Source organism: Arthrobacter sp. LT660, assembly GCF_056172845.1.
In genome coordinates this window covers 2,901,290-3,013,790 of record NZ_CM149651.1, presented here as the reverse complement: position 1 = coordinate 3,013,790, position 112,501 = coordinate 2,901,290, and the positions used below count along the sequence as shown (strand labels likewise).

The following is a 112,501-nucleotide window of genomic DNA, read 5'->3' as shown; positions in this document are numbered from 1 at the left end:
TGTGCCCGTATTGGCGCCATCATGGTTCCGGTGAACTGGAGGCTCTCCCCGCACGAGCTGCGTGCCATCCTCGCCGACTTCGGACCGGTGCTGTTGGTTCACGACGAGGCGAATTCCGCCTTAGCCACGGATCTGTCGGGACCGACAGGCCTACAGCGGCTGAGCTGGGGCGCCGGCCCGCACCACGGGTACGAGTCCGGCATCGCGGCATCCGACGGACTCGCACGGCGGACCGACCTGTCCGACGACGACGCGTGGCTCATCATCTACACGTCGGGCACCACCGGACTTCCCAAGGGGGCGGTCCACACCTTCCGCGGCGTGAAGGCGAATATCGAGAATTCCGCGCACGCCGGGTCCGTCGGTGCGGAGTCCGTGTCCCTCACGGTCCTGCCGACGTTCCATGTGGCCGGCCTGCACCTGTACGCCAACGCCGCGCTCATGTTCGGCGGGACGGCGCTGATCATGAAGGCGTTCGACGCCACCGAGACGCTTCGGCTGTTCCAGGACCCGGCGGTCGGCGTGACGCATTTCTGCGGGGTTCCGGCCAACTTCCAGTTGATGGCGGCCCTGCCGGGGTTCGCCGAGGCCGAGTTCCTGCCGATCAACGCCACGGTCGGGGGATCCCCCGTGCCCCGGACGATGGTGGAACTGTGGCAGGAACGCGGGGTCAACATCATGTCCATCTACGGGGCCACCGAGGCCGGATCCTCGCTGCTGGCCATGCCGCCGCGCGGCAGCGGCGGAAAGTCCGCCGTCGGCATACCGGTCATCCATGCCGAGGCAAGCATCCGCGACGCGTTCGGCGGGCCCCTCCCCCTGGGCTCGATCGGCGAGCTCTGGCTCCGGGGCCCCATGCTGATGCGCGGCTACTGGAACAAGCCCGAGGAGACGGCCGCCGCCATCGGCGCGGACGGTTGGCTGCGCACCGGGGATGCCGCCAGCCAGGACGACGACGGGATCTTCCACATCGTCGACCGCTGGAAGGACATGTACATTTCGGGAGGTGAGAACGTCTATCCCGCGGAGGTGGAGAACGTGCTGTACCAGCACCCCGCCGTCGTGCTTGTGTCCGTTGTCGGCGTGCCCGACGAGAAGTGGGGCGAGGCGGGGAAGGCCTTCGTCGTGCTGAACGCCGACACGTGCAGCAAGGAAGAGTTGCGCGCGTGGTGCGCCGAACGCCTGGCAAAGTTCAAGATCCCCACGCGCTTCGAGTTCATGAACGACCTGCCGCGCAACGCCACGGGAAAGATCATGAAGAACGAGCTGCGGAAGGTGCCCGCCTGATGGCCGTCTCCCTCGACGCGCTGGCGCGGGACTGGGACGACGAGTCATCCGGACTGGAGTCCATCCTCCGCGGCCTCTCCGCGGAGGATTGGGACCTCCCGACGCCCGCCGCCGGATGGGCGGTGCGGCACCAGGTCGCGCACCTGACCTGGACGGACAAGGCGCTCCACTCGGCGCTGACCGCGCCCGACAATTTCGAGACTTTGCGCGCCCGCGTCGCCGCGGATGCGGACGCAGAGGTGGGCGACACCGCGGAGGCCGGCACCGGCGTCCCTCCGGGTGCCCTGCTGGACGAGTGGGTGGCCGGGCGGCGCCTGACCGCCGGCGCGATCCTCGCCGCAGAGCCGTCCCGGCGCATTCCCTGGTTCGGTCCGCCGATGGGACTGGCGGCTGCCGTCACCGCCCGCATCATGGAGACATTCGCCCACGGGCAGGACATCCGCGACGCGCTTTCCTTGTCCCCCAGTCCATCCCCCCGCCTGCGGCACATCGCGCACCTGGCCGTGGCGGCGCGCGACTACAGCTTCGGCATCAACGGACTGCAGGCCCCCACCGAACGCATCCGCGTCGAGCTCTCCCACGACGCAGAATCCTGGTCGTGGGGACCCGAGGACGCCGAACAGTTCGTGAGGGGGGACGCATTGGACTTCGCCCTGCTGGCCACGAGACGCCGGCACCGGGACGACTGCGACGTGCGCGCTCAGGGCGTCGACGCCGTTCAGTGGCTGGGTATCGCCCAAGCCTATGCGGGTCCTCCCGGAACGGGTCGCGCCCGCCTGCGCGCAGCGAGCGCCTAGCCCGGCGTTCCCGCGGTCGGAGGACATCGCGGTGACAAGATCGGAGAAGTCGACAAATACAAGCAGGGCAGATCCTGGCGCGCCCCGGAGATGCTGGCCGCCCTGGACGCGTTCGCCGACCGCGCCGGCCGCCGTCGTTCGCTGCCGGCCCTCAAATCCAATTCACCGGCGGTTAATCCGCGGCACGTCGGGACGCCTCCCCCGCTCCACGTGCGTCTGGAAGGTTTGGTTCAACCGCCTGATCGAACCTTCACTCACCGGGAGCCACACCATGAATCCATCCGTTTCACGCCGTGCCTTCCTCGGCGGCTCAACCGCCACCGGCCTGGGCTACGTCTTCGCCGGCGCCGGAAGCCTCGACGCGTTCTCCCGCCCCGCCGCGGCCGCCACCACCCGCACCGCCACCGGCTACGACGCACTGGTCGCCGACCCGCAGGGCATCCTGGCGCTGCCCGAGGGCTTCTCCTACAAGCTCATCGCGCGCTCGGGCCAGACCCCGACGGCCGACGGCGTCCACCCCTCCGACCCGGACGGCATGGGCGTCTTCGCCGGTCCCGACGGCGGCTCCGTCCTGGTAACGAACCACGAGAACAGCGGCCGCGAGCCCTTCCCGGTTCCTGTCGTGGAGGGCATCACCTACGATTCCGGGGCGATCGGCGGCACCTCCACCATCACGGTGGACAGTGCCGGAAACCGGACCGGCGAGTACACCAGCCTGGCGGGCACCGACAACAACTGTGCCGGCGGCATCACGCCGTGGGGCACGTGGCTGACCTGCGAGGAGACCGAAAGCCGCGCCGGCCAGGGAGTGCGCACCAAGGACCACGGCTACGTGTTCGAGGTCGATCCCACCAGCCGGGAAGCCAACCTCGGCAAGAGCCCCGTGCCGCTGAAGTTCATGGGCCGCTACTCCCACGAGGCCGTCGCCGTGAACCCCGCCACGAGCGTCGTCTACCTCACCGAGGACGCCGGCAACCCCAACGGCCTGTACTTCCGCTGGGTGCCGCCGGCGGGATTCGTCCCGGGCAAGGACGCCCTGCGCGAGCTCGCGCTCTCCCCCGGCGGCGACACCGCCGGAAAGCTGGAGGCCATGAACTGCTTCCTGGGCGGCAGGCACGTGGCCGACCTTTCGGAGGCCACGACCGTGGGCACCCGCCTCAAGGTCGAATGGGTCGACGTCCCGGACCGCGACGCCGCCACCGTGTCCGTGCGCCGCCAGTTCGGCAACGACCGGATCACGCGCTCGCGGAAGCTCGAGGGCCAGTGGTGGGGCGACGGCGGCGTCTTCTTCGTCTCCAGCTTCGCCCGCCTCGGCGACGGCAGCGCCAACGAACACGACGGCCAGGTCTGGTTCTACGACCCGGCCACCGAATCCATCACCCTCAAGACCATCTTCGGGGTCAACCGCGATCCCGACGCGGACAACGGCAACTTCGACGGCCCGGACAACATCACCGTCTCCACCCACGGCGGCCTGATCCTCGCCGAGGACGGCGACGGCGTATCCCACCTGGTCGGCGTGACCTCCCAGGGCAAGGCCTACCCGCTGGCGCGCAACGACTTCAACGACAGCGAGTTCTGCGGCCCGGCCTTCAGCGCCGACGGCGAAACCCTCTTCGTGAACATCCAGTCCCCCGGCTTCACCCTTGCTGTCACGGGACCCTGGGGCCGCGCCAGCAACGCCGCCGTCTAACGAAGCTCCAACACCAGGACGACGACGGCGCCGACACCCGGAACTGGGGTGCCGGCGCCGCCGTCGTCCTAGGCGTCAGGCGCCGCGCGCTGCATCGGCGCCACGCTCTCACCCAGTTCCGACGTCGCGAAGTCGCGCAGCGCACGCACTTTGGCGTTCCCGAGCGATCCGAGCGGAAAGACCAGCTGGACCGAGTTCTCCGGCAGGGCATCTGCGATGCGCTTGTAGACCAGCTTGTGCCCGTCGTACGTCAGATCCCCGCTGGGCCGGCCCATGATGACCGTGTAGCCCAGGCCGCGGCCGACAACGGACCGTATGGTCTCCACGCTACGTAGGCGCCAACGCACGTTCGGTGTGAAGCCCGCGGCCCGCATCATTGCCGTGATGAGCTCCGGCGCGGGCTTGAGCCCCAGCAGGACGGCGGGTTCGTCGCCAAGCTCCGCAAAGTGGACCACGTCCCGCGCGGCCAGGCGATGGTCGGCCGGGAGCACCATCTGCAGCCTGACCGCGGCGACCTGCGCGCACTCCAAATCCGTCTCCACATGCAGCTGGTACATGAACGCCGCGTCCAACTCGCCGCCCTGCAACCGCCGTTGCAGCTCGTCCGACGACGCCTCCACCACCAGCACCTCCACCCGGGGATGGCGTTCGGCGAAGTAGTCGAGTACCGGCGGCAACAGCCACGGCGAGAGGGTGTCGAAGCAGCCGATCGTCAAAGTTCCCACCAGTTCGCCGCGGATCGCCCCGGCCGAGGACTCCAACTCCCGCGCCGAGGAGAGCACCTGCCGCGGCGGGCCCGCGGCGCTGGGTCGCCATGGCCAAGGGCATCCGACCGCTTTGGCGGGGCGTTGGCGACGCACACCAACCCTCCCCAGGGAGCCAGCCTCGCGCGAGCACGGGTAGTTGTCCCCAATATCTGGATCCCCGCCAAATTGTCGGTATCAAGTTCTAGAGTTTATACATGGACGCGAACGAAGATTCGATCAGGGTTGGCGGGTGGATCCTCACCCCCGACCCCGACGCGCGCACCAGGAACGCGGGAACCAAGTTCGAGCAGGCCGAGCAACTCCGCCGGTTCGCCGAGGCCCGCACGCATGAGGCAGTGATCCGGCTGCATGACGATGCCCAGCGGAAGGCGCCCCCACGTCTGGACATCTTGGACGCCAATCCCGGCATGTCCATCTCCGCCCGGACCGGGAACCTCGTGACCAATGTGGGATATCAGGCCGCGATCGGGCATATTGCCGTTGTCCAGTCGGTCTCCGCCGCCACCGCGGAGCGGCTCCTCGATCGGGCGGAAACCCTTGCCACGGACCTCCCCGAAGTACTCGAGGCCCTCGCGGCCGGTTCCATCGGCGGGTCACATGTGGACGCCATCGCCGATCAGGCACTCCGCATCACCCCGCGGGCCATTCCGGCACCCGATGCGTCCGATCAGGCCGCCGTCGAGACCTGGGTGCGCGCCGCCTCCGCCGAAGAACGTGCCGCCAAAGCAAGCCGCAACGAACTCGGGCGCAAGCTCCTGACGTATGCCGACGGACGGAACCCAGCTTCCATACGCGCCAAGGGAAAATACCTGCTGGAGCAGTACGATCCGGAATCGTTCTCCAAGCGCTCGAAGAAGGCCCTCGAGGGGCGGTTCTTCCGCATCGAACCCGGCGGCGACGGCCTGGCCTATCTGACCGTCGCGCTGGAAGCGGCGAAGGCGGAGGCTATCTACGATCGCGTGCACAACCAGGCTCAAGTCCTCAAGAAGAACGCCCGGGAACTGGCCGGCGGTGCGGCCGAAGACGGCGACGACCCGACCGAAGTCCGCACCATGGATCAGTTGCGCACCGATGTCTTCAGTGACCACATGCTCGCCGGCCCCGACGGCTCTGGGCTTGAGAACGTCCAACCACATGTCACCATCACCGTTCCGGCAACCCTCCTGCCCGGTCTCCGCGCCGACAACCAGAATGCTGGCAACGAAAATGACGACAACCAGCCTGCCGATCGAAATGCTGGCGGTATGCCTTCCAGCCGACAGCGTACAGGCGGTCTCGGCAGCGTTCCGCTCCCTCCAGGAGCCGCTGTGCCCACCGCGCAACGGCTCGGCGCGATCGACGAGGAATCCGCCGCGATGCTGCTGGCCCAGGCCCCCTCATGGTGGCGGATCCTGACGGATCCGTTCGACGGCGCCATCATTGATTGGGCGCACGAGCGCTACCGTCCCACGCCAGCCCAACGCCGAGCGCTGACCCACCGCGACCATACCTGCCGCACGCCGGGCTGCAACCGGCCCGCAGTCTGGTGCGAACCGGACCACACCGTCGAATGGCAGCACGGCGGGACCACAGATCTGAATAACCTTGCCTTGCTATGCAAGCGATGTCACCGCCTTAAATCCCTCGGCATTCTCACCATGGAGCAACTCCCGAACGGGACCCTGCTGGTCTCCACGCTCTGGGACACCACCCGGAAGTCCACACCCGAGGCGGCATGGGCAACTCCCATGGGCGCTGTCGAGTATCTGGCGAAAGCCGCCGAAGCCGACGTTGAAGGTTCTTCCGGAGGGAAGGACGCCTCGCCTGCCGGGGACGAAGCCGATCTCGGGGAAGACTCGTGGGATCCTTGGGACGGCCCCGCCCCGCAGCCCGATCCGGAAACCATCGAGCGCTCGAACGCCGAGCTGATCGCGTGGGCCGCGAAGAACCTCGAGTGGCCGGTCGCCGACCCCAATGAGGACCTTGCGGCACTGCGCCGGCGCGACCAGGCCGAACGGACCCGGGAGTACCTCGACGCCCAACGGCAGGTGGACATCGATTCCTACGAATCGCTTGGTGGCGACGACTATCCGTGGCTTATGGCCGAGCTGTACATGAGTGACCACACCCCGGAGCAGGATCCCACGAAGCCCCGCCGCAGCACCACACGCCACGTGAACCCTTCCCGACCCCGCATCCGGGCCATGCGGAAACGCCAGCCGGTATTGTCGGCGGGCGGCGGAACCCCTCGGGCATCCACACACCGCGCGACCGCACGCCGCGTGAACGCCGAAGGCGTGGCGCCTCCCCCGGACGACGACCCGCCGCCCTTCTGAATCGGCCCACCACCCTTGGGGTACGGCCCATCGGCAGACGGACCTCCACGCGGGATCTAACGCCGAGCCTAGAAGTACGTCTGGACCAGTTCCACGACGTCCTCCGAACCGAACTCGGCCACGACCGGGATGATCCGCCACTTGTCGAAGGTGGTGCAGGGGTGGGATAGGCCGAGCCAGACCAGCGTCCCGACCTCCAACTGGTCGTCCTCCGCCCCGCGGACGAAGGCGTGCTGGTCCGCCAGTTGTGTGGTCCTGTGCGCGAGCGTCGCGGGGCCGGACCCCGCGCGTGCCAGCGGAACGGGCAGGTCCTCGTCGTAGGGGAAGTCGCGCTTGCCGCCGTCGAGCAGCGAGAGCCCGGGTTCGGGATGGGAGATGACGCGCGCAAGGCCCCGCGCGGCCGGCCTCAGCGCGTCCGCGGGTCCGGCGACGGCCGCGTCCAGCGGCGAGACGGACTGGTAGAAGCCCTCGTCGTGCGTGATGTACGCGCCGGACCGGAGAACCCACCGGGTGTTCCGCGCCGCGGCCATCGCCGGCGCCAGGATCTCGGCGACGACGTCGAAGAACGCGCTCCCTCCGATCGTCACCAGCATCTCCGCGTCCCCGAACCTGCCGGCGAGCGCATCGTGGAACTCGACGACGGATTCCAGGTAGCGCCGCACGCGCGAGACGCCCTCCGCCGACCGATCGTGCGCCAGGGTGCCCTCGTAGGCGGCGATGCCGGTCAGCCGCAGATGGCTGGAGCGCTCGATCCGGTCAGCGATGGCAACCGCCTCGGCGACCGTGCGGACGCCGGTGCGCCCGTTGTCCGCCCAGCCAAGGTCCACGCACACGTTCAGCGGACGGTGCGTCGCGGCGGCGGCGAGGGCCCGGTCCATGGCCTCCACACCGGCCACCGAATCCGCCCAACAATGGAACTCGAAATCCGGATCCGCCAGCTCGCCCGCGATATAGCGCAGCGCATCCGGGGAGACGAGTTCGTTGGCCAGCATGATCGAACCGAACCCGAAGCCGCGCGCGGCCCGCACCTGCCCCATGGTCGCCAGGGTGATCCCCGTGGCGCCGGCCTCCAACTGCCGGCGCCAGAGCAGCGGCGCCATCGTCGTCTTTCCGTGGGGCATGAGCTCGAAGCCATGCCCGGCGCACCAGTCCGCCAGGACGGACACGTTGTGCCTGAGTCGGGAGTCGTCCAGCACCACCAGCGGCGTCCAGAACTCGGACAGCTTCGGTCCGGTGGCCAGGAACTCGCCCACCGTCAGGCCGACGGCCCGCTGCGGCAGCCCCTTGTCCTCGGGGCGGATGCGGGCGTTCTTCGGTTCGTCGAGGGACGGCAACAACATGGACGGATTCCTCACCATTGGGCGCACGGGCGTCTGCTCATCGGTTTTTGCGGAATCTACCGCCCCACGTGTCCTTTTACAACGGGGCGCCGTCCTGGCGCCGCACGGCGTAGTCACCCTCGTTGACCAGCCGGCGGTTGCCGCCCGCATCCAGGACCCAGAGCACGCCCATGGCTCGGTCGACCTGCTGCACGGTCCCGACCACGGTCGGCACCGAGTACCCGCTGGCGATGACGGTGTCCCCCACGTCCAGCGCGGTGAAGCCTGTTTCTGTTTCCATCGGACGGTCCCCTCTTCGATTGTGGTCCGCCGGACCGCCCGGAGGCGCCGGCGGAACCGGTGTCCCCAGTCTTCAGGAACCCCCACCGTCCCGACGTGTGGACGGCGTTAACTCCACGTGAATTCCAGCACGCCGCACGGGTGGCATCGCGCCGCGGGTAGCATCGATTCGGGTGCCGCGAACAGGGCGCCCGGCACCGAGAGGCGGGAACCCGATGGCGGAGAACAGCGAACGCGGCTGGCTGGCGGGCCGGTTGCTGCCGGGAGGAGCCGAGCCGGACCCGCGCTTCACCCTCGCGAACGAGCGCACCTTCCTCGCCTGGATCAGGACCTCGCTGGCGTTCCTCGCCGGCGGCATCGCGCTGGAGGCGTTCGCGGCCGAACTGTTCGCCGCCCCCCTGCGCCAGGGACTCTCGATCGGGATCATCTGCATCGGCATGCTGATCAGCCTGGGCGCGGCCTTCCGCTGGCTCCGCGTCGAGGCGAGCATGCGCCACGGCCGCCCGCTCCCCCTCCCGCTGATCGTACCGTTGCTGGGGATCGGCGGGGCGCTGGCGGCCGGCGTCGTCGTCGTGCTGGTGGCTCTGGACTGATGGCGCGGCCCGCACGACGCCGGCGCCCGTCCCCGCGGCCCCGCCTCCACGACGACCCCGGGCTCCAACCCGAGCGCACGGTCATGGCGTGGGGCCGGACCATGATGGCGCTGTTCGTCGCCAGCGCGGTGTTCATCCGCTGGCTGCCCTACTACGGGTGGTGGATGGTGGCCCTGATCGCCGTCTCCGGCGCCACCGCGCTGGGCATCTACCTCACCCAGCGGCGCCGCTACGACGCGCAGTCGCGCGGCATCGCCGCGGGCCGAATCCGGGCCGACGCCGGTGCCGCCGCCTGGACGACGGCGGCGGTTCTGGTGCTGGGCGCGTTGGGCATCGCCGTCGTCGCGCTGTAATTTATGCACGTTCCGTCGCGGCGCTGATCTTTTCGCGCATTTGTGTGACTGACTTCACAAAAAATGATAAATGTCGGTAGGCTCACGACATCCAATTCACCCGACGGGCCGCACCCTGCGCAGCTACCCACCGCAGTCGATGGCCGGTCACCCCCTGTGGAGGTACAACATGGTTCGCAAGACTCGCCTAATAGGAGCCGCCGTGATGGCCGCGGCATTGGCCGTCGGCACCGGCGGCGCGGTGGCAACGGCGCACGACGACGGCAAGGGCAACGTGCACAGCCCGTCGATGGACGCCCAGGAGTTCGAGTTCGAGAACGTCGCCGCGGCCAAGGCCAACGAGAAGGGTTCCGCACCCGGCAGCTTCGCGCCCTGCATCAACGGCATGGCCGCCAAGACGTTCCCCTGCGACGGCGTGGACATGATGAGCCACCTCACCCGCGCGGACCTGGGCCTGAGCTTCGTCAACGACATCTGGGGCTGGACGGACGGCGAGACCGGCAAGGAATACGCGATCGTGGGCGGCGTCGAGGGCACCGCGTTCGTGGACATCACCGACCCGATGCGTCCGAAGGTCCGCGGCCTGCTCCCCACCCACTCCACGGCCGGCAACCAGGTGTGGCGGGACATGAAGGTGGCCAACAACCACGTCTACGTGGTCTCCGAACACAGCGACCACGGCCTGCAGGTCTTCGACCTGACGGAGTTGCGCGGGACGACCGGCGAGGACGCGGTCTTCGGCGAGACGGCGCACTACGCGGCATTCGGCTCAGCACACAACGTCAACATCAACGAGGACTCCGGCTTCGCCTACGTGATCGGCTCCGGGACCTGCGAGGGCGGCCTCCACATGGTTGACATCAACGACCCGGCCAACCCCGCCTTCGCGGGCTGCTACGACGAATCCGGCTACATCCACGACACCCAGTGCGTCATGTACGACGGTCCGGACGCCCGCTATACGGACCGCGAAATCTGCGTCAGCTCCAACGCCGAGCGCACCGCCGAGGGCCTGGAGAACACGGTCGCCATCTCCGACGTGACGGACAAGTCCAACCCCGTCACCCTCTCCCGCACGTTCTATCCGAACGACGGCTACAGCCACCAGGGCTGGCTCACCGAAGACCAGGGCTACTTCCTGCACGGCGACGAGCTGGACGAGGCCTACAACGGCATCAACACGTCCACCCGCATCTGGGACGTCCGCGACCTCGAAAACCCCGAGCTGATCGGCACCCACGACAACGGCACGGCGTCGATTGACCACAACCTCTACACCAAGGGGGACAAGGTCTTCGCGTCCAACTACACCTCCGGTTTGCGCGTCTTGGATTCCAGCAACGTAGCCGACGGCGAGCTGAGCGAAGTCGGCTACTTCGACGTCTACCCGGAGAACGACAACGCCACGTTCGAGGGCGGAAGCTGGAGCAACTACCCGTACTTCGACGACGTGGTCGCGGTCGGCAGCATGGAGCGTGGGCTGTTCATCCTCAAGCCGCGCGGCGATACGCGCCCGTAGCGCCGGCGCCCGCACCAGGCGGCTTCACAACAAGGCGGCTCCCCCGCCGGTCTCCTCCCGAGGAATCCGGCCGGGGCCCGCCCGTGCGCGAACGCCGGGGCCCGTCGCCACAACCACTTGTTACCTGGGTCATACGTGCCGTACCCTTTTATCAACACGCTGCTGTTCGATTATGGAATGTCGAGTTCTAATATAGAACACACGACGGCACAGACACAACGAAGTGAGGACCCACCGTGCAGTTCCACCACCACGGCTACGTATCCGGGGACCCGTTGGTCCAGCCGGCCGCCGGCGTCGGAATCGACCGCCCCGAGGAGCTCCCGGAGGAGGTCGACGTCCTGATCGTCGGCTCCGGCCCCGCGGGCATGCTCACCGCGGCCCAGCTCTCGCAGTTCCCCGGCATCACCACCCGCATCGTCGAGCGCCGCCCCGGACGCCTCGAGATCGGCCAGGCGGACGGCATCCAGGCCCGCAGCGTGGAGACGTTCCAGGCGTTCGGCTTCGCCGAGGCGATCGCGGCGGAGGCCTACCGGATCACCGAGATGGCGTTCTGGCGCCCGGACACGGAGCACCCGGAGAACATCATCCGCGGCGGCCGCGCCCTGGACGACACCACCGGCATCAGCGAGTTCCCGCACCTGATCGTCAACCAGGCGCGCGTGCTGGACTACTTCGCCGAGGTCGCCGCGAAATCCCCGACCCGCCTGACGCCGGACTACGGCCTGGAGTTCGTCGGCCTCGAGGTCGCCGACTCGGGCGAGTACCCCGTCACCGTCACGCTCGCCGAGACGTCCGGCCCGAACGCCGGGGCCGAGCGCACTGTCAAGGCCAAGTACGTCGTCGGCTGCGACGGCGCACGCAGCAAGGTCCGCTCGGCGATCGGGTGCACCATGGCCGGAGACCAGGCCAACCACGCGTGGGGCGTCATGGACGTCCTCGCCGAGACCGATTTCCCGGACATCCGCCTCAAGTGCGCCATCCAATCGCACGACGGCGGCTCCATCCTCCTCATCCCGCGCGAGGGCGGCTACCTGTTCCGCATGTACGTGGACCTCGGCGTCGTGCCCGAGGGCGACGCCGGCGCGGTCCGCAAGACCACCATCGAGCAGATCGCCGCGAAGGCGAACGCCATCATGCACCCCTACACGGTCGACGTGCGCAACGTCGCCTGGCACAGCGTGTACGAGGTCGGGCACCGCCTCACGGACCGGTTCGACGACGTCGTCGCCGCCGACCGCGGCACCCGCACCCCGCGCGTGTTCATCACGGGCGACGCCTGCCACACGCACTCCGCCAAGGCGGGCCAGGGCATGAACGTGTCCATGCAGGACGGGTTCAACATCGGCTGGAAGCTGGCCCACGTGCTGGAGGGCCGCAGCCCCGAGTCGCTGCTGGACACCTACTCGAACGAGCGCCAAGTGGTCGCCCAAAACCTGATCGACTTCGACAAGGAGTGGTCGACCCTCATGGCGAAGAAGCCGGAGGAGTTCGAGAACCCGTCGGACCTCGAGGACTTCTACGTGTCCACCGCCGAGTTCCCGGCCGGGTTCATGACCCAGTACACGCCGTCGATGCTGGTCGCCGAGCCGGTCCACCAGGACCTGGCGACGGGTTTCCCCCTCGGAAAGCGCTTCAAGTCCGCCCCGGTCGCGCGCGTCTGCGACACCAACCCGCTGCAGCTGGGCCACCAGGCGAAGGCGGACGGCCGCTGGCGCATCTACGTGTTCGCCGATCCCGCCGCGGCGGGCGCCCCCTCCCCCACCACGGACCTCGCCGAGTGGCTCGCCACCGCGCCGGAGTCGCCGTTGGCGGCCACACCGGCGGGCGCGGACCCGAACGCCTGGTTCGACGTCAAGGTCGTCTACCAGCAGGACCACACGGCGATCGATCTGGGCGCGGTCCCGCGGACGTTCAAGCCGCAGGTCGGCCCGTTCCGGCTCACGGACTACGAGAACGTCTTCGGCACCGTCCCGACGGAGGACATCTTCGAGCTGCGCGGACTGGACCGCGCCGGCGTCGTCGTGGTGGTCCGCCCGGACCAGTACGTGGCGAACGTCCTGCCGCTGACCGCGCCCGACGAGCTCGCGGGCTTCTTCGCGGGCCTGTCCACGGATCGCAAGCGCCAGGACGCCTGACCAAAGAGACAGCACGACGGCGGGGACGCGCCGTCGTCGTCCGGTTCTTCGTGGGACAGTGGCGGCCGATGGAGAATCGGAAGATGACCACCTCCTTGGACCGACGCCAGGCCCGCGACACGCTGCGCTACCTCCGGCTGATGCTCCTGATCATCCCGCTGCTGCTCGCCGTCGCGATCGTGATCTACGCGGCGTCAACCGGGACCATCGAGGATTCCATCAGCTCCTACTACCTCGGCCCGGCGCGGGACCTGTTCGTGGCGATGCTCGTCGCGACCGGCGTCCTCATGGTGGTCTACAAGGGATCCTCGCCGCTGGAGGACCACGCGCTGAACTTCGCCGGGTTCTACGCGATGTTCGTCGCGCTCGTTCCCACCAGGCTCGGCGAGACGCTCGACGCCCTCGCGCCCGCCGAGCGAACGGAGCTGGTCCGCTCCATCCAGATCGCCGTCGTCGCGGTCCTGGTGGTCGCCGCCGTCTTCGTGTGGATCGATCGGCGGACCACCGATTGGGCTCCGCGGATGCTCTTCCGAAACACCTGGTCGCGGATCCTGACGGTCGCCAGCTTCGCGCTGCTCGCGGGATTCCTGTTCCTGCTGGTCTGGCGCACGGCGGAGGGCGCGGACTTCGCGGGCGTGCACCTCGCGTCGACGCTGCTGATGATCACCAGCATGGGGCTCGCCATCGCCAGCCATGTCGGTCCGGGCCGCCTCAACGCGAGCGACACCAGCGGAGGGCACCGTCTACGCTACGCGTCGCTGCTGGTCCTGATGCTCGTGGGACTCGCGGCGTGGCCGGTCCTCCTCGGCGTCGGATTCCGGCAGGCGCTCTTCGTGGTCGAGTGGTTCGAGATCCTGGTCTTCTCGTGCTTCTGGTTCCTCGAAACCAAGAGAACGTGGCACGCCGAGGTGGCGTAGCGGCGCGGATGGCCCCGGGGGACGCCCCGACGCGCCTTCGAGTCCTAGCGCTTGGTGACGGTGAGCGTCGTCGCCGGACAGGAGTCCGCGTAGCGGATCAGTGCGGCACGCTCCGTCTTGTCCACCTTCAGGCCCCAGCGGATCTTCACCGCGACCCAGTCCGCCACGTACTTGCAGCGGTTCTTCGGCGGCATCCACTCCTCCGGCCCCTTGGCCTGTTTGGAGGAGTTCAGCGCGGAGGTCTGCGCGTTGAGCGCGCGGCCGTCGCCGAGGTCGTTGTAGAACGCGACGCGGCGGGCCTGCGTCCAGTTCCGCGCGCCGGAGCCCCACGCCTCGTGGACCGGAACGTGGTGGTCGATCTGCACGGTGGACGCGTAGTAGTGCGTGCGGTTGTCCCAGGTGGTCACCCACTTGCCCCTGCTCACGGTGCAGCCCCGGGAGCTGAATGTGGCGCGGACCTTCGACTCCTGGACCAGGACCTCGGCGCGGGTGTTCTGACAGTCCCGGTTCAGGTCCTTCCACGTGCCGAAGTAGCGGTCGCGGTCGTAGCCCGTGTTGCTTTCGGTGGCCACGGGCAGCGCCCGGGCGGCCGAGCGGAGCGAACCCTTGTAAACGGTGGCGGCCTCCGCCGGCACGGCGAACCCAGCCAGCACGAAAAGGGCAGCCATTACGGCAGCGAGTAGTTTCCCCCAACATCGAAAGTCCCCCAACTTGAGCATCCCCAAATGCACGATGTGTGCAGTCCCACAATACAGGCACGCGGCGGTGTGGATAACCCGCGCGACGACGGCGAACCGGCGCGTGTTCCCGCTCAAACGTGGGCGATGCTGATGACATCCAAATCGTCGGGAACCAGAAACTCGCCGTCGTAATGTTCACGGACGTCGTCCCAGGCGGAGCGGCGGTCTGTGCCGGGAACCAGGTGGTGCAGTGCGAGGCGCCGCACGCCGGCCTCGGACGCGATCCGCCCGGCGTCGGCGACCGACGTGTGGGACTTGCGGTGGTGGTCCAACGAGGCGCGGGACGTCTCGTCCGCCTGCGCGCCGTACAGCTCCTCCATGAACCCGAAGTCGATCGCCTCGTGCAGCAGGAGGCCGGCGCCGCGTGCCAGCCTGGCCATGTTCGGGGTGTAGGTCGTGTCACCCGAAATCGCCACGGAGCCGCCCTCGGTCTCGAACCGGAAACCGAACGCGGGGGCGATCGGCGGGTGCTGGACCAGAATGGCTGTGGCCGACGCAGCCGATTCCGGTCAGCCTTCCCGGCGCCGCACGATCTCGTTGATCCAGGCCGGCGCGAACGGGGACGTGCAGTTCGGCGGCGTCGGGTAGTCCCTGAGCACTTCGAGGCGTTCGCCGATGTCGAGCGCGCGGGCGCGGTGTTCGGGGTGTTCGATCCCGATGAACGCGAGCGTATGGTTCATGCCCCACTGCAGCCGTTCCGGGGCGTCTCTCATGTGCGCCTCGATGGTGTCCAGCAGACCGGGCAGGTCCAGCCCCTCGGGCTTCTTCGCCACGCGCTCGCTGGTCAGCGCCCAGCCGGCGCTCGCGACCACCGGGTCCGGGTCGTGCATCCAGGCCACGCGGAGCTCTTCGGCATGCGGGCCCTTCTTGACCACGTAGTTCACCAGCCAATCGTGCGCCTTGGGCGAGCCTGCCTCGCGCAGCATCGAGTCGAGCTCGCCGCGGGAGAAGGCCTTCGGCTTGCAGATCAGCAGCGCCAAGAGGCGAGCGGCGGTGTCTCCCGTGGCCCAGAGCTCGACGGCGAGTTCCTGCTGTTTCCTCAGCCGCTTAGCGATCTCGCGGAGCTTGGTCAGGTTCACCCCGTGGTCGTCGCCGTGCTTCTCGTTGACCGCCCGCATCCGCGGGTCATCGAGTTCGGCCAACTCGGCCGTCAGTTCCGCGACAGTCGTCCCTGAGATGGCGTCTCCTCTTTGTTATGGGCGTGGGACCAGCCTACGGCCGAGTCGGGAAGCAATGGCTTTAGACTTTGAACACCACCGCCGTTCGGGCGGTCCACCGCACCATATCCATCGGGGGAAGTCTCATGTCTCAGCAGCCATACCAACAGCAGCCCAACGGCTACGGCACGCAATACGTCCAGAATTCGCCGGTCCAGCTGCAGGGCGGGCGCGATGCCCAGACCGCGCTGATCTGCGGCATCGTCGGGCTGTTCTTCTTCGGCATCGTCCTGGGGCCCATCGCCATCGTGAAGGCCAACGCCGCGGAGCGGAACAACGTCCCGGCAACGGCCGGGAAGGTCCTCGGCTGGATCAGCACCATCTTCGGTGTCCTGAGCATCATCATCTTCATCTTCATGATGATCGGCATGGCAGGCATGGCCGGCATTTAATACGCTTCGTCGAACCTAGCTGCCCTCCCCTCTCGTTTCGCCGAGGGTAGATGTCTGTTTTCGTTGGAATCCCGACATCTGCCTTCGTCGAAACGCCAGGGGTGGGCGTTTGGGTCTTGTCGAAACGGGAGCGGCCACCCATCGTTCGGAGCCCGCGTTCACCCCGCATTCCCGCCCAATCCACCATCCGGCCACCCGCCCGCGAAAGGATCGGTCAAGCCCGCGCCTCCCCCGCGCGCACCGCACCGAATCCTGAGAAGAGCACCCCCATGAACAAGCGCACCGCCACCCGCCTGGCCGCCGCCGTCGTCCTCCCCGCAATCGTCCTGCCGCTGGCCGCGGCCCCCGCGGCCCAGGCCACGCCCGCACTGTCCGGCGCCGCCGTCGTCCTCCCCGCCGCCGCGAAGGCCCCGGAGCCCGGCTTCCGCGTCCTTCCGTACCTGCAGGCGCCGACATCGACCTCGATGACCATCAACTGGATCTCCGAGACGGCCGCCGCCGGCACCGCCACAGTCAAGGGTCCGGGCCTGGGCAACCCGCAGGGCCGAGGAGCGGGCAACGCGGCCCGGCTGACCAGCGCGCCGGAGTACCTGGAGCTCATGGAATACACCGAGAAGGAACTCGCCCAGGAGATTCCCGGGCTGGAGCAGGGATCGTGGCTGAATTCCAACTCCAACTACAGGCACTCCGTCACCGTCGAGGGCCTCAAACCGGGCAAGCGGTACACCTACACGGTGACCCAGGACGGCCGGGAACACGCCGCGTCGTTCCGCACCGCGCCGAAGGCCGGCGACTGGGACAGTGTGCGGATCGTCGCGATGTCAGACTCCGAAACCGAGCCCCGTGGCCGAACCGAGCACCGCGAATGGGAGCTCTCCCCCACCAACGGCTACGCCCCGGGCTCCGAGCCGCGCCCCGGCACCGATTCCGCGTACGCCGCTAAATTCGGCACGACCACGCGCTACGGACAGCCCACCCTGCGCTACCCGCTGGACCAGTCCACCGCGTTCAACGAGAACCTCGCCCACGTCGACGCCGCCGACCCGGACCTGGTGATGATGGCGGGCGACCTGACCCAGGGTTCTGGTTACCAGCCGGCATGGGACGAGTTCTTCGGGCACGTCGCCGGCGAGCAGTCGGACCTCGCCTCCCGCGTGCCGCTGCTGCCCGCGCTCGGCAACTGGGAAACCTACGCCGCGCTCAACGGCGGCTACGGCACCGACGCGGACCGCACCCCCGCGGTCATCTCCCGCAACAAGTACCTCGACTACTTCTCCCTCCCGCAGGACCCGGAGAACCCGCAGCACAAGGGCTCCTACTACCGCGTGGACCACGGCCCGGTGACCGTCCTGACGCTGGACTCCACCAACGGCCGCCCGGATGAGGACACGAAGACCGGCACGTTCTCGGGTGAGGTCTTCTCCGGCGACGACACCAACCTCACCTCCGCGAACCTGTCCACGGACACGCAGGGCGAGTTCACGTTCGACTCCTACGTTCGCGGCTTCCTGTCCCTGTTCCCGGGTTCCACCGAGGAGGACGTGGATCTGCCGAACATGGACGTCGCGTCCGCGCAGTGGGCGTGGGCCGAGGAGCAGCTCGCCGACGCGCGGGCCAACGGGCAGATCGTCCTGGTGCAGTTCCACCACTCCGCCTACTCCAACGGCGTCCACGGCACGCCCCCGAACCACGAACACGCCGACAACCAGTCCGGCACGGCGATGCGCGCCTACACCCCCATGTTCGAGGAGCACGGCGTCGCCGCCGTCATCGCCGGGCACGACGAGATGTTCGAGCGCTCCTGGGTCGACGCCGACGGCGACGGACGCGGCTTCCACTCCTACGACGTCGGCGTGGCCGGCGACGGACTGCGCGGCGAACAGCTCGTGAAGAACGACGCCGGCGAATACGGGCCTTTGCGCTTCAACACCCACTCCGAATGGTCCGCCCCCGCCAACCAGCCCGAGACCTGGGCCGACGACTCCAACGGCGTGCCCCAGATCGTCTCCGGCGGCCTGCACTACGGCCACCTGCAGATCGACGTCACCAACACCGACGCCGGCGCCGAGCTCGAGCTCACCCCGGTCCACGTCTTCCCGGTCCTGGACTCGGACTACGAGCTGGTGGAGACCGAACGGCGGGAGTACGACGACGTCGTGCGGCTCGCGGTCGACGCGCACGGCGCGCCGCTGGAGCGGTAGGCGACGGCCGCAGCCGTGTCGGGATACATGTCGGAAAGCGTGATTCTTTCGTACACCTATCCCGACACGGCTGGACGGCCCGCGCGGGTAAACTCCGGGTCATGATGCCCAAGCCAATGCCGATTGCACCGGCCGTGATAACCGCGACGACGATCCGGGCCGTTTTCCTCGACGTGGACGGCACCTACGCGGACTACGGGGTGGTCCCCGACGGCCACGTGCGCGTGGTGCGGGCGGCCCGCGCGGCCGGCCACAAGGTCCTGCTCTGCACGGGGCGTCCCCTGTCGATGCTGCCGGCGAACATCCTCGGAGCCGGGTTCGACGGGATCGTGGCCAGCGCGGGTGCCTACGCGGAGGTGGGTGGAGAGGTGCTGATGGACCGGACGTTCCCCGCCGACCTCGCCGCCCGGACCATCGCCGCACTGGACGCCCACAACGCCGTGTACATCCTCGAGTCCCGAACCGCCCTGCACGTGCCGCCGAGGGCGGAGCCGCGGCTGCGGGAAATCGTCGAGGACCACTTCGAGAAGGGTGCGGACGGCGAAGCCAAGGGCTCCTCCGCCATACTTGGCTCGCTGGTCCTGCTCACCGACCCCGCCTCCGTCTCCTTCGCCAAGATCTCCGTCTTCGAATCCCCCGTTCCGGTGGAGCGGATCGCGGAGGACATCGGGGAAGGAATCGCCCTCGTCGAGAATTCGGTCGCGGACGAGGGACGGCATTCCGGAGAGCTCTACCAGCGGGGCATCAGCAAAGCCGACGGGATCGCCGCCGCCATGGACCACTTCGGCATCACGCGCGAGAACACCGTTGCCATGGGCGATGGCCAGAACGACCTGGAGATGATCGCCTACGCCGGCGTGGGCATCGCCATCGAGGGATCCTCCCCCGAGCTCCTGGAACTGGCGGACCGGACGGCCGCTCCCCCGCACCGGGAAGGTCTGGTGGCCGCCTTCGCCGACTTGGGACTCTGCTAAGGCGGCTGCCGCCCTCCCACGCCAACGGACGGCATCCGTGTCGGGGTAAGTGGGGCAAAGACTGAATCTTTCGTACACCTATCCCGACATCGATGCGTCGCGGGCACGGAGCCAACGCCCACCCCGCACACAGCATCCACCAAGAACCGGCGAGTAACGTCGTAGACACCTTCCTCGAGGGTGCGAGTGATAGCAAGTGACGGGATGCCCCGGCCGTGGACAGCGGCCGGGGCATTCGTCTGCCCATGCCGTTTCCGGCAACCGCCGAGGCGCACGAACGCGAGGCGCAGGAATAGGACGCGCCGGCGTCGTGTTGGCTCCTGTTGTGAAGAACATCGGATTCCTGTCCTTCGGCCACTGGACCGACCATCCGCAGTCCGGCACGCGCAGCGCGTCGGACGCGCTGCTGCAGGCGATCGACCTCGCCGTCGCGGCGGAGGAGCTCGGCGCGGACGGGGCCTACTTCCGCGTCCACCACTTCGCGCAGCAGTACGCCTCCCCGTTCCCCTTGCTCGCGGCCATCGGCGCGCGCACCAGCAAGATCGAAATCGGCACCGGCGTGATCGACATGCGCTATGAAAACCCGCTCTACATGGCGGAGGACGCCGGCGCCGCCGACCTGATCTCCGGAGGCCGACTGCAGCTCGGCATCAGCCGCGGCTCACCAGAGCAGGTCATCGACGGCTGGCGCCACTTCGGCTTCGCCCCGAACGACGGCGAGTCCGACGCCGACATGGGCCGGCGCCACACCGAGCGCCTCCTCGAGGTGCTCAGCGGCGAGGGCTTCGCGCAGCCGAGCCCCAACCCGATGTTCCCGAACCCCCCGGGCCTGCTGCGCGTGGAGCCGCACTCCGCAGGCCTGCGCGAACGCATCTGGTGGGGTTCCGGCTCCAACGCGACGGCCGTGTGGGCGGCGAAGCTGGGCATGAACCTGCAGAGTTCCACGCTCAAGGACGACGAATCCGGCAAGCCCTTCCACGTCCAGCAGGCCGAGCAGATCGAGCTGTACCGGCAGGCGTGGAAGGAGGCCGGGCATGCGCGGGAGCCGCGCGTCTCGGTCAGCCGCAGCATCTTCGCGCTCACGGAAGAGCGCGACTGGCAGTACTTCGGCCGCGACCGTTACAGCTCCGACCAGGTCGGCAACATCGACCCGAAGACGCGCGCCGTGTTCGGCCGGTCCTACGCGGGCTCCCCGGACGAGCTCGTCGCCAAACTGGCCGAGGACGAGGCGATCGCCGCGGCAGACACCCTGCTGCTCACCGTCCCGAACCAGCTCGGCGTCGACTACAACGCGCACGTCATCGAATCCATCCTGACGCACGTGGCCCCGGAGCTCGGCTGGCGGTAAGCGCGGGGCCGGACCGGTACGGCGTCGTCCGTGTCGGGGTAAGTGCAGGAATGGGCGAGCCTTTCGAGCATCTACCCCGACACGGATGGAAGTCTGCGGTCACGCGCTTTTGACGCGGGTCACATGGCACTGCTGGAATGAGCCATGACCGCCACCACGAGCACCGCCGTCGTCGACGCCCTGCGCGAGGCCCTGCCCGGCCTCGTCGACACCGACCCCGGCACCCTCGCCGCCTGCACGGCCGACCGTTCCGGGCACCACTCGGCGGGAGCCCCGCTGGCCGCCGTCGGCGCGCGAACCATCGAAGACGTCCAGACGGTGTGCCGCCTCGCCTCGGAATTCCGCACGCCCGTGGTCACCCGCGGCGCCGGCACCGGACTCGCGGGAGGCTCGATCGCCGGGCCCGGTGAAATCGTCCTGTCCCTGATGGCGATGGACCGCATTCTGGAGGTCTCCGCTCAGAACCGGCTCGCCGTCGTGCAGCCGGGAATCATCAACGGCGACCTCAACCGGGCGCTCGCCGGGCACGGCCTGTGGTGGGCGCCGGACCCGGCCAGCAAGGACATCTCCACGGTCGGCGGCAACATCGCGATGAACGCCGGCGGGCTGCTGTGCGCGAAGTACGGGGTCACCCGCGAGGCCGTCCTGGCGCTGAAGGTGGTCCTCGCCGACGGCACCCTGCTCTCCGTCGGGCACCGCACCGTCAAGGGCGTCACCGGCTACGACGTCTGCGCGCTCATGATCGGTTCCGAAGGCACGCTGGGAATCGTCGTCGAGGCGACCCTCAAGCTCCAGCCCCTGGTCGCCGGTCAAATCTCCACGGTCGGCGGGTTCTTCGACGGCGTCGAGGCGGCCGCCGCGGCGTCGTCCGCCATCACCGCGAGCGGACTGGTCCCGGCGATCATGGAACTCATGGACGGGCGGGCCGTTGCCGCCGTCGAGCGTTACGCCGGAGGGCCCGTCCTCGGCGGTGCCGGCGCGTACCTGCTGGTGCAGTGCGACGGCCCGGCCGCGGCCGAAACCGCCGAGCGGGTGGCCGAACTCGCCCGCGCCGCCGGCGCCCGGGTCGAGACCACCACCGACCCGGCCGAATCGGACCGCCTGGTGGGCCTGCGCCGCAACGCGTTCCCCGCGCTCGAGGCCCTGGGGACGCTGCTGGTGGAGGACATGGCCGTCCCGCGCGACCAGCTGGCGAACGCCTTCGCCGCGATCCGCCGCATCGAGGAAAAATACGGCGTGCTCATCCCCACCTGCTGCCACGCCGGCGACGGGAACCTGCACCCGCTCTTCGTGTACGACGGCGACGAGGTGCCCGACGTCGTCTGGGAGGCCGCCGGCGAGATGTTCCGGACCGCCCTGGACCTCGGCGGCACCCTGACAGGCGAGCACGGGATCGGGCTGCTCAAACGCCGCTGGCTCAAGGACGAGCTCGGCGAGGAGCAGTACGTGCTCCAGCGCCGGATCAAGGCCCTGTTCGACCCGCTTGGCATCCTCAACCCCGGGAAGATGTTCGTACCGGAGGCCTGACGGGGCTACCTTCCGGCCGGTTCCCGCCACCGGCTAACGGCGGGCCGCACGGATCGCTTCGCGTCCGTGTCGGGGTACATGTACGAAAGCGCGAGGTTTTCGTACATGTATCCCGACACGGACGCGCCATTAGGGGCCGGGCTTTGCGTGGGGCGGCCGCGGGCAGCAGAGTGGAGAGGTGCAGCCCGTCTTCGCGGTGATCGTCCCCGTGGCCTTCGTCCTGGCCCTCGGCGTTTTCCTGCGCGCCCGGGTGCTGAAGTCCCCGGAGCCGTGGATGGGGCTCGAGTTCACCACGTATTACGTGTTCACGCCCGCCCTGTTCATGGTCTCGATCGGCAACGCCGACCTGTCCGCGGTTCCGCTGGGACCGCTGGCGGCCGCGATCGCGGTGCCGGTGCTGCTCGTGGCGGGCGCCGCCGTCGTGCTGTCGCGGGCCTTGGGATTCCCGGGCCCCGCCGTCGCGGCGATGATGCAGGGTAGCATCCGGCTGAACACGTACATCGGGCTGGCGTTCGCACAGGCGGTCTACCAGGTGCAGGGGGTGGCCGTGTTCGCGCTGGCGTGCGCCGTGATGGTGCCGCTGGTCAACGTGCTCTGCGTCGCGGCGCACTCGGCCTGGGGCAGCTCGCCCGGGACCAAACACCAACCGATGTGGCGCGAGCTCGCGACCAACCCGCTGATCGTGGGCTGCATCGCCGGCGTCCTCCTGAACGTGGCACCGTGGCGATCGGAGCCTCTGGACGCCGTCCTGACGATGCTCGGCGCGCCGGCGCTCGCCTGCGGCACGCTCGCCGCCGGAGCCGCGATCACGCTCAAGGTCACCCGCGGGGACCTGGCCGCGCTGCCGCTCGTGGGCGTGCTGAAGTTCGCGGCGATGCCCGCGGCCGCGTTCGGCATGGGCACCTGGCTCGGCCTGCCGCCGACCGCGCTGTTCGCGGTGGTGCTGATCTGCTCGCTTCCCGTGGCGGCGTCGTCCGTGATCCTGTCTTCGCGGCTCGGCGGGGACGTGCGGCTCATGGCCTCGCTGAATGGGTTCCAAACCGTCGCGTCGATCGCCACGCTGCCGGTGACGCTGTGGTTGACGGGGGTCTAGAACGGATATGGCGCGATCTCCGGACGCACCGTCAGCCACTGCGTCTCGGTGAACGCCTCGATGTTCGCCGCGTGGCCGCCGATCCGTCCGCCGTTCCCGGAGTCCTTGACCCCGCCGAAAGGCGAGTTCGGTTCGTCGGAGACGGTCTGCTCGTTGATGTGGATCTTCCCCGAGTCCAGGCGGTCGGCGAGCCGCATGGCCTGGCCGACGTCGCCGAGGATCGCGATCGATAGCCCGTACTTGCTGTCGTTCGCGATCGCCACGGCCTCGTCGATGTCGGTGAACTTCCGCACCGGCGCGACGGGCCCGAAGATCTCCTCCCTCCAGGCGTCCAGCGACGGATCCAGGTCCGCCAGCACGGTCGGCGGGTAGAACCAGCCCCCGCCGCGCTCGCCGCCCGCGGCCAGCCGCGCCCCGCCGGCGACGGCGGCCTGGACGATCCCGTCGATCCGCTCCAGCTGGCGCCCGTCGATGATCGGGCCGATCGCCACCTGACCGCTCTTCGGGTCCCCGACCGGCAGGTTCCGCGCCTTCTCGGCCAGCGCGTCGACGTAGTCGTCGTAGACGTCCGCGTGCACCACGTGCCGGCCCGTGGCCATGCAGATCTGGCCCTGGTGCATGAACGATCCGAACGCCGCGGCGCTGGCGGCCTTGGCCAGATCCGCGCCGGGCAGCACGATCATCGCGCTGTTGCCACCGAGCTCGAGGTGCGCGCGCTTGAGCAGCCGCCCGCAAGTCTCGCCGATCTTCCGGCCCGCGGCGGTGGAGCCGGTGAACGCGACCACTCGGACCTCGGGCGCCTCCACGACGGCGGCTCCGACGTCGGCCCCTCCCGGCAGCAGCGAGAGGAGGCCGGCGGGCAGGCCCGCCTCCTCGAAGATCCGCATGATGGTGACCCCGGCGCAGACGGATGTGCGCGGGTCCGGCTTCAGCAGCACCGCGTTGCCGAGCGCGAGGGCCGGCGCGACGGCGCGGATGCCCAGGATGAGCGGGAAGTTGAACGGCGAGATCACGGATACGACGCCGGCCGGGCGGCGCCGCGCGAACGACCAGCGGTCCTCGTTGGTGGTGAGCACCTCGCCCGCGGGCAGGCTGGGCAGGGCGGAGGCCTCGAAGCATTCGTGGGCTGCGGTGTGGCTCTCGAGGGCCGCCTTCGGCGGGATGCCGCCCGATTCGCGCACGATCCAGTCGTCGACCTCGGCCGCGTGTTCCTCCCAGAGCAGCCCCGCCCGGCGCAGGACGGCGGCACGCTCCTCGGGTTTGCGCGCGGCCCAGTCGCGTTGCGCGGCGGCGGCGGTCTTCGCGGCGCGGGCGACGTCGTCGGGCGAGGCCACGCCAATCCGGCCGATCACATCCTGTGTCGCCGGCTCGACGACGTCTTGGACGCCGCCGGATCCCGCCGTCCAGCCGCCGACGTGGATCTTGCCGTCCCATACGGACGGATCGAGAAAAGACACGAGCTACTCCTTTGGTCCGGGCGCACCAATACCGCCCCATCGGTGGTGGTGCCGCCAGCCTACGTCCGCGGGCCGGTTCCGGCCACAGGTGCGGGGCCGGGCCCGGGTGCGCGGTGGCGCTCAGTCGCCCAGCGCGGCGTCCAGGTCCTTCAGGAGGTCGTCGGTCGCCTCGAGGCCGACGGACAGCCGGACGACGCCGTCGCCCAGGCCGATCGCGGCGCGCCCCTCCGGTCCCATGGCCCGGTGCGTGGTGGTGGCCGGGTGGGTGATCAGCGACTTCGCGTCGCCGAGGTTGTTGGAGATGTCGACCAGCCGCAGGCCGTTAAGCAGCCGGAAGGCCGCCTCCTTGGCCGTGCCGCCGCCCGGTTCCAGCTCGAACGTGACCACCGTCCCGCCACCGCTCATCTGGCTCAGCGCCAGCTCGTGCTGCGGATGCGACTCCAGGAACGGGTAGACGACGCGGCGGACGCGCGGCTGCCCCTCGAGCCAACGGGCGATCCGCAGCGCCGACGCCGTCGAGTAGTCGACGCGCAACGGCATCGTCTCCAGGCCCTTGAGCAGGGTCCAGGCGTTGAACGCGCTCAGCGCGGGACCGGTGTGGCGCATCAGGTTCCGCACGGGGCCGTCGATGAAGTCCTTGCGCCCGAGGACCGCGCCGCCGAGCACCCGGCCCTGGCCGTCCATGTGCTTGGTGCCGGAATACACCACGACGTCGGCGCCCAGGTCCGTGGCCCGTTGCAGCAGCGGGGTGGCGAAGACGTTGTCCGCCACCACCTGCGCGCCCGCGGCGTGCGCCAGGTCGACGACGGCGCGGATGTCCACGAGCTCCTGAAGCGGGTTGGACGGGGATTCGAAGAAGACGGCGGTGGCCGGCGTGGACAGCGCCCGTTCCCACTGCGCGGGGTCGTGCCCGTCCACGAACACGGTCTCGACGCCCCAGCGCGGGAGGATCTCGTTCAGGACCACGAAGCAGGATCCGAAGAGACTCCTAGCCGCGACCACCCGATCCCCCGCCGCCAGCAGAGCGCCGAGCGCCGTGAACACCGCGGACATTCCGCTGGCCGTGGCGAAGCACGCCTCGGCGCCCTCGAGCAGCCGCAGCTTCTCCTGGAACGCGGCGACCGTCGGGTTCCCGTAGCGGGAATAGACGAACCGCTCGACCTCCCCGTTGAAGGACGCCTCCGCCGCCTCCGCGGACTCGAACACGTAGCCCGACGTCAGGAACATCGCCTCGGAGGTCTCCTGGAAATGCGTGCGGTCGATGCCGCCCCGCACCGCCCGCGTCCGCGGGTCCCAGCCGGCGGCCTCCTCCACCTAGCCGTCCTTCCGCGCCAGGACGATCGCCTGTGCCGCGATCACGCGTTCGCCGTTGAACGTCAGCGACGGGCCGCCGTGGAGCTCGTACCCCTCGGCGAGCGCGGCGGATACCCGCTCGCAGAACGCGCGGTCGTCGGGTCCGGTGAGCAACCGGTAGGCCAAGGGGGACTCGGCTGGATCGGACATGGGTTCACTCCATCGTTTCGGGCGGTCGGGGGCCCCGCAGGTACCCGCGCAGTTCACGGTACCCGTGGGTGGCCTCCTCGCACCTCCCCACATGACGCCCGTCGACGAGTTCACCACCGATCGCGGCTACTTCCGGCCGGTGAGTCGCCGAAACCACCCCGCCCGCGCCGGGCTGTCCGTACGAGGGGACTTCGCGTTAAGGGTACCACACGCGCAGCGGGCGGTTTTGGGGACATGGCGCATGACTTGGTCCACGTGGTTGCCGCATCCGGCCCACGTGGTCTTTCCGCATTTTCGGCAGGTAACTGCTCGGCACATTCTGTGGCTCCGTTTCGATGGAGGGGGTCCTGGCATCCACCATCATGAGCCATACCCCCCTAGGTATGCAATCGCAACCGGACGGCCTTGCGCCATACCCCCCTAGGTATTATTGTTGGTCTTGAAAAACGGATACCCCCCGGGGTGTCCACGACGATTCCCCAAAAGGAGACCACATGCTGCTCGAACGCATCTACGACGAGGACCTGGCCCAGGCAAGCTACTTCATCGGCTGCCAGCGCAAGGCCGAGGCGGTCGTTGTCGACGCCCGTCGCGACATCGGCACCTACCTGGACCTCGCCGCCGCCAACGGCATGAAAATCGTCGCCGTGGCCGAGACCCACATCCACGCCGACTACCTCTCCGGCACCCGGGAGCTCGCCGCCGCCACGGGTGCGGAAATGCACGTCTCCGGCGAGGGCGGGGAGGACTGGCAGTACGGCTTCGACGCCAACCGGATGCACGACGGCGACGCGATCGCCATCGGAAACATCACCGTCAAGGCCGTCCACACCCCGGGCCACACCCCGGAGCACCTCTCGTTCCTGGTGACGGACGGCGCGTTCAGCGACCAGCCCGGCTACCTGCTCTCCGGCGACTTCGTGTTTTCCGGCGACCTCGGACGGCCGGACCTGCTGGACGAAGCCGCCGGCGGCACCGACACCCGCTTCGAGGGCGCCAAGCAGCTCTTCCGAAGCCTGCGCGAGAAGTTCCTGACCCTGCCGGACCACGTCCAGGTCTACCCGGCCCACGGCTCGGGCAGCGCCTGCGGGAAGGCCCTCGGCGCCCTGCCTTCCACCACCGTCGGCTACGAGCGCCTCTACGCCTGGTGGGGCCCCTACCTCCGGGCCAACGACGAGCAGGGCTTCATCGACGAACTGCTCGACGGCCAGCCGGACGCCCACGCCTACTTCGGCCGCATGAAGCGCGAAAACCGCCACGGCCCGGCCCTGCTGGACGACCGGGGCCCGCTGCGGGAGCTTTCGGCGGACGACGTCGCCCGCGACCTCGCGCGCGACGCGGTGACCTTCGTGGACACCCGCCCGAACAACGAGGTCCACGCGGGAACCGTCGCCGGTTCGGTCAACATCCCGGCCGGGAACAAGACCGCCAGCTACGGTGCCTGGGCGATCGACCCCGAGTCCGACGACCGGCCGCTGGTCCTGCTCGCCGCGGACCAGGAGCAGGCGCAGGAGCTCAGGGACCATCTGGTCCGCGTCGGGATCGACGAGTTCTCCGGCTACGTCACCGGAATCGAAGGTCTTCCGCAGCAGACACCGCGGCTGATCCAGCCCGCCGAGCTGGAGGACCTCGACGCCGCGCTGGTGCTGGACGTCCGCAACAAGACCGAGCACGCCGACGGGCACATCCCCGGATCCCGGCAGCTCAGCGCCGGCCGCGTCCTGTGGCACCAGGACCAGCTGCCCGCCCAGGGCACCATCGTGACCTACTGCCAGAGCGGCGTGCGGAACTCGGTGGCCGCCAGCGCCCTGCGCCGCGCCGGGCACGACGTCGTCGAGCTCGACGGCAGCTACGCCGCATGGTCCGACTGGAAGGCCACCCAAACCGCAAACGCCTAGCGGCACGGAGCCGGCGGCCCCCCAAGCCGCCGGCCGGCACGGAAAGGGCGCCCCGAGTGAAGCGGGGCGCCCTTTCCGTCGCCGGCTTTCGCCGGCCGGGAGGATGTCAGGCCAAGCTCAGGAAAAGCTTTTCCAGGTCCTTCTTGTCCATCGAGTTGTCCTCGCTCGCCAGGCACTGCTGCAAGCCGGTGGCGATGATCGCGAACCCGGCCCTGTCCAACGCCTTCGAAACCGCCGAGAGCTGCATGACCACGTCTTTGCAGTCTCGCCCCTCCTCCAGCATCCGCGTGACGGCGGCCAACTGGCCCTGGGCGCGCTTGAGCCGGTTGACGACGGGCTTGAGTTCTGCGGTGTCCAACTGCACGAGTGCCTCCTGGGGCGGGTCTCCGACTTTCTACCCAATTCTATACCCCCTAGGGTTTGTTGCATACCCTAGGGGGTATGTGGCAGACTTCTGGAGACACATTCGTTCGACCGAAAGAGGCCCTCTTGACCTCCGCAACCGCCACCGTGACCGGACTCGACGCGCAGACCCTGCGCCAGTGGATCGACCGGCACGAGGACCTGATCGTCATCGACGTGCGCTCCGCCGCCGAATTTGAGACCCTCCACATCCGCGGCTCCTACAACGTGCCGCTGCCGCTGCTCTCGGAGCACGCCGACGAGCTCGCCGAGCGGCTCGGCGCGCGCGTGGTGCTGGTCTGCCAGTCCGGAGTGCGCGCCACCCAGGCCCGCACGCGCCTCGGTGGCGCCGGCATCGGCACCGCACTGGTCCTCGACGGCGGAGTGCCCGGCTTCGCGGCCGCAGGCGGCGACGTCGTGCGCGGCGCCCAGCGCTGGGACCTCGAACGCCAGGTGCGCATGGCCGCCGGCTCGCTCGTACTCGCCGGCCTCGTCGCCGGGAAGCTCGTCTCGCCCAAGCTGAGCCTCCTCGCCGGCGCGATCGGCACCGGCCTGACCTTCTCCGCCGCCACCAACACCTGCGCCATGGGCCAGGCCCTGGCCAAGATGCCCTGGAACAAGACCGCGTCCGAACCAACGGCCCGGGACGCGATCGATCAGATCCCCGCAACACAGTCCTGATCCCACCCCCTTCACCACGAACCACAGGAGCAACCATGCCCGAAATCACCATCGACGAGGCCAACCGGCGCCGCGCGGAAGACCAGATCCTCGACGTCCGCGAAGGCTTCGAGACCGCCGAGGGCATGATCCCCGGCGCCCTCCACATCCCCATGGGCGACCTCGACGCCCGCCTGGGCGAAATCGACCGCAACCGCCCCGTGATCGTCGTCTGCCGCAGCGGCAACCGCAGCGCCCGCGTCGCCGACGCGCTGGGCGCCGCCGGCTACACCGCCGACACGATGGCCGGCGGCATGACCGCCTGGCAGGGCGCCGGCCTGCCCGCCGCCTAGGCGCTCGACCCGCGCGGCAACCAACCCGCGCAAACCAGCCCCTCCCCAGACAAGGATCCCCACCCATGACCGTCACGCTCGCGCTGACCCTCCTGCTCTCGGTGCTGATCGGGCTCTCGCTCGGCCTGCTCGGCGGCGGCGGGTCCATCCTCACCGTCCCGATCCTCACCTACGTCGCCGGCCTGAACCCCAAGGAAGCCATCGCCGCCTCGCTGTTCGTCGTCGGAGCGACCTCCGCCGTCAGCGCCGTCGACCACGCCCGCAAAAAGCGCGTGAAGTGGCGCACCGGCCTGGTCTTCGGCGCCGCTGGCATGGCAGGGGCCTTCGGAGGCGGACTCCTCGGCGGACACATCCCCGGAACCATCCTCATGATCGCCTTCGCGCTCATGATGGTCGCCACCTCCCTGGCCATGATCCGCGGCCGCAAGGAGCGCACAGCCGCACCGCACAACGATGAACTGCCCGTCGGCAAAGTCATCATCGAAGGCCTCGTCGTCGGGCTGGTCACCGGACTCGTCGGCGCGGGCGGCGGCTTCCTCGTCGTCCCCGCACTCGCGCTGCTCGGAGGCCTGTCCATGCCCGTCGCCGTCGGCACCTCGCTGGTGGTCATCGCCATGAAATCCTTCGCCGGCCTCGGAGGCTACCTCACCACCGTCACCCTCGACTGGGCGCTCGTCGGCGGCGTCACCGCAGCGGCGATCCTCGGCTCGTTCATCGGGGCCCGCCTCGCCGGACGCATCCCCGAGGCCGCCCTGCGCAAGGGATTCGGCATCTTCGTCCTGGCCATGGGCGTCTTCGTCCTGATGCAGGAACTGCCCTCCCCCGCCAACCTCGCCGTCGGCATCGTGGCCGCCGCCCTCGCCGCGGCCGCCGCGCTCTGCTGGCTCGCCATCCCCGCATGCCCACTGCGCAAGACACTCGCGCCCACCGCTACATCCGAAACCCGCTAGCCGAAGAAGCGCGCCATAGCCGCCCACCCTTCCCGTAGACCCCCTCAGGAGTTTCCGCATGACGAACACCGCCGGCCCGCGCGTGCCCGTACTGGGACTGCGCGCCAACGCGGCGCAATTCGCCCTGCTCGTTGCGGTCAACGCACTGGTCGGGGGCATGGTCGGCCAGCAACAGACCGTCCTGCCGCTTCTCGCCGAGGCCGAGTTCGGGCTGACGGGGTACACGTTCGTCTTCGCCTACGTGGCCGCCTTCGGCATCACCAAGGCGACCGCCAACTGGTTCGCCGGGACGCTGTCGGACCGGTACGGACGCAAGCCGGTGCTGCTGGCCGGTTGGCTCTTCGCCGTGCCGGTGCCCGTCATGCTCATCCTCGCGCCGGACTGGAGCTGGGTGGTCGCCGCGAACGTCCTTCTGGGCATCAACCAAGGGCTGACCTGGTCCACCACCGTCGTGATGAAGATCGACCTCGTCGGGCCGGCGCAACGCGGGCTCGCCATGGGCCTGAACGAAGCCGCCGGCTACGGGGCCGTGGCGGCAGCGTCCCTGCTGGCCGGCCACCTCGCCGAACAGTACGGTCTGCGCCCCGCACCCTTCCTTCTCGGTCTCGCCTACACCGCATTGGGACTCCTGCTCTCCGGCGCACTCGTCAAGGAAACCCGGGGCCACGCCCACCTGGACGCCGGGAACATGACCGGTGGCGGCGCGCCGGGGTATGGCGTCGACGCCAACCTGACCAACCGCCAGATCCTGTCCCTCACCAGCCTGCGGGAACCGGCGCTGTCCTCGGCCAGCCTGGCGGGATTGGTGAACAACCTGAACTTCGGCCTCGCCTGGGGCCTGTTCCCCCTGCTGTTCGCCACAGCCGACCTGAGCACGGCGCATATCGGCCTGCTCTTCGCGCTCTACCCGGGGGTGTGGGGATTGGGGCAACTGGTGACCGGTGCGCTCTCCGACCGGATCGGACGCAAGCAGCTCATCAGCGCAGGAATGGCGACCCAGGCCGCCGCCCTGTCAGTCATCGCCCTCGGCCACGGATTCGGGGCTTGGACCGCCGGAACCGTGCTGCTCGGCGTCGGAACCGCGATGGTCTACCCCACGCTGCTGGCCGCCGTCGGCGACGTCGCCCACCCCGCCTGGCGGGGACGCGCCGTGGGCGTCTACCGCGTCTGGCGCGACCTCGGCTACGCGGTCGGCGCGATCCTCGGCGGTGTCGTTGCCGACGCGGCTGGCCTGCAAGCCGCCGTCTGGTCGGCAGCGGCCCTCAGTGCGGCCGCGGCCATCGCCGTCGCGGTCCGAATGTACGAAACGCACCCCCCTTCTGCCCGGCGAACGGACCCTGACCCGCGGCTTCCGCGCCGAGAAACTCGCAGGTAGCGTGGCGTAGGTGACAGGTTCCGCCGCGCTCCACCGCAACGGACCACTGACCCGACAAACTCAGCCACACCGAAACACAAGGAGAAACCCCATGACCTACACCCACAGCATCACCGTCACCGCCGGCTGGGACGAGACGGTCGCCAGGACCCGCGACGCACTGGCACAGCAGGGCTTCGGTGTCCTGACCGAAATCGATGTGAAAGCCACCTTCACCAAGAAACTCGGGCAGGAGGCCGGCGATTCCGTGGGCGACTACATCATCCTCGGCGCCTGCAACCCGCAGCTCGCCCAGCGCGGAATCGCCGCCGAACCGGAACTCGGCGCCCTGCTCCCCTGCAACGTCGTAGTCCGCCGTGCGCCCGACGCCACCGAAACGACCGTTGAGACCATCGACCCCCAAACCATGGCCCAACTCAGCGACGGCGACGCCACCCGCGACATCGCCAACGACGCGGACACACGCCTCCAGGCGGCCCTCAAGGACATCTCGGGACGCTAACGCGCCAGGCAGCATCTGGCGACGGCTGCAGACGATGCCCTAGTCAGACAGTGGAGCACGGGGACCATCTGGATTACCTGCACGACGGACACCGCCATGCCGAACACGAGGGCCACTACGACGAGCACTAGGTAGGCATTCCGCCTCCCGCGCTTATCGGTTGAACCCAACGCGGTGGCCGTCCCCCTCGGGGGAGGCCACCGTCCGTGTTCCCTGCCGACTACTTCGTGGCCCAGAGCGCGGACGCGTCGTCGAAGGACAGCGTCTCCGTGACGCGGACCTTGGCATCCTCGACGGCCGCCGCCGGGACATCGAACGCCACCTCGTAGGCACCGTCCCCACCCCTGGTCAGCGTCGGCACATCCGTTTCGGGGTTCGCCGTCACGGCCATGGATGTCGAGGAGTCGTAGATGCGGGCGTCGGAGCCGACGAGTTCCGGCATCAGATCGATCCAGGCGTCGCCCTCCTTGTCACCGTTGTAGACCACCGAGAGCCCGACGAGCACGTACTGGCCGTCGGCCTTCTCGTTGAAGGGATTCGCCGAGGCGATCTCCGCGGCCGCGTCCAGGACCACGGAGTCCACGGTGACCGAGTATTCACCGACCACGGCGGACTCCCCCAATGCAAGGACCTGCGTGGTGTCTTCCGCCTGCTCGACCACCGCCGCGGGCGCGGCCACCTCTCCGTCGGCCGCATCCTCGATGGCGGTCGACACCTCGTCGATCGCGGCCGAATACGCGGCCTGCGTCGCGAAAACCGCCACGAGGGCCACGATGGCGATAATGCTCGAGGCGATCCCCAACCCCTTTCCGCCGTTGCGCTTGGCCGCCAGGGCCAGCGAGACGATGCCCAGCACCAGCGCCACGACGCCGAGCACCCCCGCGAAGTTGTTGATGATCGGCACCCAGGACAACAGCAGCGCGACGATGGCTACGGCCAGGGCGGCCACGCCCAGGCCCTTGCCGGCCTGCGACTTCGGGGCCGTCGCGTGCGCCTGAGGCGCGGGCGCGGGTGCGAGTGGATTTTCTACGGACATGTTTCCCCCATGAGAATCTTCGACGCCGTTGCGGAGCCGATGGCTTCGACCTCGCCGGGCGCGCTGGCCACCGCGTCGGTCGGGACCGGATTCGATCCACCACAAAGACTGGCGCGAGGTCCCGACAGTTTGACCCGACATCGGGATCGAGCCGCCATGCCATCGGTACAAGGAACCGCTCGCGGCCCTGAAGGAGGCCTGCGCTTCAAGTCGACATTCGCGCGCTCTCCCAGCTGATCGCGACGCACGTCCCCTAACATAAGTAATGAGAACTGTTCTCAATGCAGTACAGTTCTGGCCTGCTTTCGTTTCCACCTCGCCCCGTCCTGCCCGGCGGCGTCGCCGTCGACCTGTTGAAAACCCCCGGATTGAACCCGTTGCCGGCCGACGCCGCCCCGGACGAACACCAGGACGAACACGAGGACGCGGGCCACGACCACGGCTCCACCGACCCGCACTTCTGGCTCGATCCCGCCCGCTACGCCACGGTCGCCCAGGCGATCGCGGACGAGCTGACCGCCGCGGACCCCGACAACGCCGACGCCTACGCCGCGAACCTCGCGGCGCTCACGGCGCTCACGGCGGACCTCGACTCCCTGGACGCCGAACTCGCGGACGGACCCGCCGACTTCGCCGAGGACACCCTCGTCGTCGCACACTGGGCGTTCGGCTACTTCGCGGACCGCTACGGCCTCACACAGATCGGCATCGCCGGCCTCTCCCCCGACGACGAGCCCGACGCCCGCACTCTCGCCGACATCACCGAAACGGCCCACGCGGCCGGCGTCGGAACGGTCTTCTTCGAGGAGGCCCTGCCGCCGAAGCTCGCCGAGGGCGTCGCTGACGCAGTCGGCGCCGACGTCGCGGCCCTGGAAACCGCCGAACTCGTCCCGGCCGACGGCGACTACCTGGACCTCATGCGCGCCAACGGCGGATCCGTCCGGGCGGGCCTGGGCTTGCCCGCACACCGGCTCCGTGATGCGCTGCGGCTGCACCGGCGCCCAGCCTGCCCCCGGCATCGCCTACGTCCCGCAGTCCCCGGAACTGCGCACCGCCTTCCCGCTCAGCGCCGCGCAGGTGGTCGCCACCGGCAGCCTCGACTCCCGCCGCTGGTGGCGCCGTCCGGACGCCGGCCAGCGCGCGGCCGCGGCCGACGCCATGGAACGGCTCGACGTCGAGGCCGCCACCAAGCTGAACACCGCCCTGGCCGCGGTCGCCGACGGGGGCACGGCGGTCCTCGCCTCCGTCCACGACCTGGACCTGGTCCGCGGCACGTTCTCCCGCACGATAGTCCTGGACCGGCGGATCCTGGCCGACGGCCCCACCGCCGAGCTCCTCGCCGGGGTCGCCGCCGCCTCGCTGCTCGGCGGCTCCCTGCTGCTGGGCGGGCTCGCCAGCGCCGCCGTGATGGCGTCACCGGAACGGACATGGCACTGCAGGCGGGCCTGGCCGCGCTGGCGCTCGGCGCCGTCGTCCTCATCCTGCCGGTGCTCACCGCCACCACGTTCGACACCGGCCACGCGCGCTCCCTCGGCGTCAACACCACCGTCCTCGACGTCGCGCTGGTCCTCGCGCTCGGCCTGGTCGTGGTGGTGGGAATGACGACCGTCGGCGTGCTGGTGGTGGTGCTGTGCACCGCCGCCTCCCTCGGCGGCCTGCTCGCCGCCTACCACCTCGCCCTCCCCGCCGGCCCGGTGATCGCCGTGGCCGCCGTCCTGCTCGTCGCCGTCTGCGCGCTGCCGCGCCTGGCCGTCCGTCGCGCGGAGTCCGCCAGCGCACCGTACAGGCGTTCGCCGTGCCTGGACGACTCCAACGTGACGTTCCGGGACCTGTAGGATCCGGCGCCGCGCGTCTGCGCACTCGCCCGTAACCTGGCGGACACCGCGCCGTCGCCGGCCATCAATGCCGGCACCATACCGTGGGCGACGGCCGCCCCCGGCCCCGGGCCGTGCCCGGCACCGCACCACGGCAAACCCTGCCGCAGCACAAGGAGTCACCCATGCGTTCCCGCATCCTGTCCGGCGTCGCCGCCCTGGCGTTCGCCGTCCCCGCCGCCGTCGCGTCCTCCGCCGTCCCGGTCCTGGCCGACCCCGGGCAGCCGCAGCCGGACGGCGCCGCCTACACGTTCGGCGTCATCGGCGACATCCCCTACGGCGCCGAACAGCTCGCCGCGTTCCCCGGCATGGTCACCGAACTCAACGAGCAGGACGACCTGCGCTTCATCTCCCACGTCGGCGACATCAAGGCGGGCTCCGAGCAGTGCACCGACGAGCGGTTCGGCGTGGTCAAGGACCAGTTCGACCGCTTCGAGGCCCCGCTGGTGTTCACCCCCGGCGACAACGAGTGGGTGGACTGCCACCGCGAAAACAACGGCGCGTTCAACCCGCTCGAGCGCCTCGAAACGCTGCGCGACATGTTCTTCGCCGAACCGGACCGGACACTCGGGGGCACCATGCGCGTCGATTCCCAGGACGCGATCGGCCTGCCCGAGAACGTCCGGTTCGCGGAGAACCGCGTCGCGTTCTCCGTGGTCAACGTGCAGGGTTCCAACAACGCGCTGGCCCCTTGGTCCGGGCTCGGCCACACGGAGCCGACGGCGGAACAGGTCGCGGAGGTCTGGCACCGCACCGACGCCGGACTCGCCCAGCTGCGCGAAACGTTCGACGACGCCGAGCGCACACGGGCGCGCGCCGTCGTCGTCATGACGCAGGCCGACATGTTCACGCCCGGCCAGGAAAAGGCCGCGCTGGCCGATCCTGCCTCCGTCTCCGGCTTCGCCCCCGTCGTCGAAGCCCTCGCCGAAGAGGCCGCCGCGTTCGACGGTCCGGTGTACCTGGTCAACGGCGACAGCCACGTCTTCCACGAGGACGAACCGCTCACCGCCGGCTCCCCGTGGCTGGAGGTCTACGGCGTCGAACCGGTGGACAACCTCCAGCGGGTCACCGTGGAGGGCTCCGCCACGTCCGGGGAATGGCTGCGCGTCAGCGTCGCGGCGAACTCCGCGAAGACCGACGAGGTCCTCACGTGGGAGCGTGTGCCCTTCTCCGAATAGTCCGCACGAACCCCGGCGTCGCATGACCGAGAACCACCGCCCGGGATCCCCCGTCCGGCTCGGTCCCCAGCGAAGGTGTCACACACATCGACGACACCCTGACGGATACCCCGCGCCACAACGAGCCGCCGTTCAACGGACAGGCGTAACGCGCATTAGCTTCCACAACGAAGCACAAGTGGCTGGAAACCCAGGAAACTAGGGGCCGTTCGGCGCAGGCGGCGGGCGGTCCCTTCGCGTGTCCGGACGGGCGCGGGGGCTCCCGGAAGGCGGCGGGCACCGATGTGGCGCCGGCTGACCGGATCGGCGCGGGCGGATCGGCGCGGGCGGATCGGGCGGTGTAAACCCGTGGGGCCGAAGCCGGGTTCAGAACCCCCGCTGGCCCAACGCGTCCTGGATCTGCTCCACCGTGGGAAGGCCGGCGAAACCGGCGGGAGTCCGGTAAATCCGGCAGGCCAGATCGCCCGCCGGGGCACCCTCGGGGAAGATGTCAACCCCGTCCACCGTGATGGTGGGCGATCCGGCGAAGGCGGTCCCGGCCATTTCCGCCGCCGACCCCACCAGCCGCATGCGCACTTCCTCGTCCGGATGGCCCAGCGCGTCCAGCGCGGTCTTCACGCGCTCGGCGGCGTCGTTCGAGTTGGGGCATTCGTCAATGTGCAGAAGCTCAACGGTCATGGCAACATTCTCCCCCGGTTGCGGCCGAATGCCGTGCCAGTCGTCGATTATCAGAGAGTGCGCTGGTCGCGGCGCATCGGGTGGTCCTCGGGAACCTGGACCAGGGCGATCCGGGTGCCGTCCGGGTCCTCGATCCACGCCTCGATCAGCCCCCACGGCTCCTGCCGCGCCTCGCGGACCGGGTCCACGCCCTGGTCCGCGAGGCGCCGGAGCTCGTCGGCGACGTCGCGCACCTGCAGCCACAGAACCAGGGACGACGGCGTTCCGGCCTCCCTGGTTCCGGAGACCTCCAGCGTCCCGCTGCCGAGGAAAAACACGGCGCCGGCGTGCTCGCCGGACCCGAACTCCCGGGAGACCCCGAGCTCGAGGACGTCCCGGTAGAACGCCTGGGTTTGCTGGAGGTCGACGGGTCGCAGGAGCACGCGGCTCGAGAGGATATCCATGCTTCCCATCATGCCTCGTCGCGCCATTCCGTCCACCCCGCCCCCTGCCGCAGCCGTGTCGGGGTAAGTGCGGGAAAGCGCCGGGCTTTCCGACATCTACCCCGACACCGATGCGTCCCGGGGGCCGCTGGCGACGGACCGGTTCCCCAATCGTCCGTTCCTCCCGCTACCGTGGATCCGTGAGCGTTCTCCGCACCGCACGTGCCGCCTCGAGGCTCCAGTCCTCCGACCCCGCCTGGGCGATGCTCCGCGCCCGGAACGCAGACGTCGCCGTCGCGGTCCTCGGCCGCCACCTCTCGGGTGAGGAGCGCCGCCTCCCGGCCCCGGTCCTGTTCGAAAAGGTCGATTCGGATCTCGAGGAGCTGCGCGGCGAGGGCTTCGACCTGCCGCAGACGGCGCAGGCCTACTGCGCGGAGTGGCGCAACCAGCAGATCCTCATCCGCCGCTCCGCCCAGGATTCCCGCGAGGAGACGTTCGAACTCTCCCCAGGCGCGCTGACCGCCATCCGCTTCGTCACGCAGCTCGCCGAACCACGCCAGACCGTCACCGAATCGCGCCTGGCCACCATCCAGGACCAGCTGCGGTCCTTGGCTCGGGACACCGACCCGGACACGGCCACCCGCCTGGCCGCGCTGCACGCCGAACGCGAGCGCATCGACGCCCAGATCGCCCGCGTCGAGTCCGGGGAGGTCGACGTCCTGCCCGTCGAGCGCGCCCTGGAGCGGATCCGCGACATCCTCGGGCTGGTCGAGGAGGTCCCGGCCGATTTCGCCCGGGTGCGCGGCGAGCTGGAACAGTTGAACCGCACCCTGCGTGAGCGGCTCGTCGAACAGGAAGGCCCGCGCTCGTCGGTGCTGGAGGACATCTTCCGCGGCGTGGACCTGCTGGCCGAATCCGACGCCGGACGCAGTTTCGCCGGGTTCTACGCGCTCCTGTTGGACCCCGAGCGCGGCCTCGAGTTCGAGGATTCGATCTCCTCGGTGATGGACCGCGGATTCGTCGAGGGCCTCTCCCCCGCGCAGGTCCGGACCCTCCGCCGGCTCCTGCCCACGCTGCAGGACCGCGGCGCCGAGATCCACACCGTGTTAACCACATTCAGCCGGAGCCTGCGCAGATTCGTCCAGAGCCAGGACCTTCAGCGCGAGCGCCTCATCAGCCGCCACCTGCGATCCGGGTTGCGCGAGGCGCTCGAGGCGTCGGAGACCGTCAAACCGTACGCGAAGACCGGCCTCACCCTGGACCTGACCAGCGTCCCGCTCTCCAGCGTCTCCGCGCTGAAGCTGCACAACCCCGGTGATTTCGAGGCGGGCACCGACGTCGTGTCCCACGAGGCGGATCTGGTCGACATCGGCGAGCTGCTGGCCCTGGCCCGAGCCTCGGACATCGACATGGCGGAGTTGGAGGACAACGTCAACCGCACCGTCGAGGAGCACGGCGCCGCGACCATCGCCGAGATACTCGCGGCCCACCCCGCCACCCAGGGCGTCGCGAGCGTCGTCGGACTGTTGGTGCTCGCCCAAGAGCACGGCACCGCCGTCGGCGGGCGCGAAACCGTCGAGTGGGACGGGCGCCATGGCACGCTCGACCGCCACCTTTTCACCGGAAGGATCCCCGCATGAGCAAGCCGGTCCCCGCCGCACCCGACGCCGCACCCTTGGAGGAGCGCGACGCTGGATCCCCCGCCCGCCCGGGCCTGTGGGACGGCGACGGCGGCACCCTCCGCGAGCCCTCCCGCCGGGCCCTGGTCCAGCTGCTGCGCGGCCCCTACCTCTCGGCCGCGCGGCACGCGAACCTGTGGTCCGCCCTGCTGGCCGACGAGGAGGAGATCCGGTCCCGGCTGGCCGACCTGTTCCTCGAGCTCGTCGCGGACCACGAGTCCCAGGTGGCGTTCGTTCGGAACGTGCAGGCCGCGCCGGACGCACCGCGCGTGATGCGCACCGCCACGCTGACGTTCCTGGACACCGCGCTGCTCCTGCACCTGCGCCAACAGCTGCTGCACGATTCCCACGGGACCCGGACGATCGTCGGCGCAGACGAGGTCGCCGACCAGCTGCAGGTCTACCGCGGCAGGGACAATGCCGACCCCGCCGGTTTCTCCAAGCGGATCAACGCCTCGTGGACCAAGATGGTCAAGTTCGGCCTGCTCGCGCCCACCAGCACCGAGGGCCGGTTCGAGGTCTCGCCCGTGATGCGCCTGGTGTTCGGTCCGGAGGAGATCGCGGCTGTGCGCGCGGAATACCGCCGGTTGGCTGGCGACCCCGTGCTGGCCGCCGGCGGCACGGGAGACGGCACGGGAGACAGCGCGGAAGACGACGGCGAGGAGCCCGCATGAACGCGATCCACCCGGGCCAGTGGCGCCTGGACCGCATCGAACTGCTGAATTGGGGCACGTTCCAGGGGCACTGGACGGTGCCGGTGGCCCGGCGCGGGTTCCTGGTCACGGGGCCGTCGGGCTCGGGCAAGTCCTCGCTGCTGGACGCGGTCTCCGCGGTGCTCACCCCGCGCGGCAAGCTGCGCTTCAACGCCGCGGCGAACGACGGCGGCGCGCGCGGCGAGGACCGCAGCCTGGTCAGCTACGTCCGCGGGGCGTGGCGGCGCAGCGCGGACGAGGAGACCGGCGAGGTCGCCAGCGAATACCTCCGCCCGAACGCCACCCACAGCGGCATACTGCTCCGCTACGCCGACGGCAGCGACGGCAAACCCGTGGTCCTCGTGAAGCTGTACCACCTGCGCCGGGGCAGCAACACGCCGTCGGACGTGCAGGAACTGTCGCTGATCCTGCAGGACGACGCCGCTCTCCCGGACTTCGTGCCGCACCTGGGCTCCGGGATCGACGTGCGCAAGATCAAGGCCGCGTGGCCGGACGCCGTGGCAGTCACGGACAAGCACTCGAGCTTCGCCGCCCGCTTCAGCCGACTGCTGGGGATCTCCGGGGAGAACGCGGTCCTGCTGTTGCACAAGACGCAGGCCGCGAAGTCGCTCGGCAACCTGGACGAGCTGTTCCGCACGTTCATGCTGGACGAACCCCGCACGTTCGCGATGGCCGAGAACGCGGTGGCGCAGTTCGGCGAGCTCTCTCAGGCCCATGCCGCCGTCGTGCAGGCCCGGCGCCAGCGCGACCACCTGCAGGACATGGCCGTCCCCGCCCGCGCGTACGAGGCCAGCGCCTCGGCGGCCGCCGAGGCCGGGGAACTTCACGGGGCCGTTCCCGCGTTCAAGGACGCGTGGAAGCTGCGGCTGGCCGAGGAGGCCCGCGAAGCGGCCGGGGAACAGCTCCTCGCCGCCGAGCACGCCGCCGGACAGGCGGCCGACCATGTCCGAGACCTGTATGAGGCGCTGTCCGTCGCCCGGCAGCGCGTCTCCGAGAACGGCGGCGCGGCGCTGGAGACCCAGCGCGCGTGGATCGCGCTGGCCGAGCGTGAGGTCGCGGACGCCACCGCACGCCGGGCCCGCCTGGCCACGCGTCTGGGCGACGCCCGGGTCCCCATGCCGGAATCCTTTGCGGACCTGGAGGAACTGCGCGGCACCGCGGCCCGGGAACGGACGGAGTGGGAGGCCGCAGAACCGGAATCCAAGACCCGGTTACTGGAGCTCCACGACACCCGGTCGGCCGCGCGCCACGATCTGGGGTCGCTGGAGAAGGACATCACCGCGCTGCGCACGCGGCGCTCCAACCTGGACCGCCGACTGCTGGACGCCCGCACCGCCGTGGCCGAGCAGGCCGGTCTTCCGGAGAAGGCGCTGCCGTTTGCCGGCGAGTTGCTGGAGGTGGAGGCGGAATTCTCGGACTGGACGGGCGCGATCGAACGCGTGCTGCGGCCGCTGGCCACCGTGATGCTGGTGCCGCAATCGCACCTCGCGGCCGTGCGGAAGGCGGTGGACGCCCTGCACCTGGGCACCCGGCTGGTGTTCGAGGACGTCCCCGCCCGCCCGGACGCCCCGCGCAAAACGGATCCGACGACGTCGTTGGTCCACCGCGTGAAAGTCGCCGACGGCCCGATGTCAGGCTGGCTGCACCTGGAGCTGTCCAGGCGCTACGACTACGCGTGTGTCGAGTCCCCGGCCGACCTGGCTGCGCACGAGCAGGCCGTGACCCGGGCAGGGCAGGTCCGGCGTTCGCGCACCAAGTACGAGAAGGACGACCGCCACCGCGTCGACGACCGGCGCAACTGGTACCTGGGATTCGGCACCGAATCCAAGCTGGAGCACCTGATCGGCAGCCTCGCCGAGGCGCGGAAGCGGCTGGACGACGCCGAGCGGTCGGTGGACGCGTTCAGCGCGGGGCGCGAGGCGACGCAGCGGCGGCTAGCGGCGCTCGAGGAACTCGACGGGTTGCAGTGGCAGGAGGTGGACACCGACGCCGCGGAGGCGTCGCTGGCCGAACAGCGCGGCCGGCTCGAATCGCTGCTCGCCGCCAGCGACGACCTGCGTGCCGCGCAGGACGCCGAGCGCGAGGCGGACGCCCGGCACGAGGCCTCCCGCCGGATGGAGCGGGAGCGTCAGCGCGAGGCCGCCGAGGCCGCCGCGCTGGTCAACGGGCTGGAGGCGACCATCGCGGGCCTGCGCGCGCGCAACACTGCCGGGACGGTCGACGACGGCGTCCGCACCCGGCTGGAGAGGCTGTTCGCGGGCAGCGCGCAACGCCGGCGGATCACGCACGACATCATCGACGACGTCGCTCTGGCCGTCAGCGGGAAGCTCTCGCACGAGGAACGCACCCACGCCGACGCGGCGCAGCGCGCGGCCCGGGACTTCGGTGCGGCCGCACACGACTTCCGTGCGGCCTGGCCCGCCGCGGCGGCCGATCTGGGTTCGGACATCGAGGACCGGGCAGGCTATCTGGGGCTGCTGGACCGGCTGGTCGCGGACGGGCTGCCGCAGTTCGAATCGCGGTTCTTCGGGCTGCTGGAGAGCCAGTCCCAGCAGAACGTCGCGCAGCTGGCGGCGGAGATCCGGCGGGCTCCCGGGGAGGTGCGCGACCGCGTGGATCCCGTGAACCGGTCGCTGGGGCGTTCGGCGTTCGACGAGGGCCGGTTCCTGCGCATCCAGGTGAAGGAGAACCGCGGCGAATTGGGCCGGCAGTTCCTGGCCGACCTGCAGGACATCGCCACCGGATCCTGGACCGCCGAGGACCGCGAGGAGGCCGAGCGCCGCTTCGAGACCATGCGCCGGCTGATGGGCCGGTTGGCCTCGAGCGAGGCGGCCGACGCGTCCTGGCGCCGGCACTGCCTGGACACCCGGCTGCACGTGCGGTTCACTGCGCTCGAGGTCGACGCCGGCGGCGTCGTGGTGAACATCCACGACTCCAGCGCCGGGCTCTCCGGCGGGCAGCAGCAGAAGCTGGTCACGTTCTGCCTGGCGGCCGCGCTGCGCTACCAGCTCACGCGCGACGACGAACTGTTGCCGCGCTACGGGACCGTGATGATGGACGAGGCGTTCGACAAGGCCGACGCCCGGTTCACCCGGATGGCCATGGACGTGTTCCACGAGTTCGGGTTCCACATGGTCCTCGCGACGCCGCTGAAGCTGTTGCAGACGTTGTCCGAGTACATCGGCGGGACGGCCGTCATCAAGTGCGTCGATTTCCGCGACTCCCGGATCGCGACGCTGGAGTACGACGCCGGTGCCGAACCGGTCGGCGACGCCGCCGAGGGCCCTGCCGCCGGAGGGGACGCGGAGCCCGAGCGCGGGCGGGACGGCGCTCCCGTCCGCGACGAGGCCAGCACCCTCTGGTGAGTCCGGTTCCCGTCACCCCCGATGCCGCGCGAGCCGCCGTGCGGGCGAAGTACGATCGGCTGGCTGGCATGTGGGCAAGTGCGGCGGTGGGGCCGCTTCCGGTCCCCTTGTTGTCCCTGCCCCTGCATCCACCGACCGAGCGCGCCGCACTCGCCGACCAGTCCGGGGCCATCGGTTGGGTTCGTTCGTGGTCCGCCGCCGATGGAGTGGCCGGACCCCGTGAGGCGGCGGCGGGGATCGAGGTGGCCTGGGGCGAGCGCCGGTGGTCGAACCTCGGGACCCAACGCGTTCCCGAGCGGTTGATCCTGGACTCCCCCGCCTCGGTCGCACGGTTCGCGGGCCGGTCCGACCATTGGAACCGGCTCACGGACCGGTTCGGCCGACTGCTCGATGCGGTCCCCGACGATTCCGTGGAGCTGGCCGCCGCGCTGCCCCGATCCGCGAAGGACATCGCGGCCCTGGGCGACGCGGACTTCGCCCGGCTGCTCGGCGTGCTCGAATGGTTGGCCGCGCATCCGGCGTCGAACCTGTACATCCGCCAGCTGCCGATCCGTGGCGTGGACACGAAGTGGGTCGGTTCGCACCGGTCGCTCGTGGAGCGGCTCCACCGCGCCGCGAGCGGCGGAGCGGACCTCGGGCTGGCGCCGAAGCCGGACCTGGTCCGCGTCCGGTTCCTCGACCCCTCGTTGGCGCCGGGCGGCCTGGGCGATGTCTCCGCTCCCGTTGCCGATCTGGCGTCGATGGACATCGTGCCGCGGACCGTGTTCGTTCTGGAGAACCTCGAATCGGTGTTGGCGATGCCGTCTTTCCCGGGCGCCGTCGTCGTGCATGGTTCGGGATATGCCGTGGACCGGCTCGGCAGGCTGCCCTGGGTGCGGGCGGCCGGCGTCGTCTACTGGGGCGACCTGGACAGCCACGGTTTCGCGATCCTGAACCGGCTGAGATCCCATGGTGTCGCGGCGCGTAGCGTGCTGATGGACACCGCGACGCTCGACGCCTATGCGGACTTGTGTGTGGCGGAGCCGGTCTCGTCGATCGCGCGGCTGGACTACCTCACCGCCGCCGAGCTCGCGACCGTCCAGGTTCTCGCCGATCGCGGCAACGTCCGTCTGGAGCAGGAACGAATCCCGTGGGCCCACGCACTGGAAGCCCTCCGCGTTGCCGCCGGGACACCGCCCGCGTAGCCCTCCCCCCGGAGACCGCGCACCCCGCACCCCTCATCCGTGTCGGGGTATGTGCAGGAAAGAGTCGCGAATTCCGACACTTATCCCGACACCGATGCGGGGTGCGGGGGTGCGGGGTGCGGCGGGTTAGCCCCGGTCGGCGAGGAGCCGGTCCCGCAGCTCCCGGACGCGGCGGTGGATATCGTCGCGGACCAGCTCCATCCGTTCGCGCCCCTCGATCCCGCGCAGCGACGGTTCGTCGGTTTCCCACGTTTCGATGGCCACGCCGTCGATCGGATCCACCTTCGCCTCCGAACCCAGGACCACCACGAGTCCGGCCCGGCGCATGTTCCCCTCGGTGATTCCCTTGGGAACCTCGGCGCGGACGTCGACGCCGAGGTCCAGCAGCACCTCGGCGGACAACGCGTTGATCGCCTTCCCGGGTTTCGTCCCCGCGGAGGACACCACAATGTCGTCGCCCGCCTCCAGTCGCATCAACCCGGCGGCCATCTGGGACTTTCCGCCGTTCTTGGAGCAGACGAACAGGACGGCGGGCCGGTCGGCGGAGTGTGAATCGTTCACGATCAGACCTTTCGGGTCAGTGCGGCGGCGATCCCGTCGAGGGCGCCGGGAACCAGGGAGTAATAGGACCACACGCCGCGCTTCTCGCGGGTGAGGATGCCGGCGTCGACCAGGATCTTGAGGTGGTGCGAGACCGTGGGCTGGCCGAGGTCCAGCGGCTCGGAGATGTCGCACACGCAGGATTCCGCACCGGCGCTGGAGGAGACGATCGAGAGGATTCGCAGCCGGTTCGGGTCGGCGAGCGCCTTGAAGCGCGCGGCCAGGGAGTCGGCCTCCAGGGAGCCGAGCGGGGGCTGTCCGACGGCGGGGACGCAGCACGCGCCGGCCGTCGCACCGGCGGCGCCGGCCACGACCGCACCGCCCAAACCGACCACGGTCCCGGCAACATCCTCGTGCACGGCCAAAGCGCCTGTCTGTGCCATCGAACCCATCCTTTCGCGGTCGTCCCCACCCTACCGCGCAGAGATTGACATCCATCGATGCATCAAACCATACTCGAGACATCGACAAACGTCGATCCCCCGAGCACCCAGGAGCGATACCCGTGTCCAACCCCGCAGTCCTCTCCGCCCCGGCGGACACCGGACCAGTCTCGGCCAAGCTCTCCACGCTGGACCGCTACCTCGCCGCGTGGATCCTGGCCGCCATGGCGCTGGGACTCGGACTCGGGAAGGTCTTCCCCGAACTCGGCGCGGTGTTGGACTCGGTCAAGGTCGCGGGAGTCTCGCTGCCGATCGCGCTGGGCCTGCTGGTCATGATGTACCCGGTCCTCGCGAAGGTCCGCTACGACGAAACCCACCGCGTCATCGCCGACCGCAAGCTCATGGCCACCTCCCTGGCCATCAACTGGCTGCTCGCCCCCGCGTTCATGTTCGCGCTGGCCTGGCTGTTCCTGCCGGACCTGCCCGAATACCGCACCGGCCTGATCATCGTGGGCCTGGCCCGCTGCATCGCCATGGTGCTCATCTGGAACGACCTCGCCTGCGGCGACCGCGAGGCCGCCGCCGTCCTGGTGGCCATCAACTCCGTCTTCCAGGTCTTCGCTTTCGGCGCCCTCGGCTGGTTCTACCTGCAGCTGCTGCCGTCCTGGCTGGGCCTCGAAACCACCAGCGCGGAGTTCTCCGTCTGGGCCATCACGCTCTCCGTCCTCGTGTTCCTCGGCATCCCGCTGATCGCCGGCTTCCTCACCCGCACCCTCGGCGAACGCGCCAAGGGCCGCGAGTGGTACGAGGGCACGTTCCTGCCGAGGATCGGCCCGTGGGCGCTCTACGGCCTTCTCTTCACGATCGTGATCCTGTTCGCCCTCCAGGGCGACGCCATCACCGGCAACCCGTTCGACGTCGTTCGCATCGCCCTGCCCCTGCTCGTGTACTTCGTGGTCGTCTTCGGCGCGTCCATGCTGATCGGCCGCGGGCTCGGCATGGGCTACGAGCGCACCACCACGCTGTCCTTCACGGCGGCCGGCAACAACTTCGAACTCGCCATCGCCGTCGCCATCGCCACGTTCGGCGTGACCAGCGGCCAGGCGCTGGCCGGCGTCGTCGGCCCGCTGATCGAGGTCCCGGTCCTGATCGGCCTCGTCTACGTGGCCCTGTGGTCCCGCAAGTTCTTCAGCAACACCTCCATCGGAAAGGCCTGACCCATGCCTAACCCCACCAAGCCGTCCGTCCTGTTCGTCTGCGTGCACAACGCGGGCAGGTCCCAGATGGCCGCCGCGTTCCTCACCTCCCTCGCGGGCGAGAGCATCGAGGTCCGCTCCGCCGGATCCCGCCCCGCCGAGACCATCAACCCGGCCGCCGTCGAGGCCATGCACGAACTCGGCATCGACATGTCCGCAGAGGTCCCGAAGGTCCTCACCGACGCGGCCGTGCGGGAGTCCGACGTCGTCATCACCATGGGCTGCGGCGACGAGTGCCCGTACTACCCGGGCAAGCGCTACGAGGACTGGAAGCTCGAGGACCCGGCCGGCCAGGGCGTCGACGCCGTCCGCCCCATCCGCGACGACATCAAGTCCCGGATCGAGGAACTCATCGAGTCCCTCGCCCCCGCGCGGGCATAGCCATGGAACCGGACGCCAGCCTCCCCGTCGTCGTCATCGGCGCGGGGCCCGTGGGCCTCGCAGCGGCCGCGCACCTGCTGGAGCGCGGGTTGGAGCCGCTGGTGCTGGAGGCCGGCGACGGCCCCGGCGCCGCGATCCGCGCGTGGGGCCACATCCGGCTGTTCTCCACCTGGCGCTACAACATCGACGCGGCCGCCCGCCGGCTCCTGGAGCACGACGGCGGCTGGGACGCCCCGCGCGAAACCCGCCTGCCCTACGGCACCGAGCTCGTCGACGACTACCTCGCCCCGCTCGCGGCGCTGCCCGAACTGCGCGGCCGGATCCGGTACGGGAACCGCGTCACCGGGGTCGTGCGCGGGGAGTCCGGGTTCCTGGTCCGGCACGACGGCGGCGGAAGCCCGGGGCACGACGGCGGCGGCGGGCTTCCGGCGCGCGCCGTCATCGACGCGTCCGGCACCTGGGACACCCCCAACCCCGCGGGCGGCGCCGGGCTGCCCGCCGTCGGCGAGTCAGCGGCGCGGGCGGCCGGTCTCGTCACGGGTCCACTCCCGGACGTGCCGGGCGCCGACGCCGGGCGGTTCGCCGGCCGCACGGTCCTGGTCCTGGGCTCGGGGCATTCCGCCGCCAACACCTTGTTGTCGTTGGGGCGCGTGCGCCAGAAGCACCCCGAAACGCGCATCCTGTGGGCGATCCGCCGGCCCGCCGACCCTGCCCGCCTCTATGGCGGCGGCACGGCCGACCAGCTCCCCGCCCGGGGTCAGCTCGGCGCCAGCCTGCGCCGTTTCGTGGAGAACGGGGACATCGAACTCGTCGATTCGTTCGCGACCGCGCGCCTCGACGTCGTGCGGGAAGGCGCCGTGGAAGGGACACCGACGGGGAACGCCGAGCGCGCGAAGCCCCTGCGCGTGACCGCCGCCGACGGGCGCACTCTGGCCGTCGACGTCGTCGTGCCGTGCACCGGGTTCCGCCCGGACCTCGCGCCGCTGGCGGGGCTGCGACTGGACCTGGACGAGGCCGTGCAGGCCCCGCGCGGACTCGGCCCGCTGATCGACCCCGAGTTCCACAGCTGCGGCACCGTCCCGGCGCACGGCGAGCGCCTGCTCGCCCACCCCGAGCCCGCCTTCTACATCGCGGGCATGAAGAGCTACGGCCGCGCGCCCACGTTCCTCATGGCCACCGGCTACGAGCAGGTCCGTTCGCTCGCCGCGGCCCTGGCCGGCGACCGCGCGGGCGCCGACCGACTCCAGCTGGACCTCCCGCAGACGGGCGCCTGCTCCACCGATTCCGGCGGTTCCGCCGGACGGCCCGCTGGTAGTGTTGCTGGCTAGCCAATCGACGCCAGCGACCGACCCACGGAGGACACATGCCGCAGGAAGCCCCGGGGCGCACCATGCACATCGGCGAACTCGCGGAGCGCACCGGCCTGTCGCTGCGTACCATCCGGCACTACGACGACGTCGGCCTCCTCCCCGCGACCGCCCGCACCGAGGGCGGCTTCCGCGTCTACGCCGAGGCCGACGTCGACCGGCTCCTGCACATCAAGCGCATGAAGCCGCTCGGGTTCAGCCTGGAGGAGATCGCCGAGCTGCTGGCGATCCTGGAGCCCGGGGCGGCGGGGCGCGGCACAACGGACGACGACGGCGAAGCCGGCGCCGCGGTCCGGGCAGGGAAGTCCCGGGACTACCTGGAGCGGGCCCGACGCGAACGCGGGAAGCTGGCGCGGTACCTCGCGCAGGCCGACGAACTCATCGCGGACCTCGAACGCCACGGCCGCACCTGAGGCCTGCCCCACATTCAGCCTCACCAACCCTAACGTTCGGGTAGAGTTGGTGGCTGTCGTGCCGCCGCGCTCCCCCCCGACCCGAACGGACCCCCTTGGCCACCGCAACAGCGAATCCCACCCTGACGCCCGAAGAACGTCAGTCGGTCCTGCGCACCCTGAAGTCCCCGCGCCTGCTCAAGACCGAGGTGCTGGCCGGGCTCGTCGTCGCGCTCGCCCTGATCCCGGAGGCGATCGCCTTCTCGATCATCGCCGGCGTCGATCCCCGGCTGGGCCTGTTCGCGTCCTTCACCATGGCCGTCACGATCGCGTTCGTCGGCGGCCGGCCGGCCATGATCTCGGCCGCGACCGGCGCGATCGCGCTGGTCATCGCGCCCCTGGTGGCCAGCCACGGGGTGGACTACTTCATCGCCGCGGTGATCCTCGGCGGCGTGTTCCAGATCGCCCTGGCTCTCCTGGGCGTGGCCAAGCTGATGCGCTTCATCCCCCGCCAGGTCATGGTCGGGTTCGTCAACGCGCTCGCCATCCTGATCTTCATGTCCCAGGTCCCCGAGCTCCTCGGCGTCCCGTGGCTCGTGTACCCGCTGACCGCCGTCGGACTCCTGATCGTGTTCGGCCTGCCCAAGCTCACCAACACCGTCCCCGCGCCGCTGGTCGCCATCGTGGTGCTCACGCTGGTCACGGTGTTCGCCGCGCTCACCGTTCCGACGGTCGGCGACAAGGGCGACCTCCCCGATTCCCTGCCCGGCCTGTTCGTCCCCGACGTCCCGTTCACGCTGGAGACCTTCCAGATCCTCTTCCCGTACGCGCTGGCCCTGGCCTTCGTCGGCCTTCTCGAGTCCCTGATGACGGCCAAGCTGGTCGACGACGTGACCGACACCCGCTCCGGCAAGACGCGGGAGTCCTGGGGGCAGGGAGTGGCCAACATCGTCACGGGATTCACCGGCGGCATGGGTGGCTGCGCCATGATCGGCCAGACCATGATCAACGTGAAGGCCTCCGGCGCACGCACGCGGATCTCAACGTTCCTCGCCGGCGTCTTCCTGCTCATCCTGGTGGTGGCGCTCGGCGACATCGTCGCGCTGATCCCCATGGCCGCGCTGGTCGCCGTGATGGTGTTCGTGTCCGTCGCGACGTTCGACTGGCACAGTATCCGGCCCTCCACGCTGCGCATGATGCCCAAGAGCGAGACCACCGTCATGGTGGCCACCGTGGTCTTCACCGTTGCCACGCACAACCTGGCCATCGGCGTCGGCGTCGGCGTGCTCACCGCCATGGTCCTCTTCGCGCGGCGGGTGGCGCACTTCGTGACGGTGGAACGCCGGATCGAGGAGCACTTCGGCGAGACCATTGCGAAGTACGAGGTCAACGGAGAGCTCTTCTTCGCCTCCTCCAACGACCTCTACACCCAGTTCCGGTACGCCGAGGACCCGGACCACGTGGTGATCGACATGCACAACTCGCACCTCTGGGACGCCTCCACCATCGCGGCGCTGGATTCGATCAGCGACAAGTACGCGAAGTACGGAAAGGCCGTGGAGATCGAGGGCCTCAACGCCGCCAGCCTCATGATGCGCGAGCGCATGGGCGGCAAGCTCGGCGGCGGGCACTAGCGACTCGGGGGGGCAGGGGTCAGAGCAGGCGGCTGAAGTCCTCGGCCTGTTGCTTGTTGCCCTCCACGAGGATCTCGTCCTCCTCGTAGAGAACCGTCTGCGCGTTGGCGGGCTGCCAGCGACCATCAGGCCGCTTGGCCGCGACCACGGTGATGCCGTGCTTGTCGCGCAGTCCGAGGACGCCCAGCGGCCGGTCCTGCGCCAGGGCCGGCGGCCGGGTGCGGATCAGCACGAATCCGCCCTCGAACTCCACGTAGTCGAGCATGCCGCCGCGGACCAGATGGGCCACGCGGCGCCCCATGTCGTGCTCGGGCCGGACCACGTGGTGGACCCCCAGCTGTTCCAGGATCTCGGCGTGCGGTTCGTTGATGGCCTTGGCCCACACGATGGGCTTGTTGAACTTCAGCAGCCGCGAACTCGTGAGGATGCTGGCCTCGATGTCCGTCCCAATCCCCACCACGACGACGTCGAACTCGTGGACCGCGAGTTGCCGCAGGACCTCCTCCCGCGTGGAGTCGGCGCGGACCACGTGGGGAGGCACTGGCCCACACGTTCGCGGCCAGTCCCCGGAATCCCTTCTCGCTCCTGGGACCCATGGGTGCGGACGTCGCGGGTGCGCTACAGCCGTCGGTGCCCTCGAACAAGCGCGGGCGGAACTCGTGAAGAACGACGCCGGGGCCCCACCGCTTGTTCCTTGGACGCCAGTTTCGAGAGCCGCCCCCCTTCTTCACCACGCTCGACGGCTACCGCAGGCGGTTCGCCGCGGCGGCGGCGACCGCCGGCCACAGCTGGTTCGCAAGACCTCAGTCCGCGAAGGCCGCGCGGAAGGCGCCGAGCGCCGCGTCCCCCGCTTCGAGGCCGGGCCCGCCCGAGGCCCCGGCCTCGAGACCCACGACGCCGGCGTACCCGGCGTCGGCCAACGCCGCCGCCACGGCGCGGTAGTTGATCTCACCGGTGCCGGGCTCGAACCGACCCGGGACATCGGCGACCTGGATCTCTCCGATCCAGGGCAGCGCGTTTCCGACGAGTTCGATCAGGTTCCCTTCCCCGATCTGGGCGTGGTACAGGTCCAGCATCATCTTCACATGTGGGTGTTCCGCGGCCGAAACCAGCGCCAAGGTGTCCTTGGCCCGGGCCAGCGGAATGCCCGGGTGGTCGACGATGGTGTTGAGGTTCTCCAGGGCAAAGGTCAGCCCATGCTTCTCGCCCAGGGCGCCAAGGCGCTCCAGCGTGCGCAGGCCCGTGAGCCACATCTGGCCCGTGGACCGATGGACCGGGCGGACGGCCAGTCCGCCCTCGGCGAGCTCGGCGGGATGGACCACCATCCGCTCCACGCCGAGCTCCAACGCTGCGGGTATCAGCTTCTCCGCCGAGGCCAGGACCTCCGCGGCGCCGTCGGGGTCGGTGAGGCTGCCGCCGAAGTAGCCGCTCATCGAGGAGAAGCGGGCGCCCGTGGCCGCGAGGGCCGAGATATCCCGTTCCCGGGTGTCCCAAAGCTCCACCTCGAAGCCCTGCCCGTGGATTCGGTGGACCCGGTCGATCAGCGGCAGATTGCCGTAGACCATTTCAGCGCATACGGCCAAGCGGAAGCTCATGCGCGTCCGCCCGCCGGGTGGAGAGCGGGCTCGGTAGCCCGCACCTCGGCGATGGACGCGACATCCACCGGAACCCCGGTCTCGGCCGATCGGATCGCCGCTAAGGCCACGGCCAGGGCGTTCCTGGCATCCGTGCCACCGGGCACCGGGCGCCCGGACCCTTGGAGGCCGTCGCGGCGGGTTTTCACGTGGTCGACGAAGTCGGCCAGTTCCAACGTGTACGCGTCATGGAAGAGATCCACGTTCCGGCGCACGGTCTCGGCGCCGACGCCGGCCGCGGTGTAGCTGGTCGCACTGGAGGCCTGCGGTCCGCCCGCGGTCGCCATGCCGGAGGATCCGAACACCTCGCCGCGCACGTCGTAGCCGTACAGGGCGTTGAAGTTCGCCTCCGCCACGGCGATGGCGCCGTTGCTGTAGGTGATGGTGACGACCGCCGTGTCCAGAAGTCCGCCGGCCTTTGCTTCCGGGGCAACCAGCGCATCGGCGACCGCGTGGACGCGGACGGGAACGGCGCCGGGGTTCAGCCAGTTCAGGGTGTCGAAATCGTGGATGAGGGTCTCCAGGAAGATCGTGCCCGGCGGAATCCGTTCCGGGTTGGCGATGCCGGCTTCGCTGCCCGGATCGCGGGTCAGCGACCGCAACAGCTGCGGCGTTCCTACGGCGCCGTCGTCGACCAGCTTGCGCATCGCGGCGAAATCTGCCGCGTAGCGCCGGTTGAACCCGAACTGGACGACCACCCCGGCGGTGCCCGCCGCGGCGAGGGCGCCGTCGAGTTCCTCCACGGTGCGGCCTCCGGGCTTCTCGCAGAACACGTCCTTTCCGGCCTGCGCCGCGGCGGCGATCAACCCGGAGTGGAACCGTGCCGGTGCCGCAACGAGGACCGCGTCGATGTCCGGGTCGTTGATGACATCGGCGGGCTCGGTGCTGATCCGCGCGACGCCCAACCGGCTCGCCAGGGCCTCCACGGCAGGCAGTGCCGGGTCCGCGATGGCCTCGAGTCGCGCGCCGGGAATCCGCCGGGCCACGGACTCCGCGTGGAAACTTCCAATCAAACCCGCGCCGATCAGGGCGATGCGGACCGGCCGGTCTTCGCTTACCGGGTGCTGCAGATAACTCATGTCGACTCCTGAATCAGCTTCTAGATCGTTCTAGTGGGTCCATGCTGGCATGGATCGCGCGCCGGTGTCTAGATCGTTCTATAGACTGATCGCCACAAGGAGCGACATGACAGAACAGCAACGCCGCCCGACCCTCGTGGATGTGGCCGAGTCGGCCGGGGTCTCACGGGCCCTCGTCTCGATCGTGATGCGGGGTGCCCCGGGCGCCGCGGAAGCCACCCGGCAAAAAGTCCTGGACGCCGCCCGCGAGCTCGGCTACCGGCCGGACTCCCGCGCCAGACTGCTGCGCAGCAGCAGGACCAAGCTGCTCGGGCTGAGTTTCTCCAGCTCCCAACCCTTCCACGCGGAAATCGTGGACGCCGCCTACGCCGAAGCCGCGGACAGGGGATACGAAATAGCCCTGAGCGCGGTGGCCAACGGCCGGCCGGAGACGCGTGCCATCGAATCACTGCTGGATTTCGGGTCCGAGGCGCTGATCCTCATTTCGCCGACCCTCGGCAACCAGGAACTGTTCGGATACGCACGCCAGGTGCCGATCGTCACCCTCCTCCGGGACGACGTCGACGGGACCGTGGATTCCGTCAGCAGCGACAACGACGCCGGGATCCGGATGGCGGTCGAGCACCTCGTCGGCCTGGGGCACCGCCGCATCGTTCATGTGGACGGCGGAACGGCCGTCTCGGCGAACGAGCGCCGGGCGGCCTTCCGCGCCGAGATGCTGCGCCACGGGCTGGAGCCGGTCGTTATCCCCGGCGGTCCCCACGAGGAAGACGGCGCGAGCGCCGGCCAAGCCCTCGGGACGGACATCCCCTCGGCCGTGATCTGCTTCAACGACAGGTCGGCCCTTGGCCTCATGGAGAGCCTTCGGGCTTCCGGACTGCAGGTCCCCGGCGACGTGTCCGTCCTCGGTTACGACGACAGCCAGTTCGCTCGGCTGAGCTATGTGCAGCTGTCATCCGTCAGCCAGGATGCCCCGCTACTTGCCGCCACCGCCGTCGAACGCGCCGTGGGTCGCATCGAAGGATCCACATCCCCCGCCCGCATCGTCAGGACGCCGCATCTGGTGGTCCGCAAGACCACCGCGGCGCCGAACCGATGAAGGCTTGATGCCGATCGCGGTCAGTCGGTGACGTTAGGGAGGATTTCCTCGACGGCGTTGATACGTCCGCGGTGGCTGTGCCCACATGCGTGGCTGAAGGGTATCGGGATCCCTTTCGTGGGCGTTGATTCCACGCACCGGGTTCTCACGGCCGGTCAGCCCCCGACTGCGGACGCCTCGGGGATCTCCTCGTCGGCCCTGAAGCCGTGGATCCACGACAGGTGCCGGTCGAAGGCGTCCGGGGCAGCCAGCCGCGCGTTCCGCTCCGCGGCGCGGTGCCCGTCGGGCAGGTGCAGCATTTCCCCCACAGCCACCGAGGCGTCCACGACCTTGCGTGTCCGGAACCGGCGTCGTCTCTCGTACTCGCTGCGGGCGGCGTCCCAGCCCGTGGCCCCGGAGAGCAGGTCCGAGAGGACGATCGCATCCTCGATCGACTGGTTCGCGCCCTGCCCGTGGTGCGGCACGGTGGCGTGCGCGGCATCCCCCAGCAGGGTGACGCGGCCCTTCGACCAGTGTGTGAGGGGCGGGCGGTAGAACAGTGCCCACCGTTCACTGACGGGTACGGCGGAGATCATTTCGACGACGGCCGGCGCCCAGCGCGCGAAGGGTTCGATGTGCGACCCGTCCTCGACCGGGACCACCCACCCCTTCTCCGCCCACGGCATGGCTTCCCGCTTGACGAGGAAGAAATTCTGGTCCCCGTTGCCGATCGGATAGTGCAGCAGGTGGCCACCGGGGCCCATCCAGAATTGGATCGCCTCCGGATCCGGAAGCGACGGCAGCAGTTCGGGGGCGACGATGCCACGCGCGGCGGTGCATCCGGAGTAGCGGGCGTCGTCGTACCCCAAAAGAAGGCGGCGGGTGAGGGACCGAGCGCCGTCCGCGCCGATGACCAGATCCGCTTCGGCGACGTCGCCGTCAGCGAAGCTCAGCCGGGTGGCGGAGCCTGAGTCGTCGATGTCGACAACGCGCTTGCTCAGGTGAAGACTGTCCGGATCGAGCGCGCCGAAGAGAATGGCCTGCAGATCCGCACGGTGGATGCCCGAGTACGGGGCCCCGTGGCGCCGGCGGTAGTCCTCGCGCGAGGACAGCCGGGCAATCTCCCCGCCTGTGCGGCCGTCCCGGAAAACCAGTCCGTCCACCTCGGCCCACTTCTCCCCCAACTCCCCGGCCAGCCCGAGACGCCCCTCGTAGAAGCGCGTGGCGTTGGCGGACAGCGCGACGGCGGCCCCCACCTCCTTCAGGACCGCGGTCTGCTCGTAAATCCGGACGTCCATGCCCTTGCGCTGCAGGTCGATCGCGAGGGTGAGGCCGCCGATTCCGGCGCCGATGATGGCAATGCGCTGCGACATGGGGAAGGCTCCTTGGGTTTCGATTGTCCTTCAGCCTATGGAGTCGGCATGGCATGGATTACTGGACAAACGTGTGAAGATTGGCGTGTCATCTTGGACAGACTGTCCATACCGGTAGGAGGAACCCATGTCCACGGCCCTCGGTCTGGATGACGCGCTCCAGGATCTCGCGGAGGCGTCCGGCCGTCGGCTGACCGTGCTGGACTGGAAAATGGCCGTGGTCGGCTATTCGATCCACGAGGCGGAAGCCGACCGGCGCAGACTCTCACTGCTGCTCGCGCATTCGGGCGGATGGGATGCTCCGGCGCCCCCTGTCAGGGGCCATCTCCACGCGTCCTGGCCGCGAGTGGGGCGCTGCCTGCTCGTTCCCCTGACCGACCATCGGAGGCTGGTCGGATACCTGTTGACCGTCGTCGACGACGCGCCGACCACCGAGGCGCAGCTGCGGATCCTGCTCGACGGCGCGGCGGGCCTCGGCGTTCTGCTTTCGTTGCGTCTGCTCTACGCGGAGCACGACCGCTCGCGCGCGCGACCTGTTGATCCGCGCCACCGGGTCCGATCCCGCCGATCGGCGCGCGGCCGCGGAGGCCCTGGTGTCCGAACGCCACGTCGGCGCGGCGTCGCAGTACGCCGCCGTGGCGATCGGCGGGGATCCCCGGCCCGGGCACACTTCGGGACGGGCGGCGCTGGCGGTGCAGACGACCCTCGACTTCGTGGCACAGTCGTCCACGGCCTCCGTGGTGGGTTCCATGCTCGACGACGGCACCGGCGTCCTGCTCTTTCCCCGCCCCGTGGTCGCCGCGCGTCTGGCGCGGATCCTGGTCGACCCGAAACTGGGCGCAGTCCGGGGCGGGATCGGTCCGGTGGTGGAGCAACTGGAGGACGTGCACCGCTCGTTCGCGCTGGCCCGGCGCGCCCTGCGGGCTAACTGGATGGCGCCCGCCGGCCACGGGCTCGCCATCTCCTGGGACGACGCCGGGCTGGATGGCCTGCTGGCGCTGCTGCCGCTCGAGCGCATGACGGACGAGGACCTGCCGGCCTCCGTGCGCAGGCTGTTGGCGGCGCGGCTCTCTCCGGAGATCCTCTCGACGCTGCTTGCCTACCTGGATCGCGGCGGCGACGCCCAGCGCACTGCCCGTGAGCTGAATGTCCACCGTTCGACGCTGTACTACCGGCTCGGACGGGTTCGCGCCGCGCTGGAAACGGACCTCGCCGACGGGCTGCTGCGCACCGAGCTGCACGTGGGATTGCGCCTGCACGCTACATTTCGGGCGCCTTCCGGGCGGTGAACGGCAGCACCAGCCGCGACGGGTGGGCGGCGTCGCGGGGTCCGCGACACCCGCGACGCCGGGTTGCGGCCCCTAGGCAGTGAACCACACAACCGGACTCACCCGGCGACTGGCTGTTGGCCGGTTCCGCCGGGCTCTCTTCCCCCTCCCCGCGGCGGGCTCCGGGATCCCCCGGCCACGGGGTCTCGTCCTGTGGTTCATCTCCTGGCCCACCGCGAGGAAAACCAATGCCGGTCCGGACGAATCGGCCGGAAGCTGATCAGGACAGGGCTACTTCTTCTTCAAGGTCAACTCGATGATTTCGAGGATGCACGGGGCGATCACGTTCCGGGAGATGCGCACGTGGCGCCGAAGCCCTCGGGGAGTTTGGCGAAGTCGGCCTGCTCGATTTCCATGATCTTCTTCGCACCCGGGCGTCGTATCCCGCGCGGCCGGATCCGTCGGGAGGCCCCCCGTGATGGGGCGGCCTGCGGTGCGTTCCCTGGGCGGTCATGGCGAATCCCTTGGCTGGTGTCGGTGCGTGTTGTCGTCGCGGCAATGCGTCACTCACCAGTGCGCTGCCGGTCATATCCCCGGGAAAGTACAAGAATCTGTCCAACATCCACCTCGAAGCCGACGGAGAAGGGCGAGGCGCTGTCCGCGTCGGCGCCATTGCGGCCACTACGCGGCGACGGGAACGAAAGAGCTGTCCACGACAACCAGTCGCGGACCGTGCGGCTCTGCCTCGTGACAGGAAGTGCCTACATATCAGCTGTTTTCCGGTTCTGCAGGGCTCTCTTCGTCCACTTCGAGGTCGGGCACATCTGCCGGATCGGCACTCTCAGCGGATGGCTTTTCCACGTCGTGGCCCCCGGTCCATTCCGGCGCGGAGCGTTCGTTCGATTCTCCGGCAAGTCCAACTCCGGAGTCCTCGGACGTTGGGTTCTCGTTGCTTGGCGTCTGGTTTTCCATGCTCGCTCCTAGAGTGGGATGGTCGGGGAAAGGCCGGACGCAGCGGTGCTTTCACCGCGCGCCGACCGATCCCATTCAACTCCTGATACGCGTACATGTCGAAGAAGCTCGGGGTTAAGGGGCCCGTGCATGATGGCCGGGGCGCGGCGCTTGTCGAAGACGGTCGCGCCGACTTCCTGCCTCACGCCCAGCAGGTAGAGCGAGACGTACGCGCTGCTTCCGGTGGCGTTGATGAGCGCCTGCGCGATGGTCGGGGCGAATGCCCCGCCGATCACGGCACCCATCGCATAGGAGATCGAGACGCCGGAGAACCGCACCGACGCCGGTAAGATCTCGCTGTACCACGCGGCCTGCGGGCCGGAGCCCAGCCCGAGTCCGAAGGCGAAGATGCCCATCGCCAGGTACAGCATCGGTCGCTGCGCTCCAGCCCGACGGCATCGCTCGTCGCGCGCCTGCCGCTTCCTGGCGGCGATCTCCTCGAACACCGGGACTCCCCCAAGGCCCGGCGGACCATGTAGCCGACGGCGATTGGCACCGCGCCAGCAGCAGCCCGATGGATTCCCCCGCCGGGGCGAAGAACACCTGGGCGAACACCAGCCCGGCCGCCGTCGCGTAGATGAAGAAGTCGTACCACTCGATGGTGGTACCAACGATCGTGGCGAATGCGACCAGCCGCTGCATCTACCTAGCGTGGGGGTCCTGCCGCGTGTTGCTCACAGCTGGTGCCCCATCTTGAAGCCCACCTGCTCGCCCGGGTCGCCGGTCATGGCGTCGCCGGGGGCGCGGGTGTAGGAGAAGCCGTCGGCGCCGACGGTCACTGCCATCTCTGAGGAATCCGTGCGCTCGACGACGTCCTGCGGCTTGCCGTCCAGGTCCAGGACCAGCGACGCCTCGGTGTACCAGGACGGGACCACGGGGTTTCCCCACCAGTCGCGGCGCTGGTTGTCGTGCACGTCCCAGGTGATGACCGGGTTGTCCGGGTCGCCGGTGTAGTAGTCCTGCGTGTAGATCTCGATGCGGTGGTCGTCGGGATCCAGGATGTAGAGGTAGAACGCGTTGGAGACGCCGTGGCGTCCCGGACCGCGCTCGATGCGGTCGGACATGCGCAGCGCGCCCATCTTGTCGCAGATCTGGATGATGTTGTGCTTCTCGTGGGTCGAGAACGCCACGTGGTGCATGCGGGGCCCGTCCCCGCCCGTCAGGGCGGTGTCGTGCACGGTGCCCTTGCGGTGCATCCACGCCGCGTAGGTCACGCCGTTCTCGTCCTGGATGTCCTCGGTGACGCGGAAGCCCAGGTCCTCGAGGTACTTGCGTCCGCGCGGGACGTCGGGGGTGACCTGGTTGAAGTGGTCCAGGCGCACCAGCTCGCCGGCGGAGTACAGGTCGTAGCGCATGTGCAGTCGTTCGACGTGCTCCACCTCGTGGAAGAACTCGTAGGGGAAACCCAGTGGATCCTCGACGCGCAGCGAGTCGCCGATGCCCTTGACGAACCCGTCGGCCCGGCGCTCCGTGCGGCAGCCGAGTTCCTTGTAGTACGCCTCGGCCAGGTCCACGTCCTCGCGGCTGCGGACCCGGTAGGAGAACGCGGCGACGGCGGCGACCGGCCCCAGCGTCAACACCAGGTTGTGATGGATGAACTCCTCGAAGGAGCGCAGGTAGATCCGCTCGTCGTCCTCGAAGGTCACGTGCAGGCCCAGCAGGTCCACGTAGAAAGCGCGGGACTTCGCGAGGTCGGTGACGACGATTTCCATGTACGCGCAACGCAGGATGTCCGGCGCGGGAACGGAGGGCTTGGGGATGGTGTTGCTCATGGTGATCTCTCCTTCGAGACGGAGGCGCTATGCGCCGAACTTGGGGGTGTGCACGTCGCCGAGCGTGATGTGAACGGCCTGCTGGTCGGTGTAGAAGTCGATCGAGCGGTAGCCGCCCTCGTGGCCGAGGCCGGACGCCTTGACTCCGCCGAAGGGCGAGCGCAGGTCGCGCACGTTGTGGCTGTTGAGCCAAACCATGCCGGCCTCGACGTCCTGGGCGAAGTTGTGGGCGCGCTTGAGGTCGTTGGTCCACACGTAGGCGGCCAGTCCGTACTTGGTGTTGTTGGCCAGCTCGAGCGCCTCCTCGTCGGTGTCGAACGGGGTGATCGCGACGACCGGCCCGAAGATCTCCTCCTGGAAGATCCGGGCGTCCGGTGCCACATCCACGAACACGGTCGGCGCGACGTAGGAGCCGTTCTCCTGCCCCTCCGGCAGGCTGTCGGGCCGCCCGCCGCCGGCCACGACGCGGCCCTCCGACTTGCCGATCTCCACGTAGGACATCACCTTGTCGTAGTGCTCCGGGTGCACCAGCGCGCCGACCTGCGTGGTCGGATCGTGCGGGTCGCCGACCTTGATTTTCTTGGCGCGGGCCGCGTAGGCCTCGACGAACCTCTCGTAGATCGGGCGCTCCACCAGGATGCGGGACCCTGCCGTGCAGCGCTCGCCGTTCAGCGAGAACACCCCGAACAGGGTGGAGTCGATCGCGGCGTCGAAGTCGGCGTCGGCGAAGACGATGGCGGGGGACTTGCCGCCGAGCTCCATGGACATGCCCTTGAGGTTCTCGGCGCAGTTGCGGAAGATCAGCTGGCCGGTGGAGGACTCCCCCGTGAAGGAGATCAGCGGGACCATCGGGTGCTTGACCAGCGCGTCGCCGGCCTCCTCGCCGATGCCGTTGACGAGGTTGAACACGCCGTCGGGCAGCCCGGCATCCTTGAAGATGGTCGCCCACAGGGACGCGGAGAGGGGCGTGAATTCGGCCGGCTTGAGCACCACGGTGCAGCCGGAGGCGATGGACGGCGCCAGCTTCCAGGACTCGAGCATGAACGGCGTGTTCCACGGCGTGATCAGGCCGGCGACGCCGATCGGCTTGCGGTTCACGTAGTTCAGCTGGGAACCGGGGACCTTCAGCGCGGTGTCGTGCTGGGCGACGATCAGGTCGGCGAAGAAGCGGAAGTTCTCGGCGGCGCGCTGCGCCTGGCCGCGGGCCTGGGTGATCGGCAGGCCGGTGTCGAAGGTTTCCATCTCGGCGAGGCGGTCCTCCTGCGCGACGACGGCGTCGGCGATCCGGTGCAGCACCTTGGCGCGCTCGCGCGGCTTCATCTTCGGCCACGGGCCGTTGTTGAAGGCCTCCGTGGCGGCGGCGACGGCCGCGTCGATGTCCGCCTTCTGCCCGGCCGCAGCCGTCGCGTAGGTCTGGTTGGTCACCGGGTCCAGGACCTCGAAGGTCTCCCCGCCGACGGAATCGACGAACTCGCCACCGATGTAGTGCTGGAGGTGGTTGGGCAAATTCTCCGGTACGAAGTGCTGAGTCATGGTCTTCTTTCCACGGTTTCGAGTTTCCACGGTTACGGTTCAACAACGCCGGGGTCCAAGATGGAACCTGAATCGACGTGTTTTTCGTACATGAAATCGTATACGATCTAGTGTGAGGGAGGGCACTCCAGTCCGTCAACCCCACGACACCGCAAGACCAGACCGCCGGGCCCGGCCCCGCGGCAGCGAACGAAAGGTGGGCCATGCTCAGCGAAGAGACCATCACCCAGATCGCCGACGAGCTCGTCGAGGCGGGGCGGACGCGCACCCCGGTGGCGCGCCTGACCGCCCGGTACCCGGAGATGACCATCGAGGACTCCTACCGGGTCCAGAACCTCTGGCGCCAGCGCTCCGAATCCGACGGACGCCGCCTGGCCGGCCGCAAGATCGGCCTCACGTCCAAGGCCATGCAGGCCGCGACCGGCATCAGCGAACCGGACTACGGCATCATCTTCGAGGACATGGTCCTGGAGAACGGCTGCACCATCAAGTGGGACCAGTACACCCACCCCCGCGTGGAGGTGGAGCTCGCGTTCGTCCTGAACAAGGACGTCACCGGACCGAACGCCACCATCTTCGACGTCCTGAACGCCACCGAGTACGTCGTCCCCGCGCTGGAGATCCTGGATTCGCGCATCGAGATGGAGGGCCGCACCATCGTGGACACCATCAGCGACAACGCGGCCATGGGCGCCATGGTGATCGGCGGAAACCCCGTCCGTCCCCACGATGTGGACCTGCGCTGGGTCTCCGCGATCCTCTACAAGAACCAGACGGTGGAGGAGACCGGCGTCGCCGCGGGCGTACTGAACCACCCCGCGGCCGGCGTGTACTGGCTGGCCAACAAGATCGCCGCCCACGGCGACGGCCTCAAGGCCGGGGAGACCATCCTCGCCGGCTCCTTCACCCGCCCGCTCTGGGTGCACGAGGGCGACACCGTCTTCGCCGACTACGGAAAGCTGGGAACCATCACATGCCGTTTCGAGTAAACCCCCCGAAGTCCCTCAAGGACCTCTTCTCCCCCGGCGGCCGCACGGTCGCGGGCATGTTCCTGAACTCCGGCGACGCCGGAATCGCCGAGATCTGCGCCGGATCGGGCCTGGACTACCTGCTGATCGACGCCGAACACGGGCCCTCGGGCCTCGAATCGGTCCTGGCGCAGCTCCGGGCCATCGCCGGGTACCCGACGGTCGCCGTCGTGCGCGTCCCCGCCAACGATCCGGTGGCCATCAAGCAGTACCTGGACCTCGGCGCGCAGTCCCTGATCGTGCCCATGGTCGACGACGCCGATGCCGCCCGCCGCGCGGTCGCCGCCACGCGCTACGCCCCGGCGGGCATGCGCGGCGTCGGTTCCGCGCTGGCCCGCTCCGCGCGCTGGAACCGCGTGCCGGACTACCTCGCCCGCGCCAACGAGTTCATCACGCTGCTCGTGCAGATCGAGTCCGCGGACGCCGTCGCCAACGCCGCGGACATCGCCGGCACGGACGGGATCGACGGCGTCTTCATCGGCCCCTCGGACCTCGCCGCGACCATGGGCCTGCTCGGGCAGCAGGACCACACAGACGTCGTCGACGCCGTCGTGCGCACCATCGGCGCGGTGAAGACGGCCGGTAAGATCGTCGGCGTCAACGCCTTCGTCGAGGCGCAGGCCCGCGCCTACCTCGAGGCGGGCGCGGACTTCGTGAACGTCGGCGCCGACGTTGCGCTCCTCGCCCGCGGGACCGAGGCGCTCGCAGCCACGTTCATCGGCGAGACGCCGAACGAGAACGGCACCCGGCACGACGCCGGAACCCCCGCCAGCTACTGAAGGAACCCATGAACCTCAACAGCATCGCTTCCCTGCCCGTCCGCACCGCGGCGCGCTCCCTGACCGGCAGCACCTACGCGGTGTTGGGCTACGACGCGTGGAAGACCCCCGGCGCACGCGTGGAGATGGCAGCCTCCACCCTGGCCAGCGTGCGCAGGGTCGTTCCGCTGCCGTTCGACGACGAGACGCTGGTGCGCGCCAACGGGGGCATCCAGGCCGCCGCCGGTGCCCTGATGACCCTCGGCGTCCTCCCCCGGCTTTCGGCGCTGGTGCTTGCCGGCTCCATGGTCTCGACCACCATCGCCGGCCACCCGTTTTGGACGGTGGAGGATCCGGCGGCGCGGAAAATGCAGCGGACGCAGTTCCACAAGAACATGGCGATGGTCGGCGGCCTGCTCTTCGCGGCCCTCGACAACCCCAAGGCGCGGGCCCGCCGCTAGATTCGCCGGCACCCCGAGTCCCGCGTCAGATGGCGGAGTGCTCCTGGCCAGCCGCCTCCAGGAAGGCATTGAGCGTGTGCATCCGGTGGGCGCGCGCGGCGGACTCGATTTCGCCGGGGGCGCCGCCGGACTCCAGCAGGTCCAACAGGGCGTCGTGCTCCTCGACGGACTTGCGGGCCCTGCCGGGGACGTGGCTGAACGCGGTCATGCGCATCGCGCGCAGCCGGCTCCACCCGCGGTGGACCAGGTCCAGGATGTGCGGATTGGGGCACCGCTCGTACAACGCGGAGTGGAACTCGTTGTTCAGCGCGGAGAAGCGCCGCGCGTCGAAGTCCTCCAGGCAACGCCGCATCTGGGCGTTGAGCTCGCGCGCCGCGGCGAGGTCCTCGGCCCCCAATCGGGGCGCGGCCAGCGCCGTCGCCGCGCCCTCGATCACCGCGAGCGTCTGCATGGTGTGCAGGTAGAGCTCCGGATCGGTGCCGGCGACGGTCGCGCCGACGTTCCGCTCGAACGTCACGAGGCCCTCGGCCTCCAGCCGCCGGACCGCCTCGCGCACCGGAACCACGCTGCATCCGAGTTCGGCCGCGATGGTCCCGAGCACCAGCCGGTAGCCAGCCACCAGCTCCCCGTTGGAGATCCTGCCGCGCAGCAGCGCGTAGGCCTGCTCGGATTTGCTGGGGGTCACTGCGCGCCAGCGCCCTCGGCGACCCACGCGTTATAGCGGGCCTTCCACTCCTTGTTCATGGGGAACAGCCCGTCGATCTGGTTGCCCTCCTTGACCATCTCGAACACGAACGTGTCCTGGCGCTCCTGCTCCACGACCTCGTCGGCAATCTCGGCTGCCATCGTCGGCGGGATGACCAGCACGCCGTCGGAATCGGCGACGATGATGTCCCCGGGCTGGATGGTCGCGCCCCCGCAGCCGATGGTCACGTCGGTGTCCCACGGGACGTGCTTGCGGCCCAGGACGGCCGGGTGTCCGCCGTTGTGGAAGGTGGGGATCTCCAACGCGGCGACGGCCGCCAGGTCGCGGACCCCGCCGTCGGTGATGATGGCCTCGGCGCCGCGCACCTGGGCGCGCAGTGCGAGGATGTCCCCGAGCGTGCCGGAACCCTTTTCGCCGCGGGCCTCCATGACCAGGATCTCGCCCGGGCCGACCGAGTCGATGACGCGCTTCTGCGCGTTGTATCCGCCGCCGTGGGACTTGAAGAGGTCCTCGCGGTTCGGCACGTAGCGCAGCGTGCGGGCGGTGCCGATGACCTTCTGCAGGCCCTTGGTGGCCTGCAGCCCGTCGACGGAGACGTTGTTCAGGCCGCGCTTGCGCAGCGCCCCGGAGATGGTGGCCGTCGCGACGGAGAGCAGCTTGGCCTTGACATCCTCGGTGAGCACGGATGGGCCCGTCACCGCCGGCGCGATCCCGGCGGACTCGGCCGTGCCGAACGCGTCGATCCGGTCGGCGTCGGTGATCTTCGGCCGGTTGCCGAACTCGGCGAAGCCCTCGGCGCCCTGGACGACCGGCGTCGACAGGCGACCGGTGCTCAGGCCGGCGGCCTCGTCGTCGACCTGGACCTCCACCGTGTCCCCGGGCACGACGACGGATGACCCCGCCGGGGTGCCGGTGAGGATGACGTCCCCCGGGTGCAGCGTCATCTGCTGCGAGAGGTCGGCGACGATCTGCGCGAAGGAGAAGATGAGCTCCCCGGTGGTGGCGTCCTGGGCCGGCTCGCCGTTGACCCACGTGCGGACCCGCAGCGCGCCCGGGTCCACGGAAGCGGCCGGCAGCAGCGCCGGGCCGATCGGAGTGAAGCCGTCGCCGGACTTGGAACGGACGTTCGAGCCCTTGTCCGCGTACTTGATGTCGTAGACGCCGAGGTCGTTGCTCGCGGTCACGTGGCCGACGTGGCCCCAGGCCTCCTCGACGGAAACGCGCCGCGCGAGGGAGCCGATGACGAGCGCGATCTCGCCCTCGAAGGCCAGCAGTTCGGTGCCGGCCGGGCGCTCCACCGGGGTTCCGGTGAGCGAGAGGGACGACGCCGCCTTCATGAAGTAGGAGGGGAACGCCGGCGTCCGGCCGCGCTGGGCCGCGCGGGAGGCGTAGCTCAGGTGGACGGCAAGGACCTTGCCGGCGGCGTCCAGCGTGGACTGGTCCACCGTGGTCGTGGCGGTGGTGGGATTCGCGTCGGGGTTCACGGGCTCTCCAGATGTGATGTACGAAATCGTATACGAAACTGTGTGAAGCGTATCACCCGGGGACTCAGACGCCCATGGCCCGCTTGATCGTCGCGGCCGCGCGGGTGAGCCGCGCGCCGATCGTCGCCGGGGACAGCGAGCTGGCGGCCGTCGCATAGACCACCACGACGGCGGCGCGCAGTTGCCCGGGAACCACCACTGGCGCGGCCACCGAGGACACGCCGCTGATGACCTCGTCGCGGCTGGTCGAGTAGCCGGTCTCGCGGGCCTCTACGGCCGCCTGCCGGTAGGCGACGTGCGTCTCCAGCGCCTCCCACTCGGCCGCGGTGTAGGTGGACTGGATCGCGATGCCGGGCGCCCCCTGGTCCGCCGGGTGGCGCGTTCCGGGCCGTTGCAGCACCGTGGCCGGGCCGTGCAGCGGCTCGACGGTGACCAGCGTGGTGCATTCGTGGTGGTCCCAGACCACAATCAGCGCGGACATCGCCATCTCATTCGCGATGGCGTTCAGCTCCGGCAGCGCCGCGGTCTGCAGCGCCCGCTGCACGCCGCGGGCCAGGACCACCAGGCCGGGCGCGGGCAGGACACGGCCGGACTCGTCGCGGGTGGTGAGGCGGTGGTCCTCCAGCGTGCGCAGGATCCGATAGGCGATCGACCGGTGGAGTCCGAGTGCGGACGCCAGCTCGGCGATGGTCATCGGACCCGGCGCGTCCGCGAGGATCTCCAACGCTTGGATTCCGCGCGAAAGCGTCTGCGAACGCGTGGAATCCGCGGCGGGCGCAGCGGCCGGCGTCGTGTTGTCGGCTGGCTTGGCCAAGGGCGACCTTTCGGCGTGAATCGGGGCCGGGCGCGCCGAAACGGCGCGCCCCGTCGTTCGCAAAATTCTATATCAGAACAACGGGGCGCCCCGCGTGCCCACTAGTCGTCCGACGTCGCCGATCCCTCGTCCGATGTCGCCGGCCCCTCGGGCGTCGCGCCGCCCTCGTCCGCCCACTCCTGGCCCTGCTCGTCGGTGCGCGCCGGGTCGGAGACGACGTCGTCGTCGTGCTCTTTCTTCTGCTTATTGCTTTCGTCGGTGGCCATCACTACTCTCCCTGTGTCGGCTATGCGGTGCGTTCGACCGCCGTGGGAGAGAATCTACGGCATCGGCCTGGGGCTACGCTGGCACCGTAAGTAACGTCGGATCACCAAGGAGCAGACATGTTGCGATTCTTCCGCCTGGCAAGCATGGCGTTGCCCGCCGCCCTCTGGCTCGTCCGCAAGTTCCGGGAGCGGCGCACCGGCGCGCGAAACCCCACGAACCACCCGACGTCGGTGCACAATTCCCGCGACACCCACGGACGTCCCGGCGGGACGCCGCCGGCGGGCCCCAGCAACTAAAGCGGCAGCGTTCCGCCGCCCTTCAGATTCTTCATCACGATGGTGCTGGTCAGCTTCTCCACCCCGGGGAGGCCGACCAGCACCTCGTCGTAGAAGCGCTGGTACTCCGGCAGGTCCTCCCCGATGACCTTCAGCAGGAAGTCCGGGTCCCCGAACAGGCGGTTGGCCTCCACAATCCGGTCGATGCCGGTGACCGCCTCCTCGAACGCGAGCATGTTCTGCCGGTCCCGCAGCGTGACGAACACCAGCGCCTGGAATCCCAGCCCCACCCGCGCGGGGTCGACGACGGCGCGGTATCCCTGGATGACGCCGGAGGATTCGAGTTCCTTCAGGCGGCGGTGGCACGGGGCGACCGTCAGGCCCACCACGCCGGCCAGTGCCGTGGCAGTCATTCGCCCGTCGTGCTGCAGGTTGCGCAAAATATTTTTGTCAATGTCGTCAATCACGCATAAACCTTATCCTTTGTCGCGGTTTTGGCGATCAATCGGGACAGCACTTTTCCCCGGGATTTTCCTAGGCTTGAGGGGCACCCGTCCCCGCACCAGGAGCCGCCCCGTGGAACCACAGATGATCCTTGGCTTCGTCGTCGTCTCCGTGACGCTCGCGCTCACCCCGGGGGCGGACTGGGCCTACTCGATTGCCGCCGGACTCGGCAGGAACCGCATGGCCCCGGCCGTGGCTGGGCTGTGCGCCGGCTATTTGGTCCATACGGCACTCATTGTCGCGGGGCTGGCCGCGCTCATTGCCGCCCGTCCCGAACTCCTCACCGGTCTCACCGTCCTGGGCGCCGGCTACTTGTTGTGGCTCGGCATCACGACAGCGCGCTCATGGCGCGGCGCCGGCTTCGCGGCCACGGATTACGACGGCGGCGGCACGCGCGACGGCAACCGCGTCCCCGACGACCGCGACGGTACTTTCGACGTCGCCGCGGAGGCAGCCGCGGCACGCTCCGCCGCCCGCCGCAGTTTCCTCAAGGGACTTGGCATCAGTGCATCCAATCCCAAGGCTCTCCTGCTCTATTTGGCACTCATCCCTCAGTTCGTCGCGGCCGGGCAGGCGCTGCCCATTCCCGTGCAGACGGGCATCCTCGGGTTGTCCCACTTCGCGATCACCGTCGGCGTTTACACGCTGGTGGCGGTTGGGGCCCGACGGCTGCTCCGATCCCGCCCGGGGGCCGCGCGCGGCGTGACGCTCGCGAGCGGCATCGTGATGATGGCATTGGGCTTGGCCCTGCTGGCGGAGCGGTTACCTGGTCTCGTCGACGACGCGGCACGGGTTGCCGCCGCGATCGGCTAATTCGTCTGGGCAGTCGCCCTCCCCGTTTTGTTGGTTGGCTTCGGGGGTGGGGTGTTGTCCACTGGCTGGTGGGCGGTTCCAAAGTGTCGGGGGTCTCTTCTAGTGTGAATGCATGGATACGAACATGGATTCGGTAGTGGTGGGGGGATGGGTCCTCACCCCGGATCCTGGCTTGCGTGGGGTGAACGCGGGGCGCAGGTTCGAGCTCGCGGAGGAGCTGCGGCGGTTCGCCGAGGCCCAGGCCTACCGGGCGATGGTGATCCTGCACGACGACGCCCAGCGCAAGACCCCCGCCCACCTGGAGGCGTTGGAGTCCGGGCCCGGGATGGGGATCTCCGCGCGGTCCGGGAACCTGGTCACCCGGCCGGGTTTCGCGGCGGCCGTCACCCAGATCGCGCTGGTCCGGGCGGTGCCCTCCGAGGTCGCCCAGCAGTGCCTGAACCACGCCGAGGTCCTGTCCACCGACCTGCCCGAAACTCTCCACGCCCTCACCGGGGGGACCGTGGATCCCTCCCACGTCGCGGTGATCGCCGAGCAGGTCCTGCGCATCGTCCCGCGGCCCATCCCGGTCCCGGAGTCGAAGGACCCGGCGGCGCGGGAGGAATGGATGCGTCGGGTCGACGCGGAGGAACGCGCGGTGCACGCGGGCCGGAACGAGCTCGGGGGCAGGCTCCTGGACTACGCCGCGGGCCGCAGCCCGGCGTCGGTGCGGCAAAAGGGCAAGGCCCTGTTGGAGAAGTACGATCCCGTGTCGTTCGGGAAGCGGTCCAAGAAGGCCAAGGACGACCGGTGGGTGCGCGTGGAGCCCGGGAACAACGGCATGGCCTACCTCACCGCCGCGCTGACCTCGGCGACGGCCGAGGCGATCTACGACCGGCTGGACCGACAGGCGAAAATCCTCAAGGACACCCCCGCGGACCCGGACGGGACGCCGGAGGAGCGGACCCTGGACCAGCTGCGCACCGACGCGCTCACCGACCAGCTGCTCGCAGGACCCGCCGGGTCCGGACTGGAGAACGTCCAGGCCCACGTGAGCATCACCGTCCCGGCGACCCTGCTGCCCGCCCTCGCCCGCGCCGGCGCCACCCCACCCCCGGCAACACAACCGCCGCCGGCGGCCGATCGGCCGCCGGCCACCGACGAGGGACCGCCGGCGGCGGCCCCGGTGCCCGCGCGGGACATCCCGCCGGGCGCGGAGCCTCCCACCGCCGCACGCCTCGGGGCCCTGGACCTGGAATCCACCGCGGCCCTGCTCGCCGCGGCACCGTCGTGGTGGCGGGTCCTCACCGACCCCTACGACGGGGCGATCATCGACTGGGCCCACAACCGCTACACCCCCACCCCGGCCCAGCGCCGCGCCCTCACCCAGCGCGACCACACCTGCCGCACCCCCGGATGCCACCGCCGGGCCGCCCGCTGCGAACCGGACCACACCATCGAATGGCAACACGGCGGCACCACCAACCTGAACAACCTGGCGATGCTCTGCAAACGGTGCCACCGCCTCAAATCCCTCGGCATCCTCACCATGGACCAACACCCCGACGGGACCATCACCACCACCACGCTCTGGAACACCACCCACGAATCCGCCCCCGACGCCCCCTGGGCCACCACACGCCCGGCCACAGGCACCGGCACGCAGCCGCGCACGGAGAATGCGGACACGCAGGAGGCGGACACGGACACCCCCGAGCCGTGGGACGACCCGCCGCCGCCCGAGGTCGTGGACAGGCTCAACGCGGTCCTGTTCGCCGAAGCCGCCCACGACCCCGACACCCCGCCGGCCGACCCCACCGCGGACGCCGAGGAGGCGATCGCGTCCTGGCAGGCCATCCAACAACACCGGCAACGGCTCGGACACCAGGCCGCCGAACGCGAGAAGGACAACCACGCCTGGGAAACGGCCGGCGGCTACGACCTGCCCCTGCTCCTGGAACTGATCGGCATGACCGACCACACCCCGGCCCAAAACCCCGACAAACCCCCACGCTTCTACCCGCGGATCCCCGAACCCCGCCGACCACGCATCCGCCAGATGCGCCCACGGAAACCGCTCCCCGGCAACCACCCACCAGACCCGCCACCAAAAAAACGCCCCACACCAAGAGCGATCCCGCCAACGAACCCCAACGACCCACCACCCTTCTGACACCAGCGGGCCGCGTGGCAGTGATGCCGCGAACCGACGCTAGGATTAGTCTCGTCGGCCGAGGGGACCGATATTCTGCGCATCCTGGGGGGATCGTGACACCTACACCGATTGACGAATTTGGTGTGTGCGGGGAGGGCCAGGTGCCGCTCCGCTCCGCGAGTGGCCGGATTCCGCAGGCAACGGCTCGGTCGTGGATATCCGTGACCACCGCAGGCACGGTCGCGACCGCAAGCGGGGCAGCCGGAACAAACGGCGCGGTTCCGGTTCCGGCGGCGTCGGCTCCGGCGACTCTCGGAGCATCGGTTCGGTGAAAACCTTCCTGGTCCTCGCCTTCGTGGCGTTTCTCGTGTTCGGACCCGGACTGTTGCAGCGTCACGTCGTCCCCTTCGCCGAGCCCTATCTTCCCGGTGCCGACATCCCGCCCCGGGGCGTCGAGGCCGCCGACTCCCCGCTGGGCCAACCGCCTTCCGTCGCCGCGTCGTCGTCGTACGCGCTGCAGCCCACGCCCGGAGACTCGCAGCCCTTCGCGGCCTACGATCCATGCCGGCCGATCCACTACGTCATTCGCCCCGACAACGCACCCGCTGGCGGCGAACGGTTGATCCACGAGGCGGTCGCGGAGATCTCCGCGGCCACCGGCCTGCAATTCGTCCACGACGGCGCCACGACCGAGCCGTTCACCGACAAGCGGGAGAAGTACCAGCCCGATCGGTACGGGAAGAGGTGGGCGCCCGTGCTCATAGCGTGGGCGACGCCGGCGGAAGTTCCGATGCTGGCGGGCGACACCGCCGGTCTCGGTGGAAGCTCCTACGCGGGCGCGACTGGCGGCCCCCTGGTGCTTGTGGCCGGGCAGGTCGCGCTCGACGCACCGGTCTTGGCCGAAATGATGGGATGGCCGAACGGCGCCGCTGCCGTTCGCGGCATCATCATCCACGAACTCGGACACGTGGTGGGACTCGACCACGTCAACGATCCCTCACAACTCATGTATGTCGGACCGGGCGGGACGTCGACGCTTGCCGAAGGCGACCTCGCGGGTCTGGCCCTGCTCGGCACCGGGGAGTGCGTTCCGCAGATCTAGCGCCCCAGGTGCCGACCCGTGGCACCGTCCCGACAGCCGGCATCATGCATCTTCACAGCAAACCCACATGCGCAGTCGGCATGGATCCCGGCTTCCCGTTCGTTGACACCAAGTAGACGTCACCAACGGATCGGGAGGATCTGCGTGTCCACCTCGGACATCTTGGACACCACACTGCACGCCGCCGACGGTGCCGGCAGCGATGGCACACGTCGAGCCGCACGTTCAGGCCCCGCCACACGCCGGACGATCGTCGTGGTCGGCATCGACGGCGCAGGCAAGACCACGGCGGCGCGGGCGCTCGTGGCCCGTGAACAAGCAGCCGGTCGACCAGCCCAACTGCTCCGCAACCCGGGCGGGCGCCGCTGGCTCTCGCGCCGGGCAGAGACGCTGGGCCTTGCCGTCCCGCCGCCGCCCGCGGACAGGTTTGAGACCGTGGTCCGCACGGCGAACGTCGTCGCGGCGCACCTCCGCGCACTGGCGTTCGGTGGCACCAGCGTGATGGATCGGCATCTCGTCTGCCAGTTGGTCCTCCGCCGGGTCCGCGGACTGCCATCCGGCCGGGCACTGGGTTGGTTGGCCGGCGCCCTGCCGCGGCCAAACGCCGTCGTACTCCTGGACGTGCCTCCGGAAATCGGGCACGCGAGGGTCCTGGCCCGCGGCGAGGACTCGGAGACGCCCGCCTACCTGAGCGCGGCGCGCACCCACTACTTGTCCCTTGCGGCTGAACACGGTTGGCACCTCGTCGATGCCACGGGTTCGCCGGACGAGGTCGCGGGCCGCATCGAAGCGGTCGCGCTCCCCCGGTAGCCTGTGTGGCGGGGCGGGCGGAGCTGTCCGCAATTGACACCACCCCGTACTCCCTGCCATAGTTTCGAGCATGAACCTGTCAGACAGCTGGACAGCCGGACAGCCCCTCATCGATCGCACCAGTGCCGCGGAGTCCGTCTTCCGCGCACTCCGCGGAGCCATAGAGGACCGGCGCCTCGCCGTCGGCTCCAAGCTGAGCTCCGAGGCAACGCTCGCGGCACAGTATGGAGTCAGCCGCTCCGTCATCCGCGAGGCCCTGCGCTCTTGCGCCGCGCTCGGTCTCACCCGCACGGAGACCGGCCGCGGCACGTTCGTGGTCGCCGACCGACCGCGCCGCGACCTGATGCTCGGATCCCTGTCCGCCAGCGACCTCGTCGAGGCCCGCCCGCATATCGAGATCCCCGCCGCCGAGCTCGCGGCCCAACGGCGAACCGCCGACGACATCGCGGAACTGCGCGGTCTCATGGAGGCCATGCGCTCGGAGGACGACGGCGAGGCGTGGGTCGAGCTCGACGCCGCCTTCCACGCGGCCATCGCCCGCGCCAGCGGCAACGGCGTGTTCGCGCGGATCGTCGCCGACATCCGGGAGGCCATGTCCCACCAGTCGGAGACCATTAACCTGGTCACCGGACGCCAGAAGACCTCCGACATCGAGCACCAGACCATCTTCGAAGCCATCGAGAACCAAGACGTATCCGCCGCCGCATCCGCCATGGAGGCGCACCTCGGCGCCGTGCGGGGCGCCGTCGCCGACATCGTCAGGAACGGACACCGATGAAACCCAATCCCGCCGCCGCCACCCTCCCGGCACACGAGCCACTCGCCGTCCAGACCCGCGGCGACCTCACAGAAAGCATCCACTACGGTTCCGTCGTCGTCCTCGATCCGCACGGGCGCGTCCTGATTTCCCGGGGCGAGCCCGCCGCCGCCTTCTACCCCCGCTCGGCGCTCAAGCCGATTTTCGCCGTCGGAATGCTGCGCGCCGGCGCCGAACTGACCCGGGAGCAACTCGCGCTCGCGGCCGCCAGCCACTCGGGATCCGCACGGCACCAGGACGTCGCCCTCTCGACCCTGGCCGCCGTCGGCTTGGACGAGGACGCGCTGTCCAACAGCACCGACCTTCCCTACGGCGTCGGCGAGCGCGCGGACTCGCTCCGCTCGGGTCGGGGCGCCACCCGGTTGGCCCAGAACTGCTCCGGGAAACACGCCGCCCTCGTCGCGCTGTGCGCCGCGCGGGGCTGGCCGGTCGCCGGGTACTTGGACGCGGCCCACCCGGTCGCCGAACTGCTGGCCGACGCCGTGCGCGACCTGACGGGCGAGGAGCCGGCAAGCGTCGGCACCGACGGCTGCGGCACCCCGGTCCACGCCGTGTCGCTCGTCGGCATGGCGCGCGCCTTCGGGCGTATCGCGTCCGCCCCAGCCGGAACGCCGGAACACGCCGTCGCCGAGGCCATGCGCGCCCACCCGGACCTTGTCGCCGGCGAGGGACGGGACGTGACGGCGCTGATGCGCGCCGTCCCGGGGCTCGTCGCCAAGGACGGATTCGAGGGCATTCAGGTCGCGGCGCTCCCCGACGGAACGTCGGTGGCGGTCAAGGTGTCCGACGGCGGTGATCGCGCCCGCATGCCCGTCGCCGCCGGGGCGCTCCTCGCGGCGCTGCGTGCGGACGCGGGCGCTAGCGCCGAGGTCGTCCTGGGTGAGGAAGCCGCCCTGGCGACCTTCACCAGCGTTCCGGTGCCCGGGGGCGGACAGAACGTCGGCCAGCTGACGCATCTGCTTTCCCCCGACGCCGCGACCGGCATCCCCACCCGCACCGAGCACGATCTCATCGGCTACCGCGAGGTCCCGGCCGACGCCTACTGGGGCATCCACAGCCTCCGCGCCGTGGAAAACTTTCCGATCACCGGCCAGACGCTCGCCTCCAATCCGCACCTCGTCCGGGCCCTCGCCATGGTGAAACAGGCCGCCGCACGCGCCAACCGCGATCTGGGGCTGCTCGACGCCGAGAGGTCGGGGGCCATCGACGCCGCCTGCCAGGAGATCATCGACGGCGCGTTGCACGCCGAGTTCGTCGTGGACGTCGTGCAGGGCGGCGCCGGAACGTCCACCAACATGAACGCCAACGAAGTCATCGCCAACCGCGCGCTGGAACTCCTCGGCCACGCCCGCGGCGACCACCGGCACCTCCACCCCAACGACCACGTCAACCTGAGCCAGTCCACCAACGACGTCTATCCGACGGCGGTCAACGTCTCCACCGCGTTCGCCGCGCGCCCGCTTCTGGCTGCTCTCTCCGAGCTCGAGGCCGCCTTCGCGGCCAAGGCCGTGGAGTTCCGCACCGTGGTGAAGATGGGCCGCACGCAGTTGCAGGACGCGGTTCCGATGACGCTCGGCCAGGAGTTCGGCACCTACGCCGTCACCATGCGCGAGGACCGGGACCGGCTGGCGGAATCGTTGGTGCTGGTGCACGAGATCAACCTCGGCGCCACCGCCATCGGCACGGCCCTCAATGCCCCGCCCGGGTACGCGGAGTCGGCGCGGAAGTACCTCGCCGAGATCACCGGACTCCCGCTCACCACTTCGCCGGACCTCATCGAGGCCACCCAGGACGTCGGCGCGTTCGTGCACCTGTCCGGCGTCCTCAAGCGCGTGGCCCTGAAGCTCTCCAAGATCTGCAACGACCTGCGCCTGCTGTCCTCGGGCCCGCGCGCCGGGCTGAACGAGATCAACCTTCCGGCCGTCCAGTCGGGATCGTCCATCATGCCGGGCAAGGTGAACCCCGTGATCCCCGAAGTGGTCAACCAGATCGCGTACCAGGTGGTCGGGAACGACGTCACCATCTCCATGGCGGCCGAGGGCGGACAGCTGCAGCTCAACGCGTTCGAACCGATCATCGTGCACAGCCTCTCCGCCTCCATGCGACACCTGGAGGCGGGCTGCCTGACACTCTCGCGCCGCTGTGTCACCGGGATCACGGCCAACGCCGAGTTCCTGCGCCGCAACGTGGAGAACTCGATCGGGCTCGTGACGGCGCTGAACCCGCGCCTGGGCTACAGCGAGTCCACCTCGATAGCCCTCGAGGCCCTCACCACCGGCCGCGGCGTCGCAGAGCTCGTTCTGGAGCGCGGCCTGCTTACCGAGGCCGAGCTCGCCGAACTGCTGCAGCCCGAACGCCTGGCGAACCTCGCCCAATAGCGGACGACGGCGGGGCTCGCCCGCCGTCTACCACGGCCGTCGTGCTCCCCGGTGGGGCGCGTTACTTGCCCTTCGAGGCCCCGATGGCCCAGACGCGCGGCAGCGGCGTGCCGTGGACGGAGTGTTCTCCGATGTGGCGCGCCTTGAACACCCAGGGGTTGTGGTTGCCGGCGGTGCGCGCATTCCGCCAGTGGCGGTCCAGGTTCTTCGCGGTGCTGGTAGCCGAGGCCGCCAGCGCGTCGAAGGCATGGGAGACGGCGGACGTGACCAGCGGCGTCAATGCGACCTGCGCCTGCGCGGAGCCGAGTTCGGCGTCGTCGTTCGCGGCCTCGTCCTGCTCCTCGTTCACGGACCCGTCGTGCCGTCCGAGCGCCGCCTCATAGGCGCCCTGCAGCGCGACGGCGACGCGGTGCACCGCGCCCTCGGCCACAAATGCCGCCGAGGACACCTCGCCGATGACCTGCAAGAGCTGCGGATCCTCGTTGGCGCGCTCGGCCGCCCCGTGGCTGAACGTGCGCCTCCTCGCCAGGAGTTCCGCGGCGAAGTCGCGCTCCGCGGCCCGCGCCGCGCCGGCCAGAACCGTGAGTAGCACGGCCTGGTAGAACGCCGTCTGGTATTTGAAGCGCGTGTCGAAGTCGATCAGGTGCCCCTCCTGAACCACCGCGTCGGTGAACGTGCTGGTGCCGGTGCCGGTGGTGCGCTGGCCGAATCCGTCCCAGTCGTCGTCGATCCGCACGCCGGGCTGGTGGGCGTTGACCGCCGCGATGACTCGGACGCCGGTGTCAGTGCGCTCGGCATAGGTATCGATCCAGTCGGCGTAGATGCTGCCGGTCGAATAGTACTTGGTGCCGTTGACCACGAATCCGCCGTTGCCGTCCGCGGTGACCTTGGTGAGGACGTCGCCGATCTCGACGGCGCCGACCTCGGTCCACGAGTTGCCCACCAGCTCTCCGGCCGCGAAGCGCGCCAGCCACGCGTCGCGGGCCGGGCCCGGCGCGGCGGCGAGGCGGTCCTCTACGAATGCGAAGTGCCCGCGCAGCGCCTGGCTGATGTTCGGGTCCGCCGCCGCCAGCTCGGTGAGCAGCGCGAACAGATCCGGCAGATCCACGCCGGCCCCGCCATGGGACTCCGGCACGCGCACGGCGCCGAAACCGGCCGCGGCCAGTTCCCTGATCGCCTCGCGGGGAAGCTCCTGGGTGCGGTCGCGCTCGGCGGATCCGGCGGCGATGGACTCGAAAATCGGACGGAAGTGGGCGGACAGGGTAGCCAGCCGGTTCTGGTGGGCGTAGGTGGTGGTCATGATTCCTCCGGGTGGTTGGTTGTCCCGACTCTAGGAGGCCGCCACCGCTGCGTGCCCGTGTGTGGTCACGCGGGGTTTTCGCGCGTCACGCGGGTTGTTCCGGCGTCACACCCCGTCACCCAGCGTCATGTCGCCACCGTTCCCCCGCGGACGATCACGGCCTAAAATGGGCTCACGGCATCCAAAGGAGCGGTGAGTGCAATGAAGCGCCTGAACCCGATGAACGCTCAGCGTCATCCCAGCGAGAATCCGCTGCGCGACATGCAGGGGCACGGCCCGCACGGACTCCACGGCTCGGCCGACAGCCCCGGCATGCCGAACCTCGCCGGCGCGCAAATCCCAGGGCCCGGAACGGCGCACATCTACTACGGCGAGGACGGCCGCTTGCCGAACGAGGCAGCCGGACCGCAGGAACTGCAGGGCCACCTCGGCGTCGAGGGCTGGGTCCGCCGGCTGTTCCGGCGCCGTTCCGCGCACTGACCGAGCACTAGCCGTCGCCGGGGTTTCGCCCACACCGAACACGGGGATGCGGCGTGCGGCGTTCCCGTACGCTTGAAGGACTATGGACGACCCTCCTTCTCTTTTGCCCCTGTCCCGCCCCACGGGAGAGGGGCCAGCCCATGTATGAGTGGATCATGATCGGCGTCGGCCTGATCCTGACCGTCGGCACCGGCCTGTTCGTGGCCTCCGAGTTCGCGCTGGTGAACCTGGACCGCCACGATCTCGAAGCCCGCGAATCCGGCGGCGAGAAACGTCTGGGACCGACCATCAAGGCCCTCAAGATCACCTCGACGCACCTCTCCAGCGCGCAGCTCGGCATCACGCTGACCACGTTGTTGACCGGGTACACGCTCGAACCGGCCATCAGCAGCCTGCTGAGCGGACCGCTGCAGGACGCCGGGGTCCCGGCCGCAGTGGTGCCGGGCATCGGCGCCGTGGTCGGCATCTTCATCGCCACCGTGTTCTCCATGGTCATCGGCGAACTGGTGCCCAAGAACTTCGCGCTGGCGCTGCCGCTGGCCACCGCCAAGCTCGTGATTCCGTTCCAGTCGGCCTTCACCGCCGTGTTCAAGCCGATCATCGTGCTCTTCAACAACACGGCAAACGCAATCATCCGCTCCTTCGGGATCGAACCCAAGGAGGAGCTCTCCGGTGCCCGCAGCGCCGAGGAGTTGAGCTCACTCGTCCGGCGGTCCGCCCTCGAGGGCGTGCTGGACCTGGACCACGCCGCCCTCCTGCACCGCACGCTCCGCTTCTCCGACCACAGCGCCGACGACGTGATGACGCCCCGCGTGCGGATGTCCACCGTGGGACTGGACGACACGGCGGAGCAGGTCATCGAGCTGGCCACCGCCACCGGGTATTCGCGCTTCCCGGTCATCGGACGCGACAGCGACGACGTGCGCGGCGTCCTCCACGTCAAGCAGGCGTTCGCCGTCGCCCTCGACCGGCGCGGATCCGTCTGCGCCGCGGACCTCATGGTGCAACCGCTGCGCGTTCCCGAATCGATGGGCGTCGACTCGCTGCTGCTGCTCCTGCGCAAGCAGGGCCTGCAGGTGGCCATCGTCTCCGACGAACACGGCGGCACGGCCGGAATCGTCACCCTGGAGGACCTCGTCGAGGAGATCGTCGGCGAACTCGAGGACGAACACGACCGCGCGCGCGTCGGCGTCGTGCGCTCCGGAAAGTCCCTGACATTCGACGCCTCGCTGCGGCCCGACGAACTCCGGGACCGCACCGGCGTCGTGGTTCCCGAGGGCGAGGAATACGACACGGTGGCCGGGTTCGTCACCGACGCCCTCGACCGCATGCCCGAACTCGGGGACGAGGTCCCCGTGGACTCCGGCGTCCTGCGCGTGGAGCGCGTCGCCGGAAACCACATCCAGCGGCTGCGCTACATGCCCGCCGAATCCGGGGACGCGCCCATGAGTCCCCACGACCGAATAGTCGAGAGCCTCACGAAGGACCAGACCCATGAGTGAATACCTGCCCGGCATCATCTGGCTGGTGGTGCTCCTGGCCGTGAACGCGTTCTTCGTCGGCGCCGAGTTCGCCGTGATCTCGGCCCGCCGGTCCCAGATCGAGCCGAAGGCGGAGGCCGGCAGCAAGGCCGCCAAGACCACCCTGTGGGCCATGGAGCACGCCACCCTGATGCTGGCCACCAGCCAACTCGGCATCACGGTCTGCTCGCTGGTGATCCTGAACGTCTCCGAACCGGCGATCCACCACCTGCTGGAGATCCCGCTCGGCCTGACCTCCCTGACCGCCGAGGCCATCGGCATCATCGCGTTCGCCACCGCCCTGCTGCTGGTGACCTTCCTGCACGTGGTCCTCGGCGAAATGGTCCCGAAGAACATCTCCTTCTCCGTGCCGACGCGGGCAGCCCTGCTGCTGGCTCCCCCGCTGGTGCTCGTGGCGCGGATTTTCAAGCCGGTCATCTGGTCCCTCAACGGCATCGCGAACGGCGTCCTGCGCCTGTTCAAGGTGGAGCCCAAGGACGAGGCCACCAGTGCCTACACGCTGGACGAGGTGGCGAACATCGTGGAACAGTCCACGCGCGACGGCATGCTCAGCGACACCAGCGGCACCCTGACGGCGGCCTTCGAGTTCACGTCGAAGTCGGTGGCGGATGTCGAGGTGCCGATCCGCGACATGGTGCTGCTGCCCGCCACGGCGACGCCCGCGGACATCCAGGTGGCCGTCTCCAAACACGGATTCTCGCGCTACATCCTGACGAACGACGACGGCGAACCCACCGGCTACCTGCACCTCAAGGACGTCATGGACCTCACGACGCCGGAGAAGTTCGCCCGCGCGGTGCCCGCCAAGCGCATCCGCCGCCTGGCCTCGGCCTTCCGGGACGGGGAACTCGAGGACGCGCTGGCCACCATGCGCCGGACCGGCGCCCACGTGGCGCGCGTGTTCGACTCCACCGGCGAGACCACCGGCGTCCTGTTCCTCGAAGACATCATCGAAGAGCTTGTCGGAGAGGTCCAGGACGCCACCAGCCGCTAGCTGTATTGACCACGAACGTTGGTAACGCTCGGCGTGGGTGATTGAACCAAGGAAGACCTCCGGGTGAGTGTGGGCTTATTCAGAGTCCGTCTCACCACAGGAGGTCTTCCATGGTCCACGCTAACGCACGTCTCGCGCCGAGGGGGCGCTTGTCCCTGGCCCAAGCCATCGTCGAGGACGGTTGGCCCCTGCGGCGGGCCGCAGAGCGCTTCCAGGTCTCGGCCACCACCGCCGCCCGGTGGGCAGGTCGCTACCGCGAGCTCGGCGCCGAGGGCATGGACGACCGTTCCAGCCGGCCCGAGAGCTGCCGACACCGGACCCCGGTCCGCCGCGAGCGCAGGATCATCGCCATGCGCGCGAACCGACGCTGGGGTCCGGCACGCATCGGGTACCGACTGGGGATGCATCCCTCGACGGTGCACAAGGTCCTCTCCCGCCACGGGCTTTCCAAACTGAAGTGGCAGGACCGCGCCACGGGCCGGAACATCCGCCGCTACGAGCACGAACGCCCCGGGGACCTGGTCCACGTCGACATCAAGAAGCTGGGCCGGATCCCCGACGGCGGCGGCCACAAGGCCCTGGGCAAGGCCGCGGGCCGGCGGAACAAGACCGGCACCGCGGCCAACCGCAGGCCCGGCTACGCGTACCTGCACAACGCGGTCGATGACCACTCCCGCCTGGCGTACACCGAGATCCTCGGCGACGAGAAAAAGGAGACGGCTGCCGCGTTCTGGGAAAGGGCCAACGCCCACTTCAACAGCTGCGGCGTCGAGGTGCGGCGCGTGCTGACCGACAACGGATCCTGCTACCGGTCCCACGCCTTCCGGGACGCCCTGGGCCCGGACATCAAGCACAAGCGCACCCGTCCCTACCGGCCCCAAACCAACGGCAAGGTCGAACGCTACAACCGCACCATGCTCGAGGAATGGGCCTACGCCCGCACCTACACCTCGGAGACCGAACGCGTTGCCGCTTTCGAAACCTGGCAACACCACTACAATCACCACCGAGGCCACACTTCGCTACGAGGACTTCCACCAGCGTCCCGCGTACCCAACCTCAGTGGTCAATACAGCTAGCCGACGGCGGGCGCGCCAAATAGCATCGCGGCGGCGCGTTCGGCGATCATCACGGTCGGCGCGTTCGTGTTGCCCGTCGGGACCAGCGGCATGATGGAGGCGTCGGCGATGCGCACGCCCTCCAGACCGTGCACCTTCAGCGTGGCGGGATCCACCACCGCCATCTCGTCCACGCCCATGGCGCACGTGCCCACCTGGTGGTGGTAGGTCACCACGGACTCGCGGATGTACGTCTCGAGGTCCCCGTCGTCGATGTCCGGACCTGGGTAAACCTCCCTTGGCCCCCACGGTTCCAGCGCGGCGGACCGGCCGATCTCGCGGCACTGCCGGACCGAAGCCACCAGCGCGTCGACGTCGGCCTGCTCGGCGAGGGCGCCCAAGTCGATCCGGATCGGATCGGAGGCCTTCGGCCCGCTCAGCGTGATCTCGCCGCGGCTTTGCGGCCGCACCAGCCCGCCCAGCATCGAGAACCCGCCGTCCGCGCCGGACATCGGACCCCGCCCGTACCCTTCCGTGTACATGGGGACGGAGAAGAAGATCGGCTGGGTGTCCGCGACGGGAAGCCCGGGCCGGCTCTTCCAGAACAGGTGCACCTCCGCCGGGGCCACGTCGCCCACCGGCACCGGTTCCGCGGTGGAGAAGATCACCGGCGAGAGCAGGTGGTCGTGCAGGTTCTTGCCGACGCCCGGCAGGTCGTGGACCGGGTCAACGCCCGCCTCGCGCAGCTCGTCCGCGGGCCCGACGACGGAGCGCAGCAGCAGCTCGGGGGAGTTGATCGCCCCGGCGCACAGGATCGTTTCGGCGGCCCGCACGGTCCTGGTTCCGCCGTCGTGCTCGAATTCGACGCCGGCAACCGTCCCGTCCTCGAGGACCAGACGGCGCACGTGGGCACCGGTCAGCAGCGTCAGGTTCGGTTCGGCGGCGACGGGCTTCAGATAGGCGTGCCACGTGTTGAAGCGCTTTCCGTTCCGCACGTTGAGCTGCATGCGGGACACTCCCTCGACGTCGCCCGAGTTGTAGTCCTCGTTGAGCTTGACCCCGACCTCGACGGCGCCTTCCAGCATCGCCTCCTGCACCGGGTTGCGCGGGAAATCCTTGACGACGTCGAGCAGCCCGGCGTCGCCACGCGTGTCCGAGGCGCCGCCGTCGTAGTTCTCGATGGCCTTGAACACGGGCAACACGTCCTCCCACGCCCACCCGGCGCATCCGGCCTCGGCCCAGCCGTCGTAGTCCCAGCGGTCGCCGCGCACCCAGATGGTGGCGTTCAACGCGTGCGATCCGCCCATCACCTTGCCGCGCGGGAGGTGGATGCGGCGGCCCGCGGCCCCGACCTGCTCGGTGGTGAAGTAGTCCCAGTCCTGCGGGCTGTGCCACAGGGCGCCGAGGTTGTAGAGGTGCTCGATGTTTGGATTGGTGTCCTGGTCACCGGCTTCGAGGACGGCGACGCGCTTCCCTGCGTCGACGAGCCGGCGGGCGACGACGTTGCCGGAGGATCCGGCCCCGACGACGATGTAGTCGAATTCCTGGTTTTCCTGCGTGCTCATGGTGGGCCTTTCGGGCGAAGGGGAAGGTGGGGCGGCGTCAGCCGTTGATGACCTGCGGCGAGCCGAGCCCCTTGAGGCCCTCGATGCCGAACTCCAGGCCGTAGCCGGACTGCTTGGCTCCGCCGAAGGGCATGCGGGGATCGACGGCCCCGTGCTTGTTGATCCAGACCGTTCCGGCCTCCACGCGCGCCGCGACCTCGCGCGCCCTCGCCGGGTCGGCGGACCAGACGGAGGCGCCGAGACCGACGTCGAGCCCGTTGGCCATCTCGATGGCCTCGTCCAGGCTCGAGTAGCGGATGATCGGCAGTGCCGGGCCGAACTGCTCCTCGGCGACGAGCGGGTTCCCGTTGTCGATGTCGGCCACGAGCGTCGCGGGGTAGAAGTAGCCGGGCTGTGCCGTCTCCGGGTTGCCGCCGAGCAGGATGCGCGCGCCGGACTCCCGGGCGGACTCGACGAGGCGCGCGACGACGTCGAACTGGGCCTTGTTCTGCAGTGGACCGAGGACGTTGTTCTCGTCCAGGCCCACGCCCATCGGCGCCTGCCGGGCAACCTCGACGAGCGCCGCGCAGACGGCGTCGTAGAGCGACTCCGGGACGTACAGGCGCTTCAGCGCCGCGCACGTCTGGCCGGTGTTGATGAACGCGCCCCAGAACAGGTCCTGCGCGATCGCCCGCGGATCTGCGTCGTCCAGGACGATGCCCGCGTCGTTGCCGCCGAGCTCGAGCGTGAGGCGCTTGACGGTGTCGGCGGACGAGCGGATGATCGCTTTCCCCGTCGCCGTGGAGCCGGTGAACATCACCTTGTCGATGTCCGGGTGGGAGGCGAGCCGCTCGCCGACGTCGCGGCCGCCGGAGACGACCTGCAGGACGCCGACCGGCAGCGCCTGGTTCAGGACCGCGGCCAGCGCCAGGACGCTCAGCGGCGTTTGTTCGGAGGGCTTGACGACGATCGTGTTGCCCATCCGCAGGGACGGGGCGATCTGCCAGATCGAGATCATCATGGGCCAGTTCCAGGGGCCGATTGCCCCGACGACGCCGAGCGGACGGTAATGGAGTTCGGCGTACGCCTCGCCGTCGTCGACCAGGACCTCGGGCTCCATCTCGAACGACGCCGCGGCGCGCAGCCAGGCGGAGCACGCACCGACCTCGAAGCGGGCGTTGGGTCCGTTCAGCGGCTTGCCCTGTTCACGGGAGAGCAGTTCGGCGAGCGCCTCGGACGCGGCGTCGATCGCGTCCGCCGCGCGGAGCAGGTGGGCGCTTCGCCCGGAGTGCCCCAACGCGGCCCACGCGGGCTGGGAGGAACGGGCCAGTGCCACGGCGGCATCGAGGTCGGCCGCGGCGGGTTGACGACTCCCTTCCACTGTGTCCCAGGACACATGGGGCGGTCTTGTCTTTCCCGGCGGGCTTCTTGTCCCCTAGCGCGGGGTTCGCCGGTACTGCGACGGCGATGCGCCGAATGCCGCGCGGAACGCGCGGCTGAAGTGGGCGGCGTCAACCAGGCCCCACCGGGCGCCGATGGCCCCCACCGGCACGTGGGCGTGCAGCGGGTCCAAGAGGTCGCGTCGGCACCGCTCCAGCCGGCGTTCGCGGACCCATGCGCCCACGGTGTGCCCGGCGTCGGCGAAGAGCTGGTGCAGGGTGCGGGTGGAGATGAAGTGGGCGGCGGCGATCTCCTGTGGCCCCAGGCGTGGATCCGCGAGATGCGCCTCGATGTGGTGCTGCACGCGGCGGAGCAGGCGCGCGTGCCCGTCGGCCGCCTGGTCCGGCTTGGCGTAGACCTCGTTGGCGAGCAGGGTGGACAGCAGGTCCACCACGTTCATGGCCAAGCGGTAGCCGATCGGACCCTGGAGCGTCGGCAGCATTTCGCCAATCTGCGCGAGGAAGGGCGAGACCGCCTCCCCGAGTGCCTGTCCCCGGCCCATGCTGACCGCGGTGAGTTCGGCGACGTCCTCCGGGGACAGCCCGAGCAGGTGCTGGGGAAACATCAGCACCAGCGTGCGGAAGTCGCCGTCGAAGGAGAGCGTGTAGGGGCGCTGGGTGTCGTAGATGGCCAGGTCGCCCGGCCGCATCACGGTCTCGCGGCCGTCCTGCAGCAGCATTCCCCGCCCGTCCAGCTGGAGGCTGAGCTTGTAGTTGCCCTCGCCCCCGGCCGCGATCAGTTCCGGGGTGCGCCGGACGGTGTGTCCGGACGCGCTGACCTGCATCATGCCGACGTCGTTCAGGCGCCGCCCGCCGACCCGTCCTCGGAAGGCGCCGGACGCCGAGCGGCCGCGCAACGGCTCGGCACCCAACGGTACGAAAGAGGTCGAGATCAGGCGGCGCCACTGGGTGAAGCCGTCCGCTTCCTGCATCTGGTACACCGCCGACCTCCCCGCGCGCCGTGTGATCGGCAACACACGCGCCCCAATATCCAGGAGCGGATCGACGCCGGGGTTGCGCGGTGGCGGAGCGCTACCCGGGGAGGCTGCCCGCGCTCCCGAGGTGCGCGGCGCGTCCGGGCTCGGGAACCGCGCCCTGGCCGGGAAGCGGTTGGCACTGCGGGCACCAGAAGAGGTCCCTGCCGGCGAGGTCGCGGTTGTCGTCGAAGACCGCGGCTCGACTCGCGCCCCCCGCGCGCCCCCGGTTCACCGCGGCGACGGGCTTGCCGAGCGGCGAGTCCGGACCGAAACGCTCGTGGACCACCGGATCCGAACAGCGCAGGCACGGCTCCCCGCCGCGGGCGAACACTGAATAGGGCGAATCGAGCGTGGCCGGCGTCGTGCTGCGCATCGGCCGGTCCTTGTTGGCTTCCATCAGCTTGTGCGCGAGGTCCACGATCCGCGCGAGGTCCTCGACCTCGCCCACGGGCGTGCGGGGGTTGGTGCACGCGAGGAACAGGATCTCCGAGCGGTAGACCTTTCCGAGCCCGGCGATCAGCCGCTGGTCCAACAGCGCCAGCCCGATCGGGCGCTCGGGATTCGACGACAGTCGGCGCTCGGCCTCGGCCGGGTCCCAGGAGTGCCCCAGCGGATCCGGACCCAAGTGGCCCACGGCCTGCGGCTCGTCGCTGGTCCGGATGACGCGCATGTACTCGAGATCGAATCCGACGGCTTGAAAAGCGTCGTTCCTCAGGACGACGGACGCCTTCACGGCGGGGGTGCGCGAACGCTCGCCGGTCGCGTAGACGTCCCACCGTCCCATGACGGCCATGTGGGTGTGGATGCTGACATCGGCCACGCGGATCAGCAGGTGTTTTCCGCGGGACACCGCCGAATTCACCCGGCAACCCGTCAGGTCGAGCGTGCCGTATCCCGGGAGCCTAAACTTGTTGGTCTCTATGATCCGTCCCGCCAACGCCGCGTCGAGTCGGCGGGCCGCCTGGTAAACAACGTCTCCCTCAGGCATTGACGCGTCACATCCTTCGTTCCCCGTTGGTCTAACCGCATATCCCTTACAGTGTAAACCCGAGGCGTCCCGGCGCCTAAATAATGTCACCAAGTCGTTATATGTCAACGAAGTGGACTGAAAAGCCGCAAATCTCTCTGTGGGCGGCCCGCGGCATACGATCGACGGGTGAAAACCACGCGACGCCGGATCCATCCGGCCTGGACCGTCGCCGCGCTCATGCTGCTCGCGCTCGTTGCCGGCGCGGGATTCCGGTCCACCACCGGCGCCCTGTTCGAGCCGTTGGAGTCCGAGTTCGGATGGACTCGTTCGGCCACGAGCCTGGCCGTGACGCCGAATCTGGTGGTCTACGGCCTGACCGCTCCGTTCGCGGCCGCACTCGTGGAGCGCGCCGGCATCAAGCGGGTGGTCCTGGCCGGCCTGGCGCTCACGGCGGTCGGCAGCGGCCTGACGGTCCTCATGACCGACAGCCATGCGGCGGCATGGACGCTGGCCGCGGTCCCGTGTTGGTTTGCCGCGGCGTCCCTCTTCTGGCTGCGCCGCGCCCCGCGCAGCGAGGAGCCCCGCGAGGAGCGGCTGCCGGTGTCCAGACCGCCACCGCGTCGGCTCCCGCCGCCGGCGCGCCCCGGCGGGGCCGGCGCTACAGCGAAACCAGCGCCTGGATCGGTGTGTGGTCCGACGGCCAGCGTCCGCCCTTGGTCCAGGTGCTGATCGCCGCGCTGTGCACCCGGACGTTGCCCGGAGTGGCGAGCAGCCAGTCGATCCGCGTGCCCCCCGCCGTCGGTTCCGCGTAGTTCGGGAACGTTCCCCACTCCCCGCTGACCCGCTTCTCCGAGGCCAGCCACGAGTCGGCGAAAACGCCGGAGTCCACGAGCGTCGCATAGGCGGCCGAATCGCCCGCGACCGCGTTGAAGTCCCCGGTGACCAGCATCGGCACGGCGGGGAATCGCTCGGCGACCTCCACGATCGCCTTCGCGCCGTTCGCCCGGGCGGAATCCGACTGGTGGTCGAAATGCGTGTTGACGGCCACCAGCTCGCGTCCGGTGTTCTTGTCCCGGAACCGGCCCCACACCACCACGCGGGTCACGCTGTTGCCCCAGGTCACCGAGCCGATGACGTCCGGTGTGTCGGAGAGCCAGAACTGGTCCCATTCCAACAGTGCCAAGCGCTGCGCATTGAAGTAGATGGCCGAATACTCTCCACGGTTTCCGCCCTCCCGCCCGTAGCCGATGGAACGGTAGCCCGCCGGCAGTCCCGCCTCGACCGCCGCCAACTGGGTGAACTCCGCCTCCTGCACCCCCAGGATGGTGGGCTGTTCGACGCGTAGCAGCTGCTCGACCAGCGGGGCCCGCTCCGGCCAATAGTCCGGCTGACCGGGTGCGGTGCCGGCACGGTCGTAGCGGATGTTGAAGCTCATGACGTGCAGCATCTCACCTCCGGCGGGGCCGATCAGCGGCGCGCTGCCGCCCCATTCGGCCGCGGCGGCCGCGGGCGTGGCGCCGGCTCCGACGACGGCGGTCGCCGCCAGTGCGCCGATCCCGGCAACGGCTCGGCGCCGCGAGATGGGGTGGTTCAGGACGTTGCTCACGGGTGTCTCCATTCGTGCCGGCCTCGCTGGTCCCATCGATTCTCGGCACGGCACGTGAACCCAAGGATGCGGCCATGCAACGCCCGGGCCAACTCTGGCCGAAGGCCCGGCCCCGGAGTAGGCTCGCGCCCACCGACGCGGTCACACCTAGGCACGGATCGGAGCCCGCCATGACCTCCCTTTGGCTCGACAGGAAAGCACCGCCCACCACGGACGCGTTCGAGCCGGAGGCCCGGTACGACGCGGTCGTGGTCGGCGCCGGCCTGACCGGGCTCACGACGGCGCTGCTGCTGGCCCGCGCGGGGCTCGGCGTCGCCGTCCTGGAGGCCCGCACCATCGGCGCCGTGGCCACCGGCAACACCACGGGCAAACTGTCGCTGCTTCAGGGAACCGTGCTGTCCGGCATCCGCAAACACTTTTCGGCCAAGGTCGCGCGCGCCTACGTCGAGGCCAACCACGAGGGCCAGGCCTGGCTGCTGCGCTACCTCGAGGAGCACCGGGTGCCCGTCCAGCGCCGGGACGCCTACACCTACGCGCATTCGGCGTCCTCCGCGGACACCCTGGACAAGGAACTCCGGGCGTGCCAGGAGGCTGGCCTCGACGTGATCCTGACGCACGACGTCGCCCTGCCGTTCCCGACGCACGCCGCCCTTCTGCTCGCGAACCAGGCGCAGATCCATCCGGTGGACGTCCTGGACACGCTCGCCGCCGACCTGCGGTCCCGCGGAGTGCGCATCGTGGAAGGCGTCCGCGTGCACGACGTCAAGGCGGGCGACCCCGCCGCCGTCGTCACGACGCGCGGAACCGTCCACGCCAACCACGTGGTCCTCGCCACGGGCACCCCGATCCTGGACCGCGGGCTGTACTTCGCCAAACTCGAGGCGTCGCGCTCCTACGCGGCGTCCTACCGGGTCCCCGGGGCGCCGTCGAGCATCCCGTCCGGCATGTACCTGTCCGTGGACGACCCGGGGCGCTCGCTGCGCACGGCAATCGTCGGCGGCGAGGAACTGCTCGTGGTGGGCGGCAACGGCCACCCCGTCGGGCGCGAGGCGGACACCGCCCGCCTGGTGGCGGACATCGACGAATGGACCGCGCGCCACTTCCCCGGCGCGGAACGCACACACCGCTGGTCGGCCCAGGACTACCGCAGCGCCAACATGGTTCCTTTCGTCGGGCGGCTGCCCCGCGGCGGCGGAAAGATCCACGTGGCCACCGGGTACAACAAGTGGGGACTCGCCAACTCCGTCGCCGCCGCCCTCACGCTCAGCTCCGACATCCTGGGCGGGCACGCTCCCTGGGCCGAATCGCTCCACCACCGCGTCACCGGCCCGGCCGACCTGGCCGAGGGAGTCAGGATGAACGCGGGAGTGGCCGGGCACCTGGCCGGAGGGTGGCTCAAGGCCGGCAGCGGTTCCGTCTCGCGCGGCACCGCCGCCGTTCCCGAGGGCGAAGGCGTGGTCGGCCACCACGGGCTCAAACCGGTCGCCGCCTCAACGGTCGGCGGCTCCACGTGCCGGCTATCCGCCGTGTGCACCCACCTGGGCGGGATCGTGACGTGGAACTCCGCCGAGAAGTCCTGGGACTGCCCGCTGCACGGGTCGCGCTTCTCGCACACCGGCGAGCTGCTCGAGGGACCGGCGACCCGCGACCTGGAGCCGTTCGGCGGCGCGGCTCCGAGGCCCTGACCCGGCTACGCCCGGCCCTTGAGGATGAGGTGCCAGTAGATCTTCGGGAAGACATGGCGGTCCATGATCCACTGCCAGCGCCGCTCCTTCGCCATCCGCAGCAGCGGGATGCTGGGCATGGGCCGGTAGTCCGCGCCGAACTCCGCGAAGAACGCCGTCCCGCGGCTGAGCGTGAACGGGCACACCGAGTACCCGTCATAGCGGCGGGTCGGGCCTCCGCCGTCCAGTACCGACTTCAGGTTCTTGGCCAGCACCTTCACCTGCTTGCGCAACGCCCCGCCCGACTTCGAGTTCGGCGTCCCGGCCGCGTCGCCGAGAGACCACACGTTGGGGAAGCGCGGGTGCCGCAGGGTCTGCGCGTCCACCTCCACGAAGCCGCCGTCGTCGCCGGCCGCGGGCAGTTCGCTGGACTTCAGCCAGTCCGGCGCCGATTGCGGCGGGACCGCGTGAAGCATGTCGTACGCGATCTCCTCCCGCCCGCGGGGGCCGTCCAGCACCACGGTCCCCGCGCTCGCATCCACGGTGGCCAGAGCGGTGCCGGTGCGCAGCGTGATGCCGTATTCGGCGATCTTGCGCTCCAGCTCCCGGTCCACGTCCGGCATGCCGAACACTGTGGGCGTCGGCACCACCAGCACGACGGCGATGTCCTGCAACACCCCGGCGGCACGCCAGTAGTCGCACGCCATGTAGGCGATCTTCTGCGCGGCCCCGGAGCACTTCGCCGCGCCGGGGGGCTGCGTGAACACCGCCGTGCCGGAGCGGAGCCCGCGGACGAGTTCCCACGTCTTGGGCACCAGTCCGGCGTCGTAGTTGGACGTTCCGCGCGGATCGCCCATGGCGTCCCTCAGCCCGGGGACGTCGTCCCAGTCCAGCTGCAGGCCCGGGCACACGACCAGGTGCCCGTAGCGCACCAGCCGGCCGTCGGCCAGCCGCACCGAGTTCTCACCGGGCACGACGCCGGCCGCCTCTCCCCGGATCCAGGCCACGTCCCGCGGCATCACATCCTCCTGCGGGCGGACGGCCTCGCGCATCTGGGCGGCGCCGGCCCCGATGTGGGAGAACAGGGGCTGGAAGTGGTGCACCGCCTTGGGTTCGACGACCGCGATGCCACCGACCCCGTAGCGTCCCAGCCGCGCCGCCAGCGAGATGCCGGCGTTCCCCCCGCCGAGGATCACGATGCGGTGGTATTCGGTAGTGGTTTCCATCGGTACCCTTCCCTCGTGCCGTCGCCCGGAACCGCGGCGTCCGAAAATGCCTAGTGCTTCCGCCCGAAAATGAAGTACGCTGCTGGGCCCAGCGTGTTGACGAACGAGGCCGCGACCCACGCGAGCTTCGGACCGTTCACGCGATCCGCCGGACGGCGGACCAGGTCACGGATCGCCAGTGCCTGCAGCGACACCTGGATGACTCCCGCGACCACCAATCGGATCTTGTCCGGGGTGCTGATTTCGGACCACTTCTTCTTTGCCTTTTTGGCCATTCCCGTTTCCCCTGGTTGTCGGTGACTCCTGAGCTGACTATTGATCCAGTATCCACCGATTCGGCCGTGCGGGGTACCGGACGGAACCCAAATGCGGGACGCTGGACGCACGTACACGGCACCCCAGGGAAAGGACCGCACGAGATGGCCAAGCACCCCACCGGCCCGCTGGTGCTCGGGCCCATGCTCCGCCACGTGGACACCACCACGGCCAGCATCTGGGTCGAGACCCGGGAGGCGGGCACCGTCGCGGTGCGCGCCGACGGGAACGAGTGGGCAGCCCGGACGTTCGGCGTCCACGGCCACCACTACGCGCTGGTCGAGGCCCACGGTCTGGAGCCGGGCACGGAGCGGCCGTACGAGGTGCTGGTCGACGGCGCAAAGGCGTGGCCGGACGACGACGGATTCCCCCCGCCCGTCATCGCCACACTCGAGCCGGGGCGTCCCCTGCGGCTGACGTTCGGTTCCTGCCGCACCAGCGTCCCTCACGACAAGCGCGGCAACCGGACCCACGGAGTCGACGCCATGCGCGCCTATGCCCTTTCGCTGGCCCGGGCCGAGGCGGGGACGCGCCCCGACCTGGCCCTGCTGCTCGGCGACCAGGTCTACGCCGACTCGACCAGCGCCGAGATGCGGGACTTCATCCGGGCCCGGCGCGACATCCGGAAGGCGCCCGGACCGGAGTTGAAGGACTACGAGGAGTACGCGCACCTCTACCAGTTGGCGTGGTCCGATCCCGCCAACCGCTGGCTGTTCTCCACCATCCCGACGGCCATGATCTTCGACGACCATGACATCCGCGACGACTGGAACGCCTCGCTCTCCTGGAAACGGGCCATGGCGAAGACGTCCTGGTGGCACGGCCGCATCGTCTCCGGCCTCGCGTCCTATTGGGTCTACCAGCACCTCGGCAACCTCTCCCCCGCGGAACGCGCGCGGGACGAGGTGTGGCGCGCCATCGTCGCCCACGACGGACCGGACGAGGTCGACGTCGGGGCCGTCCTGGACGCGTTCGCCGAACGGGTCGACGGCCAGCCGGCGTCCTACCGCTGGAGCTTTTGCCGCGACTTCGGCGACATCCGCCTGGTCATGGTCGATTCGCGCGCCTCGCGCGAACTGGAACCCGGGGCGCGGTCCCTGCTCGATGCCCAGGAGATGGATTGGCTCGACGGCAAACTGCGCGGCGGCTTCCGGCACCTGTTGATCGGCACGTCGCTGCCGTTCCTGCTGCCCCCGGGCCTGCACCACCTGGAGGCGTGGGACGAGGCCGTCTCCAACGGCGCCTGGGGACGCGCAGCGGCGTGGGTCGGCGAGCGCCTGCGCCGCGCGGTCGATCTGGAGCACTGGGCGGCCTTCCAGAACAGCTTCCAGGAGGTCGCCTCCATGGTGACGGACGTCGCCGACGGGCGCCGCGGGACGGCGCCGGAATCCGTGGTCTTCCTGTCCGGCGACGTGCACTTCTCCTACGTGGCCGAGGTCGAACGGTCGACGGGCAGCCGAATCCTGCAGGCCGTCTGCTCGCCCGTGCGCAATCCGCTGCCCCGCGTCCTGCGCTACTTCACCGCGGCCATGGCCTACGGACCGGCCACCCTGGTTGGCCTGCTGATGGCCCAGTCCGCCAAGGTCCCCGACCCGCCGTTTGCGTGGTCCGGGATCGAGGGGCCGTGGTTCGACAACAACCTGGCCACGCTGGAGTCGACCCCACGGGGCCTGCGGTTGCGCTGGGTAACGGGCGTGGTGGACGACGGCGAGGACGACCCGCGCCTGGATCTCGTCGCGGGGGTCGTCCTCGGTCCCCGGGGCGGGGACGGCGCCTAGCGCCCCAGGCCGGCCCGGTCCACGCGCCGGTGGAACCGCATGCCCGCGAGTCCGCCGAGGATCGCGCCGATCAGGGCGACGACGGCGGCAACCAGGAGCCCGAGGAGCGCCGGCAGGAGGTCGGCGCCCTCCGCCATCCTCCCAAAACCGCTGACCTGTTCGAGGATGTTGAAGCGGCTTCCGGCGAGCGTGGCCAGTCCGGCGGCGACCACGGAGATCACCACGGCCCAGCCCCATACGGCGACACCCTGCGCGACACCGTTGAAGCGCGCCATGCGCCCGGCCACGTACCCGCCGCAGTAGTAGGCGACCAGCAGGATGACGCCGAAGACAATCGCGCCGACGAGCGCGGCCCCCTGCGGGTCCCGTGTCGCCTGTCCGGCGACGTCGCTGATGTTCACGGATCCCGTGGCGAAGCCGAACGCGGCGGCGAGCGCGCTGAGGATCACGGCGGTTCCGGTGGCGGTCAGCCATCCGAAGAAGGCGCTGCCGATCTTCACTCCGCCGAATTCCTCCTTTTCCCGCCGGAGCAGCTCGCGGCTGTCCACGACGGGGGCGCCGGCCGGAGCCGCCGTGTCCGCGTAGTCGTCCTCGGGGACGTACTCCCGGCTCCGCGAGAAGGTGTCGTTGTCCGTGTCGCGCGCGGTCGTGTCGCGTCCGGCGGTCGTGTCGTGGACGGCAGTGGCGTCGCCTCCGGCCGTGGTGTCACTGGTCGAGAACCGGGCCGTTTCCGGGTTGGCGTCCCCCGCCCGGTGGGTCGGCGGCCGTGCCGACTCGTCGCTGGTGCTCATCGGTTTCTCCTTTGCTCGGCGTCAGACTGCCAGCGGGATGGCCCGTAAGGCTCCCACTAGGTCAAACACTGTCAGGATGTGCTTCGTTTGTGAAGCGTTGGGCTAGTCGTAGCCGCGGTAGCCGCCCCAGGCGAGACGCCGTTCGCCCCACGGATCCTCCACCACGCGGTCGCGGACGTCGAAGATCCGGACACGGCGACTGTGCTCGTCGTACAGCGGCCAGTCGGCCCCCGGGGCGCCCGTCTGCGCGAAAGACACGAGTGCTCGGCGGTAGCGCAGTCCGAGCGAGTGCGCCGCGTCCCGGCCGCCGGTCATCGTGAAGAAGCGGCCGGCGTCGGAATCGTGGTGCCCGAACAGGGCCGGCACGTCCGTGCCGTGGCCTCCGGCGAGGCCTATGCGCCGGAGCATCGGCGTCTCGAAGTCGAAGCGGTAGTTCCACACGGGCGCATGGCGGGAGTGTCCCTCCGCCACCTGGGTGGTGGGATGCCAGAAGACGGAGTCCCCGGCGAGGTCCACGAGCGCGCCCCCGGCCGGGTAGGTCGGGTACCCGCCGAGCACGCGGGTACGGGCGTCCGGGTCGGCGCGCTCGAACATCCGCTCCATCCGTGCCGGCGTCGTCGGGAGCAGGTTCATGAAGCGGAACAGCGCGCCCTCTTTCACGGTCGTGCCGATTACCAGCGGGACACGGTGCGCGGTTCCGTCCCGGAACGCGTCGATCGGGTAGGTCGGCAGGAGTTCGCCGTCGACGACCGGCGAACAGACCAGTGTTCCGGGGTCGTTGGCCGGGCCCAGCCGCCGCGTCAACCGATACATCGCGTCCACGAGCTTGGGCCAGCTGAGCGTCGCCAGGGTCTCGGCCGCGTGGGAGGAATCCACGCCGAGGATCCCCATGAGGTCTCCCGCCCACCCCGCGTGCCGTTCCCGCGCGTACACCGACCCCGGAAACGGGCTGAGCGCGTAGGCGCGGTGGAACAGCCCCCGCGCGGCGGGAACGGCCATCAGCGTCACCACCGACGTCGCCCCGGCCGACTGCCCGAACACCGTCACGTTGTTCGGGTCGCCGCCGAACGCCTCGATGTTGTCGCGGATCCACGCCAACGCGGCCAGCTGGTCCCGCAGGCCCAGGTTGGACTCGAACGGGTGCCGGTCGTCGGCGTAGCGCGTCACGTCCAGGAACCCGAGTCCGCCGACCCGGTAGTTCGGCGACACGTAGACCACGCCGGCGTCGCGGGCGAACCGGTCTCCCGCGTGGAGCGGGGTCGCCGGGGAACCCATGGTGAAGCCACCGCCGGCGAAACACACCAGCACGGGCCGGGGCGCACCGGCCGGGTCCGCCGGCGCGCTGACGTTCAGGCTCAGGCAGTTCTCGCTGACGGGATGCCGGGCGCGGCCGAACGCGATGTAGCCGCTGTTCTGCGGCGGCGCGTCGCCGAACTCGTAGGCGTCCCGCGTCCGCGCCCACGGACGGACCGGGGCCGGCGCGCGGTACCGCAGCGGACCCTCCGGCGCCTCGGCAAAAGGAATGCCGCGCCAAGACCGCACTCCGTCGAGCAATCGGCCACGCACCGGCCCCGCGGTGGTCGCCACCGTCGTTCCCGCCCCCACAGCGGCCCTTTTCACAGCGCTTCCCCTCGCCTGTTCAATGCCTTCATCCGATCATGGCACCGGCGGTGCCCCGGTGGAATAGCGGGGCGGCGGCCCGCAACTCGCGGCGGCCATTACGGTGGGAGCATGACGACCATCCGCGCGGTGCCGGCCGACACGGGCCGAGCCATCGGTCTCGCGGCCATCCCCGCGGCCTGGACGCTGGCTGGCCCGGTGGCGGCGTCTGTCATGTTCCTCGTCTTCGGCGGACAGTGGGCGCTCCGGTACTACGCGCGCGGCACGGCCGAGGACGTGTTCGGGCAGGCGGTGCTCCTGTGCTCCGGATGGCTCAGCGTGATCGGCGCGTATGCCGCGGTCCCCGCCCTCGATCTGATGGCCCATTTCGCGGCCACCGCCGTCCTGACCTCGCTGGCGTGGGACATGTTGCGCCACCACGGACTGGTGTCTGGGGCCCCGTCCGGCCGGCCGCGCCTGCGCGCCGGCGCGGTCCTCGCCGGAACGTCGTTGGGCGCGCTCTTGTCAGTGCTGTGGGAAATCGGCGAATGGGCCGGATATTCGTTCCTCGCCCCCGAGATCGGCGTCGGGTACGTGGACACGATCGGCGACCTCGCGGCGGCGGTCGCCGGCGCACTCGTCGGCGCGCTCGCGGCGACCGGCCCGGCGGGCGGACGCGCATGACCCGGCTCTGCGTCGTCGTGCCGGTCCTGGACGACGCCGAACACCTCGCCGTCCTGCTGCGCCTTCTCGCGGCCCAGACCCGTCCCGCCAACCAGGTGGTGGTCGTGGACAACGGATGCTCGGACGCGAGCTCGCGGATCGCCCGGACCGCGGGCGCGGAGGTCGTCGTGGAGCCGGCGCGCGGCATCCCCGCCGCGGCGGCGCGGGGCTATGACGCGGCCGACGGCGACATCGTCGTCCGGTGCGACGCCGACACCCGGCCCCCCGCGGACTGGTTGGAACGCATCGCCGCCGCGTTCGACGCCGATCCCCGCCTGGACGCGCTGACCGGGCCCGGAACCTTCTACGACCTCCCGCGCCGGTCCGGCCGGGCGGCCGCCGTGCTGTATGCCGCGGGCTATTTCCTGGGCGCGGGCAGCGCCATCGCGGCCGTCCCGCTGTGGGGTTCCAACATGGCGTTCCGGAGCCGGGTGTGGGAGCGGGTGGGGCCGCTCGTCGCGCGCGACCGCCAGGACGTGCACGACGACCTGGACCTCAGTTGCCGCCTGGGGCCGGACGCCAGGGTGCGGTTCGACGCACGCCTGCGGGTGGGAGTCGCCGGGCGGATGTTCCATTCCCGGGCGGCCGCCGCGCGGCGCTTCCGCCTGGCGGCGCGCACACTGCGGTTGAATTGGACCGAGCTCGGGCCGGGCGGCCGTTGGGTCGCCCGGACCACGAAAGGACGGAAGACATGGAGAGGCAAACGGGCATGAATATCCTGATCGCCGGTTGCGGGGACCTCGGCACCGAGGCGGGGCTGCGTTTCGCGGCCGCCGGACACCACGTCACGGGGTGGCGCCGCAACCCGTCCCGTTTGCCGCAGCCGATTGCCGGTGTCGCCGCGGACCTGACCGGCGAGCTGCCGCCGATCCCCGCCGGGACGGACGTCGTCGTCTACACCCCGGCGGCCGGGGAACGCTCCGCTGACGCCTACCGCAGGACGTACGTCCACGGCCTCGCGAACGTTCTCGACGCGCTGGGGCGGGACGGCGTATCCCCGCGGCGGTTCCTGTTCGTCTCCTCCACCACCGTCTACGGCGACGCGGCCGGCGCAATGGTGGACGAGGACACCCCCGCCAACCCCGCGTCGGCCACGGGGGGCCTCATTCGGGAGGCCGAGCGCACGCTGCACGGCCGCCGACCGGACGGGATCGTCCTGCGGCTCTCCGGGATCTACGGGCCGGGGCGCACCCGGCTGATCGACACGCTCAGGGCGGGCACCGCCGTCGTGCCGTCCGGGTCCCACCCCACCAACCGCATCCACCGCGACGACGCCGCCGCCGCGATCGTCCACCTGACCACATCCGTTGCCGAACCCGCGCCGCTGTACGTGGGCGTCGACGACGATCCGGCCGAGCTGGGCGACGTGCTGCGTTTCCTGGCCGCCGAGCTCGGGTTGCCCGAACCGCGCGTCGGCGAGACGACGACGACGCGCGGCGGGAACCGGCGGCTGTCCAACGCGCGACTGCGGTCCACCGGTTTCGACCTCGCCTACCCGACGTTCCGCCAGGGCTACCGGGCGATGCTCGAAGACAAGGCGGCTCCCCGCCACTAGTGCACGGTCTTCAGCCCCACGACGCCGCCGACGATCATCGCCAGGAACAGCACCTTGAGCAGGGACACCGATTCGACGCCGGTGGCCATCGCGTACGCGACGGTGAGCACCGCCCCGATGCCGACCCACACGGCGTAGGACGTGCCCACCGGGAGCTCGCGCATCGCGTAGGCCAGCCCTCCCATGCTCAGGACCAGCGCCACCACGAAGACGGCGCTGGGGACGGGGCGGCTGAACCCCGCGGACTTGTCCAACGCCGTCGCCCACACGGCCTCGAAGACCCCGGACAACACCAAAACAACCCACGACATGACGGCCTCCCGTGGGCCGTCTTGTCGCACACCGGGTACGGCACCCCTCGTCCGGGGGCCCGCCGACCGGGCCCACGGCCATGGTCGCACGTACCGTCTGCGCCCGCACACCCGCAAGAGATAGAGTCGTGGGTAACGGAAGCTCGCCTAGGTACATGGAGTGAACGATGCGGAAGATGGACTCGCCCGAATACCAGGCGGCGCAATTGGCCAGGATCCACGACGAGAACATCGAGGCCGTCACGCAGTTGTGCGAACAACTCCGTGAGCGGAAACCGGACTTCGGCGTTCCCTATATCGACCCCGTCCACGACGTCGACGAGGCCCGGATTGTCAGCCTCCTCATCGCTCCGGGTGTGGGAACGGCGTCGGGCTTCCTGTCCCTGGAGAACGACGACGACACCGCCGCGCGCCTGGCCGAGGTCTACGAAGCAGCCGGTCTCCAACCCAAGCACGCGATCCCGTGGCACGCCCACCCGTGGGACCTGCCCTCCGGTCAGAAGACGGTCCTGACGCCCGAGCAGGTGCACGACGGGGTCCGGCCCCTGCGCCAGTTCCTCGACATCATCTACCGGGCATCGGCGATCGTCGCCCACGGCAGCGGCGCGCACAAGGTCATGGCCGCGTTCTCCAAGGCCGGCGGCGACCGCATCCTCCGCGAGCGTGTCATCAAGGTCTACAAGGTCGATTCGCCCGGGCCCATGGGCTCCGTCGGCTCGGCAGCCCACAAGAACAAGAAATTCGACGAGATGGTGGCCGCCTACGTGGACGCAATGGGCGGCGTGGGCATCCCCTCCAACCCGCGCTAGGTGTGTATTAGTGGCTACGGGTCCGCCACGTCGAACGTGGCTTCGGGCGCGGGAAGGCCCAATCCGCTTGGGGCGCCGACGCAGAGCTCCGCGTCGATGTTCGCCGTCGGCGTGTGCGGGCGGTTGATGGTCATCCGCGAGAAGTACGGCCCGGCGAGGCGGGTTCCGTCGAGTCATTGCTTCAGCTCAGCCTCGGGTGCATCGCAGGTGCTCCCGCAAGCCGGGAATGGCAACGAGATCCTTGGGCGACCCGCTCACCGCCGAAACGACCCCCTTCTCCGGCGCAGGTCGTTCCACAGCTCAAGGACCGCTCGCGGCGCTCATTGAGGTGGCGATCGTTATTGCGGTCAACCAAATCGAATCCGACCTGCTCCAGCCCGTGGTCATGGGCCGCACCCTCAGTTTGCAAGCTCTGGCGGCTTTCCGGACCGGATATTCTGGATATGTTCCCCCTTTCGGCAACGATCCAGGGGAGGTGCGCACGGCATGCATGCCTTTCTGGACGCGGTGGGCTGGCTGACCGGTGCGGCCACGGTCCTTTTTTGGCTCGCGGCGCTCGTTGTGCGCAAGGTCCAGGGGAAACTGGTCCGGGTTGACGCCGCGACACTCGTGGTGGACGGGCGCATGTGCCTGCGCTGGACACTGCCCGACGGGACGCCGGTCCTGCGCGAGCTGCCCGGCGTCGAGGGCATCCCTCCCGGTCCGGTGCGGGTGTTCTGCCGTGCCGACGGGCGCGGGGCGTTCCACGTGGGATCCCCGGTGGACCACGCGCACCCACTGCGCGTGGCCGCCGGCCTGTTCCTGGCCGGTTTCCTGGCTTCCCACGTGGCGTCCCTCGCCGTGCTGCTGGAGACCGCGGCCTGAACAGAATGGCCTTTTGCGGACGGGCGGGTCGTGATGGCAGAATTGGGGGGGTCCACGGCGGAGAGCCGCGGACCTTTTTCGTATCTGGAATTCCTTGGAAGGAACCGATGTCCGCTCCCGGTGACAGTCCGGGGCACAGTCCGTGCCCCCCCGCCGCCGCGCGTCCACGCGCCCGAAGTTCCCGGCGGGGGGTGTAGTCGTTGGAAGTAGTCTCAATCCTCATCGGCCTGGTGCTGATCGCGGCGTGCGGCCTGTTCGTCGCGGCCGAGTTCTCCCTCATCACCGTGAACCGCAACACCGTCCGGGACGCCGCGGACGCGGGCGACAAGAAGGCCGCGGGCGTGCTGAAGGGCCTGAACACGCTCTCCACCCAGCTCTCCGGCGCCCAGCTCGGGATCACGCTGACCAACCTGGGCATCGGGTTCCTGGCCGAGCCGGCCATCGCAGAGCTCGTCGTCGGCCCGCTGACGGACGCGGGCCTGACCGGGCCGCTCGCCCGGTCGGTGTCCATCACCATCGCGCTGGTCCTGGCCACGGTCATGACCATGGTGTTCGGCGAGCTGGTCCCCAAGAACCTCGCGATCGCCCGGCCCCTGGCCACGGCGCGGGCGGTCACCGGATTCCAGCGCGGGTTCAGCACCGCGACCAAGCCGCTGTTGGTCTTCTTCAACGGCACCGCCAACAAGATCGTCCGCGCCCTGGGCATCGAACCCCAGGAGGAGCTCGCTTCGGCCCGCTCCGCGGAGGAGCTCACCGTGCTGGTGAGGCACTCCGCCCGCCAGGGCGTCCTGCCGGAGGAGACCGCCGAACTCGTCCGGCGCTCGTTCGCGTTCGGGTCCCGGCGCGGCCACGACGCGATGACCGCCCGCACGCGCATGGTGGTCCTCGCCCCGGACGACAGCGTCCAGCACATGCTCGACACCGCCGCGGCCACCGGGCACTCGCGCTTCCCGGTCATCGAACCGGGCTCCCACCCGGTGCTGGGCATCGCGCACATCCGCCGCGCCCTGGCCGTCCCGTTCGAAGACCGCCCGCACACCCCGGTGGCGGAGGTGATGGACGAGCCCACGCTCATCCCGGACACCGTCGAGCTCGACGACCTGATGGACACCCTGCGTTCCGGCGGGCTGCAGATGGCCGTGCTGATCGACGAGACTGGAGACGTCGCCGGCCTGATCACCCTCGAGGACCTTGTCGAGGAACTCGTCGGCGAGGTCGTGGACGAGCACGACCCCGACGACGACAGCAGCGAACGCCTCCCCTTCGGGGTGTGGCGCCTGGACGGCGCCCTGCGCCCGGACGAGGCCACCGAGGTCCTGGGCCACCGGATCCCCGAGGGCACCGAGTACGACACGATCGCCGGCCTCGTCACCCTCCACCTGGGCCGCATTGCCGAGCCCGGCGACACGGTCGAACTGGACACCGAACGCCACCACGACCAGCCCGCCGCCCGCGTGGAGCTGCGCGTGGAGGAAATGGACGGAGCCCGGATCGCCAAGGTCCTCGCCACCGCCACTCCGCTCGACATCGAAGGGGAGGGGACCCGCTAGTGGACGCCACCGGAATCATCCTGACCATCGTCCTGCTCGCCGCGAACTTCTTTTTCGTCGGCGCCGAGTTCTCCCTCATCGCCGCGCGGCGCAGCATCATCGAGCCCAAGGCCCAAGCGGGCGGCCGGGCCGCGAAAACCACCCTGTGGGCGATCGAGAACGTCTCCCTCATGATGGCCGGCGCACAGCTGGGCATCACGGTCTGTTCCCTGGCCCTGGGATACGTCACCAAACCCATGGTCGTGTACGCGCTCGAGGGACCCTTCTCCGCCTGGGGCGTCCCCGACGGGTGGATCGACCCGATCGCCTACGCCATCGCCCTCACCGTGGTGACCTACCTGCACGTCGTCCTGGGCGAAATGGTGCCCAAGAACATCGCGCTGGCCGGCCCCGAACGCATGGCCCTGGTGCTGGGCCCGGCCCTCGTCGTCGTCGTCCGGGTCCTGCAGCCACTGCTGTGGCTCATGAACGCGATGGGCAACGCCATCCTGCGCCTGTTCAAGGTCGAGCCGAAGAACGAGGTCGCCAGCGCCTTCACCCGCGACGAGGTCGCAGGGCTCGTGGAGGAATCCCGCGAAGGCGGGTTCCTCGACCGGCAGGACGAACGCCTGCTGCTCGGCGCCCTCACCTTCGAGGAACGCTCCGTCGAGAGCATCGTGATCCCGCTCGGAAAGGTCACCACGCTACCGGCCGGCTGCACACCGGAACAGATCGAACGCGTCGCCGCCGACGGATTCTCCCGCTTCCCCATCCAGTCCCCCACAGGGAAACTGGATGGCTACGTGCACGTGAAGGACCTCCTCGGCCTCGATGCCGCCGCCCGGACCAGGCCCCTGCCGGGGAGCCTCGTGCGGCCCCTGCCCCGGGTGGACCTCACCGACGCGCTGCGATCCTCCCTGCACCGCATGCAGCGCGAGGGCGCGCACCTGGCCCTCGCCCTCGACAGCGCGGGACACCCCAACGGGATCGTCACCCTGGAGGACATGCTCGAGGAACTCGTCGGCCAAATACGCGACGACTCCCGCACTCCCGGAAGGGCGTAGGAAAGACACGACGACAGCGCAGCCGCCCTCCCGGGGACACCCGGGGCGGGCGGCATCACGTCCGGCCACAGCGGGCGAGCCGCCGGTCGGTCGAAAGGCGGAGGCGCCCTGCCGGTTGTGGTCCGGGCGCCCGGTGTCCTATCAGCGTTCCTTCGAGGGCTCGCTCCCGGGTGTCACCCGGATCCTGGCGATGCGCATCCCCTCCATGGCGGTGACCGTCAACAGCCAGCCCGATGACTCGACCCGGTCCCCCACCCCGGCCAGTCGGCCCAGCCGGTCGATGACGAACCCGGCGACCGTCTCGTAACGTCCCTCCGGCAATGCAAGGCCGGATACCGACTCGAATTCCTGCAGGATCAGGCCGCCGTCGACATCGAGGGATCCATCGGCCACGCTGACGCGGTCCTCGTGGTCCGTGCCGATGTCGTACTCGTCGTAGATCTCCCCGACCAGTTCCTCGAGCAGGTCCTCCAGGGTGACGATGCCGGCCGTGCCTCCGTACTCGTCGACGACCAGCGCGATGTGGTGACCCAGCCTGCGCATCCTTGCCAGCGAGGGAATCACCCTGTTCGTGTCGGGCATCGGAAGGATCTCGCGCACGATGTCCCCCACGGTTCCCGGCATGTCGTCCCCGTCGCGCGGCATCAGGTCCCGGATGTGGACGAAACCGAGGACGTCGTCCATGGTCCTGCCCACCACGGGATAACGCGAATACGGACCGTCGGCGACCAGGCTGCGCGCGGCCGCAATACGCTGGGCGCCCCGGATGAAGGTCACCTCCGTGCGCGGCCTCATGACCACGCGGAGCGAGCGGTCCCCCGCCCCGAACACGTCGGTCACGACGCGGCGGCTGTGTTCTTCAAGCGCGTCTCCGCGCGACCATGTCCCACAGCTCCTCCGAGGTGACGCTCGCCTGCTTTGCGTCGGGATCCGCGCCAAGAAGCCTGACCACCGCGTTGGTCGACACGGACAGCGGCCACACCACCGGGCGCATGGCGACCGAAAGCGCGTCCAGCGGCGGCGCCAGGATCCTCGTGAAGCCCACTGCGTTCTGCATGGCCAGCCGCTTGGGCACGAGTTCGCCCAACACCAGCGACAGGTAGGCCACCAGCAGCGTCATGCCGATGAACGACACGGGCTCGGCCGCGGTACCCATCCCGGCGCGCACCAGCAGTGGCTCGATGTCGGGTGCGATGGTGGACGCCCCGTAGGCGGCCGAAAAAAGCCCGATAGGGTCACCCCGATCTGGCGGATCTGACTCTCGCGGAGGGAAACCAGCGCCAGCTCCGTGCCGGCGAAGACTCCTCCCACCAACACGAAGAGGAGAACCAACACGAAATTGACCAGGGTTCCGCTATCCATGGACCGACCCTACCGAACCCACCGAGCGCGGTGGGCCGATCACCGCACACTAAAAGCCGCGAAAGGCCGGACTGAACACGTCCGGCACGAAGAAGGGTGCGTCCCCGATGGGAGACGCACCCTGACTAGACTTGGCCGCGCTAGTCCTTCTTGAACGCGTCCTTAACCTTTTCCCCGGCCTGCTTCAGGTCGCCCTTGGCCTGGTCCGCTTTTCCCTCGGCCTTCAGGCTGTCATCACCCGTCGCCTCTCCGGCGGCCTCCTTACCCTTGCCGCCGAACTTCTCGGACTCGTTGTCGATCTTGTCGCCCAAACCCATGGTGCTCTCCCTACGGTTGGCTCTCCGCCGACGCGGCGTCGGCGGCTCACCGCCCCATCGTAGGCACGACGGGACGGCAGCATCAACAGATACGTCTGAGACGGCCCGAAGGCGGATGCATGCCGGTGGAGCCTGCGTCCCCACCGCAGGAGTTCTTCGGGTGGCAACACCTGCGCCGCGAGCCCGCGACACAGCGTGGCCACCTCCGGCGCGGACTTCATTATCATCAGCACGTGCGCTTCGCCGGAGACCTCGGCGGTTACTTGCGCCGGACCTTCGTGAGGCCAGTTCCTCGACCCTGCCCCGGGGCCCGATGGGACCCCTGGCACCCCCGGGCGATGAGCAGCGGGGCCCGCACCAGCGCGGCGTCTGCCCTCCGCCCCCTGGCGGCTGTTGCAGCCGTTCAAACACCAGCCATCGCTGCCGCGGTGAACCACAGCCCCGACCAACGTGACCACGGCGACCGGCGCGGGCCCGGCCACGGCTCGGCTTCTGCCGGTAGCGTAGTCTCATGCCCCTACCTAAAGCTTCACTGAGCCGATTCCGCCAAGCCGCGGTTACCTTTGCCTACCGCACGGAAACGGGAATCCGGGACCTGCTGGCCCGCCGTGCGGTGAGCCAGGGGTGGACCCCTGCGGTGATTCCGTATTCCGGTTACGCCAGCGCGCACCAGGCCCGCGTGCTGGGGAGGGTCGTCCTCGCCCCGGCGTCGGTCGATCCCGCAGCCCGCCGGGGGATCTCCGGATGGCGGCGGCTGTTTACCCTGGAGAGCCCGGGAACCGACGTGCAGATCGATCTCGGCGGCACCACGACCACGGCCACCAGCGACTCCGCCGGCATCATCGACGCACAGTTGCCGCTGGACTGCCCGTTGGAGCCGGGCACGACCAGCGCCCTGCTGCGCGCCGGCGACCGCAAGAACGTTCCCGCGAACGTGCATGTCGTGAGCGCCGAACCGGTGCGCGGGGTGGTCTGCGACATCGACGACACCGTGTGGGTCACCGGCATCTCGCATCCGGCCCGGGCGGCATGGCGCACGTTGCGCGGATCGAGTTCCACCCGCCGTTCGGTCCCCGGAATGGCGCGCCTGCTTCGGGACGCCGTCTCGGGGCAGGACCATCCAGGGGTGGTGTATCTAAGCAACGGTCCGTGGAACTTCGTGGGGCCCGTGACGCGGTTCCTCGAACGGCACGACTTCCCGGCCGGAGCGGTCCTGATGACCGACTGGGGCATCACCCCGCACCGCTGGTTCCGCGACGGCCGGCTACACAAGTCCTCCTCCCTCGCCCGCCTGTTGGAGGAGCTGCCCCACGTCACGTGGACACTCGTCGGAGACGACGGCGAACACGACCCCACCCTCTACGGTGACCTGGCCAGCGCCCACCCCGACCGCGTGGCGGCCATCGCCCTGCGCCAAGTCCAGCCGACCACATCGACCGCTGCGGGCCACGAGGCGCGCCCCGGCTCCATCAACGGGGTTCCGATCCTGCGCGGCGCCGACGGGGAGGCCCTCCTGCCCCTCCTTCGCGACGCGTTGGGCAATCGCCGACCCGACGGCGCCTGACAACGGCGCCGTCCTCGGTGTAAGACACCCCCAGCAAACCCAGGGAGGACTCGCCGCCGCCGGCCGGTGCCCACGCCAAACCATCCAATCTGCCCGCCGCTGCTGCCCGGATTGGGTCCAGGCCGCAACGCCCATGCCCGGCAGGGCGACCCGCCGCCGCACATGCCGCAGCGTGAATACCCGGCAGTGTCCGCCTTCCGGTCCGAGGCTCGGCCAGGCTCCCCCAGCCGGCGCGGAAGCGCCGGATCGCGTCGCAGACTCGCTCACGCCACGTCTTAGCTCCATGAAACCCGGGGCTTGACACCCCGCCGAAGACATTGACGAGCGCCTAGGGTCGATCAAACATGCCGGTGTTGCGACGACCGGTTGAATCCGTCCACGTCAACAGCACCAGTAACCAACAGAAATCTCCAACTAAACTAGCGTCCACCAAACCCCGAGGCTTGACACTGCGGAAACCTTTTTAGGAGGAGAGCGGTCCCAGCACTGGGCGCCAATCGTAGATCTGGGTGGCTCCGATAACTCCGGCCCTGGTGTACGGGTCCCGCTCCAGTAGTTCGGTGAGATCGTCGGTGGAGTCGACCCGGAAGATCAAGATGGCCCCGCTTTGATCCTCATAGGGCCCCGCTTCCACGAGTTTGCCCTGCACCAGTAGATCCTTCAGATAAGTCACGTGCTCGGGGTGGGCGGCGTCAAGGGCCGCAGTGTCGTGAGTGAAGGACCAATGAACGACGTGCAGGGCCATAGGAAGTGCCTTTCGGTCAGGGAAAACCTACCAATCCGGACCGCTGTCACAGCAAGCGGACCGGATTGGTGGTGACGTGCGTCATACCGACGGTAAACGCTAGCATATTCTCGGACCCTCCCAGATGAGTAGGTCATGGCCTCGGTCGCCTAAGCCTTGATCCAACGAGCCGCCTTGCGTTGCCGGGCAGTTCATTGAGGTGTTGAGTAACTGTGTTGTGGGCGCGTTTTGGTGCCCGGCCTCGCTGCCGGTGGCGTTCCACCATGTTCCTGTTTGTCGCCGATGTGAGGGCCGGGGGTTGGTTGCTATGCGGGTTGGGGCGGCAGCCAAGGCCACCGCCAAAGAATGAATTAGGACCCACGAGTTTTAGGGTTCCCGCTCTCGAATCCGACACGAGTCTTCAGCTGGGGTAGCAGCCGGAACGCGGGGGACGGCCGACTGCCTCCCCCAGCGGGCCCGCGGGGGTCTACGGCGCGGCCGGAGACCCGAAACGCTCCCATACACGGTGGTTCGCGACCAATCCGACCACCTCGGTGACCGCGGCCTCGACGTCCGCCTCGACGATGCCCGGACCCGCCGTGGGCAGGCCCGCCGCCGCCAGGCATCCGCTTCCGGGCCCGGCCAGCACGATCGCCTTGGCCTGCCGGTAGGTCTCTTGGAGCAGCAACACCAACCGCGGGTCGATCCCGGCAGCGTCCGGCGGCACCACCGCACCGGCCTTCCCGTCCAGGTCCGGATGCGCGTCGGGCCCGGGTTGCGGAGCGGCCGCAAGGATAACGGCGTCGCACTCGACTGAACGAGCGGTGAGGAATCGGTCCACCGGCGAGCCGTCGGCGAGGAAGCCGCCCGTGGGAGACACCAGCACCGGGGACATCCCCGCTTGGTGTCCGTCCGCGACGAGAGGGCCGACCGTCGATTCCGGCGTCGCGTGGTCGACGACGATTCCCACCACGCGCCCGTCCACCGGCCACGATTTTCCGACGTGCGACAGGGCGCCGCTGGTCTCCGTGTCCGCGACGTCGATCGTGGGTTCCGGCGCGGGGAGGCCCAACCCACGTGCGACGCCGGCGCAAAGAAAAGATCCGCGTCGATGTTCGCCAGGGCCTGCAGTTGGCGTGCGCGGACCTCCTCGCGCGTGCATTTGCCGAGTTCGAACGAATAAGCCTACTGCACGTGCAGCCGCTCCCGCGGGTGTGAAGACATCGCGACGCGGCAGAATGCTTCGGCTTCCAGGAGGTGGCCCGGACCCATGCCCACCTATGGGGCGCCGGCTGCGTTCGCCTCGGCCGGTGGCCGTGGGAGGCCGTAAGCGACCATGCCGTCGCGTCCGCCGAGCACGGCTACGTCATCCGCCGCATAGCCGATCCGCCGCAGCTCGGACAGTTTCGGAGGCGTGTCCACATCCTTCAGGTCTTCGCGTCCGCAGGTGAACACCGCGTCTTCGGTGCTCGGCGTCACCTTGTCATCGCCTGTGCTCCACACATGGCCGGCGGCACTGAAGCGCCGGACCTCCACTTCGCCCCGCGCCGCCGCACACAACACCGCCGGCCCGAATGCCCCGGCCAAGGCACCTTCCTCGCCGCTGGAAATGTCGATGGCGCCAAATATGCCACCCGGCTTCTCAATGTGGATATGGCCCCCACCCGGGACGATGTGCCGCGACGAGGTCTCGCCATCCCACGCCTCTGCAGTATCAACGCGCCACAGCTCGTCGCCCGTCTCCATGTCGAGCCCGGCGACGAACGCCTGCGTGCCCTCCTCGGCGGTCGATTCCCCGTCCGCCGTCTCGGTGGCCACGACTTTCCCCGCTGAGAATCCGCAGAGAACCAGCACGTTGTCCGGGCCGCCATGGCTCCGCCACGACTGGTCGCACCGCATGGAGACCCCCTCGGCCTCCCATATGGTCTCTCCGGTCTCGCGGGAGAGCCGAACGGTTTTGCTGGAGGCCGGCAGGTCGACGGTGGTCGTGTCCCTGCCGCCGTTCGAAGTTGTGGTGCGGCCACCCACCCCCGTTCCCAGCAGTGGCCGGGATTCGTCCACGGCCCAGGCCCAGCCGTAGTCCGACGAGAATCCGTCGGCGAAGATTTCCTCATAGGGCCGGGACCAGACGAGGACGCCATCCGCGCCGTACCCCAGTCTTTCCTGGCCGGCACCGCGGGATTTCGATACGGAGAGTTGTTTCCCGAGGCGAACCGCGTCCTCGCTCACCAGTGGCATCGGCAGCTCCGAGGTGCGCCGCGACTTCCACGCGCCGGAGTCCCAATCGAAGACGACGCCGGTTCGGTCCGACCATGGGCGTTCGGCTCCGTCGTACCACCACGATCCGGTGGCACAGAACGAATCTCCGCACGTCTCTGGTCTGTCGGCGTAGATGGGCTGGGTGCGGTCCCGGTCCAGGTGTTCCCCGCTGTCGACATCAATGACGCGCAGGGCCCCCGGACCTCCACCATCGGACGCGTAATAGGCGGCGTAGGTGCGGCCGTCGCGTTCCAACGTCGAGACGGAGGCGACGACACCGCTCGAGCCCATTCCGAAGAGTGCGGGCTCCCTCCACGCCTCTTCACCCGTCATGGCGTCGCGGGCGATCAGGTGCATCTGTCCTCCGTCGGCCACATAGGCGAGGACCACGCCGTCTACACGTACTATCCTGCTCATCAGCTGGTCGCCGGAGCGCCATAGCACCTCCGACGTCGCGTCCATCCGCTGCCGCTCCGCGGATTCCGCGGGCTCCCCCTCGCCCACGACGCACCCGGCGAGCATGACGGCGACAAACAGGCCAGCTATCGCCGCCGTGTTCCGCCGCGCGCCCCCGGGGCTCCGCAGGCGGACGCTTCGAAAGCGGGTGCGAAAGACGGATGCCACGGATTCTCCTCTGTTCGACGCGGTGGACACGTCAAAACTATCGAGACCGCAGGACGGAAAACGCCCGGAAACCGAAACTGTGGATAAGTTGCTCGCGCCGCTCCGGGACAGTCAGATCCTTCCGGATCTCAGCACGGTAGCGACACGGGCAGGGCCACGGGAGTCTGGACCACCGCACCCACCCCGTCCGTGCCGCGGTACGCCCTGCAGAGCCCAAGCCCCTTGGCGGCCAGACCCGTCTTGATCTGCCGGATGGAGTCGGGCGAGAATCCCTGCCACTGGAAGTGCATCAAAACCGTGTCACCCGCGGCCGCGCGGGTTACGGCCCGGCTGATCGTGACCGCCTTCGACTTCGACTGCCAGTCCCACGTGTCCTTGCTCCAGTTCCAGATGTGCATGCCCGCCGCCCGGTAGCCGCATTCGACGGCCGCGTTGACGGCGCCGTAGGGCGGCCTGCCCCAATTCGACCGCACGCCGGTTCCCTGCAACTGGGCGCGGACCTGCGTGCAGGTAAGCCGGCGGAGGTCGGGGTGACTAACCGAGTGGTTGATCATCCACTGCCCGTGCTGCCGCCCGTAGACGGCCAGATCGACGCCATGGCTCGTGCGGAACTTGGCCAGGCAATCCCCTGTGGGCGCGAGCACCAGAGCGATGCCGTTGTCGCGCGCCCAGCGGACCGTCTGCGTATAGGACGCCAGCGTGCGCGGGCAGTCGTCGTAGGTCAGCACGACGCGCTCCGTCTTGTTCGGGCCCTTGGCCCGGGAGTTGTACGGGCTCACGCCCGAGGAGGTCACGTACGCGCCGCTGACCCAGCCGGTCGCGCCCGCGGCGGTGACCCGGTACCAGCCGTTGGAGTGCCGGGAGTGGATACGCAACGCGGTTCCCGCGGGGAGCGTCTTGACGATCCGGTACGCCGTCCCCGCCCCGGTGCGCATGTTCACCAGCGTCGTGGTGGTGCCGGCCGTCGTCGCGGCCGGCGTCGGTGTGGCGGCTCCGATCCGCACATACCGCGCGCTGACCCAGCCCGTCGAGCCCGAGGCGGTGACCCGATGCCATCCACTGCTGTGCGTGGCGAGGATGGACACCTTGGCGCCCAGCGCCAAGACCTTGACGATCCGATAGGTCGTCCCCGCGCCGGTACGCAGGTTCAGCCGCGCAGTGGTCGTTCCGGTCCGGGGCGCCGTGACGGCGGGCACCGCACGCGGCACGACGGCGGATTTGGTCGCCAAGGCGCCGGCGGCGGCGGGCTGCGGACCCGCGGGCGCGGCCGAGGCAGGTAGCGGCTGGACGACGATGGCGACCGCCAGCCCACACGCGGCCAGCACCCTGAACACGACTCCCCCGCGAGCACGATTTCCCAACATTTTGTGGCCCCCAGAGCCCCGTAAGAACGTAGTGGGATCAGCGTCGGCCTGCGACTGGGGAACGTCAAGGGATTTTTACAAGAACTACACACATACTCCGCGCCGAGCCGCTGGCACCGGAATCGGCCGAATCAGCGGTTGGTCCGGTTCAGTTCTCCACAGGCGACCGGAAGCGTCGCCCACGCGGGCAACCCCGGCAGGGAGGCCACGGACTCCGGGAGCGGATTGACCTCCGGATCCGGGTCGATGCCGTGGATCACCACATGGCGGGGGCCCAATTTCAGCGCCTCCACCAGCTCCTCCTGCAGATGCGACTTGGAGGCCTGCTCGCGATACTCGTAGCGGCCGTTCGCATCGGCTACGGGGAAGTCCAGGGACGGCGAGAAGCTGTCGAGTTCGCTGTCCAGGGAAACCAGGATGAGCCCGTACTTCGGCAGGCCCTCTATGACATCGACGAAGCCGTCGTTGTTCTTGTCGTCCGAAGCGTCCGGACACTTTTCACCTGCGTGGATGTGCTGCGGATGCAGCGTACCCGCGGTGACGCCCCTGACCTTGATTGTCACGCTCACGTCATCGGCCCGGACCTTCACTTCCGCGCTCCCACGCGTCGTGGGAATGGTGTAGGTCGTATCGCCCACCGTGTGGCTGCCCGCGTTCAAGGGCTTGAGCCGCGTCGCGAACGTCCGCCCCGCGTCCCGCTCGTGGGGTTTGTGGCCATTCCAGTCCGGCATGACTCCTGAACGGACTCCGGGCTCCCTACGGCATATCGGGGTAGCGTCGCCCGTCGTACACCCACTATTCGGAGTGACGCGGCGCACAAATTGGAGGTCGACGGTATTTTTCTAGGGTGACACCGTCCCGGGGACACAGTGCGCGCGCAAAGGCAGTCCGCTGCGGTGTCAGTCGCCGGTATGCGCGCGGAGGAACTCGTAGACCTCGGTCTCGTCCACGCCGGGGAACGCGCCGGGCGGCATCGCTGCCAACAGGTGCGAGTTGGCGCGCGCGGCAGGCCACGCGTTCCCCGCCCACTGTCGCGCCAAATCGTCCGGCGGCCGGCGGCAGCACGCCTCGTCCGGGCACCGGGACTTCGACCGCTCCGTCGTGTCCCGCCCGCGGAACCACTTCACGTGCTGGAACGGGACGCCGATGCTCAGCGAGTAGGTCCCCGAGGAGTGCCGCTCCGTGCGCGCGGTGCACCAGAACGTGCCGACCGCGGTGTCCGTGTACTGGTTGTAGGCGCGGAACTTGTCCGCGACGTCGAACACCTCGCGGCTGGTCCAGTACCTGCACACAGGCTGCCCCTCGATGGCGCCGGTGTGGTCGGCGGGGAAGTTCACGCCGTCGTTCTCGTAGGCCTTGTGGATGATCCCGGACTCGTGGACCTTCTGGAAGTGCGTGGTGATGCCCAGGTGCTCGGTGGCGAGGTTCGTGAAACGGTGGGCCGCGGACTCGTAGGACACCGCGTAGGCGTCGCGCAGGTCCTCGATGGCCAACTCCTTGGCACCTTTGGCCGTGTGCAGGAACCCGACGGTGGACCGTTCGGGCATCAACAGCGCCGCCGCGAAGTAGTTCGTGTAGACCCGCTGGCGGAGGAACTCCGAGTAGTCGGCCGGCGTCTGGTGGCCCAACACGTAGTGCCCCACGGCCTGCAACAGCACCGAACGGGCGTCGTGTTCGTCGCGGGTGGACTGCGTCAGGTAAATTCGGCGGTTCTTCAGGTCGGTCACGGAGCGCGTCGAATGGGGCAGGTCGCCCACGAAACGCAGCCCGAAACCCAAGTGCTCGGCGATGTCGGCGGCCACGTGGTGGGACAGCGGACCGGCGCTGTGACCGACGGCGTCGAGCAGCTTCTGGGCCCCGCGCTCGAGCTCCGGGTAGTAGTTGTTCTTCTCGCGCATCTCGGCACGGATCTCGGTGTTGGCCCGCCGGGCCTCCTCGGGGGTCGCCGCCTGCTCGTCGAGCCGGCGCTCGAGTTCGTTCTGCAACCCCACCAGGGACTCCAGCACCTCCATGGAAAGCCGCGAGCTGACGCGGACTTTCGGAAGCCCGAGCGACCCGTACAGCGGCCCGCGCTGGGCGCGCTCAAGCTCGATCTCCAGCGCCGCCCGGCGGTTGGGCGGCTCCGAGCCGAGCAGTTCGTCCAGGCCCGTTCCCAGCGCCGTCGCCAGCTGCTTGAGCAGGCTCAGCTTGGGTTCGCGCTTGCCGTTTTCGATGAGGGAAAGCTGCGACGGCGCCGTCCCCACCAGCTCGCCCAGGCCGTCCAGCGTGAGCCCGCTGGCCTTGCGCAGGTGGCGCACCCGGCGCCCCAGCGAAATCACG

At 69.7% G+C, this 112,501-nt stretch carries 106 protein-coding genes, 4 pseudogenes and 1 riboswitch (2 of these 111 cut by a window edge); of the genes and pseudogenes, 61 read left to right on the top strand and 49 right to left on the bottom strand.

From position 1 onward, the window contains the following. From AC0QSG_RS14050 to AC0QSG_RS14040, 3 genes are all read left to right on the top strand, one after another. Positions 1-1,287: the 3' portion of a class I adenylate-forming enzyme family protein gene (locus tag AC0QSG_RS14050; protein ID WP_475375860.1), read on the top strand. The gene continues 219 nt to the left of window position 1, outside the view; only the last 1,287 of its 1,506 coding nucleotides appear in the window; its start codon lies beyond the left edge, outside the window; the stop codon is at positions 1,285-1,287. Beyond that, positions 1,287-2,084: a TIGR03084 family metal-binding protein gene (locus AC0QSG_RS14045; RefSeq protein WP_475375859.1), complete on the top strand. Its 798-nt coding sequence runs from the start codon at positions 1,287-1,289 to the stop codon at positions 2,082-2,084. The genes AC0QSG_RS14050 and AC0QSG_RS14045 overlap by 1 nt, the downstream gene beginning before the upstream one ends. 271 nt (positions 2,085-2,355) lie before the next feature. Beyond that, positions 2,356-3,777 (top strand): alkaline phosphatase PhoX, encoded by a 1,422-nt coding sequence (locus AC0QSG_RS14040; protein ID WP_475375858.1) that lies wholly within the window; start codon positions 2,356-2,358, stop codon positions 3,775-3,777. A 68-nt stretch (positions 3,778-3,845) separates the two neighbouring features. Here the strand turns inward: AC0QSG_RS14040 and AC0QSG_RS14035 are convergent, their stop codons facing one another. Next, positions 3,846-4,538, bottom strand: a complete 693-nt coding sequence (locus AC0QSG_RS14035) for a LysR substrate-binding domain-containing protein (RefSeq protein ID WP_475375857.1) — start codon at positions 4,536-4,538, stop codon at positions 3,846-3,848. A gap of 200 nt (positions 4,539-4,738) precedes the next feature. Here AC0QSG_RS14035 and AC0QSG_RS14030 point away from each other — a divergent pair, with 200 nt between their 5' ends. Beyond that, positions 4,739-6,859, top strand: a complete 2,121-nt coding sequence (locus tag AC0QSG_RS14030; protein WP_475375856.1) for an HNH endonuclease signature motif containing protein — start codon at positions 4,739-4,741, stop codon at positions 6,857-6,859. Positions 6,860-6,927: 68 nt separating this feature from the next. Here the strand turns inward: AC0QSG_RS14030 and AC0QSG_RS14025 are convergent, their stop codons facing one another. Then, on the bottom strand, positions 6,928-8,199 hold the full coding sequence (locus AC0QSG_RS14025; protein WP_475375855.1) for an alanine racemase: 1,272 nt from the start codon (positions 8,197-8,199) through the stop codon (positions 6,928-6,930). A 76-nt stretch (positions 8,200-8,275) separates the two neighbouring features. Beyond that, positions 8,276-8,479, bottom strand: a complete 204-nt coding sequence (locus AC0QSG_RS14020; RefSeq protein WP_475375854.1) for a hypothetical protein — start codon at positions 8,477-8,479, stop codon at positions 8,276-8,278. 214 nt (positions 8,480-8,693) lie between these two features. Here AC0QSG_RS14020 and AC0QSG_RS14015 point away from each other — a divergent pair, with 214 nt between their 5' ends. From AC0QSG_RS14015 to AC0QSG_RS13995, 5 genes are all read left to right on the top strand, one after another. Next, positions 8,694-9,071: a YidH family protein gene (locus tag AC0QSG_RS14015; protein ID WP_435728285.1), complete on the top strand. Its 378-nt coding sequence runs from the start codon at positions 8,694-8,696 to the stop codon at positions 9,069-9,071. Beyond that, positions 9,071-9,424: a DUF202 domain-containing protein gene (locus AC0QSG_RS14010; RefSeq protein WP_435728284.1), complete on the top strand. Its 354-nt coding sequence runs from the start codon at positions 9,071-9,073 to the stop codon at positions 9,422-9,424. Before AC0QSG_RS14015 ends, AC0QSG_RS14010 begins: the two co-directional genes overlap by 1 nt. A gap of 205 nt (positions 9,425-9,629) precedes the next feature. Then, positions 9,630-10,943 carry a choice-of-anchor B family protein gene (locus tag AC0QSG_RS14005; protein ID WP_475375853.1) on the top strand — a complete coding sequence of 438 codons (1,314 nt, stop codon included), beginning with the start codon at positions 9,630-9,632 and terminating at the stop codon, positions 10,941-10,943. A 236-nt stretch (positions 10,944-11,179) separates the two neighbouring features. Then, entirely contained in the window at positions 11,180-13,081 is a 1,902-nt protein-coding gene (locus AC0QSG_RS14000; protein ID WP_475375852.1) for an FAD-binding monooxygenase, read from the top strand. Positions 13,082-13,164: 83 nt separating this feature from the next. After that, positions 13,165-13,998: a hypothetical protein gene (locus tag AC0QSG_RS13995; RefSeq protein WP_475375851.1), complete on the top strand. Its 834-nt coding sequence runs from the start codon at positions 13,165-13,167 to the stop codon at positions 13,996-13,998. 44 nt (positions 13,999-14,042) lie between these two features. Here the strand turns inward: AC0QSG_RS13995 and AC0QSG_RS13990 are convergent, their stop codons facing one another. The 3 genes from AC0QSG_RS13990 to AC0QSG_RS13980 all read right to left on the bottom strand — a co-directional run bounded on the left by AC0QSG_RS13990 (position 14,043) and on the right by AC0QSG_RS13980 (position 15,856). Beyond that, entirely contained in the window at positions 14,043-14,666 is a 624-nt protein-coding gene (locus AC0QSG_RS13990; protein WP_475375850.1) for an HNH endonuclease family protein, read from the bottom strand. 143 nt (positions 14,667-14,809) lie between these two features. Beyond that, complete coding sequence (locus AC0QSG_RS13985) at positions 14,810-15,154, bottom strand: MBL fold metallo-hydrolase (RefSeq protein ID WP_475375849.1); 345 nt, start codon at positions 15,152-15,154, stop codon at positions 14,810-14,812. Positions 15,155-15,247: 93 nt separating this feature from the next. After that, positions 15,248-15,856, bottom strand: a complete 609-nt coding sequence (locus AC0QSG_RS13980) for a DNA alkylation repair protein (RefSeq protein WP_475377318.1) — start codon at positions 15,854-15,856, stop codon at positions 15,248-15,250. 185 nt (positions 15,857-16,041) lie between these two features. On the opposite strand from AC0QSG_RS13980, the gene AC0QSG_RS13975 reads away from it, so the two are divergent. From AC0QSG_RS13975 to AC0QSG_RS13950, 6 genes are all read left to right on the top strand, one after another. Continuing rightward, positions 16,042-16,347 (top strand): hypothetical protein, encoded by a 306-nt coding sequence (locus tag AC0QSG_RS13975; RefSeq protein ID WP_475375848.1) that lies wholly within the window; start codon positions 16,042-16,044, stop codon positions 16,345-16,347. 269 nt (positions 16,348-16,616) lie between these two features. After that, positions 16,617-18,548, top strand: a complete 1,932-nt coding sequence (locus AC0QSG_RS13970; RefSeq protein ID WP_475375847.1) for a metallophosphoesterase family protein — start codon at positions 16,617-16,619, stop codon at positions 18,546-18,548. 116 nt (positions 18,549-18,664) lie between these two features. Beyond that, a complete protein-coding gene (locus tag AC0QSG_RS13965) occupies positions 18,665-19,522 on the top strand; it encodes an HAD-IIB family hydrolase (protein ID WP_475375846.1) in 858 nt (285 codons plus the stop codon). Positions 19,523-19,847: 325 nt separating this feature from the next. Further along, a complete protein-coding gene (locus AC0QSG_RS13960; protein WP_475375845.1) occupies positions 19,848-20,870 on the top strand; it encodes an LLM class flavin-dependent oxidoreductase in 1,023 nt (340 codons plus the stop codon). 144 nt (positions 20,871-21,014) lie between these two features. Continuing rightward, the gene (locus AC0QSG_RS13955) at positions 21,015-22,397 is read left to right on the top strand and encodes an FAD-binding oxidoreductase (protein WP_475375844.1); all 1,383 of its coding nucleotides are present in this window, start codon (positions 21,015-21,017) and stop codon (positions 22,395-22,397) included. 178 nt (positions 22,398-22,575) lie between these two features. Beyond that, on the top strand, positions 22,576-23,490 hold the full coding sequence (locus AC0QSG_RS13950) for an AEC family transporter (RefSeq protein ID WP_475375843.1): 915 nt from the start codon (positions 22,576-22,578) through the stop codon (positions 23,488-23,490). Here AC0QSG_RS13950 and AC0QSG_RS13945 read toward each other — a convergent pair. The 4 genes from AC0QSG_RS13945 to AC0QSG_RS13930 all read right to left on the bottom strand — a co-directional run bounded on the left by AC0QSG_RS13945 (position 23,487) and on the right by AC0QSG_RS13930 (position 26,768). Continuing rightward, positions 23,487-24,947, bottom strand: coding sequence for an aldehyde dehydrogenase family protein (locus AC0QSG_RS13945; protein ID WP_475375842.1), 1,461 nt, complete (start codon positions 24,945-24,947; stop codon positions 23,487-23,489). The two genes, AC0QSG_RS13950 and AC0QSG_RS13945, sit on opposite strands and share 4 nt — an antisense overlap. A 120-nt stretch (positions 24,948-25,067) precedes the next feature. Continuing rightward, positions 25,068-26,261 carry an O-succinylhomoserine sulfhydrylase gene (locus AC0QSG_RS13940; RefSeq protein WP_475375841.1) on the bottom strand — a complete coding sequence of 398 codons (1,194 nt, stop codon included), beginning with the start codon at positions 26,259-26,261 and terminating at the stop codon, positions 25,068-25,070. After that, positions 26,262-26,450 carry a DUF1737 domain-containing protein gene (locus AC0QSG_RS13935; RefSeq protein ID WP_475375840.1) on the bottom strand — a complete coding sequence of 63 codons (189 nt, stop codon included), beginning with the start codon at positions 26,448-26,450 and terminating at the stop codon, positions 26,262-26,264. 126 nt (positions 26,451-26,576) lie between these two features. Continuing rightward, entirely contained in the window at positions 26,577-26,768 is a 192-nt protein-coding gene (locus tag AC0QSG_RS13930) for a hypothetical protein (RefSeq protein ID WP_475375839.1), read from the bottom strand. Between the two features lie 176 nt (positions 26,769-26,944). Between AC0QSG_RS13930 and AC0QSG_RS13925 the strand changes: the two genes are divergently transcribed. Then, positions 26,945-28,348: an MBL fold metallo-hydrolase gene (locus AC0QSG_RS13925; protein ID WP_475375838.1), complete on the top strand. Its 1,404-nt coding sequence runs from the start codon at positions 26,945-26,947 to the stop codon at positions 28,346-28,348. A gap of 106 nt (positions 28,349-28,454) precedes the next feature. On the opposite strand, the gene AC0QSG_RS13920 is transcribed toward AC0QSG_RS13925, so the two are convergent. Continuing rightward, positions 28,455-28,712: a metal-sensitive transcriptional regulator gene (locus AC0QSG_RS13920; protein ID WP_435728267.1), complete on the bottom strand. Its 258-nt coding sequence runs from the start codon at positions 28,710-28,712 to the stop codon at positions 28,455-28,457. 125 nt (positions 28,713-28,837) lie between these two features. Between AC0QSG_RS13920 and AC0QSG_RS13915 the strand changes: the two genes are divergently transcribed. From AC0QSG_RS13915 to AC0QSG_RS13895, 5 genes are all read left to right on the top strand, one after another. Beyond that, complete coding sequence (locus AC0QSG_RS13915) at positions 28,838-29,431, top strand: rhodanese-like domain-containing protein (protein ID WP_475375837.1); 594 nt, start codon at positions 28,838-28,840, stop codon at positions 29,429-29,431. 35 nt (positions 29,432-29,466) lie between these two features. Then, positions 29,467-29,763: a rhodanese-like domain-containing protein gene (locus AC0QSG_RS13910; RefSeq protein WP_475375836.1), complete on the top strand. Its 297-nt coding sequence runs from the start codon at positions 29,467-29,469 to the stop codon at positions 29,761-29,763. Between the two features lie 65 nt (positions 29,764-29,828). Next, positions 29,829-30,713 (top strand): sulfite exporter TauE/SafE family protein, encoded by an 885-nt coding sequence (locus AC0QSG_RS13905; RefSeq protein WP_475375835.1) that lies wholly within the window; start codon positions 29,829-29,831, stop codon positions 30,711-30,713. A gap of 58 nt (positions 30,714-30,771) precedes the next feature. Continuing rightward, a complete protein-coding gene (locus AC0QSG_RS13900; RefSeq protein ID WP_475375834.1) occupies positions 30,772-32,088 on the top strand; it encodes an MFS transporter in 1,317 nt (438 codons plus the stop codon). Between the two features lie 91 nt (positions 32,089-32,179). Continuing rightward, the gene (locus AC0QSG_RS13895) at positions 32,180-32,590 is read left to right on the top strand and encodes a DUF302 domain-containing protein (RefSeq protein WP_475375833.1); all 411 of its coding nucleotides are present in this window, start codon (positions 32,180-32,182) and stop codon (positions 32,588-32,590) included. A gap of 220 nt (positions 32,591-32,810) precedes the next feature. Here AC0QSG_RS13895 and AC0QSG_RS13890 read toward each other — a convergent pair whose 3' ends face one another. Beyond that, positions 32,811-33,626, bottom strand: a complete 816-nt coding sequence (locus AC0QSG_RS13890; protein WP_475375832.1) for a DUF4352 domain-containing protein — start codon at positions 33,624-33,626, stop codon at positions 32,811-32,813. Positions 33,627-33,907: 281 nt separating this feature from the next. Here AC0QSG_RS13890 and AC0QSG_RS13885 point away from each other — a divergent pair, with 281 nt between their 5' ends. Next, complete coding sequence (locus AC0QSG_RS13885) at positions 33,908-35,461, top strand: metal ABC transporter substrate-binding protein (protein ID WP_475375831.1); 1,554 nt, start codon at positions 33,908-33,910, stop codon at positions 35,459-35,461. Between the two features lie 164 nt (positions 35,462-35,625). Continuing rightward, positions 35,626-36,678 carry a hypothetical protein gene (locus tag AC0QSG_RS13880; protein WP_475375830.1) on the top strand — a complete coding sequence of 351 codons (1,053 nt, stop codon included), beginning with the start codon at positions 35,626-35,628 and terminating at the stop codon, positions 36,676-36,678. A gap of 366 nt (positions 36,679-37,044) precedes the next feature. Here the strand turns inward: AC0QSG_RS13880 and AC0QSG_RS13875 are convergent, their stop codons facing one another. Next, positions 37,045-37,356, bottom strand: a complete 312-nt coding sequence (locus AC0QSG_RS13875) for a thioredoxin family protein (RefSeq protein WP_435728258.1) — start codon at positions 37,354-37,356, stop codon at positions 37,045-37,047. A 50-nt stretch (positions 37,357-37,406) separates the two neighbouring features. Next, positions 37,407-37,799, bottom strand: coding sequence for a VOC family protein (locus AC0QSG_RS13870; RefSeq protein WP_475375829.1), 393 nt, complete (start codon positions 37,797-37,799; stop codon positions 37,407-37,409). Between the two features lie 179 nt (positions 37,800-37,978). Here AC0QSG_RS13870 and AC0QSG_RS13865 point away from each other — a divergent pair, with 179 nt between their 5' ends. Genes AC0QSG_RS13865 through AC0QSG_RS13850 form a run of 4 tightly spaced genes read left to right on the top strand, consistent with a single transcriptional unit; the run spans position 37,979 to position 44,719 of the window. Then, positions 37,979-39,418 (top strand): DUF3375 domain-containing protein, encoded by a 1,440-nt coding sequence (locus AC0QSG_RS13865; RefSeq protein ID WP_475375828.1) that lies wholly within the window; start codon positions 37,979-37,981, stop codon positions 39,416-39,418. Then, the gene (locus tag AC0QSG_RS13860; RefSeq protein WP_475375827.1) at positions 39,415-40,131 is read left to right on the top strand and encodes a DUF4194 domain-containing protein; all 717 of its coding nucleotides are present in this window, start codon (positions 39,415-39,417) and stop codon (positions 40,129-40,131) included. Before AC0QSG_RS13865 ends, AC0QSG_RS13860 begins: the two co-directional genes overlap by 4 nt. Next, the gene (locus AC0QSG_RS13855) at positions 40,128-43,535 is read left to right on the top strand and encodes an ATP-binding protein (protein WP_475375826.1); all 3,408 of its coding nucleotides are present in this window, start codon (positions 40,128-40,130) and stop codon (positions 43,533-43,535) included. The genes AC0QSG_RS13860 and AC0QSG_RS13855 overlap by 4 nt, the downstream gene beginning before the upstream one ends. Beyond that, positions 43,532-44,719: a Wadjet anti-phage system protein JetD domain-containing protein gene (locus AC0QSG_RS13850; RefSeq protein WP_475375825.1), complete on the top strand. Its 1,188-nt coding sequence runs from the start codon at positions 43,532-43,534 to the stop codon at positions 44,717-44,719. The genes AC0QSG_RS13855 and AC0QSG_RS13850 overlap by 4 nt, the downstream gene beginning before the upstream one ends. Positions 44,720-44,845: 126 nt before the next feature. Here AC0QSG_RS13850 and AC0QSG_RS13845 read toward each other — a convergent pair whose 3' ends face one another. Next, a complete protein-coding gene (locus tag AC0QSG_RS13845; RefSeq protein ID WP_435728318.1) occupies positions 44,846-45,286 on the bottom strand; it encodes an arsenate-mycothiol transferase ArsC in 441 nt (146 codons plus the stop codon). After that, positions 45,283-45,702, bottom strand: a complete 420-nt coding sequence (locus tag AC0QSG_RS13840) for an ArsR/SmtB family transcription factor (RefSeq protein WP_475375824.1) — start codon at positions 45,700-45,702, stop codon at positions 45,283-45,285. Before AC0QSG_RS13840 ends, AC0QSG_RS13845 begins: the two co-directional genes overlap by 4 nt. Positions 45,703-45,824: 122 nt before the next feature. Here AC0QSG_RS13840 and arsB point away from each other — a divergent pair, with 122 nt between their 5' ends. The 5 genes from arsB to AC0QSG_RS13815 all read left to right on the top strand — a co-directional run bounded on the left by arsB (position 45,825) and on the right by AC0QSG_RS13815 (position 50,732). Next, complete coding sequence (gene arsB / locus AC0QSG_RS13835; protein WP_475375823.1) at positions 45,825-46,919, top strand: ACR3 family arsenite efflux transporter; 1,095 nt, start codon at positions 45,825-45,827, stop codon at positions 46,917-46,919. Between the two features lie 3 nt (positions 46,920-46,922). Continuing rightward, a complete protein-coding gene (locus tag AC0QSG_RS13830) occupies positions 46,923-47,339 on the top strand; it encodes an arsenate reductase ArsC (protein ID WP_435728251.1) in 417 nt (138 codons plus the stop codon). Between the two features lie 2 nt (positions 47,340-47,341). Beyond that, positions 47,342-48,667 carry an FAD-dependent oxidoreductase gene (locus AC0QSG_RS13825; protein ID WP_475375822.1) on the top strand — a complete coding sequence of 442 codons (1,326 nt, stop codon included), beginning with the start codon at positions 47,342-47,344 and terminating at the stop codon, positions 48,665-48,667. Positions 48,668-48,702: 35 nt separating this feature from the next. Next, positions 48,703-49,119 (top strand): MerR family transcriptional regulator, encoded by a 417-nt coding sequence (locus AC0QSG_RS13820; RefSeq protein ID WP_475375821.1) that lies wholly within the window; start codon positions 48,703-48,705, stop codon positions 49,117-49,119. 95 nt (positions 49,120-49,214) lie between these two features. Next, positions 49,215-50,732 (top strand): SulP family inorganic anion transporter, encoded by a 1,518-nt coding sequence (locus AC0QSG_RS13815; RefSeq protein ID WP_475375820.1) that lies wholly within the window; start codon positions 49,215-49,217, stop codon positions 50,730-50,732. A 19-nt stretch (positions 50,733-50,751) separates the two neighbouring features. Here the strand turns inward: AC0QSG_RS13815 and AC0QSG_RS13810 are convergent, their stop codons facing one another. The 3 genes from AC0QSG_RS13810 to AC0QSG_RS13800 all read right to left on the bottom strand — a co-directional run bounded on the left by AC0QSG_RS13810 (position 50,752) and on the right by AC0QSG_RS13800 (position 53,445). Next, positions 50,752-51,273 (bottom strand): potassium channel family protein, encoded by a 522-nt coding sequence (locus AC0QSG_RS13810; RefSeq protein WP_475375819.1) that lies wholly within the window; start codon positions 51,271-51,273, stop codon positions 50,752-50,754. A 262-nt stretch (positions 51,274-51,535) separates the two neighbouring features. Next, complete coding sequence (locus AC0QSG_RS13805; protein WP_475375818.1) at positions 51,536-52,327, bottom strand: TIM barrel protein; 792 nt, start codon at positions 52,325-52,327, stop codon at positions 51,536-51,538. Next, on the bottom strand, positions 52,324-53,445 hold the full coding sequence (locus tag AC0QSG_RS13800) for a Gfo/Idh/MocA family oxidoreductase (protein WP_475375817.1): 1,122 nt from the start codon (positions 53,443-53,445) through the stop codon (positions 52,324-52,326). The genes AC0QSG_RS13805 and AC0QSG_RS13800 overlap by 4 nt, the downstream gene beginning before the upstream one ends. A 106-nt stretch (positions 53,446-53,551) precedes the next feature. Between AC0QSG_RS13800 and AC0QSG_RS13795 the strand changes: the two genes are divergently transcribed. Next, positions 53,552-54,544, top strand: a complete 993-nt coding sequence (locus AC0QSG_RS13795; protein WP_475375816.1) for a LacI family DNA-binding transcriptional regulator — start codon at positions 53,552-53,554, stop codon at positions 54,542-54,544. A 155-nt stretch (positions 54,545-54,699) separates the two neighbouring features. Here the strand turns inward: AC0QSG_RS13795 and AC0QSG_RS13790 are convergent, their stop codons facing one another. Continuing rightward, positions 54,700-55,896, bottom strand: coding sequence for an FAD-dependent monooxygenase (locus AC0QSG_RS13790; protein ID WP_475375815.1), 1,197 nt, complete (start codon positions 55,894-55,896; stop codon positions 54,700-54,702). Between the two features lie 265 nt (positions 55,897-56,161). Further along, positions 56,162-56,410 carry a hypothetical protein gene (locus AC0QSG_RS13785; protein ID WP_475375814.1) on the bottom strand — a complete coding sequence of 83 codons (249 nt, stop codon included), beginning with the start codon at positions 56,408-56,410 and terminating at the stop codon, positions 56,162-56,164. A gap of 22 nt (positions 56,411-56,432) precedes the next feature. Between AC0QSG_RS13785 and AC0QSG_RS13780 the strand changes: the two genes are divergently transcribed. Further along, positions 56,433-57,185: a PucR family transcriptional regulator gene (locus AC0QSG_RS13780; RefSeq protein WP_475375813.1), complete on the top strand. Its 753-nt coding sequence runs from the start codon at positions 56,433-56,435 to the stop codon at positions 57,183-57,185. 747 nt (positions 57,186-57,932) lie between these two features. Here AC0QSG_RS13780 and AC0QSG_RS13775 read toward each other — a convergent pair. The 4 genes and pseudogenes from AC0QSG_RS13775 to hpaE all read right to left on the bottom strand — a co-directional run bounded on the left by AC0QSG_RS13775 (position 57,933) and on the right by hpaE (position 61,480). Further along, positions 57,933-58,136, bottom strand: a complete 204-nt coding sequence (locus AC0QSG_RS13775; protein ID WP_435729054.1) for a hypothetical protein — start codon at positions 58,134-58,136, stop codon at positions 57,933-57,935. An 8-nt stretch (positions 58,137-58,144) separates the two neighbouring features. After that, positions 58,145-58,543, bottom strand: a pseudogene (locus AC0QSG_RS13770) (hypothetical protein); the annotation flags it as partial. Between the two features lie 306 nt (positions 58,544-58,849). Next, positions 58,850-59,947: a 3,4-dihydroxyphenylacetate 2,3-dioxygenase gene (gene hpaD / locus AC0QSG_RS13765; RefSeq protein ID WP_435729055.1), complete on the bottom strand. Its 1,098-nt coding sequence runs from the start codon at positions 59,945-59,947 to the stop codon at positions 58,850-58,852. A gap of 27 nt (positions 59,948-59,974) precedes the next feature. After that, positions 59,975-61,480, bottom strand: coding sequence for a 5-carboxymethyl-2-hydroxymuconate semialdehyde dehydrogenase (hpaE, locus tag AC0QSG_RS13760; RefSeq protein WP_435729056.1), 1,506 nt, complete (start codon positions 61,478-61,480; stop codon positions 59,975-59,977). Positions 61,481-61,683: 203 nt separating this feature from the next. Between hpaE and hpaH the strand changes: the two genes are divergently transcribed. From hpaH to AC0QSG_RS13745, 3 genes are read left to right on the top strand one after another with little or no spacing between them, the layout of a single operon-like run. Then, on the top strand, positions 61,684-62,469 hold the full coding sequence (hpaH, locus tag AC0QSG_RS13755; protein ID WP_475375812.1) for a 2-oxo-hept-4-ene-1,7-dioate hydratase: 786 nt from the start codon (positions 61,684-61,686) through the stop codon (positions 62,467-62,469). Continuing rightward, complete coding sequence (locus AC0QSG_RS13750) at positions 62,454-63,287, top strand: HpcH/HpaI aldolase family protein (protein WP_475375811.1); 834 nt, start codon at positions 62,454-62,456, stop codon at positions 63,285-63,287. The genes hpaH and AC0QSG_RS13750 overlap by 16 nt, the downstream gene beginning before the upstream one ends. An 8-nt stretch (positions 63,288-63,295) precedes the next feature. Next, complete coding sequence (locus tag AC0QSG_RS13745; protein WP_475375810.1) at positions 63,296-63,727, top strand: DoxX family protein; 432 nt, start codon at positions 63,296-63,298, stop codon at positions 63,725-63,727. Between the two features lie 25 nt (positions 63,728-63,752). Here AC0QSG_RS13745 and AC0QSG_RS13740 read toward each other — a convergent pair whose 3' ends face one another. From AC0QSG_RS13740 to AC0QSG_RS13725, 4 genes are all read right to left on the bottom strand, one after another. Beyond that, positions 63,753-64,412 carry a GntR family transcriptional regulator gene (locus AC0QSG_RS13740; RefSeq protein ID WP_475375809.1) on the bottom strand — a complete coding sequence of 220 codons (660 nt, stop codon included), beginning with the start codon at positions 64,410-64,412 and terminating at the stop codon, positions 63,753-63,755. Next, the gene (locus AC0QSG_RS13735) at positions 64,409-65,917 is read right to left on the bottom strand and encodes a fumarylacetoacetate hydrolase family protein (protein ID WP_475375808.1); all 1,509 of its coding nucleotides are present in this window, start codon (positions 65,915-65,917) and stop codon (positions 64,409-64,411) included. The genes AC0QSG_RS13740 and AC0QSG_RS13735 overlap by 4 nt, the downstream gene beginning before the upstream one ends. Positions 65,918-65,981: 64 nt before the next feature. Then, entirely contained in the window at positions 65,982-66,731 is a 750-nt protein-coding gene (locus AC0QSG_RS13730) for an IclR family transcriptional regulator (protein WP_475375807.1), read from the bottom strand. 101 nt (positions 66,732-66,832) lie between these two features. Continuing rightward, positions 66,833-66,997: a hypothetical protein gene (locus tag AC0QSG_RS13725; RefSeq protein ID WP_435729074.1), complete on the bottom strand. Its 165-nt coding sequence runs from the start codon at positions 66,995-66,997 to the stop codon at positions 66,833-66,835. A gap of 117 nt (positions 66,998-67,114) precedes the next feature. Here AC0QSG_RS13725 and AC0QSG_RS13720 point away from each other — a divergent pair, with 117 nt between their 5' ends. Further along, positions 67,115-67,294: a hypothetical protein gene (locus AC0QSG_RS13720; protein ID WP_475375806.1), complete on the top strand. Its 180-nt coding sequence runs from the start codon at positions 67,115-67,117 to the stop codon at positions 67,292-67,294. Here AC0QSG_RS13720 and AC0QSG_RS13715 read toward each other — a convergent pair. Continuing rightward, a complete protein-coding gene (locus tag AC0QSG_RS13715) occupies positions 67,291-67,740 on the bottom strand; it encodes an Lrp/AsnC family transcriptional regulator (protein WP_475375805.1) in 450 nt (149 codons plus the stop codon). The two genes, AC0QSG_RS13720 and AC0QSG_RS13715, sit on opposite strands and share 4 nt — an antisense overlap. Before the next feature lie 109 nt (positions 67,741-67,849). Between AC0QSG_RS13715 and AC0QSG_RS13710 the strand changes: the two genes are divergently transcribed. From AC0QSG_RS13710 to AC0QSG_RS13680, 7 genes and pseudogenes are all read left to right on the top strand, one after another. Next, complete coding sequence (locus AC0QSG_RS13710; protein WP_475375804.1) at positions 67,850-68,590, top strand: LysE family translocator; 741 nt, start codon at positions 67,850-67,852, stop codon at positions 68,588-68,590. 124 nt (positions 68,591-68,714) lie between these two features. Beyond that, positions 68,715-70,742 carry an HNH endonuclease signature motif containing protein gene (locus AC0QSG_RS13705; RefSeq protein WP_475375803.1) on the top strand — a complete coding sequence of 676 codons (2,028 nt, stop codon included), beginning with the start codon at positions 68,715-68,717 and terminating at the stop codon, positions 70,740-70,742. A 193-nt stretch (positions 70,743-70,935) separates the two neighbouring features. Then, positions 70,936-71,826, top strand: coding sequence for a matrixin family metalloprotease (locus AC0QSG_RS13700; protein WP_475375802.1), 891 nt, complete (start codon positions 70,936-70,938; stop codon positions 71,824-71,826). 144 nt (positions 71,827-71,970) lie between these two features. Beyond that, entirely contained in the window at positions 71,971-72,636 is a 666-nt protein-coding gene (locus AC0QSG_RS13695) for a dTMP kinase (protein ID WP_475375801.1), read from the top strand. A gap of 70 nt (positions 72,637-72,706) precedes the next feature. Beyond that, the gene (locus AC0QSG_RS13690; protein ID WP_475375800.1) at positions 72,707-73,414 is read left to right on the top strand and encodes a FadR/GntR family transcriptional regulator; all 708 of its coding nucleotides are present in this window, start codon (positions 72,707-72,709) and stop codon (positions 73,412-73,414) included. Further along, positions 73,411-74,343, top strand: a pseudogene (locus AC0QSG_RS13685) (asparaginase); the annotation flags it as partial. The gene AC0QSG_RS13690 and the pseudogene AC0QSG_RS13685, both read left to right, overlap by 4 nt. 66 nt (positions 74,344-74,409) lie before the next feature. Further along, positions 74,410-75,831, top strand: a complete 1,422-nt coding sequence (locus AC0QSG_RS13680; protein ID WP_475377317.1) for an aspartate ammonia-lyase — start codon at positions 74,410-74,412, stop codon at positions 75,829-75,831. A 61-nt stretch (positions 75,832-75,892) separates the two neighbouring features. Here the strand turns inward: AC0QSG_RS13680 and AC0QSG_RS13675 are convergent, their stop codons facing one another. Further along, the gene (locus tag AC0QSG_RS13675; RefSeq protein ID WP_475375799.1) at positions 75,893-77,131 is read right to left on the bottom strand and encodes an acyl-CoA dehydrogenase family protein; all 1,239 of its coding nucleotides are present in this window, start codon (positions 77,129-77,131) and stop codon (positions 75,893-75,895) included. A 201-nt stretch (positions 77,132-77,332) separates the two neighbouring features. Here AC0QSG_RS13675 and AC0QSG_RS13670 point away from each other — a divergent pair, with 201 nt between their 5' ends. The 4 genes from AC0QSG_RS13670 (at position 77,333) to AC0QSG_RS13655 (ending at position 81,225) form a co-directional block, all read left to right on the top strand. After that, positions 77,333-77,611: a hypothetical protein gene (locus tag AC0QSG_RS13670; RefSeq protein WP_475375798.1), complete on the top strand. Its 279-nt coding sequence runs from the start codon at positions 77,333-77,335 to the stop codon at positions 77,609-77,611. A 140-nt stretch (positions 77,612-77,751) separates the two neighbouring features. Then, positions 77,752-79,113 (top strand): hemolysin family protein, encoded by a 1,362-nt coding sequence (locus tag AC0QSG_RS13665; RefSeq protein ID WP_435728232.1) that lies wholly within the window; start codon positions 77,752-77,754, stop codon positions 79,111-79,113. Beyond that, the gene (locus AC0QSG_RS13660) at positions 79,106-80,146 is read left to right on the top strand and encodes a hemolysin family protein (RefSeq protein WP_475375797.1); all 1,041 of its coding nucleotides are present in this window, start codon (positions 79,106-79,108) and stop codon (positions 80,144-80,146) included. Before AC0QSG_RS13665 ends, AC0QSG_RS13660 begins: the two co-directional genes overlap by 8 nt. Before the next feature lie 110 nt (positions 80,147-80,256). Next, positions 80,257-81,225, top strand: coding sequence for an IS481 family transposase (locus tag AC0QSG_RS13655; protein ID WP_475375796.1), 969 nt, complete (start codon positions 80,257-80,259; stop codon positions 81,223-81,225). Here the strand turns inward: AC0QSG_RS13655 and AC0QSG_RS13650 are convergent. The 4 genes from AC0QSG_RS13650 to AC0QSG_RS13635 form a co-directional block, all read right to left on the bottom strand. Then, the gene (locus tag AC0QSG_RS13650) at positions 81,222-82,769 is read right to left on the bottom strand and encodes a GMC family oxidoreductase (RefSeq protein ID WP_475375795.1); all 1,548 of its coding nucleotides are present in this window, start codon (positions 82,767-82,769) and stop codon (positions 81,222-81,224) included. The genes AC0QSG_RS13655 and AC0QSG_RS13650 overlap by 4 nt on opposite strands. A gap of 37 nt (positions 82,770-82,806) precedes the next feature. Further along, a complete protein-coding gene (locus AC0QSG_RS13645) occupies positions 82,807-84,144 on the bottom strand; it encodes an aldehyde dehydrogenase family protein (RefSeq protein ID WP_475375794.1) in 1,338 nt (445 codons plus the stop codon). A 39-nt stretch (positions 84,145-84,183) separates the two neighbouring features. Beyond that, a complete protein-coding gene (locus AC0QSG_RS13640) occupies positions 84,184-85,119 on the bottom strand; it encodes an AraC-like ligand-binding domain-containing protein (RefSeq protein WP_475377316.1) in 936 nt (311 codons plus the stop codon). Between the two features lie 100 nt (positions 85,120-85,219). Next, entirely contained in the window at positions 85,220-86,152 is a 933-nt protein-coding gene (locus AC0QSG_RS13635) for a DNA-formamidopyrimidine glycosylase family protein (protein ID WP_475375793.1), read from the bottom strand. Positions 86,153-86,320: 168 nt separating this feature from the next. On the opposite strand from AC0QSG_RS13635, the gene AC0QSG_RS13630 reads away from it, so the two are divergent. Further along, entirely contained in the window at positions 86,321-86,863 is a 543-nt protein-coding gene (locus tag AC0QSG_RS13630) for an MFS transporter (protein ID WP_475375792.1), read from the top strand. Here the strand turns inward: AC0QSG_RS13630 and AC0QSG_RS13625 are convergent. Continuing rightward, positions 86,793-87,740 carry an endonuclease/exonuclease/phosphatase family protein gene (locus AC0QSG_RS13625; protein WP_475375791.1) on the bottom strand — a complete coding sequence of 316 codons (948 nt, stop codon included), beginning with the start codon at positions 87,738-87,740 and terminating at the stop codon, positions 86,793-86,795. The genes AC0QSG_RS13630 and AC0QSG_RS13625 overlap by 71 nt on opposite strands. 170 nt (positions 87,741-87,910) lie before the next feature. Between AC0QSG_RS13625 and AC0QSG_RS13620 the strand changes: the two genes are divergently transcribed. Then, the gene (locus AC0QSG_RS13620) at positions 87,911-89,425 is read left to right on the top strand and encodes an FAD-dependent oxidoreductase (protein ID WP_475375790.1); all 1,515 of its coding nucleotides are present in this window, start codon (positions 87,911-87,913) and stop codon (positions 89,423-89,425) included. Between the two features lie 5 nt (positions 89,426-89,430). On the opposite strand, the gene AC0QSG_RS13615 is transcribed toward AC0QSG_RS13620, so the two are convergent. Beyond that, complete coding sequence (locus AC0QSG_RS13615; RefSeq protein ID WP_475375789.1) at positions 89,431-90,630, bottom strand: NAD(P)/FAD-dependent oxidoreductase; 1,200 nt, start codon at positions 90,628-90,630, stop codon at positions 89,431-89,433. A 50-nt stretch (positions 90,631-90,680) separates the two neighbouring features. Beyond that, complete coding sequence (locus AC0QSG_RS13610) at positions 90,681-90,905, bottom strand: PLD nuclease N-terminal domain-containing protein (protein WP_435728223.1); 225 nt, start codon at positions 90,903-90,905, stop codon at positions 90,681-90,683. 144 nt (positions 90,906-91,049) lie between these two features. Here AC0QSG_RS13610 and AC0QSG_RS13605 point away from each other — a divergent pair, with 144 nt between their 5' ends. Next, entirely contained in the window at positions 91,050-92,723 is a 1,674-nt protein-coding gene (locus AC0QSG_RS13605; RefSeq protein ID WP_475375788.1) for an alkaline phosphatase D family protein, read from the top strand. Here AC0QSG_RS13605 and AC0QSG_RS13600 read toward each other — a convergent pair. Then, on the bottom strand, positions 92,720-93,514 hold the full coding sequence (locus tag AC0QSG_RS13600; protein WP_475375787.1) for a hypothetical protein: 795 nt from the start codon (positions 93,512-93,514) through the stop codon (positions 92,720-92,722). The two genes, AC0QSG_RS13605 and AC0QSG_RS13600, sit on opposite strands and share 4 nt — an antisense overlap. A gap of 102 nt (positions 93,515-93,616) precedes the next feature. Further along, positions 93,617-95,134, bottom strand: coding sequence for a carboxylesterase/lipase family protein (locus AC0QSG_RS13595; protein WP_475375786.1), 1,518 nt, complete (start codon positions 95,132-95,134; stop codon positions 93,617-93,619). A 111-nt stretch (positions 95,135-95,245) separates the two neighbouring features. On the opposite strand from AC0QSG_RS13595, the gene AC0QSG_RS13590 reads away from it, so the two are divergent. Genes AC0QSG_RS13590 through AC0QSG_RS13580 form a run of 3 tightly spaced genes read left to right on the top strand, consistent with a single transcriptional unit; the run spans position 95,246 to position 97,391 of the window. Further along, positions 95,246-95,797 carry a DUF2238 domain-containing protein gene (locus AC0QSG_RS13590; RefSeq protein WP_475375785.1) on the top strand — a complete coding sequence of 184 codons (552 nt, stop codon included), beginning with the start codon at positions 95,246-95,248 and terminating at the stop codon, positions 95,795-95,797. Beyond that, entirely contained in the window at positions 95,794-96,549 is a 756-nt protein-coding gene (locus AC0QSG_RS13585) for a glycosyltransferase family 2 protein (RefSeq protein WP_475375784.1), read from the top strand. The genes AC0QSG_RS13590 and AC0QSG_RS13585 overlap by 4 nt, the downstream gene beginning before the upstream one ends. Continuing rightward, positions 96,546-97,391, top strand: a complete 846-nt coding sequence (locus AC0QSG_RS13580) for an SDR family oxidoreductase (RefSeq protein WP_475375783.1) — start codon at positions 96,546-96,548, stop codon at positions 97,389-97,391. Before AC0QSG_RS13585 ends, AC0QSG_RS13580 begins: the two co-directional genes overlap by 4 nt. On the opposite strand, the gene AC0QSG_RS13575 is transcribed toward AC0QSG_RS13580, so the two are convergent. Further along, the gene (locus AC0QSG_RS13575; protein WP_475375782.1) at positions 97,388-97,702 is read right to left on the bottom strand and encodes a DMT family transporter; all 315 of its coding nucleotides are present in this window, start codon (positions 97,700-97,702) and stop codon (positions 97,388-97,390) included. The two genes, AC0QSG_RS13580 and AC0QSG_RS13575, sit on opposite strands and share 4 nt — an antisense overlap. A 10-nt stretch (positions 97,703-97,712) precedes the next feature. Next, a riboswitch (guanidine-III (ykkC-III) riboswitch) is annotated at positions 97,713-97,779 on the bottom strand. A 99-nt stretch (positions 97,780-97,878) separates the two neighbouring features. On the opposite strand from AC0QSG_RS13575, the gene AC0QSG_RS13570 reads away from it, so the two are divergent. The 5 genes and pseudogenes from AC0QSG_RS13570 (at position 97,879) to AC0QSG_RS13550 (ending at position 101,968) form a co-directional block, all read left to right on the top strand. Then, positions 97,879-98,511 carry a uracil-DNA glycosylase family protein gene (locus tag AC0QSG_RS13570; RefSeq protein WP_435728216.1) on the top strand — a complete coding sequence of 211 codons (633 nt, stop codon included), beginning with the start codon at positions 97,879-97,881 and terminating at the stop codon, positions 98,509-98,511. A gap of 298 nt (positions 98,512-98,809) precedes the next feature. Next, positions 98,810-98,926, top strand: a pseudogene (locus tag AC0QSG_RS13565) (AI-2E family transporter); the annotation flags it as partial. 71 nt (positions 98,927-98,997) lie between these two features. Further along, positions 98,998-99,375, top strand: coding sequence for a hypothetical protein (locus tag AC0QSG_RS13560; RefSeq protein WP_475375781.1), 378 nt, complete (start codon positions 98,998-99,000; stop codon positions 99,373-99,375). 200 nt (positions 99,376-99,575) lie between these two features. Then, the gene (locus tag AC0QSG_RS13555; protein ID WP_475375780.1) at positions 99,576-100,925 is read left to right on the top strand and encodes a hemolysin family protein; all 1,350 of its coding nucleotides are present in this window, start codon (positions 99,576-99,578) and stop codon (positions 100,923-100,925) included. After that, on the top strand, positions 100,925-101,968 hold the full coding sequence (locus tag AC0QSG_RS13550; protein WP_475375779.1) for a hemolysin family protein: 1,044 nt from the start codon (positions 100,925-100,927) through the stop codon (positions 101,966-101,968). The genes AC0QSG_RS13555 and AC0QSG_RS13550 overlap by 1 nt, the downstream gene beginning before the upstream one ends. Before the next feature lie 141 nt (positions 101,969-102,109). Here AC0QSG_RS13550 and AC0QSG_RS13545 read toward each other — a convergent pair. After that, positions 102,110-103,330 (bottom strand): annotated as a pseudogene (locus AC0QSG_RS13545) (hemolysin family protein). Between the two features lie 140 nt (positions 103,331-103,470). Beyond that, positions 103,471-103,647: a CsbD family protein gene (locus AC0QSG_RS13540; RefSeq protein WP_475375778.1), complete on the bottom strand. Its 177-nt coding sequence runs from the start codon at positions 103,645-103,647 to the stop codon at positions 103,471-103,473. A 511-nt stretch (positions 103,648-104,158) separates the two neighbouring features. Between AC0QSG_RS13540 and AC0QSG_RS13535 the strand changes: the two genes are divergently transcribed. Then, entirely contained in the window at positions 104,159-105,211 is a 1,053-nt protein-coding gene (locus tag AC0QSG_RS13535; RefSeq protein WP_475375777.1) for an App1 family protein, read from the top strand. A 463-nt stretch (positions 105,212-105,674) separates the two neighbouring features. Here AC0QSG_RS13535 and AC0QSG_RS13530 read toward each other — a convergent pair whose 3' ends face one another. The 6 genes from AC0QSG_RS13530 to AC0QSG_RS13505 form a co-directional block, all read right to left on the bottom strand. Further along, the gene (locus tag AC0QSG_RS13530; protein ID WP_475375776.1) at positions 105,675-105,956 is read right to left on the bottom strand and encodes a YciI family protein; all 282 of its coding nucleotides are present in this window, start codon (positions 105,954-105,956) and stop codon (positions 105,675-105,677) included. A gap of 466 nt (positions 105,957-106,422) precedes the next feature. Continuing rightward, positions 106,423-107,007, bottom strand: coding sequence for a hypothetical protein (locus tag AC0QSG_RS13525; RefSeq protein WP_475375775.1), 585 nt, complete (start codon positions 107,005-107,007; stop codon positions 106,423-106,425). Between the two features lie 206 nt (positions 107,008-107,213). Next, on the bottom strand, positions 107,214-108,818 hold the full coding sequence (locus tag AC0QSG_RS13520) for a PQQ-binding-like beta-propeller repeat protein (protein ID WP_475375774.1): 1,605 nt from the start codon (positions 108,816-108,818) through the stop codon (positions 107,214-107,216). A gap of 128 nt (positions 108,819-108,946) precedes the next feature. Continuing rightward, positions 108,947-110,182 (bottom strand): SH3 domain-containing protein, encoded by a 1,236-nt coding sequence (locus AC0QSG_RS13515; RefSeq protein WP_475375773.1) that lies wholly within the window; start codon positions 110,180-110,182, stop codon positions 108,947-108,949. Between the two features lie 131 nt (positions 110,183-110,313). Continuing rightward, entirely contained in the window at positions 110,314-110,913 is a 600-nt protein-coding gene (locus AC0QSG_RS13510) for a hypothetical protein (RefSeq protein WP_475375772.1), read from the bottom strand. A 168-nt stretch (positions 110,914-111,081) separates the two neighbouring features. Beyond that, positions 111,082-112,501 carry the 3' portion of a helix-turn-helix domain-containing protein gene (locus AC0QSG_RS13505; protein WP_475375771.1) on the bottom strand. Its footprint extends 77 nt past the window's final position, so only the last 1,420 of its 1,497 coding nucleotides appear in the window; its start codon lies beyond the right edge, outside the window; the stop codon is at positions 111,082-111,084.

Excerpts from the sequence above, each read along its gene's own strand:
- AC0QSG_RS13660 (WP_475375797.1), top strand. The coding sequence starts at position 79,106 with ATGAGTGAATACCTGCCCGGCATCATCTGGCTGGTGGTGCTCCTGGCC.
- AC0QSG_RS13875 (WP_435728258.1), bottom strand. The coding sequence starts at position 37,356 with ATGACCGTTGAGCTTCTGCACATTGACGAATGCCCCAACTCGAACGAC.
- AC0QSG_RS13745 (WP_475375810.1), top strand. The coding sequence starts at position 63,296 with ATGAACCTCAACAGCATCGCTTCCCTGCCCGTCCGCACCGCGGCGCGC.
- AC0QSG_RS13530 (WP_475375776.1), bottom strand. The coding sequence starts at position 105,956 with ATGGCCCTGCACGTCGTTCATTGGTCCTTCACTCACGACACTGCGGCC.
- AC0QSG_RS13905 (WP_475375835.1), top strand. The coding sequence starts at position 29,829 with ATGACCGTCACGCTCGCGCTGACCCTCCTGCTCTCGGTGCTGATCGGG.
- AC0QSG_RS13860 (WP_475375827.1), top strand. The coding sequence starts at position 39,415 with ATGAGCAAGCCGGTCCCCGCCGCACCCGACGCCGCACCCTTGGAGGAG.
- AC0QSG_RS13925 (WP_475375838.1), top strand. The coding sequence starts at position 26,945 with ATGCTGCTCGAACGCATCTACGACGAGGACCTGGCCCAGGCAAGCTAC.
- AC0QSG_RS13855 (WP_475375826.1), top strand. The coding sequence starts at position 40,128 with ATGAACGCGATCCACCCGGGCCAGTGGCGCCTGGACCGCATCGAACTG.
- hpaE (WP_435729056.1), bottom strand. The coding sequence starts at position 61,480 with ATGACTCAGCACTTCGTACCGGAGAATTTGCCCAACCACCTCCAGCAC.
- AC0QSG_RS13570 (WP_435728216.1), top strand. The coding sequence starts at position 97,879 with ATGGACTCGCCCGAATACCAGGCGGCGCAATTGGCCAGGATCCACGAC.
- AC0QSG_RS13690 (WP_475375800.1), top strand. The coding sequence starts at position 72,707 with ATGAACCTGTCAGACAGCTGGACAGCCGGACAGCCCCTCATCGATCGC.
- AC0QSG_RS13515 (WP_475375773.1), bottom strand. The coding sequence starts at position 110,182 with ATGTTGGGAAATCGTGCTCGCGGGGGAGTCGTGTTCAGGGTGCTGGCC.
- AC0QSG_RS13830 (WP_435728251.1), top strand. The coding sequence starts at position 46,923 with ATGCCTAACCCCACCAAGCCGTCCGTCCTGTTCGTCTGCGTGCACAAC.
- AC0QSG_RS13655 (WP_475375796.1), top strand. The coding sequence starts at position 80,257 with ATGGTCCACGCTAACGCACGTCTCGCGCCGAGGGGGCGCTTGTCCCTG.
- AC0QSG_RS14015 (WP_435728285.1), top strand. The coding sequence starts at position 8,694 with ATGGCGGAGAACAGCGAACGCGGCTGGCTGGCGGGCCGGTTGCTGCCG.
- AC0QSG_RS14030 (WP_475375856.1), top strand. The coding sequence starts at position 4,739 with ATGGACGCGAACGAAGATTCGATCAGGGTTGGCGGGTGGATCCTCACC.
- AC0QSG_RS13790 (WP_475375815.1), bottom strand. The coding sequence starts at position 55,896 with ATGTCGCAGCGCATTGCCATCATCGGCGCCGGAATCGGCGGCCTCACC.
- AC0QSG_RS13935 (WP_475375840.1), bottom strand. The coding sequence starts at position 26,450 with ATGTCCGATCCAGCCGAGTCCCCCTTGGCCTACCGGTTGCTCACCGGA.
- AC0QSG_RS14045 (WP_475375859.1), top strand. The coding sequence starts at position 1,287 with ATGGCCGTCTCCCTCGACGCGCTGGCGCGGGACTGGGACGACGAGTCA.
- AC0QSG_RS14005 (WP_475375853.1), top strand. The coding sequence starts at position 9,630 with ATGGCCGCGGCATTGGCCGTCGGCACCGGCGGCGCGGTGGCAACGGCG.
- AC0QSG_RS13820 (WP_475375821.1), top strand. The coding sequence starts at position 48,703 with ATGCCGCAGGAAGCCCCGGGGCGCACCATGCACATCGGCGAACTCGCG.
- AC0QSG_RS13540 (WP_475375778.1), bottom strand. The coding sequence starts at position 103,647 with ATGGGTTTGGGCGACAAGATCGACAACGAGTCCGAGAAGTTCGGCGGC.
- AC0QSG_RS13605 (WP_475375788.1), top strand. The coding sequence starts at position 91,050 with ATGGCCAAGCACCCCACCGGCCCGCTGGTGCTCGGGCCCATGCTCCGC.
- AC0QSG_RS13560 (WP_475375781.1), top strand. The coding sequence starts at position 98,998 with ATGCATGCCTTTCTGGACGCGGTGGGCTGGCTGACCGGTGCGGCCACG.
- AC0QSG_RS13975 (WP_475375848.1), top strand. The coding sequence starts at position 16,042 with ATGTCTCAGCAGCCATACCAACAGCAGCCCAACGGCTACGGCACGCAA.
- AC0QSG_RS13840 (WP_475375824.1), bottom strand. The coding sequence starts at position 45,702 with ATGGCACAGACAGGCGCTTTGGCCGTGCACGAGGATGTTGCCGGGACC.
- AC0QSG_RS13640 (WP_475377316.1), bottom strand. The coding sequence starts at position 85,119 with ATGCAGGAAGCGGACGGCTTCACCCAGTGGCGCCGCCTGATCTCGACC.
- AC0QSG_RS13890 (WP_475375832.1), bottom strand. The coding sequence starts at position 33,626 with ATGTCCGTAGAAAATCCACTCGCACCCGCGCCCGCGCCTCAGGCGCAC.
- AC0QSG_RS13585 (WP_475375784.1), top strand. The coding sequence starts at position 95,794 with ATGACCCGGCTCTGCGTCGTCGTGCCGGTCCTGGACGACGCCGAACAC.
- AC0QSG_RS13795 (WP_475375816.1), top strand. The coding sequence starts at position 53,552 with ATGACAGAACAGCAACGCCGCCCGACCCTCGTGGATGTGGCCGAGTCG.
- hpaH (WP_475375812.1), top strand. The coding sequence starts at position 61,684 with ATGCTCAGCGAAGAGACCATCACCCAGATCGCCGACGAGCTCGTCGAG.
- AC0QSG_RS13590 (WP_475375785.1), top strand. The coding sequence starts at position 95,246 with ATGACGACCATCCGCGCGGTGCCGGCCGACACGGGCCGAGCCATCGGT.
- AC0QSG_RS14010 (WP_435728284.1), top strand. The coding sequence starts at position 9,071 with ATGGCGCGGCCCGCACGACGCCGGCGCCCGTCCCCGCGGCCCCGCCTC.
- AC0QSG_RS13510 (WP_475375772.1), bottom strand. The coding sequence starts at position 110,913 with ATGCCGGACTGGAATGGCCACAAACCCCACGAGCGGGACGCGGGGCGG.
- AC0QSG_RS13750 (WP_475375811.1), top strand. The coding sequence starts at position 62,454 with ATGCCGTTTCGAGTAAACCCCCCGAAGTCCCTCAAGGACCTCTTCTCC.
- AC0QSG_RS13885 (WP_475375831.1), top strand. The coding sequence starts at position 33,908 with ATGCAGTACAGTTCTGGCCTGCTTTCGTTTCCACCTCGCCCCGTCCTG.
- AC0QSG_RS13620 (WP_475375790.1), top strand. The coding sequence starts at position 87,911 with ATGACCTCCCTTTGGCTCGACAGGAAAGCACCGCCCACCACGGACGCG.
- AC0QSG_RS13825 (WP_475375822.1), top strand. The coding sequence starts at position 47,342 with ATGGAACCGGACGCCAGCCTCCCCGTCGTCGTCATCGGCGCGGGGCCC.
- AC0QSG_RS14020 (WP_475375854.1), bottom strand. The coding sequence starts at position 8,479 with ATGGAAACAGAAACAGGCTTCACCGCGCTGGACGTGGGGGACACCGTC.
- AC0QSG_RS13615 (WP_475375789.1), bottom strand. The coding sequence starts at position 90,630 with ATGGAAACCACTACCGAATACCACCGCATCGTGATCCTCGGCGGGGGG.
- AC0QSG_RS13705 (WP_475375803.1), top strand. The coding sequence starts at position 68,715 with ATGGATTCGGTAGTGGTGGGGGGATGGGTCCTCACCCCGGATCCTGGC.
- AC0QSG_RS13775 (WP_435729054.1), bottom strand. The coding sequence starts at position 58,136 with ATGGAAAACCAGACGCCAAGCAACGAGAACCCAACGTCCGAGGACTCC.
- AC0QSG_RS13930 (WP_475375839.1), bottom strand. The coding sequence starts at position 26,768 with ATGTGCCGAGCAGTTACCTGCCGAAAATGCGGAAAGACCACGTGGGCC.
- AC0QSG_RS13720 (WP_475375806.1), top strand. The coding sequence starts at position 67,115 with ATGTTGCGATTCTTCCGCCTGGCAAGCATGGCGTTGCCCGCCGCCCTC.
- hpaD (WP_435729055.1), bottom strand. The coding sequence starts at position 59,947 with ATGAGCAACACCATCCCCAAGCCCTCCGTTCCCGCGCCGGACATCCTG.
- AC0QSG_RS13610 (WP_435728223.1), bottom strand. The coding sequence starts at position 90,905 with ATGGCCAAAAAGGCAAAGAAGAAGTGGTCCGAAATCAGCACCCCGGAC.
- AC0QSG_RS13870 (WP_475375829.1), bottom strand. The coding sequence starts at position 37,799 with ATGGATATCCTCTCGAGCCGCGTGCTCCTGCGACCCGTCGACCTCCAG.
- AC0QSG_RS13805 (WP_475375818.1), bottom strand. The coding sequence starts at position 52,327 with ATGAGCTTCCGCTTGGCCGTATGCGCTGAAATGGTCTACGGCAATCTG.
- AC0QSG_RS13965 (WP_475375846.1), top strand. The coding sequence starts at position 18,665 with ATGCCGATTGCACCGGCCGTGATAACCGCGACGACGATCCGGGCCGTT.
- AC0QSG_RS13880 (WP_475375830.1), top strand. The coding sequence starts at position 35,626 with ATGCGTTCCCGCATCCTGTCCGGCGTCGCCGCCCTGGCGTTCGCCGTC.
- AC0QSG_RS14025 (WP_475375855.1), bottom strand. The coding sequence starts at position 8,199 with ATGTTGTTGCCGTCCCTCGACGAACCGAAGAACGCCCGCATCCGCCCC.
- AC0QSG_RS13635 (WP_475375793.1), bottom strand. The coding sequence starts at position 86,152 with ATGCCTGAGGGAGACGTTGTTTACCAGGCGGCCCGCCGACTCGACGCG.
- AC0QSG_RS13580 (WP_475375783.1), top strand. The coding sequence starts at position 96,546 with ATGAATATCCTGATCGCCGGTTGCGGGGACCTCGGCACCGAGGCGGGG.
- AC0QSG_RS13670 (WP_475375798.1), top strand. The coding sequence starts at position 77,333 with ATGAAGCGCCTGAACCCGATGAACGCTCAGCGTCATCCCAGCGAGAAT.
- AC0QSG_RS13995 (WP_475375851.1), top strand. The coding sequence starts at position 13,165 with ATGACCACCTCCTTGGACCGACGCCAGGCCCGCGACACGCTGCGCTAC.
- AC0QSG_RS13980 (WP_475377318.1), bottom strand. The coding sequence starts at position 15,856 with ATGCGGGCGGTCAACGAGAAGCACGGCGACGACCACGGGGTGAACCTG.
- AC0QSG_RS13725 (WP_435729074.1), bottom strand. The coding sequence starts at position 66,997 with ATGGCCACCGACGAAAGCAATAAGCAGAAGAAAGAGCACGACGACGAC.
- AC0QSG_RS13800 (WP_475375817.1), bottom strand. The coding sequence starts at position 53,445 with ATGAGTTATCTGCAGCACCCGGTAAGCGAAGACCGGCCGGTCCGCATC.
- AC0QSG_RS14040 (WP_475375858.1), top strand. The coding sequence starts at position 2,356 with ATGAATCCATCCGTTTCACGCCGTGCCTTCCTCGGCGGCTCAACCGCC.
- AC0QSG_RS13650 (WP_475375795.1), bottom strand. The coding sequence starts at position 82,769 with ATGAGCACGCAGGAAAACCAGGAATTCGACTACATCGTCGTCGGGGCC.
- AC0QSG_RS13990 (WP_475375850.1), bottom strand. The coding sequence starts at position 14,666 with ATGGCTGCCCTTTTCGTGCTGGCTGGGTTCGCCGTGCCGGCGGAGGCC.
- AC0QSG_RS13600 (WP_475375787.1), bottom strand. The coding sequence starts at position 93,514 with ATGAGCACCAGCGACGAGTCGGCACGGCCGCCGACCCACCGGGCGGGG.
- AC0QSG_RS13575 (WP_475375782.1), bottom strand. The coding sequence starts at position 97,702 with ATGTCGTGGGTTGTTTTGGTGTTGTCCGGGGTCTTCGAGGCCGTGTGG.
- AC0QSG_RS13910 (WP_475375836.1), top strand. The coding sequence starts at position 29,467 with ATGCCCGAAATCACCATCGACGAGGCCAACCGGCGCCGCGCGGAAGAC.
- AC0QSG_RS13675 (WP_475375799.1), bottom strand. The coding sequence starts at position 77,131 with ATGACCACCACCTACGCCCACCAGAACCGGCTGGCTACCCTGTCCGCC.
- AC0QSG_RS13955 (WP_475375844.1), top strand. The coding sequence starts at position 21,015 with ATGACCGCCACCACGAGCACCGCCGTCGTCGACGCCCTGCGCGAGGCC.
- AC0QSG_RS13665 (WP_435728232.1), top strand. The coding sequence starts at position 77,752 with ATGTATGAGTGGATCATGATCGGCGTCGGCCTGATCCTGACCGTCGGC.
- AC0QSG_RS13970 (WP_475375847.1), top strand. The coding sequence starts at position 16,617 with ATGAACAAGCGCACCGCCACCCGCCTGGCCGCCGCCGTCGTCCTCCCC.
- AC0QSG_RS13900 (WP_475375834.1), top strand. The coding sequence starts at position 30,772 with ATGACGAACACCGCCGGCCCGCGCGTGCCCGTACTGGGACTGCGCGCC.
- AC0QSG_RS13895 (WP_475375833.1), top strand. The coding sequence starts at position 32,180 with ATGACCTACACCCACAGCATCACCGTCACCGCCGGCTGGGACGAGACG.
- AC0QSG_RS13535 (WP_475375777.1), top strand. The coding sequence starts at position 104,159 with ATGCCCCTACCTAAAGCTTCACTGAGCCGATTCCGCCAAGCCGCGGTT.